Source organism: Burkholderia sp. JP2-270 (assembly GCF_003233675.1).
In the GTDB taxonomy this organism is placed as follows: domain Bacteria; phylum Pseudomonadota; class Gammaproteobacteria; order Burkholderiales; family Burkholderiaceae; genus Burkholderia; species Burkholderia pyrrocinia_C.
In genome coordinates, this window is the sequence record NZ_CP029826.1 from 978,825 (window position 1) to 1,092,084 (window position 113,260).

Genomic DNA, 113,260 nt, shown 5'->3' on the forward strand with positions numbered 1-113,260 from the left:
CGTCCGCATGCCGCGCGCATCACGCCGTCAACGTCACCGACAAACTGCCGAGCTCGCCGAAGCGGACCGTCAGCGCATCGCCGAGCGGCACGTCGATCGCGCCCGCGTACGAACCGGTCGTCACGATCTGACCGGCGCGCACCGCATCGCCGCGCGACGCGAGGAAATTGACGAGCCACACGAGCGGCTTCAGCGGATCGCCGTCCGGATGGCGGCCGTCGATCGTGCGGTTCAGCGCACCTTCGAACGACAGCGCCAGCGTCGCGAGCGGCACGTTCAGCCCGTCGTGCACGACCGGGCCGACGCACAGCCCCTGGTTGAACTGCCCGTCGGCGAGCAGCTCGAACTTCGACGCGCGCGCCGGCTCCGCATAACGACAGCCGAGCACTTCGAGCACGATGCGCACTTCGCGGATCGCGCCGCGCACGTCGTTCTCGTCGTACGGCCGTTCGCGCGAGGGCAGGTCGCGATCGAGCACGAACGCGATTTCCGGTTCGATCCGCACGATCGGCCCGCCGACGACGCGGTACGGCGCATCGGCTTCGCGGATCGTCGACGCGAAAATCGGCGCGAGGATCACGCGGTCGGGCGGCGGCAGCGCGCATTTCCATCCGCCGACGGGTTCGCCGAGCAGGTCGGCGACGCGCTGCTGGATCGCCAGCGCGGTGTCGACGTCCTCGGGGCGCAGCGCATCGGGTAGCAGCGGGCCGGGCGAGCCGGCATGGCGGGCGGCGACGAGATGCTGGGCGGCGCCGTCCACGCGTTCGGTAGTCGTTGTCATGTCGGTTGAGCGAGTTGAAAGTGAGCCGGCAAAAAAGGGCCGGACGAAAGTCGTACATTCGATGATAGCGCTTTCGGCGCGATGGCCGCTCGATCCGGTCGCGCATTGGCGGCCCGCGGCCGCCGCACGCCACCCTCGGAATCTCCGCTGGACGATCGGCTCGCCCCGGCGCCAGCAAGCCCGGCACGTTGTGCGACGCAACAGGGAAAGCACCTTCCCGAGTGAATCGAGCGACGGGAAACGCGGGTTTTCCGTCCTACGCGGCGGCCGAACGCCGCGCGCGTGGCGGGCGCCCGCGAAGCCGGTTCGCGGATCGAAAACCGGCCCGGCTTGATCGTCATCAACAACCGAACCCGCCAGCCGCCGATGATGGCGACATGGCCGCGCGCGATACGGTGCGCGGCAGTTCACCCCAGCGAGGTTCGCATGTACGAGAAGATCATGGTGGCCGTCGACGGCAGCGCTACGTCGAAACAGGCGCTTGCCGAGGCAGTGAGGATGGCACTGGCGGGCGACGCGCACGTCAGCGTCGTGTATGTGGTCGACAAGTCGGTGCTGTTCACTTACGCGGGCCGGTTCGACCCGCATGCGCTCATCGAGGAAATCCGTGAAGACGGGTTCAAGGTGCTGCGCGAAGCCGAACAGATCGTCGCGGCTGCCGGTGCGAAGGGCGAGGCCGAACTCGTCGAGACCGAGAGCATCGGCGAGGACATCGCGGAACGCCTGCAGCGCTACGTGAAGGAACGCGGGATCGATCTCGCGGTGGTCGGCACGCACGGGCGGCGCGGCATCCGGCGCGTGCTGCTCGGCAGCGTCGCCGAGCGCTTCGTGCGCGGCTCGAAATGCCCGGTGCTGCTGATTCGCGGCGACGACGCCGACGTATCGGCCGCCGCCGCGGCATAATGCGGCGGGTGCGAGATGATACGCCGCCAGTACCGGATCGTCGTCGCGGCGATCGCCGTGTTCGTGTCGCTCGTCGGGATGATGGCCGTCGTGACGGGGCTGCTGTTCGATGAAGCGATGGCGCTGCGCGGCGGCGCGATCGCGTTGATCGTCGGCGTGGCCGGCTTCGTCGTGATGCTCAATCCGGGCGTGAAAGGCGAGGAGTGACGCGGGCCATGCTCTGCCCGCGTCTCCCGGTCGACCGGGCCTGACAGGTCCGGCGGCCGTCTTTCGAAAAGCCGGCGGCAGCCATTGCCGCATCGGCCCCGTCGCTTCGCGCCGCTGCCCGGCGCCGTTACTCCGCTTGCGCGGCTGCCGTTCCCGGCGCCTTCGCACCGTCCTGCCCGACCTGTATCTCCAGCCGCTTCACCGTTTCCTCCAGCTCCGTGTTTTTCGGCTGGATCTTCCGCGCCTGCGCGAACGCAGCGCGCGCTTCATCCTGGCGTCCCAGCTTCCACAGCACTTCGCCCCTGTGCGTCAGGCCGGTCGCATAGGCTTCGCGTGCATCGCTGTCGTCGTTCTTCGCGAAGATCGCGATCGACCGGTCGAACCACGCGAGCGCCTCGTCGTTGCGGCCGAGGCGATACAGCGCCCAGCCCTTGCTGTCGAGCGCGTACGCATCGTCCGGTGACTTCGCGAGATGCGCGTCGATCATCGCGAGCCCGCGATCGACTTCCACACCCGCGTCGACGAGCCGATAGCCGATATCGTTCAGGCGGTCGTCGGGGATCTCGCCGAGATCGAGCACCGCGGCGACACGGCCCGCGTCGTGCCCGGCGATCGCGAGCGACAGCAGCTTGGTGACGATCTGTTGCCGCAATCCGACGCTGATCCGGCTGCCGTTGGCCACCAGGCTGCCGAGGTATTGCGTGTACAGGTCCGGCGCGCCGGGATCGCTCGCGCCGTTCGCGATGGCGGCGCCCGGGCCCGCGCACCAGTCGGCGTCGGCGGACCCGGCCAGCGTCCCGGCGTAAAGACTGACGTTCCGCGGCGTGCGCGATTGCGCGTAGTAGGTATAGCCGTTCGCGTCGGAGTAGCCGCACGCCAGATATTCGTTTTCCACGTCCAGTACATACGGGAATTTGCCGAGCGGCTCGTTGCCGAATGGCTCGACCAGCCGGAACGATTCGCCCATGTCGCCTTCGCCGACGATCGGGTTGAACACCCACTGCTTCTGCGGATGAACCTTCGGCAGCCGGATCCTGACGGTGCGCCCCGCGGCGTCGGTCGTGCCGAAGATCACGCTGTCGTGCTGATCTGGCTTGACGGGCAGGCCCGCGACGACCTGGCCGGGCAGGAACAGCCGGTACCGCGCATTCGGCAGCGGCTCGTGCGTGACGGGGTCGCGCAGCACGAACTGGTGGACATGAGCGCCTTTCCCGAACGACGCCGTCGGTGCGATGTAGGTGCGCGCGTGGGCGGCGGGCAGTGCGGTGCAGCTCAAGGCCGCGGCAACGAGCGCGGCGAGAAGGCGTGATGTCATGAAATTGCGGTTCTTATATATAAGGGTTTTATTGACCGACGGCCGGAAATGCATAGAACGTCCGGCGCCGCGTTCGATGAATGACGCGCTGTGGCCCGCGAACCCTGCTGCGGATGCCGGATTGTCCATTGCAATTCAATGCGAAGTCCGCTCGCTGCCACGTGATTCGCGGAGGTGAACGAAACGGATGACGCTGGAATGCAGTGCGCAGCATAACAGGCGCGCGCCGCGCGCTCGCTTCGCACCGGGTTTCGGTGTTGCTGCCGGGTCAACGATATCGTGATTTGTATCAAATCATGATATGTCGATCCCCATGACAATCGTTTCGAGCACGGTGAAACAGGGTAGGGCGATCGAAATCAAGTCGTCCTTTACAACCGGTATATCACCGCCTTAAATAATCAGGGTCTGCCAAAAGACCGGAAAAACGAGATCCCCATGAGCCATTTCCTGGACAGATTGCGTTATTTCTCCACCACGCGGCCACGCTTTTCCGACGGACACGGTGCCGTCACGGACGAGGACCGTCGATGGGAAGACGGCTACCGGATGCGCTGGCAGCACGACAAGATCGTCCGCTCGACCCATGGCGTGAACTGCACGGGTTCGTGCTCGTGGAAGGTCTACGTGAAAGGCGGGATCGTCACGTGGGAAACCCAGCAGACCGACTATCCGCGCACGCGCCCCGACATGCCGAACCACGAGCCGCGCGGCTGCTCGCGCGGCGCTTCGTACTCCTGGTATCTATATAGCGCGAACCGCCTCAAGCATCCGCTCGTGCGCAGCGCGCTCGTGAAGCTGTGGCGCGAACGCCGGCGTACGCTGGCGCCGGTCGACGCGTGGCGCTCGATCGTCGACGACGACGAAGCCCGCCGCGCGTACCAGAGCCGGCGCGGGCTCGGCGGCTTCGTGCGCGCGAGCTGGGACGAGGTCAACGAGATCGTCGCGGCGGCCAACGTGCACACGGTGGAGCGGCACGGCCCCGATCGGGTGGTCGGTTTCTCGCCGATTCCGGCGATGTCGATGGTGTCGTACGCGGCCGGTTCGCGCTACCTGTCGCTGATCGGCGGCGTGTGCCTGAGCTTCTACGACTGGTATTGCGACCTGCCTCCGGCATCGCCGCAAACGTGGGGCGAGCAGACCGACGTGCCGGAATCGGCCGACTGGTACAACTCGACGTTCATCATGATGTGGGGCTCCAATGTCCCGCAGACGCGTACGCCGGATGCGCACTTCCTCGTCGAGGCGCGCTATCGCGGCACCAAGGTCGTGTCGGTGTTCCCCGACTACTCGGAAGGCGCGAAGTTCGGCGACCTGTGGCTGCACCCGAAGCAGGGCACCGACGCGGCTCTCGCGCTCGCGATGGGTCACGTGATCCTCAAGGAATTCCATCTGGCGGGGAAGAGCGACTACTTCGCCGACTACTGCAAGCGTTATACCGACATGCCTTGCCTCGTGCGGCTCGTGCCGCACGGTGACGGCTACGTGCCCGAGCGCCTCGTGCGCGCGTCCGACTTCGACGACGCGCTCGACGAGGCAGCGCATCCGGACTGGAAGACCGTGATGATCGACGACGTGACCGGCGAGTTCGTCGTGCCGGTCGGCTCGGTGGGTTTCCGCTGGGGGCAGCAAGACGACGCCGACAAGGGCAAGTGGAACCTGCGCGGCGAGACGTCGAAGGGCGCGGCGCTGTCGCCGCGGCTGTCTTGCACGGCCGCGCACGACGACGTGGTCGACGTGCTGTTCCCATACTTCGGCAACCAGCCGCACACGCACTTCAACTCGACGCAGCATGCTTCCGAGCTGTCGCGCCGGATCGGCGTGCGGCGCGTCGCGACGCGCAACGGCGACATGCTGGTCGCGACCGTCTACGACCTGTTCGTCGCGAACTACGGGCTCGACCAGGGCCTCGGCGGCCGCGACGTGGCCGCGAGCTACGACGACGACCTGCCCTACACGCCGGCGTGGCAGGAGGCGATCACCGGCGTGAAACGCGCGGACGTGATCTCGGTCGCGCGGCAGTTCGCGGAGAACGCGCACAAGACGCAGGGCAAGTCGATGGTGATCATCGGCGCCGGGATCAACCACTGGTTCCACATGGACATGTCGTACCGCGCGATCATCAACATGCTGATCATGTGCGGCTGCATCGGCAAGCCGGGCGGCGGCTGGTCGCACTACGTGGGCCAGGAGAAGCTGCGGCCGCAGACGGGCTGGACCGCGCTCGCGTTCGCGCTCGACTGGAACCGCCCGCCGCGCCAGATGAACGCGACGTCGTTCTTCTACGCGCACACCGACCAGTGGCGCTACGACCCGATGGACCCGGCCACGCTGCTGTCGCCGCTCGCGGACAAGTCGCAGTTCCACGGCGCGCCGATCGACTACAACGTGCGCGCGGAACGGATGGGCTGGCTGCCGTCCGCGCCGCAGCTCGCGGTGAATCCGCTGCGAGCCGGCGCGGCGCTTGCCGATCCCGCGCACGCCGGCGCCGAGATCGCGCAGCAGTTGAAATCGGGCGCGCTGAAGATGGCGAGCGAAGATCCCGATGCCCCCGGCAACTTCCCGCGCAACCTGTTCGTGTGGCGCTCGAACCTGCTCGGGTCGTCGGGCAAGGGGCACGAGTATTTCCTCAAGCACCTGCTCGGCACGACCAACGGCGTGCAGGGCGAGGATCTCGGCGCGACGGGCGGAACGCGCCCCGAGGAGGTGACGTGGCACGACGAAGCGCCGCGCGGCAAGCTCGACCTGCTCGTGACGCTCGACTTCCGGATGTCGACCACCTGCATGTACTCGGACGTCGTGCTGCCGACCGCGACGTGGTACGAGAAGGACGACATGAACACGTCCGACATGCACCCGTTCATCCATCCGCTGTCGGCGGCGGTCGATCCCGCGTGGGAATCGAAGAGCGACTGGGAGATCTTCAAGGGGATCGCGAAGCGTTTCTCCGAGCTGTGCGACGGGCACCTCGGCGTCGAGCGCGACGTCGTGCTCGCGCCGATCGCGCACGACACGCCGGGCGAACTCGCGCAGCCGTTCGACGTGCAGGACTGGAAGCGCGGCGAATCCGAGCCGGTGCCGGGCCGCACGATGCCGACCGTGACCGTCGTCGAGCGCGATTATCCGCACACATATGCGCGCTTCACGTCGCTCGGGCCGCTGATGGACAAGCTCGGCAATGGCGGCAAGGGCATCGGCTGGGACACGAAGGACGAGGTGAAGCTGCTCGGCGAGCTCAACTACAAGGTGGCCGACGGTGCCGCGCAAGGGCGCCCGCGCATCGACACGGCGCTCGACGCGGCCGAGGTGATCCTCGCGCTCGCGCCGGAGACCAACGGCGAAGTGGCGGTGAAGGCGTGGCGCGCGCTGTCCGGCATCACCGGCATCGACCATACGCACCTGGCCGCCGCGCGCGCGGACGAGAAGATTCGCTTTCGCGACATCCAGGCGCAGCCGCGCAAGATCATCTCGTCGCCGACGTGGAGCGGGATCGAATCGGAGCACGTGTCGTACAACGCCGGCTACGTGAACGTGCACGAACTGGTGCCGTGGCGCACGATGACCGGCCGCCAGCAGCTTTACCAGGATCACGCATGGATGCGCGCATTCGGCGAATCGCTGTGCGCGTACAAGCCGCCGGTCGACACGGGGAGCTACGCGCACATGGTCGGCAAGCGCTCGAACGGCAACCCCGAGCGTGTGCTGAACTTCCTGACGCCGCACCAGAAGTGGGGAATCCACAGCACGTACACGGACAACCTGCTGATGCTGACGCTGTCGCGCGGCGGCCCGATCGTGTGGATGTCGGAGGACGACGCGAAGGCGATCGGCGTGGCCGACAACGACTGGATCGAGTGCTACAACTCGAACGGCGCGTTGTGCGCGCGGGCCGTCGTCAGCCAGCGGATTCCGTCCGGGATGGTGATGATGTACCACGCGCAGGAGAAGATCGTGAACACGCCGGGCTCCGAGATCACCGGCACGCGCGGCGGCATCCACAACTCGGTCACGCGCATCGCGCTGAAGCCGACACACATGATCGGCGGCTACGCGCAGCTCGCGTACGGCTTCAACTACTACGGCACGGTGGGCTCGAATCGCGACGAGTTCCTGATCGTGCGCAGGATGAACAAGATCGACTGGCTCGATGGTGAAGAAGCCGCGGTCGACCCGACAACGCAGGCACGGGCAGGAGAAACGTCATGAAGGTACGCGCACAGATCGCGATGGTGCTGAACCTCGACAAGTGCATCGGCTGCCATACCTGCTCGGTGACCTGCAAGAACGTGTGGACGAGCCGCGAGGGGATGGAATACGCGTGGTTCAACAACGTCGAGACGAAACCGGGCATCGGCTACCCGAAGGACTGGGAGAACCAGGACCGCTGGCGCGGCGGCTGGCAGCGGCGTGCCGATGGCAAGATCGAACCGCGCCTCGGCGGCAAGTGGCGACTGCTCGCGCAGATCTTCGCGAACCCGCACCTGCCCGAGATCGACGACTACTACGAGCCGTTCACGTTCGACTACGCGCATCTGCAGGAAGCCGGCAATACGCGTGCGATGCCGGTCGCGCGGCCGCGCTCGCTCATCAGCGGCCAGCGGCTCGAGAAGATCGAGTGGGGGCCGAACTGGGAGGAAATCCTCGGCGGCGAATTCGAGAAGCGCGCGAAGGACTACAACTTCGAATCGGTGCAGAAGGACATCTACGGGCAGTTCGAGAACACCTTCATGATGTACCTGCCGCGCCTGTGCGAGCACTGCCTGAACCCGGCGTGCGTCGCGGCGTGCCCGTCGGGCTCGATCTACAAGCGCGAGGAAGACGGCATCGTGCTGATCGACCAGGACAAGTGCCGCGGCTGGCGCATGTGCGTGTCTGGATGCCCGTACAAGAAGATCTACTACAACTGGCAGAGCGGCAAGGCCGAGAAGTGCATCTTCTGCTATCCGCGCATCGAGGCCGGCCAGCCGACCGTGTGTTCGGAAACCTGCGTGGGCCGCATCCGCTATCTCGGCGTGCTGCTGTACGACGCCGACCGGATCAGCGAGGCGGCCAGCGCGGAGAACGAAAAGGACCTGTACGAAGCGCAGCTGTCGCTGTTCCTCGACCCGGAAGACCCGGCCGTGATCGCGCAGGCCGAACGCGATGGCGTGCCGGCCGCGTGGCTCGACGCCGCGCGGCGTTCGCCGACCTACAAGATGGCGATCGACTGGAAGATCGCGTTTCCGCTGCATCCGGAATACCGAACGCTGCCGATGGTGTGGTACGTGCCGCCGCTGTCGCCGATCAACGCGGCCGCGAACAGCGGCGCGCTCGGGATGAACGGCTACCTGCCCGACGTCGAATCGCTGCGCATCCCGCTGCGCTATCTCGCGAACCTGCTGACGGCCGGCGACGAAGCGCCCGTGAAGCTCGCGCTCGAACGGCTGCTTGCGATGCGCGCGTTCATGCGTGCGCGTCACGTGGACGGCGTCGATGCGCGTGGCGTGCTCGACCAGGTCGGGCTGTCGCTCGCGCAGGTCGAGGAGATGTACCGCTACCTCGCGATCGCGAACTACGAGGATCGTTTCGTGATCCCGACGACGCACCGCGAGTATGCGGAGAACGCGTACGACCTGCGCGCATCGTGCGGCTTCTCGTTCGGCAACGGCTGCTCGGACGGCCGTTCCGAAGCGAGCCTGTTCAGCACGAAGAAGGGCACGAAGACGATTCCGATCCACGAGGCCTCGCGATGAACACCGCAACCGATCCGACCTATGCGGCGCTCGCGGCGCTGCTCGACTATCCCGACGATACGCTCGTCGCCGCGCTCGACTCGATCGAAGCGCATCTGCGTGACAGTGCGCGTTTGCCGAAAACGGTGCGCGCGGGCCTCGACCGGTTCTTTGGCTACGTGCGCGAGCGCGATTTGCTCACGCTGCAGGAGAACTATGTCGGGTTGTTCGACCGCGGCCGCGCGACGTCGCTGTACCTGTTCGAGCACGTGCACGGCGAATCGCGCGACCGCGGGCAGGCGATGGTCGACCTGCTGCAGATGTACGAGCGGCACGGGCTGTTCCTGAACCAGGGCGAATTGCCCGACTACCTGCCCGTGTTCCTCGAATACCTGTCTCGACTGCCGGCGCCCGACGCGCGCAAGCTGCTCGCCGAAACCGGCGAGATCCTGCGCGCGCTGGCCGGCGCGCTCGCACAGCGCGGCAGCCATTACAGCTTCGTCGTCGGCGCGCTGCTGCCGATGGCCGGACTCTCGCTGGCCGACGCGCCGGATGCCGCAGCCGACGACGTGGCCGCCGAGCGGCCGAGCGCCGACGATTACCGCGCGCTCGACGCATCGTATGCGGACGAGGCCGTGCGCTTCGTCGGCGCTGCAACGCCGGTGCCGGCGGAGCAGACGGTGCGGTTCCACGACAAGCGGCCCGCCCGCGGCGCATAAGCGCAGGCCCAACTGGGGAAACACATGAACGACACTCTGCATCGGTTCCTGTTCGGGATCTACCCGTACATCTGCCTCGCCGTGCTGCTGGTCGGCAGCCTGATCCGCTTCGACCGCGAGCAGTACACGTGGAAAAGCGATTCGTCGCAGCTGTTGCGCCACGGCATGCTGCGACTCGGCAGCAATCTGTTCCACTGGGGTGTGCTCGTCGTCGTGCTCGGGCACTTCGGCGGCTTCCTCGCGCCGCACTGGCTTGTGTCGCCGTTCCTGTCGGCGTCCGGGCACCAGCTCGTCGCGATGGTCGCGGGGGGCGCCGCCGGCGTCGCCTCGATCGTCGGGCTGACGATCCTGATCTGGCGTCGCCTCGGCGATCCGCGCATCCGCCGCAACAGCCGCAAGTCGGACATCCTGATCGTGCTGATGCTGTGGGTGCAGCTCGCGCTGGGGCTCGGCACCGTCGTGCTGTCGACGCGCCATATGGACGGCGCGATGTTCGAGCAGCTCACCGACTACGTGAAGGGTGTCGTCACGTTCCGGCCGGACATCGCGAGCCTGCTCGTCGGCGTGCCGCTCACGTACCGGCTGCATATCCTGCTCGGCTTCACGATCTTCCTCGTGTCGCCGTTCACGCGGATGGTGCATATCTGGAGCGGCATCGCGTCGGTCGCGTACCTGATCCGGCCGTACCAGCTCGTGCGCAAGCGCTGAGGAGGCCGCATGAACGACGTTCTCTCCGACGCGCCGGTCGCGTTGCGCGTCAACGGCGTCGCGATCGACGACGACACGATCGCGGCCGAGGCCGCGCATCACGGCGACGCACCCGATCCGCTCGATGCGGCACGGCGTTCGCTCGCGGTGCGCGAGCTGCTGCGGCAGCGCGCGGTATCGCTCGCGCTGCTCGACGAACGCGCGCCGCTCGACGACGCGGCCGTCGACGCGTTGCTCGAGCGCGAGCTGACGCACGTGCCCGAACCCGACCGCGCGGATTGCGAGCGCTACTACGCGCAGCATCCGGCGCGCTTTCGCCGCAACGACATCGTCTATGCGAGCCACGTGCTGTTCGCGGTGACGGACCGCGTGCCGCTCGCGCCGCTGCGACGGCGCGCGGAAAGCGCGTTGGCCGACGTGGTCGCCGCGCCCGATACGTTCGAAGTGGTCGCGCGCGCGTCGTCGAACTGCCCGTCGGCGGAAATCGGCGGCAGCCTCGGGCAACTGCTGCGCGGCGACACCGTGCCGGAATTCGAAGCCGCGCTGTTCGATACCGATGGGCTCGGTGTGCTGCCGAAACTCGTCAACACGCGCTTCGGCTTCCACATCGTGCGGATCGAGCGCCGCGTGCCGGGCGACGCGGTGCCGTTCGACGAAGCCGCCGCGCAGATCGCCGCGTACCTGTCGGAACGCGTGCGGCAGCGGGCGATGCGGCAGTACGTGGCGATTCTCGCGGGCAGTGCGCGCGTCGAAGGCGTCGAATTCGACGGCGCGAACGGGCCGCTGGTCCAATAACGGGGTTTTGCGTATGGCAACTCAACAAGGTAGCGCCGGGCCGGTCGCGAACGCGCCGGCCATCCCGCTGCGCGCGTGGTCGGTGCTGGCCGCGAGCACGCTCGCATTCATGGTGTGTTTCGTCGTGTGGATGATGTTCGGCGTGCTCGGCGTGCAGCTGCGCACCGATCTCGGGCTGAACAGCACGGAGTTCGGGCTGCTCACGTCGACGCCCGTGCTGACCGGCGCGCTGATGCGCTTGCCGCTCGGCACGTGGACCGACCGCTTCGGCGGCCGCATCGTGATGACGGTGCTGCTCGTCGTGTGCGCGGTGCCCGTCTATATCGTCAGCTATGCGACGCAGCTCTGGCAGTTCCTGCTGATCGGGCTGTTTCTCGGCTGCGTCGGCGCGTCGTTCGCAGTCGGCACGCCGTATGTCGCGCGCTTCTTCCCGCCGCAGCGGCGCGGTCTCGCGATGGGCGTATTCGGCGCTGGCACGTGCGGCGCGGCGGTCAACCTGTTCGTCACGCCGCTGCTGCTCAATGCATACGGCTGGCGCTTCGTGCCGCGCGTGTATGCGGTCGCGCTGCTCGTCACGGCCCTGATCTTCTGGTTCGCGTCGGCGCCCGATCCGGGCGCGGGCAAGCGCGGCGGCTCGTGGCTCGATTCGTTCAAGGTACTGCGCGACCCGCGCGTGTGGCGGCTCTGCCAGTATTACTCGATCACGTTCGGCGGCTTCACCGCGCTGTCGCTGTGGATTCCGCAGTACCTGAAGAGCGAATACGGGATGTCGCTCGTGATGGCGTCCGCATTCGCGGCCGGCTTCTCGCTGCCGGGCTCCGTGCTGCGTGCGCTCGGCGGCGCGCTGTCCGACCGCTTCGGCGCGCACGCGGTCACGTGGTGGGGGCTGTGGGTCGCGTGGATCGCGCTGTTCCTGCTGTCGTATCCGGCGACCGACTTCGTGATCCACACGATCGACGGCACCGCGACGCTGAACGTGTCGATGCCGGTGGCCGGCTTCGTCGCGCTGACCTTCGCGCTCGGCGCGGTGTTCGCGTTCGGGATGGCCTCGACCTTCAAGTACGTCGCCGACGATTTCGCGGACAACATGGGCGTCGTCACGGGCATCGTCGGGCTCGCGGGCGGGCTCGGCGGCTTCCTGCTGCCGATCCTGTTCGGCGTGCTGCTCGACCTGCTGCGCGTGCGCACGACCTGCTTCATGTTCCTGTACGGGATCGTGTGGGTGTCGCTGATCCTGATCTACCTGTCGGAAGTGCGGCGCACGCCGGTCACGGGCTGACGGGTTCGATCGATGCGCTGGCGCGATGCCGGAACGGTTCGGCATCGCGCATCGCCATCGTCGTGCGCGAAACGCCGCGCACGACGTTTCCGGCCGCGCGCGCTTCTGTCAAACTGGCGCCCATGACACCGCGCCTCGCCTTACCGCCTTCCTCCGATTCCGCGCCTGCGCCCGCAGGCTTTCCCGACGCCGACGAACTGGCCGCACTGCGCGCGTGGTACGCGGGCATGACCGTGCGCCAGGCCGTCGAGCGCTACCTGCCCGATCGTCTCGGCGCTGGGCGCTCGGCGCGCGGCGTGATCGGCGGCATTCGCCGCCGCCTCGTGCGCGTCGCACGGCTGGCCGGCCGGCCCGATCTCGCGGAACGGCTCGGGCATCCCGACGGTGAGCGTGTGCGGGAGGCGAAGGCCGCGACCGAAGCGATCGGCCTGCTGCGTCATGCGCGCGCGCCGGTCCCGCAGATCAGCGACGACGTCGGCCTGTGGCTGCCCTCGCGCGCGGTCGCTGCGCTGCGTGCGCACGGGATCGCGACGCTGGCCGATCTGACCGTCCGGATTCCGCGCCGGCGCCAGTGGTGGAGCGCGATTCCCGGCCTCGGCATGGCCAGTGCACGACGCATCGAGGCGTTTTTCGCCGCGCATCCGGACCTGACCGAACGGGCGCGCGCGCTGATCGCCGCGACGCCGCGCGGCAGCATCGTGCCGTGGGAGCAGTTGAAGCTGCCGCACGAGGTCGACGGGTCGGCCGGCACGTTCCGCGCACCGCGCGCGACCAGCACGCTCGACGCGGACAACGATTACGCGGCCGTGCACGCGTGGCTGTCTCTGCACGAATCGGCTGCGACGCGGCGCGCATACCGGAAGGAGGCCGAGCGGCTGATCCTGTGGGCGATCGTCGAGCGCGGGCGTGCGCTGTCGTCGCTGACGACCGAGGATGCGGTCGCTTATCGCGCGTTCGTGCGCCGCCCGACGCCGCACGAGCGCTGGGTCGGGCCCGTGCGGCCGCGCGGCGCGCCGGACTGGCGGCCGTTCTCGGGCGGGCTGTCCGCGCGTTCGGCGGCGTACACGCTGTCGGTGCTCGGCGCGCTGTTCCGCTGGCTGATCGAGCAGCGCTACCTGCTCGCGAATCCGTTCGCGGGCGTCAAGGTGCGCGACACGCGCGGCCCGAACGCACTCGACACGTCGCATGCATTCACCGAAGGCGAGTGGCTGCTGGTCCGCACGATCGCCGACGGGCTCGAGTTTCGCAAGGACGCGTCGTCCGGCTGGACGCTTGCCGCCGCGCAGCGGCTGCGCTTCATCCTCGATTTCGGTTATGCGACCGGGCTGCGCGCGAGCGAGCTGGTCGGCGCGACGCTCGGCGACATCGAGACGGATGCGCACGGCGACGCGTGGCTGAAGGTGATCGGCAAGGGGCGCAAGGCCGCGCGCGTCGCGCTGCCGCCGCTGGCGCGCATGGCGCTCGATCGTCATCTGGTCGCGCGCCGGTTGCCGGTCACGCCGGTGCGCTGGCGGCCCGATACGCCGCTGATCCCGAGCCTCGCGGAAGACGGTGCGGCCGCGATCACGAGCGTGCGGCTGTGGAAGGTGATGCAGCGCTTTTTCGCGCAGACGGCCGATGTCGTCGATGCCGATAACCCGGCGCTCGCGCAGAAGCTGCGGCAGGCGAGCCCGCACTGGATGCGTCATACGCATGCGACGCACGCGCTTGCGCGCGGGGCGGAGTTGACGACAGTGCGAGACAACTTGCGGCATGCATCGATTTCGACGACGTCGATTTATCTGCATGGCGACGATGTGAAGCGGGCGCGGCAGATGTCGAGTGCGTTTGCGGCCGACAAGTAGGCGGAACGCGCGGGCGCGTCACGGCTGCACCATTTTTTGTGACGCGCTATCGGACGATTCATCGGGCCGCGATGTGTCTGTCAGGTGTGTCAGGGGATTGTTGGCCGGGAAGGCCCGCCCGCACGTGCCTGAATGCGCTTTCAGCCGACGGCCGGATGACGCGCCGCAGCGGATCTGCCGACAAGACGGAACGGTCCGGCTCACACTGCGGTCATACACATTTTCACCGGGAGCAGCGGATGGCATCGAGCCAGGGTACGGTCGATTTCATCGTCGAGCAGATGGCGGCGGCCGGCACGGTATCGGCCCGCAAGATGTTCGGCGAATACGGCATCTACTGCGACGGCAAGATGGTCGCGCTCGTCTGCGACGACCGTCTGTTCGTCAAGCCGACGCCCGCAGGCCGCGCGTTTCTGGGCACCTGCGACGAAGGCTCGCCGTATCCTGCGGCGAAGCCGCACCTCGTCATCGCCGGCGATCGCTGGGACGACCGCGAATGGCTGTCGGCGCTGATCTGGATCACCGCCGCGCAGTTGCCGGTGCCGGTGAAGCGAAGCCGATAGCGGCCATGCGCGAAGCGCCACGTCGCGCAGGCGTATTCTGTGACACATGCGCGCGACCACCGCGCGCCCGGAGGGAGCACAAGAATGGAGACATCCGGACATCCGCGCGGCACGCGGCTTGCGCGTCGCGCCTGGCACGCGCTCGTCGCGGCCCTGTGTGTCGGCTGGAGTGCGCTGGCGTTCGGCGCGGACGGCGTAGGCGGCGCTGCGGCGCTGCTCGACCGTTACCACAGCCTCGGCGCGCAACTGAAGGACAACGTGTTTCACCGGCCGCTGTACCTCGAATCGTCGGAGGCGTCGTCGTCGCTGAAGGGCGACATTTACGCGGTGGTCGACTATCCGTTCGCGGTCGTCAACGGCCAGCTCAACGATCCCGCGCAGGGCCCCGCGAACTGGTGCGCGGTGCTGATCCTGCACCTGAACACGAAGTATTGCCATGCATCGAGCGGCAGCAACGGCCCGGTGCTCGACGTGAACGTCGGCCGCAAGATCCAGCAGAAGCTGCCGGATACCTATCGCCTGCAGTTCCGCTATCGCGTGGCGGCCGCGACGCCCGACTACTTCCAGGTCGACCTCACGGCCGACAGCGGCCCGATGGGCACGAAGGATTACCGGATCGCACTGGAGGCCGTGCCGGTCGGCGCGTCGCGCACGTTCCTGCACCTCACGTATTCGTACGGCTTCGGCGCCGTCGGCCGAATGGCAATGAAAACCTACCTCGCGACAGTCGGCAGCGACAAGGTCGGGTTTACGACCGCCAGCGGCGCATCGGCAGCGCAGCCGCAGTACATCGGCGGCGTGCGCGGGCTGCTGGAGCGCAACACGATGCGCTACTACCTCGCGATCGACACGTATCTCGCGACGCTCGACAAGCCGCTCGACCAGCGCCTCGCGCGCTGGTTCGATGCGACCGAGCAGTATCCGCAGCAACTGCACGAAGTGGAAAAGAGCGCGTATCTGCAGATGAAAGCGCAGGAGGTGCAGCGGCAGCAGGCGGCGCGGTAGGCGGCGCCGCCCGCTGTCCTGCCGCTCAGTTCGACGCGCCGCCGACCGTGCGGATGCTGCGCCACTGCCCCTGCTCGACGCGGAACAGCGTGTAGGGCGGCTTGATCAGGTCGCCGCGCTCGTCGAACGAGATCTTCCCGGTCACACCGGTGACCGACACGCCCGGCAGACTCGCGACGATCCTGGCGCGATCGACCGAATCGGCCTTGCGGATCGCCGCGATCATCGCGAGCGCCGCGTCGTACGCGAACGGCGCATACAGCTCGACATCCTGGTTGAAGCGCGCCTTGTAGCGCTGCGCGAACGCGACGGCGGACGGCAGCTTGTCGAGCGCGGGGCCCGGTTCGAGATCCTGCGTGCCTTCGCCCGAATTGCCGGCGATCTTCAGGAATGCGTTGCTTTTCAGCGCGCCGGCGCCGAATAGTTGCGCGCGGATGCCGAGCGAGCGCATCTGCTTGACGAGCATCGCGCCCTGTTCGTCGAGCCCGCCGAAGAACAGCAGGTCGGCGTTGTTGCTCTTCATCGTCGTCAGGATGCCGCGGAAATCGACCGCCTTGTCGTTCGTGTATTCGCGGTCGACGACGCTGCCGTGCGCGTCCTTCACGCCTTTCTCGAACGCGTCGGCGAGGCCCTGGCCGAACGCGGTGCGATCGTCGATGATGCCGATCCGCTTCGCCTTCAGCTGCTCGACCGCGAAGCGGCCGGCCACCACGCCGCCGATACCGTCGTGCCCCATCGTGCGGAACACGTTCTTGAAACCCTGCATCGTCAGTTGCGGATTGGTCGAGCCGGGCGTGATCATCGCGACGTTCGCCTGCCGGTAGACGGCCGATGCGGGAATGCTGCAGCCCGAGTTGTAGTGGCCGATCACGCCGGCCACGCCGTCGTCGACGAGCTTCTGCGCGACCTGGATCGCGATGCGCGGATCGGCCTGGTCGTCCTGCACGTCGAGCACGAAGCGCACCGGCTTGCCGCCGACGGTCGGATGCTTCGCGTTCTCCTCGTCGAGCGCGAGCTGCGCACCGTATTGCAGATCCTTGCCGACGCGTGCGACGGGCCCCGTCAGCGGGCCGGCGAAGCCGATCTTGATGGTTTCCGGGTCCGCGGCCTGCGCGGACACCGTGACCGCGCCGATCGAGCAGACGGCCAGCCAAACCAGCCAGTTACGACGATTCATGATGGATGCCTCCTTGCAGTGGTTGAAATCGCGGCGCGCGTCAGAATCGCGCGGCCCGGTATGGCGTGAGGTCCAGCGGCGGCGCGCGCTGCGCGACGAGGTCGGCGACGATCCGCCCGGTGATGCCGGCGAGCGTCACGCCGAGATGCTGATGGCCGAACGCGTGGATCACGCGCGCGCTGCGCCGTGCGCAGCCGATCACGGGCACGCCGTCCGGCAGCGTCGGCCGGAAGCCGAGCCAGCTGCGCGTCGGTGCGCCGAGCGACGGCAGCGCCTCGCGTGCCGAGCGCGTGAGCAGCGCGACGAGCGAGCGGTTCATCGGAGCGTCGAAGCCGCCGAGCTCGACGGTGCCGGCCGCGCGCAGCCCTTCGTCGAGCGGCGTCATGTAGAAACCGCGCTCGGCCCAGCCGACCGGCCGCGTGACGATCTGCTCATGCGCGGCGAACTGCACGTGATAACCGCGCTCGGTATCGAGCGGCACCGCGTCGCCACACATAGCCGCGAATTCACGCGAGCGGGCGCCCGCGGCAATGACGACGTGATCGAAGGCGCGCACCGAGCCGCCCGCGTGCACGTTCACGCCGTCCCCGACTGGCTCGATCCGCTCGACGCGCTCGTGTTCGAGCGTCGCGCCGCCGGTTGCGAGATGCGCGAACAGCTCGCCGAGAAACCCGTGCGGATCGGAGAAAAACCAGCTTTCGACGAACAGCACGCCGCGCGCGAAGATCGGCGCGAGCGCGGGTTCGAGCCGGCGGATCGCGTTCGCATCGAGCAGCTCGAACGGCACGCCGAGCCGGCGCCGCAGCGCGAGCGACGGCTGCGCCGCATCGAACGACGCCTGCCGCGCATACAGGTACAGGCACTCGCGCGGCCGCACGAACGCCGCGAGCCGCGGCGGGGAGAGCAGCGGCGCATAGCCGTCGGCGGCGCGCGACAGCAGCGCGGCCAGCGCGCTCGCGCTGCGTGCGTGGCGCGCGGGCGTCGATGCGAGCAGGAACCGCGCGAGCCACGGCGCGCCGCGCAGCAGATACGGCCAGCGGATGCGCAGCGGGCTGTCGGCGGCGAACAGGAAGTGCGGGATGTCGCGGAACACGGACGGGCCGTTCACCGGCACGCAGCCGTACGGCGCGAACGTCGCGGCGTTGCCGAACGACGCGCCGTGGCCGACGCCGGCCGGATCGAACAGCGTCACGCGATGCCCGTCGCGCTGCAGCCATGCCGCCGCGCCGAGCCCGATGAAGCCTGCACCCACGATGGCGATATTCGCCATGACGCATTCCCTCCGGTACACACGGTTCACACAAAGTTGAGATAAAGAATCACACAGTAATTTTTTGTGTGCAATCAAAATGAGATTGTGTGGCGCTAGTGTTTACCCGATTTCAACTGGCTGATTCAACAGACTTTTCCGCTGACGTTTGACGGGGAGGGGATGTCATATACAATCGCTGGGCAGGCCAGAATGGCAGACAAACGCTTTTTGTGTGGTCACGGGCGATAAATGGCATCAGACAAACTTTCCGGCGAGCGCGACGGCGGTGCGCCGGTGCAGGCGAAGCGGCCGACCTATGTCGAGGTATCGAGCTCGATCGAGGAGGAAATCCGCAACGGCACGTATCCGCCGGGCAGCCGCCTGCCGCCGCAGCGCCAGCTCGCGACCGAGCTCGGCATCAACGTGTCGACCGTGTCCCGCGCGTACAAGGAACTGCAGCTGCGCGGCCTCGTGATCGGCAGCAAGCGCCGCGGTTCGCTCGTCACCGGCGGCGCGATGCCGAGCATCGCGCCGGCCCGTGCGGCGCTCGCGGCGGGCAACGGCGTGATCGACCTGACCGTGAACCGCCCGGCGACCGGCGAGTTTCTCGCGAGCCTCGCGCAGACGTTCGCCACGCTGCCGAACGACCCGCGTTTCGCCGCGCTGCAGGAATACCAGCCGCCGCAGGGGCCCGACTGGGCGCGCGCGGCCGGCGCGCAGTGGCTTGCCGCGCCCGGCTTCGCGCCGTCGCGCGACCAGGTGGTCGTCACGAGCGGCGCGCAGCACGGGCTGTACGCGGTGCTGAACAGCCTGATCGGCACCGACGGCGTGATCGTTGCCGATCGCCTCACGTATTACGGGCTCAAGGCGCTCGCGCCGGTGTTCCAGTTCGAGATCGTCAGCGCGCCGGCCGACGACGACGGCCTGCTGCCCGACGAGATCGAACGGATCTGCCAGCGCATGCCCGTCAAGGCGATCTTCGTCGTGCCGAACCTGCAGAACCCGACCGTGACGACGATGAGCCTCGCGCGCCGGATGGCGCTCGTCGACATCGCGCGGCGCCATCACGTGACGATCATCGAGGACGATGTGTACGGCCCGCTCGTGCGCGACCGGCTGCCGGCGATCGCGGGGCTGTGCCCCGAGCTGACGTTCCATGTCGGCGCGACGTCGAAGGTCCTCGCGCCGGGGCTGCGCCTCGGCTACCTGAGCTGCCCGCGCGACAGCGTCGCGCTGTGCGCGGAAGCGGTGCGCACGACCGCATGGATGCCGGCGCCCACGTCGATGCTGGTCGCGACGGTATGGATCGAGGACGGCACCGCCGAGCGGATCATGGCCTCGCAACTCGCGGAGATCCGCGCACGCGTCGATCTCGCCCGGGAACTGCTGCCGGCCGGGCAGTTGAAGTCCGACCCTGCTTGCATGTTCGTGTGGCTGCGGCTGCCGCCGCCGTGGCGCGCCGACGACTTCGCCGCGAACGCGAAGGCGCGCGGCGTGATCGTGATGCCGTCGTCGACGTTCGCGGTCGACCGCGCGGAAATCGAGCACGGCGTGCGCATCAACCTCGCGTGCCCGGCCACGCGCGACGAGCTCGTCACCGGGCTGCGGATTCTGTCCGGCACGCTGAAGGACCGGCCGCGCGCGCTGTTCGGCTCGATCTGACGGCGGGCGCTCAGTCGAGCAGGCCCGCGACGACGTCGACGATCCGCTGCAGCAGCGCTTCGTCGTAAGGCAGCCACGGCACCGCGCGCAGCGGCGACGGCGGCGGCTCGGTCGCGGGATCGACGGGTTCGCCGTCGCGCATCACGCGGCCGGTCGCGCAATGCACCGACCACGCGCCGACGCGCACATGACGTTCGTCGATCGTCATCCTTCGTTGCGCAATCGCGTCGGCGAATACGAGCGACAGCACGTGCTTGCGATGTCGCGCCATCACGCCCAGCGGCAGATCCGACAACCGGTTCAGGCGCTGCCAGCGTTCCGCTTCGATTTCGCGCTGGCGGATCGGGTCGACGGAGAGCACGGCGGCGGCTGCACGCGTCGCGTCGTCGTCGAGTGCGAACGCGGACACGCTGACGAGCAGGTCGGCCGCACGCGCCACTTCCGAGAACACGACGCGATCGATCTCGCCGATCGGCAGCGGCGCCCAGCGCCGTTCGTGGCGGCGTTCGAAGTGCAGCCGGCGCGACGTGCCGTGAGTTTCCGCGCCGGGATAGAGCCGCGCATCGACGAGAAAGGTCGCACGCACGTCGCCGAATTCGCGGACGAGCCCGTCGTCGTACGCGCGGATCGACCACCCCTCGCGGCGCGCGACGCCGAGCAGCGGCCGGCTCGACAACACGTGACCTTCGAACATTGCGGAATCGCTGGCGGCGGCGTTGCCTTCCGCCGGCGCGTAGTACTCGCGGAATGCCTGCCTGACCGGCTGCCGCAGCGCACGGCCGACAATCGCGCGCTGCCATGCGAGCCGCTCGTCCGCATCGGCCAGCAGCGGGTGCCATAGGCGGATGTCGCTGTCGTCGGCGATGTCGCACGCGCGTCCGGCCGCGTCGCGCAGCACGACCTTGCCCTTCGTGATTTCAGGCATGAACGACTGCGTCGATCCATCTCCGCCGCGCGCTTGCCAGATCATGCGCGCCGAGAACGCGGCACCGGCCGGCGCATCGACGAGCCGCTCGCGCCATTCGGCGCGGCCGAGCGTCATCGGCTGCCAGAAGCCAGCCTCCATGCACGCGGCGAGCATCGCGAGCTGCTTCTTGTCGGGCTTCGCGTCGAGCGTCATGCGTAGCGCGGTATGCGGCCGCTCGCCGAGCGCGCGTTCGGCCGGCTTCAGGTTGCGCGCAAGCTTCTTCTGCACGCCGGCGTGGCGCACGGCGGCCAGTGCGTCGCGCAGCGCACGCACGCTCTCGGGGGTCGGGATCGTCTCGACCGCGTGGCCGAGCGCGATCGCGAGCGACTGCGACGGCGCCGTCTTCGCGGCTGTCGGCGCGACGCACACGCCCGTCAGCAGCGGCCCGATCAGCGGGCGCAGCCACGCTTCGTCGCGATACGCGGCCACGCGCGCCGCGCGGGCGACGACCTGGGCGTCGTCGGTCGTGAACGCGCGATCGGCCGCGTACGGAACGGTGCCGGCGTGAAGCGCCGCGACTTGCCGTGTGGCCTCGGTCAGCGCGTCGCGCGCGAATTCGACGTACGCGGCGTCTTCCGCGAGCGTGACGGCCGGATCGCTGAAGTCGATCCACAGCCGCCTCGGCGCGAAATAGCCGTTGTTCGTCGCGGCCAGCGCGAGCAGCGCGGCCGGCCCGAGTTCGGGCAGCACGTCGAGTTCGCGTACGCGAAACGGCGAATCGGCCAGCGCTTGCGCATACGCGTCACGCCGCGCCGAGAAGTCGCGGCGGCCGGCGAACCAGTCGAGCGCATAGGCGCCATACGCGGATGCCGCGCGCAGGGTGCCTTCCTCCGGCTCGCCCGCGATGCGCGCAAGTTCGGCCTGCAGCGCGGGCGACGGCAGCGCGTCGAGGCAGGGCAGTTCCTCCAGCGCACGCTTCCATGCGCCGGGCGGGATGTCGCGGAACAGTTCGAGCGCTGCATCGGCGCTGACGAGCGGCACGAGACCGAGCGCATCGATCTGCCCGCGCAGCCAGCGCGCGAATTCGGCGCGTGGATCGTCGTAGGCGTAATCAGGCGGCATGATCTCGTGCTCGGTGCGGCGCAGCGCCGGCCAGACCGCGCCGAGCGCGTGCGCGTCGAGTGACGACAGGTCGATCGGCGTGCCGGTGAAGCGCGGATGGTCGGCGGTGCCGGTCAGCCGCGCGACGAGCAGGGCGATGAGTGCGCGGTCAGTCATCCGCGGCCTCCTTGCCGGCGGCGCGCGATGCGCGGATGTCGGCGCGTCGGCTCGCGCGCGCCGATTCGCGTTCGAGCAGTTCATCGCTCGCATCGGGGAGATCGACGAGGATCCGTACGCCGAGCCCCTGCAGGACCTGGAACACCTTGCCCCACTGGACGGTGTCCGCGCCGCGTTCGGCCTTGACCATGAACGACTCGCTGACGCCGAGGCGGTCGGCTGCGTCGTTCTGGCGCCATTTCTGTACTTTCCGGGCGGCGCGGATCACGCCGCCGAGGTCGGATGCCTGTTCGATCGTGTGCTGCATGGTCTGACTCCGCCGATGAAAACCGTGCGATCGCACAGTATCGCACCCCGATTGCGGCAGTCGGGCAAAAGGCCATGCGGCGGGCAGTCCGGGCTGGTTCGGCGACGCCGCACATGGCTTCCGACTGCCCAGGCATTTCATAAGACGTACAGTTCTCTCGCCATGCGCGATTCGCGCCGAACTGTACTCTTGTTCGCGCGATCGATGTGTGTACTCGTCGCCGACTGTTCTGCTTTTAAGATTCCATCATCAAGTGCACAGTGCCGCAGATCCAGTCGTAACGGGCCTCTGCCGGCGCATCTTCAAGAGAGAGCCAGTGCGATGGAAAAGGCAAAACCGGAGGGAAAGATCAGGAATCACGGCGGCCCGGTCGGCGGGCGGAACACGCGCGTGTCGGACGCGCAGGGCATGGCGGCGCGGTGGCGCATGCCGGCGGGAGGCGCGCGATGAAACTCTATGAAAAACTGGCGGACGATATCGAGCGCCTGATCCGCCAGGGCGTGTACCGGCACGGCGACCGGATTCCGTCGGTGCGGCAGGCGAGCCAGCAGCACCGGATCAGCATTACGACCGTGCTGCATGCATACCTGCTGCTCGAAAGCCGCGGGCTGCTGGAAAGCCGCCCGCAGTCGGGCTATTTCGTGAACCTGCGCCGCGACGACAGTCACGCGCCGGTGCGCGAGCTGCGGCCGTCGAAGCCGATCGCGATCTCGTCGTCGGTCGACGTGAGCCGGCTCGTGCTGTCGACGCTGCGCTCGATCGGCACCGACGACGCCGTGCCGCTCGGCTCGCCGTATCCGGACCCGAGCCTGTTCCCGTTCGAGAAGCTGAACCGCTACGCGTACGCAGCCGGACGCGACAAGTCGCTGTGGGGCGTGACGGACGGGCTGCCGCCCGGCCATCCGCGGCTGATCCGGCAGATTGCGCGCCGCTACCTGGAAAACGGGATGTCGGTGGACCCGAACGAGATCATCGTGACGGTCGGCGCGACGGAGGCGATCAATCTGTGCCTGCAGGCGGTCGCGAAGCCGGGCGACACGATCGCGGTGGAGTCGCCGACGTTCTACGCGATGCTGCACGCGATCGAGCGAATGGGGATGAAGGCGATCGAGGTCGCGACGCATCCGGAGTACGGGATCGACATCGCCGCGCTGGCCGCGATCGCGAAGTCGCAGCCGATCGCGGCATGCATGGTGATGCCGAACTTTCAGAATCCGCTCGGCTTTCAGATGCCCGACGAGCGCAAGCGGGAACTGGTTGAGTTTGCAACTAAATCCGGCATGCCGATCATCGAGAACGGTGTGTATAACGAACTGTATTTCGGCGATACGCATCCGAGTTCGCTGAAGTCGTACGACCGCAGCGGGATCGTGCTGCATTGCTCGTCGTTCTCGAAGAGCCTGACGGCTGCGTACCGGATCGGCTGGGCGTTGCCGGGACGTTATCGCGATCAGGTCGAGAAGCTGAAATTCCTGAACACGCTCGCGACGCCGTCGTTGCCGCAACTCGCGATCGCGGAGTTTCTCGAACGCGACGGCTATGAGCATCACCTGAGGCGCTTGCGCAAGGCGTATGCACAGCAGGCGAACCTGATGCGCGCGATGGTGTCGCGGTTCTTTCCGGAGGGCACGCGCATCTCGAGCCCGGCCGGCGGGTACGTGCTGTGGGTCGAACTGCCGGCGCAGATCGATGCGATGCGGCTGTACCAGCTTGCGCTGGAGCAGGGGATCACGATCGGGCCCGGCTACATGTTCTCGATCACGGACAGCTACCGGAACTTCATCCGGCTGAACTACAGCAGCCCGTGGTCGCCGGAGATCGAGCAGGCGGTGATCGCGGTCGGGAAGCTGGCTGCGGCGTGCATGCGGTGAAGGGGCGTGTGTGGTGTCTTGCGCTTCAACGACGAAGCCGGCCTGGTGCCGGCTTTTTCTTGGGTCTTCGTGGATTCCCGTGGATGTCGCTTGCCGACGGCGGATTCAACCGGTCGATGCAACAGCTTGATGGAATCGTTCAGCCGGTGTATCGAAGTTTAGTGTCTTGCGTGGACGTTCGTTGAACCGTTGGCCAACCGCGACCGGACTGATTGGGTCGGCATCTCCCCAAAGCAAAAGTACAGGCTGAGCAATTCGGCTTAGCTCGTCCGTCAGGTCCACGTTGAACGACGTGAACCAATTTGGGAAAGACGGATTTGCATTGATAAATCCGCTTTGCCAATCTGTCGCACCCAGTGCTCGTGTGTCGATTCCGCCAGAGGTCACCGTCAAAACCAGATGGGTTATCAGGTCAGGCTTTTCTAGCGCTGCGCGAATCGCTATCACCCCCCCCATGGATTGGGCTATCACGGCCGTGGGCCGGTCGATGTGAGATACGACCATTCGAACAAGGTCGTCGATGTCGTTGACATCGGGCGCGGCGGGCTCTTGACCGAACCCTGGATACGCAAGGATGACTTTCCTGGCGGGGTTCGTTAGCTGATTCGCGAGAGGCTGCCAGAACGCAGTGTTTCAGCACGCACCCGGCAGGAAAAGCAGTTTCGATGGAGCAGGCAAGCGTAGATTCTCCGAGGCTAAAATAATCGATCAAGCGGGTCAACGACAGTAGATGAACTCATGATCCGTTGAAGCTCCGACCTTAAAATCGTAACCGCCAACTCGCCTGAAGCCCGCGCCCTCATAGAATGCAATGGCCCGTTCGTTGCCAGACCAGACGCCGAGCCAGACTGCGCCCGGTCGTGCCTCACTGAGAAAGGTAATTGCGTGGTCAAGAAGGCGCCGTCCGGCTCCAGTACCCTGTGCATCACGACGCAGGTAAAGCTGGCAAATCTCTCCATCTTCGTGCTTGACATCGGGATGTGGCAGTTTGCATGGACCGACATGCACATAGCCAAGCAACGAGCAGTCAGTCGCCTCGACAACCCAAGTTCTTCGCTCTGGATCGCAGAGCTGCCCACGAACTATTTCTTCGGAGTAGTTTGCGGCTTCATACGCCGCGAGATCTTCTTCCCGGTAATGAATACCGAAACCATCGACGAAGGTTTCGCGGAATGTGGCACGTTTGAGTGTTGCCAATGAACCTGAGTCGCTGGCGTTGGCTATACGAATCATATAGAAGTCCTCATGCGAATGGCAGATGCTGTCGTTTTTCGATCGGTTGGGTCATCGCTTGCCTCTCTCGAGGGGATCTTCACGCTGCTCCGAAGCGGACGCTCATGCGGTGAAAGTCGAAACCGTTCGATATCACTATGCTAACCGGTCAATCAGATCGGCGCGGTCAAGCTGATCGATCCACCAGTTCAATGCGTTCCCGGTCTTGTCTCTACGCCAAGCCAGATAGCAATTCGAGTATTCGCGTACACCCACAATGCGGCGCACAACCAGCTTCCCTTTACGTACCAGTCCTTCGGCCAACGGCTCGGGGAGCATGCCGACCGCAATACCTTGACAGAGCGCTTCGAGTTTCGCTTCGCGAGTCGACACGAAGATGAGCGGCTGTCCCTCGTGGATAGCTACGGCTTGGGGATCCAGCTCACGGGACGTGTCGCTCATGACAACGCCTCGATATCGCGCGATCGTCTCGCTCTCCAATGGCTCCGGGATGCCCGCGAGTGGATGATGCGGCGCCATGACGAATACATGATTGAGCGTTCCAATCGGGCGCGCGATGATGTTCGGATCGAGCGGCGGCTCCCCGACGGTTCCGACCGCCAAATCGACACGCCTCGAAATTAGAGCGTCCCATACGCCTCCAAGCACTTCAGTAGACAGACGCAGTTGAGTGGGTATCTTCAGCTCATAAAATCTGTCCACATATGACCACAAGCATCTGGCAGGCAGGATTTCGTCCACGCACAATCGCAGCTCGGACTCCCAGCCGTCGCTAATACCCTTCGCTGTAACCTCGAGGCGCCGAGCCGCTCTCAGAAGTCGACGGCCTTCATCGACAACGGCACGGCCGGCTTGCGTGAGCGTCGCCCGTCTGCCGCTCCGGTCGAACAGTTCAACATCTATGTCGCTTTCAACTTTCTGGATGAGGTAAGTGATCGACGACGGAACTTTATGCAACAGTTCGGCCGCCTCGGCGAATGTGCCGGTCCGCTCGATGGCATCCAATACTTCCAGGACTTCAAATGACAACTTGATTGCCATATGGCGCTTTCAGGATTCTTGTGATGTTTAAGTCGACTTCGTTGCGAAGGACGAACTGCCTGGTAGCAGCCGTGCGATCATTATCCGTCGATTGTCGACGATCTGAGCCTCCGTGTCGAAGTTCCGTTCTTGGCCCGACCGGGAAGCTCGAAGTTGGTGGATGGTCGCCCGCGCTGGCACCGGCCACCGAAGTTCCGCTGCCGACCCATTGCGGAACTAGACATCAAAAGTTGAGATGTCTGTTCTCAGCCACCGAACAGTCATTGCTTGCTCTATAGAATGCGGATGCCTCGTGCGCCATCGACCACTGTGTAGTTGGGACACTCACGCGAAGGGGAGCGGGCCTTCGAAACGCCCCACGTAACACAAGTGGGAGACCGCAGGCTGACCTCGATCTGTCCAGCGATGCAGCATGTAGGCAGGTGGTTCGAGAAAAGAAGCGGGCTGTGCGTCCGCTTCAACTCGCAGCGCGATCTGTGTGGTCGTGCTGGGGCAAGTAAGTACAGGAACGCTCCCGAGGCGCGTCTGCATTGATCGATGGACGTGTCCTGCGAGAATCCGATCTACGTTGTTATGGCGCGCAAGAACGGATGCAAATGCCTGCGCATTTCGCAACCCATAGATGTCCAGATAAGGAATGCCCGTCATGAACGGTGGGTGGTGCATGACGATGACCACCGTTTGACCACGATGCTCGGCAAGCTCGGCGTCAAGCCAAGTCAGGGACTCTGCGTCCAGTTCGCCGTGATGTAGTCCGGGAACGGAGGTGTCCAACGCCACGAGGCGTAGTTCACCCACATCCAGCGCGAATGAAAGCGCCCCTTCGTTCGGAAGCCACGTGTGATCCGGGAACGCGGCCCGTAGATTGCCACGATCGTCGTGATTGCCCGGCAGGACCACGTACGGTCGCCTCAGCCCAACAAGCAATTCGTGAAGCTTTTGATATTCGTCTCCGGTACCCTCGTCGGTGAGGTCGCCGGTGATGACGACCAGGTCCGGCTCTGGCCGCACGCGGTTCAGCGAATCTACGGCTGCCGCAAACATTGCATTTGAATCCACAACATCTTGATAAAGAACGTCGTGAGGTCGAACATGAATATCCGAAAGTTGTGCGATGACTGTCACTCGGCTCTCCGTTGGTTTTGACCTTCCCGTATTCAGATCAGAACGATTCTAGGCCTGACAAAAATTCGTCCATCGACAGAGCCTTTCGTGACAACGACCTTGCTCCATGCATTCGTAATTGTGCTCCGAATGGCTGATTCGGAATAGACATGCGGACGCTGGAGCGAAACGCGAAAGACCGCTCATGGCAGAACGTGGCTGACCGACGCCCTGTTATGTGCGACCGGCGCAGATCGACCCGTATGCGCCATTCGGACAAACGCCCTATATGTCTCCTCCGAGGCGGTTCCCGACGGTCATCCAACCTACGCGGCAAATGGCGTACGAGTTGTGCCATGCCGGCCGACATGGCAGGATACCGCTTCGATCATGCGGGGCCGCGTGGCGCATTGGAGATAAAGGATGATGCTTTCGTGGCGATTGCGTTGGTACGTACTGGCGACAGCCCGGGTGCTGCATAGGCACTGGCAGGGTCTATCCCTTGCTGTCCTGCTGTTGCTGCCCACAATGCCCGTGTTTGCACAGTCTCGTCTCTTGGGCGCGCTCATACTAGCCCCTTTGGCTCCAGCGCATGGCTTTGAATGGCGGTTCGTCTGGGTGCATATGCTCGAAGCCATCGGCATGCTTTGGGTGCTGATCCAACGTACGGCCATTAGCGGCGGCCCGTTCGCCGTCTTCGCCAAATCGTTGCCTGTTTCGGATCGCCATCACCGTACCCTGGATGCCATCGTCGTGCTGATCGCTAGTACGCCGCTGCTGTTACCCGTCATTTCTGCCGCGATCGCGTTCGCCTACTTACCGGACAAGGTTTCGAACTATCTGTACGTTATCGGGTTGATGACGATTACGCTTGGATGGCAATTGGCCGCATTGTCGCGCAATATCGGTCACGGAACGCCATTGGTGGTTGCCAATTTCATTCTGATCGGTGCGCTGCAGACAGGTAACGCCGTGCGAACGACGCTGCTAGTGGCATCGCTGATCATTGCCGCGTTCGCGTTGGTCAAGACGCCTGCGGCATCCTCTTCGCATGCGAGGCGGTTCGGCACAATGTGGCGTCGACTGGCCGGTCACGTGTCCGTCAATGCGGCACCCCGGCTTCCGGCTTTCGTAAAGCTTCAGCTCGGTATTCTAGGGTTTCACTTCGCGGGGACCGTAAGCCGCTGCGTAGTCATGGGTGCGGTCGCTGTTTCCACTTGTTACGTGGTTGACCTGTGGAGTTTCGACGCACGTGTCGTGCCCTTGACCCTGGTCGCACAGGCCGCGATCGCGCTGATCGCGGCGACGATCTACCGCGATTTGCAAGCGAGCCATGTTCGGGCGGCCCATTTTGTGCGATCGCTCCCACTGGGCTCGGTTGTGCAGGTTCGTGCGGATGTACTGACGGTCGCCACGCTCGCACTGCCATTTGCCGCCGCCGCGCCATTGCTTCTGGTCGTGCACGGAGTCCTGTCGGTCCACGTCGCTGTTGCCATCGTATTGGCGGGCGCGCCGCTGCTTGCGCTGCTGCGCTTGCCACAACGCTATGCTCCGAGAGAATCCGTATTGCTCGGCGCAATCCTCGCCGTGACCTGGATTGTCATCGCATGGCAGATTTTCGTCTGATGGACTTCACAATGCTTCGAATCGAAAACATCGGCAAACGTTACGGCGAGCGCGTCATATTCCACGGGCTGCATCACGTGTTCGGGGCGGGGTGCGTGGCGCTTTGTGATGAGAACGGCAGCGGCAAGTCGACCTTGCTTGGCATCCTCGCCGGGACCATCGATGCCGACGAAGGTGATGTCTGGATCAATGGTTATTCGCTATGTGAAGCGCCGCTCAAGGCAAAGTCCTTACTAGCATACGTGCCCGACGACTGCATGGCGTATCCGTTCCAGACCGGACGCGAGTTCCTCGAACTCGTCGCCTCGACCAAAAAGACGGTAGTCGGTCGCGACACTCTCGATCTGGCGCATCGCTTCGGGTTGGCGCCGCACCTGGAAAAGCGTTTTGAGCAGATGTCACTTGGCACTCGCAAAAAGATTTTCTTGAGCGCCATCACACTCGGGGAATCCTCAGTCGTGGTTGCGGACGAACCTGGCGACGGGCTAGACGCCGCTGCACGCGGCGTCCTCATGGACTTGTTCCGCACGCTGGCAAAAGATCGGGTGGTGTTCTTTTCGAGCCACGATCTCAAGCTTGCAGAAGGCTGCGGTGCCAGAACAATCAACTTTGCTGATCTTGGTAGGGTTGAATAGCGCGCCGGTTTAGCCATTCAGCTAGTAATCTCACTACCTGATGGTTTCGATGCCGCCATGGTCCGTTTCTGCTGGACAACCGGACTGTGAGAAGCAATCTACCGATGACGGATTGTGGCCGAATCCGGAAGCTCGAAGTTGGTGGACGGTCGCCCGCGGTGGCACCGGCCGCCGCACTTCCGCTGCCGACCCATCTCGGCCATAGGCAACGTCAGTGTCAACGTCTGCGGTTCACCCCAAAACAGCCATCTAACTCTCACAGGCGCATTTTCTCGAAGTCGGAAACAGCAATGAATGGGGCTGCGGCACGCCCTAATGGAGCCCTTGTCCTAGCGTAAGAGCTCGACAATCACGACATCAGTGTCGTCTCGCGCCCTCAACACAAGCCGCGTTTCATCGCGAACGGCAATGCCATCGCGTTGCGCCAGCCTGATCGGCCCTACGTCCAGTCGCCCATGATCTGCAACGAGATAAGCAGAACCGGGCATCGGCAAAACGTGCTGGATTGCCGTGCCTTCGCGCAGCGTCGCGATACGCAAACGTGCGTCGGCGTGAATGGGCAACGCGCCGGCGCGGACATCCTCCGGATCGCCGCTCGCCAGCGTAACGAATCGGCCCTCGCGACATCCGGGCGAACAGACGCGCGTCGCGCAGCGCGGTGTACTGGCAAGTGTGTGCGGACGGAGCCAGATCTGGAACTGCCGCGCGGGTATATTTTCCTCGTTGCGCTCGGCGTGATGGATCGCCGTGCCGGCACTCATCACGTGGACGGAATTGGCAACCAGACGCGCGCGATTGCCAGCATCGTCTTCGTGGGTGATGGCCCCCGAACGTACCCACGTGACGATCTCGACGTCGCGGTGAGCACGAAGCCCGAGGCCAGCGTGCTGCGCGAATTCGATGTCGTTCCACATATGGAGCGGACCGAGCGGCGCATGGTCGGCGTGCCCGACGTCGCCCGCGCGGAAATGTTGGCGGACATCGACGCCGTCGCGCCGGATTGCGTCAAGCGAAGGAAAAGGCCGATGTTCAATCATGACGATGCTTGATTCGAGTGCGCCGGGCGTGGATCGCGATCGTCGAAGACCGCGTCCACCACACCCAGCGTGCTCAGCCTGGCTCAGATCTGCTGCTGGCCGCCGTCGACGAACAATTCGATACCGTTCACGAAGCTCGCGTCGTCCGAGGCCAGGAACAGTGCCGCGCCAGCGATCTCTTCCGGTTCACCGAGGCGCCCCATCGGAATCAGGGAAGCCAGGTAATCGGCAAGCCCTTGCCGTTGCGTGGCGTCGTCACCGGCAAGGTCGAGCAGGCCGGGCGTGCGAGTCGCGCCCGGGCTGATCGTGTTCACGCGGACGCGGCGCTCCTTGAGGTCGAGAATCCAGCTGCGTGCAAAGGCACGGACCGCCGCTTTCGAAGCCGAATACACGCTGAACGCCGCGGTGCCTGCGCTACCCGCCGTCGAGCCGGCGAGAATCACCGATGCGCCCTCGGCAAGCAGCGGCAGCGCCTTTTGCACCGTGAACAGCACGCCCTTCACGTTTCGGTCGAAGGTGTCGTCGTAGTGCGCTTCGGTGATGCTGCCGAGCGGCAGCATCGAGCCGCCGCCGGCGTTCACGAACAGCACGTCGAGGTGCCCCTGTTCTTCCTTGATTTGTGCATACAGCGCGTCGAGTTCACTCAGCTTGGTGGAATCCGAACGTACGCCGGTCGCCTTGCCGCCGGCTTCGCGAATGCCCTGCACGGCGGCATCGAGTTCGGCCTGGCGGCGGCCCGTAAGGTAGACGTGAGCGCCTTCCGCCGCGAAGCGTTGAGCGGTGGCGAGACCGATACCGCTGGTTGCGCCGGTGACGAGTGCGATCTTGTTGTCGAGTTTGCGTGCCATGGTGATTCTCCTTGCGGTTGGTAAGTGGGTAACTACGTTCGGTGTTGCGTGCTGCGATGTGAGGAGAATATCGACGGCCCGATCTTTTCGAAATAGAATTAATCGCAATCAAACGTTGCATAAATGAAATGACGAGGGGAAATGGCTCAACTACCTGATTTCGAAGGGCTCGCGATGTTCGCAAAGGTGGCCGAGCACGGGTCGTTTGCGGCCGCCGCGCGTGCGACGGGCGTGTCGGTCGCCACGGTCTCGCGCGGTGTCGCCCGCCTGGAAGAGCGGTTGGGCGCACGGCTTTTCAATCGCACGTCGCGCCAGCTCTCGCTCACCGAGTTCGGCCGGACAATCAGCGAGAAAGCCGGCGAGATCTATCGCCAGGCCGAGGAGGCGGAAAGCTCGGCGCGCGAAATGTCGGTGCAGCCACGCGGGCTGGTGCGTCTGGCGGTGCCGATGTCGTACGGGCTGCGCTGGGTTGCGCCGCTGCTGCCGGGCTTCTTTCGCGCTTATCCAGAGGTGTCGATCGACCTGCATCTATCGGATGCGTCGGTCGATCTGGTCGCCGATGGGTTCGACGCCGCGCTGCGTATCGCCGCGCTTCCGGATTCATCCCTGGTCGCGCGGCGGTTGTGCGCAGTGACGCAATTCGTGGTGGCGTCGCCGGAATATTTGAGGCGTGAAGGACGGCCCACGCATCCGCGCGAACTGGCGGATCGTCCCTGTCTCTCTTATGCGTACCGTGCGCGTAGCGCTGTATGGCGCTTCACGAACGACCGAGGCGAGGAGGAGCCGGTGATGCCGACGGGCCCGCTGCGCGTGACCAATTCCGATGCGCTGTTGCCGACGCTGCTCGATGGCCTGGCGATCGCCGAGCTGCCTGAATTCATCGCGGGCGAATATCTGGCCGATGGCCGCCTCGAGGCAATCCTGACCGACTGGTCGCTGACGAAGGGTGGTCTTTACTTCGTTACGCCGTCGGCGCGCGCGCGGCCCGCGAAAGTCGCGGCGCTGTCGGATTATTTTGCCGAGCACCTTTCCGAGCCAACATGGCGGTGGCCGAAATGATCCATCGGCGCAGTTGATCAGCCTGCGTCCATCGTTGCATTCATGCAATGATGGATTTCAAACGATTCTATTTCGAAAATAACGTCCGATCCGTATTCTCCCTTCCACCGGCTGCACGACATCACGTCGCAAGCCACTCGACCAGGCAAAGGAGAATCACGATGAACACGCAAGTCACACCGAACACGCCCGATACCGCGACGGTTGCCTTCCTCGGCGCGCTGAACAGCGCCACCGGCCCGGCAATCGAGACGCTCACGCCCGCCGAAGCGCGCGAAGTCCTGGCAGGCGCCCAGCGCAGCGTGCCGGTCGACGTTTCGGGTATCGACGTCATGCGCCGCACGGTCGAGCAGGACGGCCTGGTCGTGTCGCTTGTCGTCGTCAAGCCCCAGGATGCGGGCGGCGTGCTGCCCGTTTTCATGTTCTTCCACGGCGGTGGCTGGATTCTCGGCGACTACCCGACTCATGAGCGTCTCGTGCGGGATCTTGTTGTCGAGTCGGGCTCGGCGGCGGTGTTCGTCGAATACACGCCTTCGCCCGAAGCGCGCTACCCGGTCGCGATCAACGAAGCTTACGCCGCGACGAAGTGGGTTGCCGCACATGGCGCGGAGATCGGCGTCGATGGTGCGCGGCTGGCCGTCGTGGGCAACAGCGTGGGCGGCAACATGGCCGCGGTCATCAGCCAGATGGCGAAGGACCGTCAAGGCCCGGCAATCCGCTTCCAGGGCCTCATGTGGCCGGTGGCCGACCACGCGCTCGACAATGCCTCGTACGACGCCTTCGCAAATGGCTACTTCCTGAGCCGCGACATGATGAAGTGGTTCTGGAATGCCTACACGATCGACGAAGCCGAGCGCAACGAACGCTATGCGTCGCCGCTGCGCGCCTCGCTCGACGAATTGAAGGGCTTGCCGCCCGCGCTCATCCAGACGGCGCAGTTCGACGTGCTGCGCGACGAAGGCGAGGCATATGGATATCGGCTCGACCAGGCGGGCAACGACGTGACGACGACCCAGTACAAAGGCACGATCCACGACTTCGGCCTGCTCAACGTGCTTGCTGCCGACGCACCGACGCGCGCCGCTGTGCAGCAGATGGCGACTGCGTTGAAGACGCGTCTGCAATGAATCGCATCCTTTAACGCCTTTATCGAGCCGATCATGAACAACGCCAAACAACTGCTTTTCGCTTACCTCGAATCGATTCGCGACCCACGCGCGGCCGGCGCACTGTTTGCCGACGACGGCGTGCTGGAACTCCCTTATCTGAAGTCGCTTGGCATTGACGGGCGGGCACAGGGGCCAAAAGCGATCGAAGGCTTCATCGCCTCGCTGCTCGCGAAAGTGCCGGATTTTGCGTTCCGAAACGCGCGGCTGCTGATCGAAACACCTGAGCAGGTATTCGCCGAATATGAAGTCGAAGCGCTCGTGCCATCGACGGGGAAAATCTATCGACAGATGTATGCAGGGCGGCTGGTGGCGAGCAACGGCAAGATTCTGCTGTTGCGCGAAGCACTGGATACGAGTAAGCGTGGCACCGACACCGTATTGCTTTAGCATGGCGGCTTTCCAATCGAGATCGCCGAGATGCCAGTGGAGCCACGTTTTATCGCGAACCGAGTTGTTGCCATCGTGGTGCCGAAGGCTCCGTTTGTTACCTGGATCAACAGCGTCGATTCTGCCCCAGGCATGGCATTGACGCTGGAACAAGCCAGCGAGAACGCAAACGCTTTTCTGGTTCCTGCATCCGGTAGCGATCCCGATGCCGCTGCCAAGCGTTGGTTACAGAAGCACTGGCAGGTCATTTTCGAACGCATGCTCGAGGACTGGTATGTCGACGAGCGTCTATGGCCGCAAGGTCGTACGCTCAAGCTATTCAAGGAGTGGTGTGAGATCCGCATGCACTCGATTGTCCTGGATTGCGCCGAAGCGCCGATCTCGTACGAGGACTAAGCCAGATCCTGTGCCAGAGGCCAGGGCAGCAGGTCATCAATCCGGTTGATCGGATGATCCGCAATGCGCGCCAGCACATGGCGCAGATATGCTTCCGGATCGATGTCATTGAGCTTGGCGGTGCCAATCAGGCTGTAGATAGCGGCAGCGCGCTCGCCACCTGAGTCTGCCCCCGCGAACAAGTAGTTGCGCCGTCCGATAGCTACGCCGCGCAGTGCGCGCTCGACCGGCAGGTTGTCGATCTCCAACTGCCCGTCGTCACAGTAGCGTGTGAGCGCCTCCCACCGATTCAGCGCATAGAGGATCGCCCGGCTCGTGTCGGATTTGCGCGAGAGCGTTTCCAACGTGGCACTCAGCCACGTATGGAACTGTTCAAGCAATGGCCTGGCGTGGGTTTGCCGGTACGCCCGCCGTTCATCGGGCGGCTTGCCCCGGATCGCTTCCTCGATCTTGTACAACGCGCCGATACGCTCCAGCGCCTCGGTGTTCAAGGCATTCGGTCGCGCGGCATGCAGTTCATAGAACTGTCGCCGGGCATGGGCCCAGCAGGCTGCTTCTGTTACCTGCCCGGTTTCGTAAATCGCCTGGTATCCGCCGTACGCATCGGCTTGCAACGTACCGTTGAACGGCTGGAGATGCTGCTGCGGATGGATGCCCTTGCGGTCGGGCGTATAGGTGAACCAGACGGCTGGCGGCGTCATGTCGGCCGAGTTTCGGTCGTCGCGCACATAGACCCACAGCCGTCCGGTCTTGGTCTTGCCATTACCCGGCACGAGTACCGGTACCGGCGTATCGTCGGCATGCAGTTTCGTGGCCGCCATGACGTGCCGGCGTAAGGCGTCGACCAGCGGTCGCAGCAGGTTCGCGCCATGGCCCACCCATTTCGCCAGCAACGAGCGATCCAGATCGACACCCTCGCGCGCGTAGATCACTGACTGGCGATACAACGGCAGGTGATCCGCGAACTTCGCGACCAGCACATGGGCCAGCAAGCCCGGACCAGCCAGGCCACGCTCGATGGGGCGGCTCGGCGCAGCCGCTTGCGCGATATGGTCGCAGCACGTACACGCCAGTTTCGGGCGCACATGGCGGATCACGCGGAAGCTGGCCGGTACATATTCAAGCTGTTCGGAGACGTCTTCGCCGAGTTGCCTCATAGGGCCACCACACGCAGTGCAGGTTTCGCCTGATTCCGGCCAGTACGTCAGGATCTCGCGCGGCAGATGCTCGGGAAGCGGTTTGCGCGGCGCTTGCTCCGGTGCAGTGCGCGTTGCCTTCGGAATCTCGATGGGAGCAGCACCTTCGTCGGCCTCGAGTTCCTCCAGTCGCAACTCAAGCTGCTCAATCTGGCGGTCCAGTTTCTCGGAACTGCGGCCGAACTGCATGCGGCGCAGCTTTGCGATCAGCAGCTTCAGATGCTCGATCTCGGCCTTGGCGGTAGCGTTCGCCGCCTCGTGCGATTCGACCACGTCTTCCAGATGTCCGATGCGCGCATCACGCTCAAGCAGCATAGCCTTGAGCGCTTCGATGTCGTCTGGATAGGCGTTTGCCGTAGTCATGCCGGCAGTCTACGCGGCGGCCAGCAGGTTTACAACGCCGAGGTCGGCTCCGCCGTGCGTATCGGCTGCCGCCAATCGATGCCTTCGAGCAGCATCGACAGTTGCGCCTGGCTCAGGCACACCACGCCACCATCGGCACGTGGCCACACGAACCGACCGCGCTCCAGGCGTTTCATCAGCAGACACATGCCGTCGCCGCTCCACCACAACACTTTGACCAGATCGCCACGCTTGCCGCGGAACACGAACACGTGGCCGCTGAACGGGTCTCGCTCCAGCACGGTCTGGACCTTCGCGGCCAAGCTATTGAAGCCCGAACGCATGTCGGTCACGCCGGCAGCCAGCCAGATCTTCGTGTGGCTGGGCAGCCCGATCATGCTGTCGGTCCCGACGCGCCGCGCAGCATGCGGAGCACCAGCAACAGCGTGGCTTCGTGGGGCGAGCCTTCGATGCGCACGCGGGTGTTGCCCACGCTGATCTCGATGGCGCCCGCCGGAGCGGCACTGGCGACTGGGGCCGGGGTCGGCTGCTCCATCTCTTGCGCCGGTGCTTCCACGGTCACGGGCAGCAAATCCACCGGATCGTATTCGCCGGCACGCAACGCTCGGCGCCATTTGAACACCAGGTTCGGATTCACCCCATGATCCATCGCCAGGCGCGCCACCGATACGCCCGGCTCGCACGCCAGCTTGGCCAGATGCCGTCGAAATTCGATCGGGTGATTCGGGATGCCTTTGCGTGAAGTTCTTTTCGGTGCGTCTGTTGCCAATTTGGTCTCCACTACTTTGGTGGGGACTACTCTGGCAACTTCTTTTCACCCAGTCGAGACGGTGCTGGGGACACGCTTACGGATACGATGGCTGCGGCACACGCATTCTCGATGGAGCTGCCCATTTGAAGACATGACGATGAAAGGCCGCTTGATTAATCGAAGCGGCCTGACAACGTTTCATCCCTGCTGGCCGCAGTTGGCCGCCAACCGCCGGGTGCGGCCGGCGGATGCCGACCCGTTGCAGCCTTTCAGGCGAGCGGAGTGACTGTCTGCTTCACGGCCGAGATGTGACGCTCGTCTTGGCGGAAAAGGAGGTGATTTTTGCGAGCGCGCCTAAACGCTCGATCGCGGCCTCAAGTTCGTTCGTCCAGCGATAGCCGGCGTTCACGCGGAGGCAATCGTCAAAGGCCTGTCCCTGGCCGAAGAGATGTCCAGGCGTGAAACCGATCCCTTCGGCCCGAGCCTGTTCGAACAGCGGTCGCGTACTGACGAAGCGGCCATTGATCCGAGGCAGCCGGACCCAGAGCACGAATCCTCCAGCCGGGCTGCTCACCTCCGTGCCAACCGGGAAGTAGCGCAAAATTGCGTCACGCAAGCTTCTTTGCTGGTGCTGGAGGGCGGTCTTGAGTCGCCTGAGGTGCAGTGCGTAGCCGCCGCCCGCAAGCATTTCCGCGACCGCAACCTGTTGCAGTTCGGCCGTCGCCATACTGGTCGTGTACTTCAGCGCCTTCACCCGCTCGGTAAAGCGCCCAGCGGCAATCCATCCCAAACGCAATCCTGGACAGAGGCTTTTCGAGAATCCCCCGCAAAGGAGGACGTTGCCGTCGGTATCAAAGGCCCGGACCGGGCGCGGTCGCGTTTCACCAAAACAGACGTCGCCGAAGATGTCGTCCTCGACCAAAGGAATATTGCGGCCCCTTAGCAGTTCGACGAGCGCACGCTTGGCGGTATCGGGCGCAACACTGCCAACGGGATTGTTGGCGTTGGCAATCGTGACAACCGCCTTGACCGGGACTTGGTCAAGCGCGTCTCTCAGCACGTCAAGGTCCATGCCGATCGCTGGCAGGCAGGGTATCGGAAGCGCCGTTAACTCGAGGGCGCGCAGCATCTGCAACAAGGCGAAATACGTCGGCGACTCGACAGCCACCACGTCGCCGGGACGCGTAACAGCCCTGAGTGCGAGGTTCAACGCTTCTACACACCCGTTGGTTATCACCAGTTCATCCGGGTCGAGGTCGCAGGGATATTGCATCGCCTGACGAACGATCTCACGCCGAAGCTCCGGGTGCCCCGTTCCCCGGACATGGGCCCCTACGAGGTTCTTCTGCTGGTATGCGAGGCGTCGTAGCAGGACGCCGAACCGGTCGACGGGGTAAAGAGACGGTTCGCCGGCAGCGAGGTCGAGCCGGACGGCGCATGGCGAACCGACCATCGCAAGATGATCGCGCGCCTGAGCATCCAGTTCCGGCAAGGGGTTCGGCCATCTGACCGTGCGAGCCGAGTTCTCCCGTTCTGCCAGCCTGGCCACGTAGTAACCCGAACGCGGGCGCGCCTGGATGTTTCCCTGTGTCTCCAGCCAGCGCAACGCCTGCAACGCTGTCGTCAGACTCACACCGTGCTGTGCCGCCAGTGTACGCACCGACGGAAGGCGGCTGCCGTTCGCGAGCCCGGCCTGGACGATACCGTCCCACAACCGCTGTGCGAGTTGCCGGTATCGGGGCATCGAGGTGTCCATACGCTGTATTCCCATCATCCGCTTGAGCCAATCTGTTATGTAACAGATTCGTTGCTGTTGTGTATAGGCGTGCGCTGGGCGGACGGTCACCATAGGCGCTCTTTCAGGGAGACGCCATGAGCACCGCAATTCGATACGACTTCCGTAGCGATACCGTTACCCGACCGAGTCCGGCCATGCGAGCTGCCATGGCCGCCGCAGAAGTGGGCGACGATGTCCTGGGCGACGACCCGACTGTCCGCCGACTGGAAGCGCGCATAGCCGAAATGCTCGGAAAGGAGGCCGCACTGTTCGTCCCGTCGGGGACGCAGTCGAACCTGATCGCGCTGATGGTGCATTGCGAACGCGGTGACGAATATATCGTCGGCCAGAACGCCCACTGCTATCGCTGGGAAGCTGGGGGCGCAGCTGTCCTGGGCAGCATCCAGCCTCAACCGCTGGGTAACCAGGCGGACGGAACGCTTCTCCTGGCGGACATTGAGGAAGCGATCAAGCCGGACGATCCGCACTTTGCACGCACACGCCTGCTTGCGCTCGAGAATACGATCGGAGGCAAGGTCCTTGCGCCGCGCTTCGTTGATGAAGCGACGGCGCTGGCTCGGCGGTACGGGCTCAACTGCCATCTGGACGGTGCGCGACTGTTCAATGCAGCGGCGGCACTGGAGGTTTCGGTCGACACGCTGGCGCGGCCGTTCGACACCGTCTCCGTGTGCCTGTCCAAGGGGCTGGGGGCGCCGGTCGGTTCGGTGCTCGCCGGTTCAGCGTCCGACATTGCCAGGGGCCGGCGCGTGCGCAAGATGCTCGGCGGCGGATTACGGCAGTCAGGCGTGCTCGCTGCGGCCGGACTCCATGCACTCGAACACAACGTCGAGCGGTTGGCAGACGATCATGCCAACGCCCATTCGCTGGCGCAGGGCCTGGCGTCGCTGCCTGGTCTGTCCGTGTCAAAGCCGGACACCAATATCGTCTTCGTGAATGTCGCCACTGAATTCGCTTCGGCCTTTGCGGACCACCTCTGCGCGCACGGCATCGGTGTCGCTTCGGCGTATGGGGCAACCCAGCAGCGCTGGGTCACGCATCTCGACGTCGGCAAGGAGGCCGTGGCCGCCGCACTCGATGTTGCCGGAAGTTTCTTTGCAGCCCATGCGGCGAGCAATCTCGCCCGATGACGGCTTCGATTGCTGGTATGGCAGCTAGACAGAACACCTTTGAACAATCCAGTCAGGTCAGGACAGTCGAATAATGAAAGCAGAGAACTTCATCTTGCAGCACTACTTCGAGCGGATAGGCTTCGAACAACCAGCGGTAGCGGATATCGCCACAATCAGCGCGATGATGCGAAAGCAGCTGTTCACTGTTCCGTTCGAGAATCTTGACGTACTGGCAAGAAAAGGCGTTTCCCTCGCACCCGAAGACATCGTCGAGAAGATCCTCCATCGCAAACGCGGTGGATACTGCTACGAGGTGAATGGCGTATTCGCAATGGCCTTGCAGGCCCTTGGAGTCCCGTATCAGTTCGTCGCCGCAAGGCCGATGTTCTATCCGGTCAAAAGACCGAAGACTCATATGGCAATCGTGCTGACCTTGAACGGCGAGCAATGGCTGTGCGATCTTGGCTTCGGAAGTTATGGAATCAGGGCGCCGATGCGACTGGACGTGCTTGACGTCGAAGTCAACCAGGATTGCGACACGTTCATGCTGAGCAAGACGAGCGATCGCGAGTATTTGTTGAAGGCGCGTGTCGACGGGCAATGGGCGAATCAGTACGCGTTCGATCTGTCTCCACAGGAGTGGATCGATTTCGCCCCCGCCAACTACTTGAATTCGACACACCCTGATGCGATTTTCGTGCAAAAGATGCTAATCGTTCTGCACAACGAGACCGGTCGAAAAATTCTGTTTGGAGACACACTGAAAACCGTCTCAAACGGACAAACCGAGCAGCGCATGATCTCGCCGGAAGGCCATGCCCCAGTTCTCTTCCGTGAGTTTGGCCTTGGCGTCGACGGGCATTGAAGAGGTTACTTTGCAGATGCAGTCGCTGTATTGCTGCCACCAAGTGCCGAAAGACACGACCTCGTGAAGTGGCGCTCCTCCATTGAATGACTGGGTATGGCTTGCACTCCGGTCATTCGGACTCGCATTTCGAGTGTCTCTTGATGGCCGCCAACCGACGGATGCGGCCGGCGGTTGCCGACTGCGGATTCAACCCGTCGATGCAACACACTTGAGGCTGCATAGCAGCGAGGAGTGTTGCAATGAAACAGAGACGGCGGATCTACTATACAGACAGCGAGAAAGCGCTAATGTGGGAGCGCTGGCGCAAGGGCGAGTCGCTGCAGCAGATCGCCCAGTTGTTTGATCGGAACCATTCCTCGGTACAAGGGATTCTGGCCGAAACGGGGGGCATACAGCCAAAGCAACGGCACCGTTCGAGCTTGGCACTAACCCTTGCCGAGCGGGGGGAGATCTCGCGCTCAGTGGTTGCTGGCGATTCGATTCGCGCGATTGCGATTCGGCTCGCACGTGCTCCGTCCACCATTAGCCGCGAGTTCAAGCGGAACGGCGGTGTGCAGGGTTATCGGGCGAACGATGCTGACGAACTTGCGTGGGAGCGAGCCCGTCGCCCCCAAGTCTGCAAGCTCGTCAGGAACCGGGAGCTCGCCCAGGTCGTGGCAAGCAAGCTCAGGCTGCAGTGGTCACCTGAGCAGATCGCCGGTTGGCTTAAGCACGTGTATGCGGTCAACAGGGACTATCAGGTGTCGCACGAAACCATAAACCGCAGCCTCTATATACAAGCTCGCGGTACACTCAAAAAGGAATTGCTCGAGCATTTACGGCGCTCGCGAGCTATGCGTCGTTCGCGTCATCACACGATGAAGACCGACGACCACGGCAGAATCTGCGACACCGTCCCGATTAGTGAACGTCCCGCGACCGTTGATGATCGTGCGATACCGGGCCACTGGGAAGGCGATCTGCTGTTCGGCAGCGCGAACAGCCAGATTGCCACTCTTGTCGAGCGTAAGAGCCGCTTCGTGATGCTGGTGAAGGTTGCCAGTAAGGATATGGAAACGGTCATCAACGCATTGATCCGACACGCCGGCAGGACCTATCCGTCATTTCGTGGGCGGGGCATATCATGAGGTATAAAAGTCATGGATATGCCGATGAAGAAGAAGAGGCAAACCGTAGCGCGTCAGGCAGCGGCCCGCGGGCCGCTGCCTGAGTTGCCCAAGGAACTGCTGGACCAGTTGGTCAAGGGGCCGATGACGCCGACCGAGGTTCAGGATCTGATGCTGGCGTTCAACAAGGCGATCATCGAACGGGCGATGGGCGCCGAGATGAATCTGCATCTGGGCTACCCGTCGGGCCAGTCCAAGCCGGCCGGACAAGCCAACGAGCGCAACGGCGCCAGCGGCAAGACGGTCATCACGGATCGCGGCCCGGTTCGTGTCGAAGTCCCTCGTGACCGTGACGGCAGCTTCGAGCCGATCCTGATTCCCAAGCACGAGCGCCGCTTCACCGGCTTCGACGAACGCATCATTGCGATGTACGCGCGTGGCATGAGCGTGCGCGAGATTCAAGGGTTTCTGGCCGAGCAATACGGCACCGAAGTGTCGCCCGACTTCATCAGCTCGGTCACCGACGAGGTGATGGCCGAAGCGCTGAGCTGGCAGAGCCGCCCACTCGAGGCGATGTATCCGGTCGTGTTCTTCGATGCGCTGCGGGTCAAGATCCGCGACGACGGGGTGGTCAGCAACAAGGCCGTCTATCTGGCCTTGGGCATCCAAGCCGATGGCCAGCGCGATGTGCTGGGCCTCTGGATCGAGCAGACCGAGGGCGCCAAGTTCTGGCTCAAGGTGTTCAATGAACTCAAGACGCGCGGCTGCCAGGACATCCTGATCGCCGTGGTCGATGGCCTGAAGGGGCTAACCGAAGCCATCAGCGCGGCCTATCCGCGGACCACCGTTCAGACCTGCATCGTGCATCTGATCCGCAACAGCCTCGAATACGCCAGCTACAAGGACCGCAAGGTACTCGCCACGGCGCTGCGCCCGATCTACGCGGCTGCCAGCGAAGAGGCAGCAAGGCAAGCGCTGCAAGACTTCGCCGACGGACCTTGGGGCGCGAAGTACCCGACGATCGTGCAGTCGTGGCAACGCGCGTGGGAGCACGTCGTGCCGTTCTACGTGTTCCCGCCGGAAATTCGGCGAGTCGTTTATACGACAAACGCCATCGAGAGCTTGAACATGCAATTGCGCAAGATCATCAAGACGCGCGGTCACTTCCCGAACGACGAGGCGGCCATCAAGCTGCTCTGGCTGGCGCTGCGCAACGTACTGGCCAAGACCGTGAGGGCCGCCTTCGACTGGAAATCAGCGATGAACCAGTTTGCTATTCTGTTCGGCGAACGGCTTACGCAGGCGCGTGGATAACCTGTTGTTCAACCGCCTCGCCCACAAAAATGCGGACAGGTTCCGACGGCAAGCTTCCTCACGAACTATACAAATCACTGACCTGGGATCACGGCAAGGAGATGGCCGATCACACGCGTTTCACCGTGGCCACCGACGTCAAGGTCTATTTTTGTGATCCGCAGAGCCCTTGGCAACGGGGCTCGAACGAGAACACAAATGGGCTCCTCAGACAGTATTTCCCAAAGGGGATCGACCTCTCGGCCTATTCACAGGCCACGCTCAACGCTGTTGCCAAGCGGCTCAATGAGCGTCCTCGAAAGACGCTAGACTTCGATACACCGGCTGAGCGCTTTCATCAATTCGTTGCATCGACGGGTTGAATCCGCAACCCTCAACAGCCGTTCGGGCTCCTTCTACCGCAACGACCGCTTCCAAGCAGCACCTCGCGCGCACGACGCTGCGTTACAAGGCTGAGCCGTTAGCAAGCGGTGTAGGATATATTCAGCAGGTTCTCCGTCATCAAGGTAGCCATTCAATGGAATCACGACGCAAGGCGGTGGGCGTGGTCGCGCCTGCGGGTGTGCCCGATCCGGAAGGCATCGCGCGTGGCATTGCGCTCGTCGAAAGTTGGGGCTTTGAGGTCAGGGCGGGCGCGCATCTCGGCAGCCGGTACCGCTATTTCGCCGGTACCGCCGAGGAGCGCGCGGACGACCTGCGGCGCACCCTGATGGATCCGTCGATCGAGATCGTGTGGCTCGCGCGGGGGGATTCGGTTGCGCGCATTTGCTTGAGCACTTGCCCGACGAGATCGCGACGCCAAAGACGATCATCGGCTTTTCCGACGCAACGTCACTGTTCTGCGCACTCGCGGATCGGCCCGGCGTGCGTTTGCTGCATGGCCCGACATTTCACAGTCTGGCGACCAAGGTCGACGACGCGACGCGCGCCGACATTCGCGCTGTGCTGACCGGCGACGAACGCGCCGCGCTGAGTCTGCGGCATTTGTCCGGCGCCCCTGGTGCAGTGCGGGGACGTCTGTGCGGCGGCAACGTGACGGTACTCGCGAGCGTCGCGGGTACGCGCTGGTCGCTTCGCTCACGCGACGCGATCGTACTGCTGGAGGACGTGACGGAGTTCGGCTACCGGCTCGACCGCAGCCTGACGCAACTGCGCCTGAGCGGCGCGTTCGACGGAGCCCGTGCGTTCGTGCTCGGGCAATTCACGCGCTGCCCGATCCCGGACGGCGCGGATTTCACGCTCGAGCAGATGCTTGTCGACGTGCTGGGCGGCTTTGGCCTGCCGATCTACTCGGGTCTGCCGATCGGACATGAACACCGCAACATCACCTGGCAATACGGCAGCCAGGCTGCCATCGAGAACGGCGCGATCCGGTTCGGCGCGTAGCGTCGAATCTGGAAGGACAGGAGGGCGTATTCAAAGCCGGCTGTCCCGGGCGCAGGCACAAGGGCCTGTGCCCGGTCGCGCTTCGGCTCGCTAGCAGTTTTACTTAAGCATGACTTGTAGAAAGCGGCACAAGCAACCGTCGAAGTGTGAGAGGTATGCCTGCATATCCGTCTCCATCCAAAGCGACAGGTGCGTCGGACGCCGCAGGCAATCGCACTCAGACGGCGTGGCCGGAGTGGGTCAACATGACCACTAGCTACGATGTGCTGAATCGACCGAGCGTGATCAAAGGGAAACGTCGCTTGATGGCCGGATGCCGCCCGCGCCGCTCGACGACACCTTCGTGCCCCCCGCGACCACCCGGTTTTCTCCTAAGCCGTCATTCATGTTAGCGTAATCCACCCCCTACCGTTCCGGTTTCTGCTATGGCTTATCGACTGCACATCGAACGTGATCCGTCCATCTCGCTGGATGAATGGCGGGCCGCTATCCTCGGGCAAGCCTCTTTAAAAGAAGACGAGCGCCCGGTCACGTCGGTGAATCCAGTGACGGGCGAAAGGATTTCGATTCCGGGAAGACCTGGCGATGTCGCGGTCCTTGTCGATGGCGAATGGATCAAGACCTTTAGCTGGAATCGGGGCGGTGCAAGTTTCAACGCGCCTCGGAATCTATCCGCGGTCGATCCAACGATGGCGGCGGCTATGCAACTGGCCGTAGCGCTTTCTGCCGTCATCCGGGGCGATGAAGGCGAGGTCTACCCGCTTGCTGGCTGAATTCCGCCGGCCGCTGCTCTGCGACGGGCGACTTCCGACCCAAAACAGTCGGCCGGCCTTCTACAAAGCGGCCGTTCGCTTCAGATGGGCCAGACGCTTAGTGCCATGGAACTGTCCAGACTCGACTGCGGTCGATCAGCACTACACGTAGCCATTTGGAAGATCAATCACATGCATCTTCCTCCAGCGACCCGACGCGTTCTCCAGTAGCGTGACAGAGCTGCAGCACGTTCGAATCGCCCCCCGCGCAGACAGCCGATGTTCGAGCTCGACGGCAGCCAAGTGTGCTGTCGCAGCATCCCCGTGCGCGACAGTCAGATGTGGAACGATGCCATCGTGTGCACCACCATAGGGACGAAACGTGGGGAAGCGCTCGACCAGCGCAGTCGTCAACGCGACGAACGGTTCTGGCGGATCGGGAGCAAGATAAACGGTGACCGCAAACCGCTCGACCTTCCTCAACGAAAATTCGAACGGCTGCACAACACTCAGCGCGCTTTGTGCCTGACGAAGGACATCGGGCGTAATTTCGACAGGCGGCATGAAAGGAAACAGAACCGTGACATGCGCCGGCACACCCAGGTTGGCAGTAGCATCAAACCGGCTCCGACGGTCCGCTACTGCCGACTCGACTGCGGGAACCTCAACGACGAACGCTGTTGTGAGCATTCAGGCATCCTCTCGCGTCGATTGACCATGGTCGACTTCCGTCGGTAACACTCCCCTTGACTGCCTGCAGCATTTCTAAACGATGATGGTCACACGGGGCCAGCGGTCCTGGTATCTTTTCTGCTGGATTCGCTGAAGATAGGTATCAATGCTGACACGCGCCGGATTGCGTCGTACCACCATGGAAAAAATATCGTCAAGTCCATATGGTGAGCAGACATCGATTGTCCCGTCACGAAGCAAAGTCAGTCCTACCGCCGTCGCGTACTCCGGCCACGACGCAATGGCTTGGGCCAGTGAACTGAACGGGGACACTGGATGTCCAAAGACACTCTCGAACCAGAGATGAACAGCGGCCTGATTTGTGACCTCCCACGGAATGTCGGGACACTGCGCCGTTAGGCTGCGCTGGATTTCGGCATCGCGAATCGACGACAAATCGGACGGGTCGAAGTAGGCCAAATCGACGTCGGCTGGGCGTGTCGGTGCCACATATCCGTGAAGCGAGTCCCAGACCAAATTACGAATGGCCCCTGCGCCAATGCACCAGGATTTCAGGCCCATTGCACGTGCCGCCCACAGCGCAGACATACACCACGGTGACTGTCGGGCTATTTCGACTAATCTTTCGTTGAGATTCATCGCGGATCTACGTGGCCTAAACGAGCAGGACGGCTGAGATTGTCACCAAATCCGGCCATACGGTCGAGTAACCGAAACTGGCCCATTCTTCCCCGGCAGCTCACCTTTTTTCTCATCTGAATGCGACACCGTGAACCGGGCTGCCGACAACTTGCTCGATCAGCCAGCGTCGAGAAATGTCGGTGCAGAGCGATGGCCGCTCCAGTGTTGGAAAATGCCCGCATCCTTCCAGCGGCTCGAATCGAGCATGTGGCATCAGCTTGGCGATACGAAGGCCGACATCGACCGGAACGAAGCGGTCTGCGTTGCCCCATATGAGCAGTGCTGGAATCGTGCTGGTTGCCAGTGTCGACCACCGATCCGAACGGGTCAACGTCGCATCGGATTGTCGCGCGAACCTGTCCGCTCCGGCATCGCGAGCCATTTGAACGAACACTGCTCTCGACCCGGCATCTTCAGGCGGAATGGCGTTCTCGGCGAATTCGGCGATCACCTGCTCATGCTCGCCCGCCCGAATCCTGCGACTAGTGGCGCGAACCGTGTCCGGATACGGATGTACCCCCGGCTGACAATTCATCAACCAGAGTCCACGTACTCGTTCGGGCGCGCGCGCCAGCACTTCCATCGCGAGACAGCCACCATAGGCCGTGCCTGCAATGATGAATGGGCCGTCAATGGAAGCGAGCAGGTTCTCGGCACTTTCCGCGAACGTAGGGCAGGCAAGCACTCGAACAGACGGCGCGACCAGATCGCTCAACCTTTCGAGTTGATCGGCATACATCCGTCCGTCGCACGGCATTGCGGGCAAGAAGACGAGCGGTAGAGGCATGGTTACTGGCGAGGACAGGTTGGACGACGGCGGAAACGGGTTCACGACCTCGCGCAACCAGGCAAGGCCCCGAAGATTGTCGAGGATTTCAACCGGATCGTCGACTGTCCGCTTCCGGCCGAACGCCGCCGGCCGCCGCCCTGTGACGCGCGACCGGCGCAGATCGACTCATTGCAGCCGTTCGGGTTTTGTTCAGCAACCCGCGCCGAACGCACCGGCCGACAAACTCGGCTCGCCAGATCGCCACGTACGGGTTTCGAAGCGGTTCGGGAGGGGTAAAGCGACACTCGAAAACCGGATAGTTTCGAGTTTTCACATAGCCTCGGCCGGAAGCCGTCAGTAGCGGCCGAGCCGCCACCGCCCATGCAGTCGTCCAGGGCGTGTCTGAACGATTCGCATACCGAGAATCGTATATAAATCATGCCTCTACGGTCGTGCAGGGGAGTGTACGACGCGAATTGACGACGTTGCTTCGGACATAGACGAAGTGATGGCATTATTTCGGTGAGATTGTCGATAATGTCGTCAACTCGGGAGCCAAGAGCCACGTGCGATGGGCACCTCGAATTGACATCTTTGCTTTGCTCTACGGGTGGCAATACTGGCGAAACGGCAGGCACTGTCGACGGCGTCGTGACGACAGGAACGAATGCGATATTGGCCCTGCCGGCCAACGTTCCATGATCGAGCGTGACTACCATCTTGGCTATGCGCGTGATGCATAAGAAGCATAAGTCGGACCCGTAAGCGACAATCAAGGCGCTCAGTTACGAAAAATAAGTATAATTTCAGGATCACGTCCTACCTCGGTCTAGCCCCCGATAAACATGCTGCGTGAAGGTCAATTTCGTTATATTTCGTAAAATCTGCTATCGAACGCCAGCGTCTGGCTCCATTTGGCAATCCAAAATAGAGATCACTCGCCTTCGGTTCGCTATCCGTTGGCGCATCGAATGGAACATCTGTCGCTTTCCAGGCCTCTGCGACCAGAGTTTTTCTTCCGTCAGGCGTCACTCGCAATACGCGAATCCATGCGGGGTGCTCACCCAATACCGAGAGATCAGGGACCCGTTCTTCATCTTCCGTTGAATTTCGAGGTGCCCAGCCGATCAGAATAATTTTGATTACTTTCCCTGAAAAATCAAGTTGCTCCTGGCGCTCGACGCTCTTCCCTAGGAGCCTGAAACGGCAAATGGGAACATGAGAGTTTGCTTTGAAATATTCTGCGATGACCCAATCAAGACTTGAGGACACAATAGGAACATCTCGACGTCGGTCGAATCTGTAGATTCTCTCTAAATTCTTTACCACTGACAGTGGAGTGTTGGAATTCGGAAAATAATAACGAGCCTGTTTGAAATCATTCGCTTCAGATTTTATGGAGTTAACAGGATTCATATCAAGAATTAGCTCTCGCGGCGGAATTGTAAGTGATATTAGCCTGTCCCCATCTACCTTGCCGTAATACATTGGATGAGTCGATTCTACTACTTTCGTGGCAGGAAATGCCGCCTGAGATATTGAAAGCAATATGATTTCTGCAACAATCATTCTGGCTGAAAAATAATCGAAAGATAGATTCATGTCATTTTTAATGTGAAGTGAGTTTGCTTTGCGATGTCAATTCTTTGACAAAAAATCGCACCACTTCGTGCGCTCGAGCAGGTATTGCGTCCCGTCCGGGGGGGGCTATGTGTTTCGCCAAGTGTTAGGGGCTGACTTGGGTTGGTAATTGGTACCGTCGCGCAGCATGGCGAACAGAACGTCGCGGCGGCGCCGTACGAGCGCTTGGTTGTGGCGCTTGCACATCGAACTGCTGCGCCAGTTCAGCCAACGTCCACTCGCCCTTGACCGCTGCCAGCACTACCTTCGCTTTGAACGCCGCTGAGTGCGTCCGTCGGGTTCTCTTCGTCATTTCCTCGGTTCCTTTGCCAGCATTATCGGTGGCTTAGGCCCCGGACAAACCACTTATCCGACTGCCCTAATTTGCGCGGCCACCACGTCGCATGGACGCTCCACTCGCTGACCGTCGGTTGCCTCGCAAATCGTTCGGCGCTCGGATTTCCGATTGTCGACGAAGTAGGCTGCCGCGTCGAATGTCTCAAGTTGGCCGGACTCGGCCAGCTGCGATCCCGGCGGCCAGGGACCGGTTGAATCCGCAACCCACAACGGTCCTTCAATGTTCCCCGAAGGAGACGTTGAAATCCGTACGTGGTCGAAGTACAAGTCAGGCCTATCTGGATCGTGTTATGGAACGCCTCCGCCCGGGAAGTAGTCTCAGACCGTTGCGAGAATCAGACGCGCGGGTGTCACACCGATGAGCAGTCCGTCATCGCGGTTCGCAAGATAGCGCTGGTTCAATTCCTCGGGAGTCCACGCATTGGTATGGTTGAATCCCAATGTACTCAACGTCTCGGTAATGACAGCCGGTTCAAAGAAGGTTTTCCACGGCTCACCGCGCTCGGCGAATTGCGCCGTCAACTGCTCCATCGCGATACGCATGATCGGCGGCAAGCTCGAAAGTGGCGTCACATACTCGAACAGGACCGCGCTGCCTTTGGCGCAACCGGCGATGAAGCGCAACGTCTCAATGACTGCGACCTCGTCGAGATACATCGTCACGCCAAGCCAACTGAAAATGGCCGGCGCATTAGCATCGAAACCCGCTCGCGCCAATCCCTCTGCCAGTCCGACGCTCTCGAAGTCAACCGGCACGAAATGCAGCGACGGCGGCACCGCTATGCCTGCCTCGCGCAGGCGGGCCTGCTTCCACGCCTGCGTTGCCGGCAAATCAACCTCGAAGATACGAGCCGGTGTATCGGGATGCCGGAACGCGCTGGTATCGAGCCCCGCCCCGAGAACCACATACTGGCGAATGCCCCGTTCGACAGCCTCGCCCCACACGTCCTCGGCAAGCCGGCTGCGTACGATCACGGAGCTACGCATTCCCACCGACGTTGGATCGCGGAACCGGTCGATGTTGTCACGCAGGACCTGTGCTTTGGCGCCGCCGAGGATAGTCAGCGCAACGGGATCATCAAGCACCAACGGCCGGTCGAGCAGTTGATGCGCGGCCCGCTGCATCGCCACCATCAACGCGCTTGGCTTGGGTCCGGCGTCGATTGGCGACATGTCGCGGCCGACGATATGCGCCTTGTGCAGATAGGCCAACAGCGAATCGTCAAGGCCGACGCCCAGTTGCAGATCCGGTTCGCGCATCAAGGCATCGCGCACACGTGCCTCCAGGACAGCGTCGTCTCCGCAAAAGCTGTCTCGAAACAGTTGCTGCCAGCGTTTAACGATCTCCTGCACCGGCGCGGCACCGGCGTCGACCCCCGCTTCCATACTTGCCCTCAGTTCGACCACCAGCGCCGGCCATGCATGATTTTTCGCGGTGGCGAATTGGCGACGCCGCACCTCGTCGGCCTGTGCTGGGCTGAGGTACTTGGCTAACAGCGCGCAGCGCGCGTGCGTGAAGGCTTCGTCGATCCATTCCAGCATCTCTACCGTAACGCCAACGATTTGCCTGGCGCGCGGCTCGCGGAGCTGCATCGTCATCAGCTTGGTCGCGAGGTCCGGGTCATTACGGGTCATTCGGATCACGAGCCTGATCCAGCGCCAAGCCAATGCCTGAGCCGCATCGCTTTCGGTCGGAAACGCCTCCTGCATGGCAACGCGGACCTCGTCTATCAGACCGGTCCATGCCGGATCCGACGGCGGCACCGTTTCCGGCCCGGATGCCAACAGCGCATCGAGTTCCTCGTCATCAAGATGCTTTTGGTACATGTTCATCAGCTCCAGAGCATTCATCCAATCGGTCGCCGCGATCTCGCTGCCCGCGGAGACCATGTCAACGATGTATTGCAAGTGACGACCAAGACGCTGCGCTCGCAGTGCCTGCGCATTCAGCTCCGTGATCTGACGTTGCAGAAGCTGCAGCGGAATGAGTGCCGGTTGACCATCGAGGCTGGCCTTGATGTCCGGCAGCGAATATCCGAACCGTTTCAGGGCTTCAATGCGATGCAGACGGATCAGGTCGTCCTGCCCATACAGGCGCGCGCCTCCGTCGGTACGCTGCAACGGTGACAGTAGCCCGATTGCGTCGTAGTGGTGCAGGGTACGGACACTCAATCCCGCCTTCTTCGCCAGTTCGCCGATTTTTAGTCGCATTGCTTTCCCAGTCGTCGGTGTCAACCATAAAAGCTAACGTAGCGTCAGGTGCAAGTGAAATCGACCGGGTCCTTCTATGGGAGCGAAAGTACTTAGCACGATTGGTAGTCTCCTTCGTTGTCTTGCGTACGCGCCGTGTCACGGCTGCGTCGAGCGTTCGGCGCGCGGGGCGGCGGCCTGGGCCGCGACGTGAACGCGCGTCGCCGCGCGCCAGGCATGGCGGTTGACCGCCAGCGTGATGAGTAGCGCGGCGAACTCGCACAGTCCGCCGATCGCGCCGATGTCCGTCACAGAGCTGTACGCGACAATGCACGACCCGAGCGCCGCGCCGAGCGCGAAGCCGAGATACGTGAACGATGAATTGAGCGACAGCGAGACCGGCGCGACGTCGAGGCCGGCGATGCCGATCAGCTTGGTCTGTTGGGCCGGGTTGAATGCCCAGCCAGCCGCGCCCCACGCGGCGATCGCGATCAGGATCGCGACGCGCGCATGCGCGGGTTCCAGGTGCAGCGCGCTGGCGGTCAGGCTCTCATACGACAGCATCATCACGACCAGGCAGACGATCAGTACCTTCCCGCTGCCGAAGCGGTCGATCGCACGGCCGCTGATGAATACGCCGATGCCGGCGAACACGCCGTACAGCAGTAGCACGGCGCCGACTTGCGCGCCGCTGAAACCGGGGCGGCCCGTCAGGAACGGCGCGAGGTACGGGTAGATAGTCCAGATGCCCGCGGCCCACAGGGTCGTGATGAGCAGGGTGACCAGCACGGCGGGCTGCCGCCCGACGGCCACACGCTGCGCGAGCGACGGCACCGACAGGTTCGCGCCGATCCCGCGCGGCAAGCCGACCACCACCCCGAGCGTCACGATTGCGGACAGCACGCCGATGCCGGCGAACGTCGCACGCCAGCCGAAGTGGCCACCGATCCACGCGCCGAGCGGCACGCCGAGCGCGACGGCAATCGTGATCCCGCCATGGACGGTCGCGAGCGCGCGCCCCCTGCGCTCCGGCGCGACGAGCGAGCCTGCGAGCGCATTCGCGCTCGGCATGTACAGGCCGGCCGACACGGCCAGCAGCACGCGCGCGGCCAGCAGCGACAGATAGCCGGGCGACGCGCAAGCCGCGAAATTGGCGGCGGTGAAGCACAGTAGCGCGACGATCAGGAAGCGCCGCCGATTGACGCTCGCGCTGACCGTCGTCAGGATCGGCGAGCTGATCGCATAGGAAAGCGAAAAGACGGTGACGAGCTGCCCCGCCGCCGCGAGGCTGATGGACAGATCCTTCGCGATGATCGGCAGCAGCCCCGCGAGCATGAATCCTTCGGTGCCGATCGCAAAAGCGCCCAGCGCCAGGAAATACAGCGATGCGTTCTGTTTCAGTTCGGCGGCTGACACCATGAAATTGTCTCCCTGCTGATGAATCCGGGAAGTGGACGCACTCGCACGCGCAGGGCGCGCTGCTTCAGCGCGAGGTCGACGGGCTGAACACGTCGTGGCCGTGCGCATCGCGCGGATGGATGTAGGCGCGCCGGTTCATGTGGTACACAACGCCGGCATCGTTGCTCTGGCTCGCAGAGCGTACAGGCGCGCGCCTCCGTCGGTACGCTGCAACGGTGACAGTAGCCCGATTGCGTCGTAGTGGTGCAAGGTACGGACACTCAATCCCGCCTTCTTCGCCAGTTCGCCGATTTTTAGTCGCATTGCTTTCCCAGTCGTCGGTGTCAACCATAAAAGCTAACGTAGCGTCAGGTGCAAGCGAAATCTACGCGCTTGCGCGCGCCGGGGCAGCGTGCCTGCGCCGAAACTCCAGGGCCATATGCGTTTACGGACCTCGATTGTTGACGAACTTGAGGCCTGCGTCGATCGGCCGGTTTTGGCGGCGGATTCGGCCAGCTACAGTCCCGGCGGCCCGGGACCGGTTGAATCCGCCACCCACAAGGGACGAATGGCTCACCCCGAAGCGGCCGCTCAACACGGGCACCTCGGAGACTAGTCTAATCGGATATGGAATTCCTCCGTGAGCATCGTAACCAGCTTGTCCACATCGTTTTTTTCGTCATCGTGAAAAATGACGCCCATGCCGAGCGCCTTGGGAGCAATCAAATTTTCCGGATTGTTATCGATGAAAATACTTTCTTCCGGCCGCATAGCCAGACAACGCAAGGCATACTCAAACACCGCTGCGCTGTCCTTGCCGGATCCGAACTCGGCAGACACAACTATCGGGTTAAACAATGCATCGAGACCTTGAGATCTCCTCAAGCAATCGATTCTATCTTTTTTGTTATCGGTGATGATTCCGAGAGCATATTTTGACTTCAATCTACGCGCAAGCGCGAGCATGGCATCGTTTGCCGGAGTGCTCAGGAACGCCTGTTCGAGCAAGGAAAAATCGACAGCGGAGTGCATGGCCTCGCAGGCAGCGTCCCATATCTCCCTATGCGTGACCTTTCCGACGAGCAATTCTTGATTGTATTTCGAAAAGGCCTTTCTAACCGCTTCATACTCGACGGCCGCCATTTTGCTCAGGTACCGGTTCGTTGTGAGCGAGCCAGTCTTATCGGTTGTCAGCACGCCATCGTAATCAAAGAATATTGCTTTTATCATACCCAGTCTTTCGTATCGAAATACAGTTGGCACGGAGGTCGCATTGACACCCAATGGCTGATTGTCAGCAATCTTGGAGTTGGTGTCGAAGGGCAGTTCCTTGCCGGCAAGCGTCCGCTCGCCGGTCGCGATGCCATCAAACCTCCGTCTGCTCTGCCATCTCAAGGACATCGTCGGCTTGGATACCGAGATAGCGAACCGTGCTTCAGTCAACAATGAAGAGCTTCGCACCCGTTCTGGTATAGGACTGATGCGGCTCCGCGTTGTCGCCAACCTGGTAGCTCATACCCGCTGTCAAAACGAACTTTCGCCCATCCTCGAGCGTCGTTTCCAGTTCGCCTTCCATGCAGAAAAGAATATGTCCCTTTTGGCACCAGTGATCAGCGAGGTAGCCAGGGGTATATTCAACCATCCGCACGCGAATTTGATTCGGATGCTCACCGAAAAACCGTGTGCGCCAATAAGCTATGCCGGTTTCGCCTTGGTGCTCCGTTTTTTCGACTGTCGCCCAGTTGGTCGTGCCGAACGCAAATGCATCCATTTTCATTCTGTCGATTCCTATGCAGGTCCACTTTTTACGCGCAGGTCAATTTGCCACGTTGCTCCGAACGCTTTTCCGCTCTCGATCGGCTTGAGGCAATAACGACTACTTTATTGATCATCTGATTTTCAACGATCGACTTGGTAGTAGCGAGCGTCGCTTGATGGGTGAGTACTGCTCGATGCAGGTGTCCGAACCCGACCTGCAGCATTCACCCGGTTTCCCGAAGGACGCTATAGAGGACTACCGACTCAGAACCAGACGAGTAGGGCTTGCGCTCCGGAAGACACGACTTCGACACTTCGACGACACCTGTGTGCCACTCTTGGAGAGGCGCCCAGCGATGCCTTAGTACCCGTTCACGATCTCTATGATCGCTTCGATTTCTACAGACATCCCGTTTGGCAGAGAACCCATCCCAACCGCCGACCTGGCGTGTCGGCCGCGATCACCTAGAACCTCAACCAACAGGTCCGAGCATCCATTAATGACCTTCGAATGATCACAAAAATCTGGCTCGGCGTTTACCATCCCGAAGATCTTCAAAACACCCTCCACGTGATCAAGCGACCCCGCCGCCTGCCGAATTGTCGATAAAAGCTGCAGACCCACTTGACGGGCGTCAGCGTAGCCACGATCGACACTATAATTCCGACCTAATTTCCCCTTGATAACTGAGCCAGAAGCATCACGTGGCCCCTGACCAGATAAATAAAGAATCTGGCCGGATCGGCGCCAACTCACGAAGTTGGCGATTGGGGAAGGAACCGGGGGAAGCACTAAGCCCAAACTTTCGAGGCGCTCATCGGTAGTCATAGGATCCATGGCTTTGAATGTTCGGTTTGCACGCGAAAGGTGCAATAATTTTAGCTATCATTTTGCACATCTGTCAGTGCCATCTCCGCTGCGGCCTCCGCGCGGGTACCTGTGATGTCTCGTTCATCTTTCTTTCCATTCTTACCTGGTTTTACCCGACATCGTCAATTGTGCACGATTTGCGAATCGGCCACGAAGGTCCGTTCCTGGCCGGCAAGCGACCGCTCGCCGGCCGCTATGCCATCAAACCTCGGTCTGCTCCGCCATCTCGAGGGCATCGTCGACCTCGATTCCAAGGTAGCGAACCGTGCTTTCCAGCTTCGTGTGTCCGAGCAGCAACTGCACCGCCCGAAGGTTCTTCGTCCGCCGGTAGAGCAGCGAAGCTTTTGTGCGGCGCATCGTGTGGGTACCGTATGCGGTATCGTCGAGGCCAATCGATGCGACCCAGCGGTGTACCAGCCGGGCATATTGCCGCGTCGACAGGTGCGGTGACGTATGAATCCGGCTCGGAAACAGAAAATCCGCCGCCTTCAGTCCCACGGCTTCGATCCAGGCTTCGAGGCTTTCACGGGGCTGTTCCGTGATCTCAAATTGCACTGGCCGCTGGGTCTTCTGCTGGATGACTGTCGCTCTCGACGCCACTTGGCTTCCGTGACGGACATCTTGAACCCGCAAGCGCGTAAGGTCGCACGCCCGCAGCTTGCTATCAATTGCCAGATTGAACATCGCCAGCTCACGAACGTTCGACGCCATTTGAAGCCTCGTCCGGATCGCCCAGATTTCCCGAAGCTTTAACGGCGGCTTCTGCCCGGTGAGCTTGCCTTTGCTCCACGGCACGCGGCGGACAACCACGACATTCTCGGATTCCATGGCAATCTCCGTTCAATCGAATGGAGATTGAGTGTGCGCCGCGTCGGGCGGTGGCAGCCCTGACCTGCATCTGGCTGTCGATGAAGCCAGGCGACCTCTGCGAATGATCGCCACCGAAGGACCGGTTTCGGACATTTCCTGCGCGAACGAATTGGTCGAGCATCTGCGCATGGGCGCAGTGATTGCCGACAAGGGCTATGACTCGGATGCCTTCGTGAACACCATCCGCGCCGCAGTTATTCCGCCGTGCTCGAATCGAAAGACCAAGCGTCGCTATAGCCGTGTACTGTATCGAACTCGGAACATCGTCGAACGCCTTTTCAATCGCATCAAACATTTTCGTCGCGTCTCCGCTCGTCACGACAAGCTTGCCGGCAACTATCTAGCCTTCGTGGTGTTTGCCTGCGCCTTTGGACTGCAAGTGAGAATGTGAACAGAACCTAGGCTGATGTTGAATATTCCAATAACGTATTTCTCAACAAATCCCACATTGCTTCTGCCGGCTTGGAAAGAGGTGTATCGTGACGCCGGATTAACCCGATTGTTCTTGCGATCATGGGATTGTCTAGCCCCAGGGTCATCAATCCCCATTCTTCGCACGCAGCCAGCGCTAGTCGCGGCATCACCGCAGCTGTGTTGCCGGCACGGAGAAGACCAAGCATCGCAGTAAGGTTTTCTACTTCATCAAACCATGGAACATTTACACCATGCCTCTTAAGTGTCTGATCGATCTGCAGCCTGTTTGCACTAGATATTCCTAATCCCGCGAGGCGTATGCGTGTGTCGATTAACGTACTCAGGTTACGCCAGTCAAGTATCGTACTATTTAAGGGAAGGAGATCTTTGGGTAGCACCAATACATAGGGGTCTTGAATGACCTCTTCAGAAAAAATATCGCCATGAGGTTCGGTAATAGTATTGACGCCGAAGATCGCTCTACGGGACAGCACGTTTTCGAGAACGTGTCGGCCTGTATCGTCGTAAAGATGCAATCGTATGTTTGGAAATTGTTCGCGAAATTGCGCTAGCGTCTGAGGCACGATGGAAAATGCCGCAGTGCTGATGGCGGACAAATTCAATGTGCCACCCAACCCTAGGCCTTGCTGCACGGTGTCATGTACTGAGTAATCAAGTGCCGAAATTAGCGGTGCTGCAAGCGCATATAGATTCTTTCCCGCGTCCGTGAGAACCACTGACCGGGTGCTGCGATTGAGCAACTGGGTATCGAGTGCCTCTTCTAGGCTAGCAATGCGGCGACTGATCGCAGAGCTTGAGAGATTCAAGTTCTTCGCAGCGGCATGGAAGCTTCCTCGGCTTGCGATTTCGAGAAAAGCCCGTAATTCAGCCAAATCGTAATTGTTTCGCATTTTGCATCAATTAGTGAAAAGATTGCGATTGTACTCACCAATCGGCGTCGATACAATCCCTCTCAATCAACAAATGAGAGAAACATATGCCAATACTGAGTGTGATTATTTCGTCCGCAAAAATCCCGAGCGACGCAGCGATGGCGAAGTTTGTTGGTATTGCAGCGGACCTCTGTGAAACGACGTTGCTTGCTGCTGCAGACAAAATACAGATTCAACTTCTTTCGACGATTGCCCCTCCTTATGGTCGAGATGTCTATATGGAGTTGCGTTATCGCGAATCACCGAATCGCGATAAGTCAGTCATGAACAGCTACATGGAGAAGATGGAGAAAGTCTCCGCGTCTATTCTTGGAGTTGATCGGCCTCGTATTCGCTGTTTTCCTCAAAAAAACGATCAACTTTTCGCGAGGAATTAAATGACATTTAAACTAAAAAATATTGTCAGCTTTCATATCGGTGGTCGCAATGTTTCGTTGAGCGGGCGTGCGAAGGAGGTACGGCGACTGGCTCAAGGGGGAACTCCGAGAGAAATCGACCCAAACGGAGATTACCAATCCGGCCAGATGTATGTGCAGGGTTATCTTCAGGAAAATTCACGCCATCGGCTTCCCGTGCTGTTGTGGCATGGCGGCGGAATGACAGGTGTCAACTGGGAAACCACTCCCGATGGAAGGCCAGGCTGGCTCCATCATTTTCTGGAGGCGGGATACGATGTGTATATCAGTGATGCAGTTGAGCGAGGCCGTTCAGGGTGGAATGCTTTTCCAGATATCTATGCCGACGCGCCGCTATTTCGCACCAAGAATGAGGCATGGGACATGTTTCGCCTCGGGGAAAAGGATGGGTATCACACAAATCATGCGCTACGCGTGAGCCATCCGGAAACGCTCTTTCCCCTCGAATCGTTTGATCAGTTTGCTTGCCAATGGGTGCCTCGCTGGGCCGACCACGAGATGTTGACCATGAGCGCGTATCGGTCTCTCCTGGAAAAAATAGGACCGGCGATCGTGATTGGACATAGCCAGGGAGGTGGCTTTGCCTTAAAGGCTGCGCAGGAGTGTCCCGAGTTGGTATGGGCGACAGTCGCATTGGAACCTTCCGGTGCTCCGGATATGAATGCATCAGCTGGCAAGTCACATCCTCATTTAATCATGTGGGGCGATCATATCCATACACATAGGATATGGGCTGGCTATAGAAAAACAGTCGATAGATATGTCTCTCAACTGCGGGAGCACTCGACAACTGTCGAAGTTATTGATCTTCCAAAAGAGGGCGTGCGGGGCAATACACATTTTCTGATGATGGATCGCAACGCCCGGACTCTCGCAACACGAGTCATTGATTGGCTTGATGGTATTGCCACATGGCGAGGATAAGGATAATAAAAGCAGTCGCCCTGCGTGGTCAATGAATTCGATCGATATAAAATAGAGATGGAGACATTTAAATGTTCTGGCTTGCTGTGCTAATGGTGCTGATCACGCTTATTCTGCTCATGAGCGGGAAAGTGTCGCCGCTTTTCGCCTTTGTTGCTGTTCCGATCACGTCGGCGGCTATTGCTGGATTCTCTCTCGACCAGATAATCGGCTTCGTTTCGTATGGCATGGCGGTCGTGGCACCTATTGTCGCGTTATTCATATTTGCGATTCTCTTTTTTAGTACGATGAATGAACAGGGCCTTTTTGACCCAATGGTCAACTGGGTCGTCCGTATTGCTGGTAATAATCCGTCACTGGTCATGATTGCGACCGTCGTCGCCGCCGCGATCTGCCATCTCGATGGCGCGGGCGCAACAACCTACGTCATTACCATCACCGCCTTCTTGCCCATTTATCGGCAAGTCGGGATCAATACGTTGCATCTTCCGATGTTGACGGGGATGAGTGCCGGCATTATGAACATGCTGCCATGGACTGCTGCGACGTTGCGAGCGGCAAGCGTCATCAAGATGGACCCTGTAGATCTGTGGCGACCGCTTGCCATTCCACAAGCTATCGGCCTGGTTGCCACCATCTGTATTGCCTGGTGGATTGGACAGCGGGAAGCGCTGCGACCTGCTGAGAGTACGTCAGTAATGGGTGGTGAGCGCGCCGGGGGCGATGCTCCGCCGGTTCCCGATGCGGCAGGAAACACATTTTCCAGAAATGGAGGCATCTGGCGCTACAGCTTCAATCTTCTTCTGACGCTGGCTGTGATCCTGACCTTGTTGTTTTTTCCGCGCATACCGAGCGTCGTCGTATTCATGGTCGGACTGGCCGCATCTCTACTGATGAACTACCGAACCGCCGCAGCGCAATTAGCGATGGTGAAGCGTCATTCAGCGGAGGCCTTGCTGCTGTCAACCGTGTTGCTGTGCGCCGGCGTCTTTCTGGGCGTTCTCACCAAGAGCGGCATGTTAGACCATATCTCCAATCAACTCATTGCTGTTCTTCCCGGTTCGGCTGCGCGCTATCTGCATCTTGGATTAGGCGTGTTGGCCACGCCTCTAGGAATGGGCGTGGGATCTGATTCGTACTACTTCGGAATTCTTCCTGTCGTCGTAAAAGTGATTGCTCCCTTCGGTATCAATCCGGAAACGGTTGCCCGGGCGATGATGATTGGCGAAAACGTTGGATTTGCCATTAGCCCGATGATTGGAAGCGCTTACCTGGCAGCAGGATTGGCTGAGGTCGATTTTGGCCGTCACATCCGCCATTCATTTTTTAGAACCTGGTTGGTCGCCTTACTGGTTCTTCTTGCAGGCATTGTATGCGGTGCAATTCAGATCTGATGGAATCCGTCCATCGTTCGCGAATTTGATAATTAGTATTTCACAAGTCTCTGGCCGACTCAAGCAGTCTGGAAATGCATGCACCTCAAGAGCGATATGAAACAAAAAACATATCTGGCGACAGTAGCTCTGGCGCTGGTCAACGGTGCAGCACACGCAGGCAGCAATGTCATTTTTTACGGTATTGCCGATGTGGGAGTTCGCTATAGCAGTGGCCTCAATGCCAGCAATGCCCCGATCACTTCCCATTCAGTTGCAGCAATCAGCAGCGGTGTGAACAATACGAGCCGCTGGGGACTGAAAGGGCAAGAGGATCTTGGGTCGGGAATGGCGACTATCTTTCAATTGGAAGGCGGTTTCAACATCGGCACTGGCGCCGCCGCGAAGTCCGACAAGCTGTTTGAACGCCTATCCTTTATCGGCCTCAAGTCCAGATACGGGACGCTGACGGTCGGTCGCCAGGCTACGATTCTGGCGGACGCGATTTCCCCGGTTGATCCTCTCGGAATGCGCTACGCCAGCTTCAATCCTAACATTACGCTGACGGCACTGAGCAATACAGATTTTGGTAGGCACGCGTTCGCAACCCAGTACGGCACCAGCGGTTACAACAACAGCTCCTATCGTCTCGACAATATGCTGAAGTACTCCGCTAACTACGGGCCGGCGACGGCGCGTCTTGCCTATTCGGCGGGCCAGGTGGCGGGCAACTTCAAAGCGCTCTCGACATCAGGAGCGGGATTGTCGTATGAAAACGGGCCGTTTATCGTTTCCGGCGCATATATGAACTTACGCAATAGAGAGAGTCTGGCTTTGAGTGCTTACACACTCGGTGCTGCCTATTCATTCGGTTACCTAACCGTGAAAGCTAACTATGCCTACAACATCGCTAATACCCGGGCGAGCCAGCAGACCCGTACCTGGATCTCGTCGGTGGGTAGTTCATATTTAATTAACCCTTCTCTTTCACTGACTACCGCTTATTACCGTGCCAGGCGGGAAAGTGCCGGTTTTGTTGACGATGGTTTCGATCGTGTTCTTGCCTACCTGGAGTACTCGCTGTCGAAGCGAAGCACGGTGTATCTGGAGGGGGATTACACCAAATGGAAAGGCGACGCAGCAGGATTGACAGGCGGGCTGGAAAACAAATCACGAGGAATTGGCGTTACCTTGGGGCTTGTGCACAAGTTCTAGAAAATCTTGTTCAAAGATTGGATGATCCATATGGCCAGCCCGTTCGGCCGATCCAGAGAACGTGAGCTTGCCCCCGCAAAACGAATCCCTTGCTGAGCGTTTAAACTCAAGCAAGGAGAGTCAAGAAGATGAGCAAGATGACGCGGGCGCGCTACACGCTCGAATTCAAGCTGGAAGCGGTTCGGCTGGTCAAAGCTGGCCAGAGCGTTGCGGCGGTGGCCGCGACGCTGGACGTGCCGGCGCAGTCGATTTCCAACTGGTTGAAAGCTGAGCAGGACGGCAAGCTTGGCGGAGCCGGCACGAAGCCGGTAAGCCCAGAGCAGATGGAGCTGTCGAGGCTGCGCGCCGAAGTCGCTCGCCTAAAGATGGAGCGCGATATTTAAAAAAAGCGTGCGCGTACTTCGCGAAGGAGTCGACGTGAAGTACGCGTTCATCGAGCGCAATCGCCATCACTGGCCGATTTCGGTGCTGTGCGAGGTGCTCGATGTGAGCCCCAGCGGCTTTCATCAGCGGCGGCAACGCACTGCACAGGACAAGCCACGCCGAGACCATGTGAGCGACGATGCACTGCTGGCGCATATCAAGGCGATTCACGCGCAGGTCAAAGGCGAGTACGGCTGGCCGCGCATGTGAAAAGAGTTGGTTGCGCGCGGCGTGCGCGTGGGCAAAGAGCGTGTTCGCAAGCTGATGGCGCAGCATGGTATCCGGGCCCGTCACAAGCGCAAGTACATCGCGACGACGAACTCGAATCACAACCTGCCGGTGGCGCCGAACTTGTTGGCGCGTAACTTTACAGCGACGGCGCCGCACCAGGTCTGGACGAGTGACATCACGTACTGCGCAACGGCTGAGGGCTGGGTTTATCTGGCGGTCATCATCGACCTGTTCAGCCGGCAGGTAGTGGGCTGGTCGATGCAGCCACACATGAAAGCAGAGCTGGTCACCGATGCCCTGAGTATGGCGTGGTTCCGGCGCCGCCCAGACGCTGGCGTCATTGTCCATAGCGACAGGGGTAGCCAGGGCGCATTCAACCGGTCGTCGCAACACCTTTGATCGAGGAGGTGTTGCATGAGACGCAGTGCGAAGCAGGTGTATCGGTTGACTGGGCGTGAGGCGATGTACTCTCCGGGCGCGCCATCACTTGGACATGAGATCGAGCGTCGGTTTTGGCAACAGATCGCGACTGGCATTACAAGTGAGAAAGCAGCGGAGGCGGTCAGCGTGTCTCAAGCGGTAGGTTCGCGCTGGTTCCGCTATCGTGGCGGCATGCCACTATTCATGTCGAAACCTATTGCGGGTCGATACTTGTCGTTCGCTGAACGAGAAGAGATAGCATTGCTTTCTGTCCAAGGCCTCGGGGTGCGCGAAATTGCCCGCCGTATCGGACGCAGTCCATCAATCGTTTCGCGAGAACTCACGCGCAATGCTGCGACACGTGGCGGGTACCTCGAGTATCGTGCTTCGGTCGCGCAGTGGAAGGCGGAACGATTCGCCAAACGACCAAAGCCATCGAAGCTGGCGACTAATGCGCGGCTGCGTCAATATGTACAGGAACGCTTGGAGGGCAAAGTATATGGCGCTGATGGACGTGAAATTTCCGGGCCGAGGCAGGCGCCGTTCAAGGGACGAAATAAACCGCATCGCGGTGACCGAACGTGGGTCAACGGCTGGTCACCCGAGCAAGTTGCCAATCGATTGCAGGTAGATTTCCCGGACGATGAATCTATGCGTATCTCTCACGAAGCGATTTACCAAGCGCTCTATATTCAAGGGCGCGGTGCACTCAAGCGTGAGTTGGTGGGCTGCCTGCGCACCGGGCGCGCGTTGCGCGTTCCTCGAGCGAGAGCGCGTGCGAAGGCTTGGGCGCATGTCAGCAAGGATGTGATGATTTCCAGCCGGCCTGCAGAGGCGGAGGATCGTGCGGTGCCGGGCCATTGGGAAGGCGACCTGCTCATTGGCCTGAACCGATCAGCCATTGGGACGCTGGTGGAAAGATCAAGCCGTTTCACGATGCTCGTGCACCTGCCTCGGGAAAAAGGCTATGGGCAGATTCCGCGCACGAAAAATGGGCCTCCGCTGGCCGGCTACGGAGCTGTCACGATGGCCAACGCGCTCAAGAAGACCGTGGCGGACCTGCCTGCCCAGCTGTGGCGATCATTGACCTGGGATCGCGGTAAGGAGTTGTCGGATCGCGTCCGCTTCACGATTGAGTCCGGCGTGAAAGTCTTCTTCGCCGACCCGCATGGTCCATGGCAGCGTGGCACGAACGAAAACACGAATGGCCTTCTACGACAATATGTCCCGAAGGGCACTGACCTATCCCGATGGAGTGCTCAAGAGATCCACGCAGTTGCCAATGCACTGAACACCAGGTCCCGGAAAACTCTCGGCTGGAAGACGCCTGCGGAAGCACTGGACGAGTACCTAGAATCTGTTCAAAAATGCAGTGTTGCGACGACCGGTTGAATGCGCCATCCTGGTTCAACAGATTCGGCGCGACAGGCAGGTCGTGCTTCGAATTCGTCGTGGCCTTGAACCGGCGTTCCTGCTTGCAGCGCAGTCCCAGTTTTCCGCGCAGCCGCCTGATCCGGTGCACGCCGATTCGCACGCCACGTTCCTCGAGATGTTGCTGCAGGCGCTCGGGCCCGAAGCTTTCCCGGGTTCGCTGATGTGCCGCAAGTACCTCCGCTTCCAGGCGAGGCTCCTGCTGCGTTCTTTCGGATGGCCTGCGCTTGCGCTACGCATAGTAGCCGCTTACCGATACGGCCAGCACGCGGCACATCGGCGGCACGGGATAGTCCTGTCGCATTTGTTCGATCACGCCGTACTTCACCGCGACTCCTTCGCGAAGTACGTCGCGAACTTTTTTAGCAGGTCGCGCTCCATTCTGACCTCGGCCAGTTCGCGCTTGACCTGCGCCAGCTCGGCCTCCATTTCCGTCAGTGGCCTCTGGCGTCGGCCGACCTCATTCAGCTTACCGGCCTTCGCCGCGCGCACCCAGTTTGCCAGCGTCTTGATTGGGATCGACAAGCGCCGGGAAGCTTCCGACACCCCCACACCTTCCGTCAACGCCAGCTTGACCGCTTCGTCGCGAAGCTCCTTCGTATAGACCGCTCTTGGAATTCGATTCATCCATGCCTCCGTTTCCAGATTTTACGAAACGTTGGCTTCCATTTTTCCGACCGACCTCGAACCGATGTCATGACGGATTGCGGCCCCTCATCATGTCACCCGCCCGTCACCGGCGGGAAAAACGCGACCTCGCTGTCTTCCCGCACGACGAAGCCGCCCGTCACCATCTCGAGATTCACGGCAGCCCGCACCGGCCTGTCCATCCGCAGCGCTTCGGCGCTGCGTGCGTCGCGTGCGGCCAGCGTACTGCGCAGCGCATCGACGGTAAGTTCGCGCGCATCGATCTCGACGATTTCCTCGTCGGTATCGAGTTGCTCGCGAATGCTTGCAAAGTATTTGATCGTCAGTTTCATCGCGATGTCTTGAGTGGAATCGGCCGAATCGGAAAACGCGACGCGGGCGCGGTCAGCCCCAGCGCCGCATTGCCTGGTCGTCGTGTGCCTTCGCCTCGACCCAGCCCGATTCGCCGTCGTGCCGGATCTCCTTCTTCCAGAACGGTGCGTGGGTCTTCAGGAAGTCCATCAGGAATTCGCACGCATCGAACGCGGACCCGCGATGCGCGGCAGCCACCACGACCAGCACGACCGCCTGGCCGAGCGGAATGCGCCCGACGCGGTGCACGATCCTGACCACTTCGAGCCGCCAGCGCGCGCTGGCTTCCTCGACGATGCTCCACAGGGCCTGTTCGGTCATCGTCGGGTAGTGCTCGACTTCGAGCGCGACGACATCGTCGACGTCGCCTTCGTTGCGCACGACACCGAGGAAATTCACGACCGCGCCGACATTCGGATTGCGAACGATCGGCGCGAGCTCGCCGCCCGCGTCGATCGCCGAATACTGCACGCGTACTTCGAAGCCGGCAGAAATTGACGGGGGCGGCGCGGTGTGCGGGTCGGTCGTGTCGGCGGAATGGGAATGGCTGTCGGCGCGCAACGGATCGTCCGGCAGCCCGGCGCGGGATTCGGTGAAGCTCGTCATGACGGTTCTCCTGTAGGCGGTGCGTCCTGTATCGCGCGGCGGCCCGTCAGCCGCCGACGAGCGACATGCGCACGGTCGGATAGGTCTTGCCCGGCGCGCGGGCCGGCCGTGCGGCCCGGCGCTCGGAATAGCGGTCGTCGCGCCGCGTCCAGCGATCGCGCACGGCGGCGGCGAGCGTGTCGACCGGCGCTGCATCGTCGAGCCACGGCCGCAGGTCGGTGCCCTGGGTTGCGAACAGGCACGTATAAAGCTTGCCGTCGGCCGACACGCGTGCACGCGAGCAGGTGCCGCAGAACGGATGCGACACGCTCGCGATGAAGCCGACCTCGCCCGCACCGTCGATGTGCGCGCAACGGATTGCGGTCGCGTCGTGCCCCGGTTCGCCGACGAGCACGAGCGGATAGTGCTCGTCGATCAGCTCGCGCATGCGCGCGGCCGGCACGACCTTGTCGCCGGACCAGAAGCTCGCGCCGCCGACGTCCATGTATTCGATGAAGCGCACGGCCACGCCGGTATGCCGGAAGTGACGCACGAGCGGCAGGATCTGGTCGTCGTTCGCGCCGCGTTCGATTACCGCGTTGACCTTGACCGGCGCGAGCCCGGCCGCATGCGCGGCTTCGATGCCGGCCAGCACGCGCGACACGGGCACGTCGGAGTCGCTCATCCGGCGGAACACCGCGTCGTCGAGCGCATCGAGGCTCACGGTCACGCGTGACAGCCCCGCGTCGCGCAGCGAGCGTGCTTTCGCGGCGAGCAGCGAACCGTTGGTCGTCAGCGCGATTTCGACGGGCTTGCCGTCGACGGTCGTCAGTGCGGCGAGCCGTTCGATCAACGCTTCGAGATTGCGGCGCAGTAGCGGCTCGCCGCCGGTGATGCGGATTTTCTCGACACCGAGCGACATGAACGCACGTGCGATCTTTTCCAGTTGCGCGAACGACAGCCGCTCGGACGACGGCATGAATTCGTAGCCGGCGCCGAAGCTTTCGCGCGGCATGCAGTAGCCGCAGCGGAAATTGCACTGGTCGATCACGGACAGGCGCAGGTCGCGCAGCGGGCGACCGAGCGTGTCGGTCGTGCGGGGAAAGGCGCCGGGCGATGCGCCGCCGGATGAAGCGGCGGCGGCCGGCGTGGCGGAAACGATGGCATTCACGATCGGTTCGTCGGCCTGCATGAAGTAAGCGGTTGGACGTCGCCGATCGGCCGCGTGCGTGCCGACGTATCGGCGCACAGGTCGTGGCGAGCCTCATCGTGAGCATAGTCCGCCGGACTTTTCCGGCAGGGACACAATCGCGCCCGAATCGCAGGAATACAGTTCGTCGCGCGGGATGCGACGCGAATGCGCGGCATCGGGCGGCTATCAAGCGTCGCGCTCATGCGAGCCAGTGCGCGAATTCGTAGTACGGCACCGCGTCGCCGCGCGCGATATGCTTCCCGGCCGGCAGCCGGGCGAGCCCGCTCGCCTGCACGAGCGATTGCAACGTGCCTGCGCCTTGCTGGCGCAGCGTGTCGAGCACGGCCGAGCCGTCGGAGCCGACGGCGCAGCGCACGCGCACGAAACGTTCGCGCTGCGCATCCGGCTCGAAGTCCATGTCGATCGGCAGCGACGGCACGCGCGGTACGCACGCGTCGCGCCCCTGCAGACAGCGGACCAGCGGCGCGACGAACAGCGCGAACGCTGTCATCGCGGCCCCCGGATTGCCGGGCAGCAGCACCACGGGCCGTGCGTCGAGCCGCGCGAGCGCGACCGGCTTGCCGGGTTTCATGCGCACGCCACCGACGACGAACGATGCGCCGAGCGCGGCCAGCGCGGGGCGCAGCAGGTCCTTGTCGCCGACCGACGCGCCGCCGACGCAGATCACCAGGTCGCAACACGCGTGCAGGTCGCGCAGCGCACGATCGACGGCGGGCGCCGTGTCGGCCGCGTGCAGGCTCATTGCAACGCCGGCACCGATTCCCGATACCAGTGCGGCGAGCATCGGCGCATTGCTGTTGTAGATATGCTGCGGCGCACGCGGCTGGCCGCACGCGACGAGTTCGTCGCCGGTCGTCAGGATGCCGACACGCAGCGCCGGGCGCACGTCGATGCGCGCGAAACCTTGTGCGGCGGCCACGCCGACGTGCAGCGCGCCCATCCGCACGCCGGCCGGCACGAGCAGGTCGCCGGCTCGCACTTCCTCGCCCCGGCAGCGGATGTGCGAGCCGCTGCGCTGCGGCGCGTCGAATGCGACCCGGCCGTCCTGTTCGTGCGCATGCTCCTGCATCACGACGGTGTCGGCGCCGGCCGGAATCAGGCTGCCGGTGAAGATGCGCGCGGCCGTGCGCGCGGCCAGCGGCGCGGGCGTGTCGCCCGCATAGCAGCGCTGCGCGACGCGCAGCGGCTCGCCGTGCGCGAGATCCGCGTGACGCACGGCGTAGCCGTCCATCGCGCTCTGGTCGGCCGGCGGCTGGTCGAGCACGGCGGTTAGCGGTGCGGCCAGCACGTGGCCGGCCGCGTCCGCGACGGGCATGGAAACGACCGCGTCCAGCGGCGCGAATGCGCTGGCGAAATGCTGCTGCGCGGTGTCGAAATCGATCAGTTGTTTCATGACGAGAGAGCCGGTTGCGCTTGCGAAAGCGCCGGTTGGTCGGGACGAGCGGCGTTGGGCGACACGTATTCGACGAAGCCGTCGTTGCGGCAGAAGCCGAGCAGCCGCACGCCGGCTTCGCGGGCGACGTCGATCGCCAGCGACGTCGGTGCGGAGATCGTCGCGATCATCGGAATGCCGACCCGTGCGGCCTTGCGCACCAGTTCGTAGCTCGCGCGGCTCGACAGGAACGCGAAACCCGCGTGCAGGTCGGCGCGGCGCCGCGCGAGCCTACCGATCAGCTTGTCGAGCGCGTTGTGGCGGCCGACGTCCTCGAACATGTCGAGCACGGCGCCATCGCGGTCGCACCATGCGGCCGCGTGGATGCCGCCCGTCTCGCACATCAGCGTCTGGCGGGGCGGCAACGCGCGCGCGGCGCGCGCGATCGCGTCGGCGCCGATGCCGGCGGCCGCGCCGGCGGCGTCGATGCGCGGCGGATGCAGGTCGAGCTGCGCGATGCTTTCGATTCCGCATACGCCGCAGCCCGTGCGGCCGGCCAGCGCACGGCGGTGCGCCTTCAGCGCCATGAACGCCTGCTGCGACACGGTGAGCCGCACTTCGGCGCTGCCGGGCCGGCATTCGCTCTCGATGTCGAACACGTCGGATGCGCGTTCGACGATGCCTTCGCTCAGCGCGAAGCCGAGCCCGAACGCGTCGAGGTCGATCGGCGTCGCCATCATGACCGTGTGCGAGATGCCGTTGAACACGAGTGCAACCGGCGTTTCGTCGACGACGCGATCGACGGAATCGCGCGTTTCGCCGGCACGATGACGCGTCACGTGACACGCGGTGCTGCCGGTCGGATCGTCGCGGCGGGTGCAGGACTCCATGCGTTTTTCTCCAGGCGGATCGGCCGGTGTGCCGGCCGGGCCCGGCGCGTACGCCGGGCGACGGGATCGGATGCTGCCGGGCGGGCGCCGAGGGGCGCGCCATCGCTGCGGGCAGGCGTTGCTTCACATGGTAAGGGCGGTGAACAGCGCGCCGCAGGCACAGCGTCGCAACGCGGAAAGCAGTACAGCTGACCACGCCGCAGGCGCGAAATGTGTTTTCCGTGCACACATCCTCGCCGACGGAACCATCACAGTTTCAGCGCACGTTCGAGTGATTGCGAGTATCGTGGCAAACGCGATATCGTCATTCACGCTTCGACGCCATGCGAATGATCGTTTGTGGTCGCATGTGTTGTCGCCAAGCCGTCGCGCGATTTCCTGCTTCGGGCGGACGTTCTCACAATCACGAGCAAATTACGGTCATGGAAATCTTCGATGCGTTCCATCTCGCACGATTGCAATTCGCGTTCACGGTGTCGTTCCACATCGTGTTTCCCGCGATCAGCATCGGCATGGCGAGCTTCCTGGCGGTGCTGGAATGGCGTTATCTCGTCACCGGCGATGCCGCCTACAAATCCATGTTCCAGTTCTGGTCGAAGATCTTCGCGATCGGCTTCGGGATGGGGGTGGTCTCCGGCGTCGTGATGGCGTACGAGTTCGGCACGAACTGGGCCGGCTTCTCGCGCGTCGCCGGCAACATTACGGGGCCGCTGCTCACGTATGAAGTGCTGACGGCGTTCTTCCTCGAAGCCGGCTTCCTCGGCGTGATGCTGTTCGGCTGGCAGCGCGTGAGCCCTCGCGCGCACTTCTTCGCGACGCTGATGGTCGCGGTCGGCACGCTGATCTCGACGTTCTGGATTCTTGCATCGAACAGCTTCATGCAGACGCCGCAGGGCTACAGGATCGAGAACGGCCTCGTCGTGCCGGTCGACTGGTTCAAGATCATCTTCAATCCGTCGTTCCCGTATCGCCTCGTGCACATGACGATCGCGGCATTCATCGTCGCGGGCTTCATCGTCGCCGCGTGCGGTGCGTGGCACCTGCTGAAGGGGCGCCGCGACGAGCCGGTGAAGCGCAGCTTCTCGATGGCGCTGTGGATGCTGCTGCTGCTCGCGCCGATCCAGATCGTCGTCGGCGACGCGCACGGGCTGAACACGCGCGAATACCAGCCGGCGAAGATCGCGGCGATCGAGGGGCTGTGGGAAACCGAGAAGGGCGGCACCGCGCTGAACCTCGTCGGGCTGCCCGACATGCAGGCCGAAACCACGCGCTATGCGATCCAGGTGCCGCATCTCGGCAGCCTGATCCTCACGCACAGCTGGAGCGGCGAAATCCGCGGGCTGAAGGAATTCCCGCCGCAGGACCGCCCGTATTCGCCGATCGTGTTCTGGACGTTCCGGATCATGGCCGGCCTCGGGATGCTGATGCTGCTGACCGCGCTGCTCGGGCTGCTGCTGAGAAAGGGCGGGCGCCTGTATGAAACGCGCTGGTTCCAGTGGTTCGTGGTGGGCATGGGGCCGTCGGGCATCGTCGCGCTGCTGGCCGGCTGGATCACGACCGAGGTCGGGCGGCAGCCGTGGACCGTATACGGCGTGCTGCGCACCGTCGATTCCGTTGCGCCGCTCAGCGCGCAGCAGGTCGGCGTGTCGCTGCTGATCTTCGTGGTCGTGTATTTCCTGGTATTCGGAACGGGTATCTACTACATGATGAAACTGATGAAGCGCGGGCCGGCTGCACAGGCCGGGTACATCGAGCTCCACCGGCATCCGGGCCTGCGCAACCGCGCGCTGGCCACGTCGCTGGATACCACCGAGGCGGAGTAACCATGCAAATCGATCTTCCTGTCATCTGGGCCGCGATCATCGGCCTTGGCGTGTTCATCTACGTGATGCTGGACGGTTTCGATCTCGGCATCGGCCTGCTGTTCCCGTTCTTCGATGCGAAAGCCGAGCGACAAGTGATGCTCGACACCGTCGCGCCGGTGTGGGACGGCAACGAGACGTTCCTGGTGCTCGGCGGCGCGGGGCTCTATGGCGCGTTCCCGGTCGTGTATTCGACGCTGCTGCCCGCGAATTATCTGCCGCTGGTGCTGATGCTGGTCGGGCTGATCTTCCGCGGCGCGGCGTTCGAACTGCGCGCGAAGGCGACCCGCACGCAGCACATGTGGGATCTCGCGTTCATCGGCGGCTCCGCGCTCGCGGCGTTCTGCCAGGGGATCGTGCTCGGTTCGCTGCTGCAGGGCATCAAGATCGAGAACAACCAGTTCGCGGGCGGGCCGTTCGACTGGCTGTCGCCGTTCAGCCTGCTCTGCGGGATCGGCGTGCTCGTCACGTATGCGACGCTCGGCTGCGGCTGGCTGATCCTGAAGGTCGACGGCGAACTGCAGCGCAAGATGCGGCTGCTGATGAAGCCGCTCGCGGGCGTGCTGCTCGCCGTGATGGCCGTCGTCAGCCTGTGGACCGTGATCGGGCTGCCGGCCGTCGCGTACCGCTGGTTCGGCAGCGGCAACCTCGGCTGGTTCCTGCCGGTGCCGGTCCTCGTCGTCGCGTGCGTGTGGGGCATCTTCCACACCGTGAAGCGCCAGCACGAGGCCACGCCGTTCCTGCTGACGCTCGCGCTCGTGTTCCTCGGCTACACGGGGCTCGTGATCAGCATCTGGCCGAACATCGTGCCGCCGTCACTGACGATCTGGGACGCGTCGTCGAGCCATTCGAGCCAGCTGTTCGCGCTCGTCGGCACCGTGATCGTGCTGCCGATCATCCTCGTGTACAACGCGATGCAGTACCGCGTGTTCCGCGGCAAGGTGCGCGAGGGCGACATCGGCTATCACTGAGCGGCGCGCGATGTGACGGGGCGCGGCGTGCGCGGGCGTATCATCACGCGCGGCACGGCCCCTGCCCGAAAGCGGCCCGCCACGCGCGGGCCGTTGCGCATCGGGTGCGCGCGTTGCGTGTTGCGTATTCCTTTGTCAGGCGAGAAACAACCATGATCGTCAGACCACGACAAAACTGGCTCAGGATGCTGTTCGTATGGAACGGCTCCGTGCTGCAATCGATCATTCCGCAACTGGTGTTCATGGCGATCGTCAGCACGCTGGCGGTCTTCACGAACGGGCGCATCTTCGGCGAGAAGATTCCGCTCAACACCGCGCCGTTCACGCTGTTCGGGCTCGCGCTCGCGATCTTCCTCGCGTTTCGCAACAACGCGAGCTTCGAGCGGTTCAAGGAGGCGCGGCATCTGTGGGGCAACCTGCTGATCACGGCGCGCGCCGTGACGTCGCAGCTTCATCGCTACCTGCCCGACAGCGTCGGGGATGCCGAGCGCAACCGGCTCGCCGATCTGCTGATCGCGTTCACGTATGCGCTGAAGCATCAGCTGCGCCATACCGATCCGACCGAAGACCTGCAGCGCATCCTCGGCGCGGAGCGCGCCGGCGCGCTCGCACGCAAATGCTTCAAGCCGGTCGCGATCCTCGACGAGCTGCGCGGCGGCATCGTCCGCGCGCTGGGCCGCGCGCCCGGCAGCGACGCGACGTGCTGGATGTTCGAGACGCAGCTCGACGAACTGGGCAAGTCGGTGGGTGGTTGCGAGCGCATCCTGTCGACGCCGATCCCGTTCTCGTACAGCGTGCTGCTGCACCGCACCGTGTATGCGTACTGCGTGCTGCTGCCGTTCGGCCTCGTCGATTCGACGGAATTCTTTACGCCGCTGATCTGCGTGTTCATCTCGTACACGCTGATCGCACTCGAAGCGATCGCGAACGAGGTTGCCGAGCCGTTCGGCCTCGCGCCGAATGCGCTCGCGCTCGATGCGATGACGCGCACGATCGAGCGGTCGGTGCTCGAACTGGGCGATCGCGCGATGCCGGAGGAATTCGAGCCGGCGTCGACGTACCAGATCACGTAAGCGGGCGCGCAACGCGTCGGTTATCCGGTCGGCAAAGCGGGCTGCGGCGGGCGCTAGAATGGCGCTTGCCCGTTTCCCGAACCCGGACCTGACGCGATGACCCTCGTCGACACCTATCTGGCCGGCCTGCGCGCCGCGCTGCCCGACGCCGACAATGCGGCGCTCGCCGCCGCCACCGGCGCGATGCCCGCGCAACTCGACGCGCTGCGCGCCGCGTATCCGCAATGCCCGGCCAGCCTGCTCGAACTGCTCGGCAAACTCGACGGCACGTACTGGCGCGACTACGGCGGCACGACGATCAACGTGCTGGTGCTGGGCTCCGACGTCTACGAATATCCGTACTACCTGCTGTCGGCCGAGCAGATGCTCGACGAAGCCGCGAAGTACCGCGACAGCATCGCGGACATCTACGGCGACGACGCGAACGACGACGGCGAACTCGTCGATCCGCGCATCGACATCGCATTGCCGATGAGCCGACGCCTGTGTTTCTCGCATTGCATGAACAACGGCGGCACGTCGCAGCTCTACATCGACTTCGATCCGGCGCCCGGCGGCAAGGTGGGGCAGGTCGTGCGCTTCCTGCACGATCCCGACAGCTACGCGGTGATCGCCGACGACTTCGACGGCTACCTGCGCCAGCTGATCGACGGCGGTTATGCGTTTGTCATCGATTTCGACGAAGCATAGCGGCAGGGGCGTTGCCTGTTATCGCCGATGCGGCGTGACCGGGCGAACGGCGATTGCCGGCGGCCGCTTCAGGAGAGACTGACATGCGAATCTACGTGACGAGTATTTTTGTCGACGATCAGGACAAGGCGTTGACGTTCTATACCGACAAGCTCGGCTTCAGGCTGAAGAACAACATCCCGGTGGGCGACTACCGCTGGCTGACCGTGGTGTCGAAGGACCAGCCGGACGGCACCGAGCTGCTGCTCGAGCCGAGCAGCCATCGTGCGGCGGGGCCTTACAAACAGGCGCTGTACGAGGACGGCATTCCGGCGGCGTCGTTTCAGGTCGACGATCTCGATGGCGAATTCGCGCGGCTCACGGCGCACGGCGTGCGGTTCACGCTGGAGCCGATGGACGCGGGGCCCGTGCGCGTCGCGGTGATCGACGATACGTGCGGCAACCTCATTCAACTGATGCAGATGAAGTAGCGCGTTGCGCGGGCCTGCTCAGAGCGCTGCGACCGGCGGTGCGTTGTGCATCCGGCTGCGCTCCTGCAAGCGGCTCCGGATGCGCCACCCGCAATCGGCCCGCACCAGCAGGTCGCGATGCCCCGCATGTCTCCTTCGCCGGCGTTGTTATTGGCGGGCCACGTTAGCGAAGCCGCCATTACGGGTCAATTTCATGGTGACGCGGTGCACGCGGTTTGCGATGGCCCGATTCTGTAGCGACGGATGACTCGAATCGAAAGGTTTCCAAGTGTCGCCGGAAGTGATTCGGGCTGGAGTTCATCCCGGAAGCGGGAGTTGGCTATCCGACAGCGCGCTTCGTGCTCGCATCTGCACGGGTGCGCGCGGCGAGCCGATGTCGTGGCCGAGATACAGCGGGACGATCGTGCAGTTGACGACGAGGAGGGTCGGGCGGTTCATCAGATGCTCCGAGAAACCCCGTCCTTCAGGGCGGGGAGGAAAGGAGCGCCGCTGTTTGACAGCGGCATTCCAACGTTAAAATGACCGGCATGATCCTTGTCTATCGCTACCGAGTGAAATCGTTGAGCGGCCTGCTGAACAAGCAAAGCCGAGCAGTGAACTACGTGTGGAACTTCTGCAACGACACGCAGAAGCACGCGCTCAAGTGGGGCAAGAAGTGGCCGTCGGGTTTCGACCTGAACGTACTGACGACCGGCAGCAGCAAGGAACTCGGCATCCAATCCGGCACGGTCAATGCAACGTGCGAGCAATACGCGAAGTCGCGCAGCCAGCACCGTCGCCCGTACCTGCGCTATCGCGGCGGGCAATCGCTGGGCTGGGTGCCGCTGAAGGGCCGCGACCTGAAGCGCGAGGGCGACGCATTCCGCTTCGCCGGCCACACCTTCCGCGTGTTCAGCAGTCGCCCGCTGCCCGACGGCAAGATCAAGGACGGCACCAACTTCGCGCAGGATGCGCGCGGCAACTGGTTCCTGAATATCGTGATCGAGATACCCGATGTTCAGGCGCGCCCGATCCGCTCTGGTGTCGGCATCGATCTCTGCCTGAAAGACTTCGCCACACTTTCGACCGGCGAGAAGCTGCTCAACGGCCGGTTCGGTCGACGTGCGGCTGAGAAGCTGGCGAAGGCGCAGCGGGCACGCAAGCACAAGCGGCATATCGCGAAGCTGCACGCCGAGGTGGCGAATGCCCGCGCCGATTCCCAGCACAAGCTCGCACTCGATCTGGTGCGGCGCTTCGACTACATCGCGGTCGGCAACGTGTCGGCCGCCAAGCTCGCCAGAACCAGGATGGCGAAAAGCGTCTACGACGCGTCCTGGTCGTCCTTCCGAAATAGGCTCCGTTACAAGGCGATGGCGCACGGGGCCACGTTCGAGGAAGTGGACGAAAGCGGTTCCACCCAGTCCTGTTCGGCGTGCGGGTCGACAGACAGCACGACGCGGCCGAAAGGTATCGCGGGACTGAGAATAAGGGAGTGGAAGTGCAGCAACTGTGGTGCCGAGCATGATCGCGATATCAACGCTGCATTGAACATTCTCCGATGCGGACGTGCATCGCCAGGTGTGGGAATCACCTCCCTTTAGGGAGGCGAGGACGTCAAGTCGGGCATGTTTGTGTAGACTCATGCTCGTTCAACGGAGCAAACACCATGCAACTTCTCGATCACGTGTCCATCGGCGTTCCGGATATCGGGCAGGCACGCCCCTTTTACGATGCCGTCATGGCCGCGCTCGGTGCATGCAAGGTCTATGACCGGGGCACCGCACTCGGTTATGGCGAACGTTGCAATGCCAACGACACCGCATCGACCTTTCTGGCGGTTTATCTGGATCCCGCTGAAGTCGGGACGAGCAAGCGACACTGGTGTTTCAAGGCCGCTTCCCGCGAGCAGGTGCATGCGTTTTTCGAGGCAGGCCTGTCTGCGGGCGGCCAGTCCGACGGCGAGCCGGGATTGAGGCCGCATTACCATGGCGACTACTACGCGGCCTTTCTGGTCGACCCTGCCGGCAACCGGATCGAGGCAGTGTGTCACGCTGCTCCGTCGGAGCACGAGCGGGCATGACGGCGCCGATTGGTGACTGACCGTCTGCGGTATGCTTTTGTGCCGTTCGGGGCCTGACAAGCCGCTTCGAATTTCCGCCGCGCATCGTCGGGCCGCGTTTGCCGCCTGCGCCGCTCAATCGAAATACGTGAGCCCCAGCGCCCCCTTCACATCCGCGAGCGTCGCTCCCGCCACTTCCCGCGCGTGCATCGTGCCGCGCTTCAGGATCGCCATCACCTCGCCCTTGTCGGCCTCGAACTCTCGGCGGCGCGCACGGATCGGCTCGATCAGCGCCTGCAGCCGTTCGTTCAGCACGCGCTTGACGACGCTGTCGCCGAGCCCGCCGCGCCGATAGTGCGCCTTCAGCTCATCGACCTTCTGCACATCCGGCTCGAACGCATCGAGGAACGTGAACACGACGTTGCCCTCGACCTGGCCGGGGTCGCTCACGCGCAGGTGGTTCGGATCTGTATACATGTCCCTCACGGCCTGCGCGATTTCGTCCGGCGTCGCGCCGAGCGTGATTGCATTGCCGAGCGACTTGCTCATCTTCGCCTTGCCGTCGATGCCCGGCAGCCGCGTGACCGACGACAGCACGGCCTCGCATTCGACCAGCACCGGCTGGTCGACGGTCGCGTTGAAGCGGCGCACGAGTTCGTTGGTCTGCTCGATCATCGGCAACTGATCGTCGCCGACGGGTACGTGCGTCGCCTTGAACGCAGTGATGTCGGCCGCCTGGCTCACCGGGTAGGTCAGGAAGCCGGCCGGGATGTCGCGCTCGAAGCCGCGCAGGCGGATCTCTTCCTTGATGGTCGGATTGCGTTCGAGGCGCGCGACCGTGACGAGATTGAGCAGGTATTGCGACAGCTCGGCGAGCACGGGCACCTGCGACTGCACGACGATCGTCGAGATCGCCGGATCGATGCCGACGGCGAGATAGTCGAGCGCGACCTCGATCACGTTCTCGGTGACGCGCTGGCGGCGGCCCATGTTGTCGGTCAGCGCCTGCATATCGGCGAGCAGCAGGAATTGCCGTGCTTCATGCTGCATCTGCACGCGTGCGCGCAGCGAGCCGATGTAGTGGCCGAGGTGCAGCGGGCCGGTCGTGCGGTCGCCGGTGAGGATGGTCGGTCGGTTCGGGTGGGTCATGATGGTCGTTGGCTCCGGGTTGTCGAAGCCGCCAGCCATGATGTCGGCGCAGAAACGCAAATGCCGCCATGGCTGGCGGCATCACGTTTGGGACATGCAAAAGGAAACGGGCCGCCTGGGTCAGGCGCGCCACCAGCAATGCAGGTTCGACAGGGCAGGTTTGGTTTCCATCGCGAAAGTATAGCGCAGCGCGGGGACGGCCATGCGCGTCAGCGCAACACCGATTCCATCGCGAGGTACGCGGTTTCGGCGGACGGCCACAGCAGGTACAGCAGGCCGGCCATCAGCAGCAGCGCGCCCGCGCGCACCAGCGGCGTGCGGTCTTTGTTGCGCGAAGGGGGGACGGGGTGATTCAGTTTCTTCATGCTTGCAGGCGCGCGATGCGCCACTCCAACGGTTGCTGCAACGGGTCGGGTGGGGCGACGCCGGGGTGTTGCGGGGAAACGGGCGGTGCGCAGCGGTGTGGGCGGCTGCGCGACGTAAAAAAGGGGATGATCGGATGGTCCGCTCGGGTTCCGGAACGCATGCTGCGCATCGCATATTGCGAGGCGACGCGCATGCTATCAGTTTGGCGGTTCGCGAACCGTCAAGAATTGTCGGGCAATGGCCGGGTTAAAGAGCAGTCGGACGCCTAAACGTTTTCGGTTGGGTATCTGAAATATCTAAAACATCAATAAAATCAATCTGTTAATGAATTTTTTTGAAGGGGTCAAATGGGTGGGCGAGATCTTATGTGTATTCATCGCGCCTTCTTTCTTGCGATCGTGCGGGATTACCATAATGCGATTGTTTTTGTGTGAACGTTGCATTTGAAATCGACGCCTAAACAATTAAGCGCGCAGGTGACGTGGCGGTCTGAGAGCGTCGTCGCCGAATGCCCATCGACAAGGGAACGTGACCGAAATGCTGCGCGCCTTCGTTAGCGCGCTCGATCAGAACAATCGTGCGATCCGGTTTGATTGGGGCCGCCATCAGGAGGCGCTGGCGCATGTCCTGGTACCGCAGAACGTGGATTTGACGGAAGGCATTTGTACCGGGATCGAAGGGCACTTGACCTGTCTGTCTTCGCGCCCGGACCTTCCGCTGCCTGCTTTCCTGGGGCTGCCGCTTTCGGTGCAACTGGTAACGGACCGAGGTGAGCCGTATCCGATCAACGGGATCATCACCGACGTACGGGCCGGCCAATCGGACGGCTCTCTCACGTGCGTCCAACTGACGTTGCGAGATGCGCTGAGTATCCTCGAGCAACGTGTCAACAGCAGAACGTTTCGTTCAATGAATGTCCCGGACATTCTGGAGACACTGCTGCACGAATGGCAGCAACGCAGCTCCGCGTTGGCGCAGGCTTTCGATTTCGAACTCGTGCTCGATCGCAACCAGTATCCAAAGCGCGAGCAGACGCGCCAGGCGGACGAGTCGGATGCGGCCTTCATTCGCCGGCTGTGCCGGCGCGACGGCATTTTCTGGTACGCCCGGGCCGGCAAGCATGACGGCACGTCGACCGATACGCCAGTCCATACGCTTGTGTTCTGCGATGATCCGACGAAGTTGCCTCAGGCGGCAGCGGGGCGCGTGTCGTACCATCGCGGTGCGCAATCGAGGGAGCGCGATTCGGTCACGCTCTGGTCCACCGCCCGTGCGCTGACGCCCGGAAGCGTGCGGCGCTCCAGTTGGGATTACAAGACCGGCAGGATGGCCCAATCCGAGCAGGAGACGATCGTCGATCAGGGCGAGACCGGCAACGATCTCGCGAAGTTGCTGGCCGATTCTGTCATCGACGTCCCGCATGCAGGTGATTCGGACGCCGATCAAGAACGCTTGGCGAAGGCCCGCATTCTGGCCCACGAGCGTCGCGCCGAGTGCGTGTATGCGTCGAGCGATGTCCGGGATGTCTCGCCGGGTTTTTGGTTCACGTTGCTCGGGCATCCGGAGGTGGATACCCGACCTGAAGAGCAGCGGCAATTCGTCGTTACCAGTCTTCACCACCGGGCCACCAACAATTTTTCGAAGGCGCTCGACGAGCGTGCTCAGGCGTTGTTTGCGGCGAGTCGCTGGAGCTTCGAAGCGTTGCCGGCCGAAGAAGGTGTCGGGGTCCGCTACGAAAACACTTTCATTTGCGTGCGCCGTGGCGTGCCACTGACACCTTCCTACGATCCGCGCGTCGATTTGCCGCCGGTGCATCCGTTTACCGCGAAGGTGGTTGGCCAGGATGGCGAGGAAGTGCACTGCGACGAATTGGGCCGCGTCAAGGTACAGATTCTCGGTTTGCGCGCTGACGACCATACCCATGCGCAGGGTGCCGGCACCAGCGGAACCGAGCGTGACAGCGCGTGGGTGAGATGGGTCAGCCCCTGGGCAGGCCCGAACTATGGCATGGACATGCTGCCGCGCGCCGGGATGGAGGTGCTGATCGACCACCTGCATGGTGATCCCGACAAGATGGTCGTTACGGGAGTGCTGCACGGTGGTCCCAACATGCCGACCAAGTTCAGTCATACGGGCGCGCTTCCGGGCAATCGATATCTTTCCGGCATCAAGACCAAGGAAGTCAAGGCGGATCGCTATAACCAGTTGCGTTTCGACGATACGCCCGGCCAGATCAGCAGTCAGCTTGCCAGCGAGCACACCTATACCCAGCTGAACCTGGGCTACCTGACGGAGCCTCGCGATGACGGCAAAGGGGCGCCTCGCGGTGACGGTCTGGAGGCCAGAACCGATGCCCAGGCCGTCATTCGCGCCGCGAAGGGCGTCTATGTGACCGCGCAGCAGCAGGGGCGTGCCGAAGGCAAGATGCTCGAACGCACGGCGTTGCAGACGTTGATCGAGCAATTGCAGGAACTGGTACGGAACCTCGGTGATGCATCCGCTGCGAACGACGCCTCCAACACCGACCTCGCACGCATCGAGAAGATCGCGTCGCAGATCAAGGGTTGGGATTGACCTGGGACGTTTCTTGTAGCCATTTGGCAAGTGAGTTCTCTTTTATCCTAGAGGCAAGGAGAACTCGATGAAGAAGCGATTTACCGACGAGCAAATCATCCGGATCTTGCGCGAGGCCGAAAGCCGGGACGAACCGGTGAAGGATCTGTGCAAGCGCCACAACATCTCGGAACAGACGTTCTATTGTTGGCGCAACAAGTTCGGCGGCATGGATGTGGCCGACGCCCGCCGGCTCAAGGATCTGGAATCAGAGAACGATCGGCTCAAGCGCCTGATCGCCGAGCAGATGCTGGTGATCGACGGTCTGAAGGAATTCAGCCGAAAAAAATGAGTACCCCAACGGGCCGGCGCGAAGCGCTGGAAGTCCTGACTCGGCGGGGTCTCTCGCAACGCAAGGCATGTTGTTATCTGGGGCTGAGTCGCCGGGTGGCCACCTATACGCTCAAGCAACCGGAGAAGGATCGGAGCCTGGGCGAGCGGCTGATGGCGGCCGCGCAGGAAGTGCCGCGCTTCGGCTACCGGCGGATGTCGGCTTGGCTGGCGCTGGGCGAATCGCGCGTGCGGCGAATGTGGCAAGCCTTGCGGGTCAACATTCCACGGCGGCGTCCTCGCCGGCGTCGTTGTGGCAACGACATTCGCTTGCCCGGTGCGACACAGCCGAATTCGGTCTGGAGCTACGACTTCGTGCACGATCAACTGGTCGATGGGCGGGCGTTGAAGATGCTTTGCGTGATCGATGAATACACCCGCGAGTGCCTGGCGATCGAAGTCGGCGCCAGCTTGCGGTCGCAGGATGTCATCCTGACGCTGTCGCGACTGATGCGGCTGTACGGCAAGCCCGCGTTCATTCGGTCTGACAACGGCGCCGAATTTACCGCTGCCAAGGTCATGCGCTGGCTGCGGGATGCTGCCATCGGTCCGGCCTTCATCACGCCCGGCAGTCCGTGGCAAAACGGGTTCGTCGAGAGCTTCAACGGCAAGTTGCGTGACGAATTGTTGAACCGGGAATGGTTCCGCAGCCGCGCCGAAGCCAAGGTGCTCATTGAACGCTGGCGGCAGTTCTACAACGAGCGCCGGCCCCATAGCGCGCACCGCTATCAACCTCCCGCCACGGTCCGTCGAGCCTGGCTGGATTCCGATAATATCGACGCGAGACTCACTGCCTGATTGGCTACAAAATCCCGCCGCAGGTCAGTTTACGATCCGTCGGCGAACGTGGCCGGGCAGGTCGAGACGATCATGCAGCAGAGCGGCGACTTGCGTACCTGCCTCGGGCGCATCGATCTCTGGCAGGCCAGCCAGCAGCAACAGCTGCAGGATTTCTTCGCCGCGCTGATGCTGAGCCTCGACATGCAAAACTGGGTGCAGGTGCCGGACGGCAACCTGCGGGTGCGGATCAACGGCGGCGTGATCCAGTATCAGAAGGGCACCGGTCCATGGACCAACGCGTAGCCGGCGCGACCCGTTGAAGCCGGCGCCCGCCATCCGGGCGGGCGCCGGTGCAGTACGGGCGCGTCGTCCTGCGCCGCTCACTGCCCGCGCCACACCCAGCTTTTTGCTCGTCAACACCAACAAAAATCATCATTTCGCCTCCGGCGGTGTGTCAGCAGAATGTCTCCATTCCAACTCGTGCGACAGCAAGAACGTCGCATCGAGCCGCACTTCAGAAGGAGACAGCCGTGGCAGTCGAAACAACCTCAATCGATACGCTCGTCGTCGGCGCCGGGCAGGCCGGCGTGGCCATGAGCGAGCACCTGGGCAAGCTGGGCGTGCCCCATCTCGTGCTCGAGCGCAGCCGCATCGCCGAACGCTGGCGCACCGGGCGCTGGGATTCGCTGGTCGCGAACGGCCCCGCGTGGCACGACCGCTTCCCGGGGCTCGAATTCGACGGCCTCGATCCCGATGCGTTCGCATCGAAAGACCAGGTCGCGGACTACTTCGAAGCGTATGCGCGGAAATTCAACGCACCGATCCGCACCGGCGTCGAAGTGAAGAACGTCGTGCGCAACGCAGGCAAGCCGGGCTTCGTCGTCGACACGTCCGACGGCACGATCGAAGCGAATCGCGTGGTGGTCGCGACGGGGCCGTTCCAGCGTCCGGTAATTCCGCCGATCGCGCCGGATGACGCACGTCTCGTGCAGATCCATTCCGCTGACTATCGCAACCCGGGCCAGCTCCCGGAGGGCGCAGTGCTGGTGGTCGGCGCGGGTTCGTCGGGCGTGCAGATCGCCGACGAACTGCAACGCGCGGGCCGGCAGGTCTATCTGTCGGTCGGGCCGCACGATCGTCCGCCGCGCGCGTATCGCGGCCGCGATTTCTGCTGGTGGCTCGGCGTGCTCGGCGAATGGGACAAGGAAGTCGCGACGCCCGGCCGCGAACACGTGACGATCGCGGTGAGCGGCGCACGCGGCGGCCATACGGTCGATTTCCGCGCGCTCGCGAACCAGGGCGTGACGCTGGTCGGGCTGACGAAGTCGTTCGACGGCGGCGTGGCCGTGTTCGAACGCGACCTCGCGCTCAATCTTGCGCGCGGCGACGAGAACTACCTGTCGCTGCTCGACGCGGCCGACGCGTATGCGGTGCGCAACGGCCTCGACCTGCCGGAAGAGCCGGACGCGCGCCGCATCCTGCCGGACCCGGAATGCGTCGCGCATCCGATCCTTTCGCTCGACCTCGCCGGCACCGGCGTCACGTCGATCGTCTGGGCGACCGGCTATGCGGTCGACTACGGCTGGCTGAACGTCGACGCGTTCGCGGCGAACGGCAAGCCGCAGCACCAGCGCGGCGTGTCGAAGGAGCCCGGCATCTATTTCCTCGGGCTGCCGTGGCTGTCGCGGCGCGGTTCCAGCTTCATCTGGGGCGTGTGGCACGACGCGAAGCACATCGCCGATCACATCGCGACGCAGCGCAAGTACCTCGACTACCACGACGCGTCGCAACACCGCGCGGCCGCGCAAGCGGCGCAGGCAGACACGCGCCCGCTCGCCGAAGCGACGAACTGACGAGCAGACACGAACCCGCCGCGCCGCGTCTGCTTCCGGCGCGGCGGGTGTTTCCACCGACGATCGAAGGACCTCGATGAGCCAACCTACCCATACGCGTATCCGCATGTTCAACACGAAGGATACCTACCCGAACCAGACGCTCGACAACGACCTGTGCCAGGCCGTGCGGGCCGGCAACACCGTCTACGTGCGCGGCCAGGTCGGCACCGATTTCGACGGCAACCTGATCGGCCTCGGCGACGCGCGCGCGCAGGCCGGCCAGGCGATGAAGAACGTCAAGCAGTTGCTGGAAGAAGCCGGCAGCGACATCACGCACATCGTGAAGACGACGACCTACCTGATCGACCCGCGTTACCGCGAGCCGGTGTACCAGGAAGTCGGCAAGTGGCTGAAGGGCGTGTATCCGATCTCGACGGGGCTCGTCGTGTCCGCGCTCGGCCAGCCGCAGTGGCTGATGGAAATCGACGTGATCGCGGTGATCCCGGACAACTGGCAGCCGAACCGCGGACCGGAGGCGACATGACTTTCTCCATCGTCGGACGCTGCCCGGAGACGGGCCAGCTCGGGATCGCGATCAGCTCGTCGAGCATCGCAGTGGGCGCGCGCTGCCCGTGGGTGCGTGCGGGCGTGGGCGCGGTCGCGACACAGAACATCACGCTGCCGGCGCTCGGCCCGCAGATTCTCGACCTGATCGAGCACGAGCAGCTCGCACCCGCCGCGGCGCTCGATCGCGCGCTCAGCGCGAACGGCTGGAGCCAGTACCGGCAGGTCACGGTGATCGACGGGCAAGGGCAGACGGCATGCTTCACCGGCAAGGAAGCGCTCGGCACGCATCACGCGGTGAAGGGCGAGCAATGCGTGGCGGCCGGCAACCTGCTGGCCGCGCCGGCCGTGATAGACGCGATGGCCGGCGCGTTCGAACAGGCCCCCGGCCTGCTCGCCGATCGCCTGCTGGCCGCGATGCACGCGGCAATGGCAGCCGGCGGCGAGGCGGGGCCGGTTCATTCGGCCGCGCTGAAGGTGGTCGGCGACCTGACCTGGCCGGTGGTCGACCTGCGCGTCGACTGGGCCGATGCCGACCCGATCGGGCAGCTCGACGCGCTGTGGCACGCGTATCGGCCGCAGATGCAGGACTACCAGACCCGCGCGCTGAACCCGACCGCCGCGCCGAGCTACGGAGTGCCGGGCGATGAGTGACGCATCGAGCCGCGCGCTGCTCGAACGGCTGATCGCGTTCGCGACGGTCAGCCGCGATTCGAATCTCGAGATGATCGAGTTCATCCGCGCCTATCTCGCGGGCTTCGGCGTATCGAGCGACCTGTTCTACAACGCGGAACGCACGAAGGCGAGCCTGTACGCGACGATCGGGCCGCGCGAGCGCGGCGGCATCGCGCTGTCGGGCCACACTGATGTGGTGCCGGCAGACGGGCAGGCGTGGACGGTCGAGCCGTTCCGGCTGACCGAGCGCGACGGCCGCTTGTACGGTCGCGGCACGGCCGACATGAAGGGCTTCATCGCTTCGGTGCTCGCGGCCGTACCGGCGTTCGTCTCGCAGCCGCTGAGCGTGCCCGTGCATCTCGCGTTCTCGTACGACGAGGAAGTCGGCTGCGTCGGCGTGCGGCCGATGCTCGAAGCACTGGCCGCGCGCGAGCACCGGCCGCGCCTGTGCCTGATCGGCGAGCCGACCGAACTGAAGCCGGTGCTCGGTCACAAGGGCAAGCTCGCGATGCGCTGCCGCGTGAAGGGCGCCGCGTGCCACTCGGCGTATGCGCCGTCGGGCGTCAACGCGATCGACTATGCGGCGAAGCTGATCGGCCGGCTCGGCGAGATCGGCGCGGCGCTCGCGCGGCCCGAACGGCACGACAGCCGCTTCGATCCGCCGTTCTCGACCGTGCAGACGGGGCTGATCAAGGGCGGCCGCGCGCTGAACATCGTGCCGGCCGAATGCGAGTTCGATTTCGAGGTGCGTGCGCTACCGAATTTCGATGCGCACGACGTGCCGAGAAAGCTGCAGGACTATGCGGAATCCGAACTGTTGCCGAAGATGCGCGCGGTGCAGCCCGATACCGACATCCAGCTGCAGCCGCTGGGTGCGTACCCGGGGCTCGCAACCGCGCCTGACAGCGAAGCCGCGCGCCTGCTCGCGATGCTGAGCGGGTCTGATGCGTTCGGCACGGTTGCGTTCGGCACCGAGGGCGGACTGTTCGGGCAGGCCGGCATTCCGACCGTGGTGTGCGGGCCCGGCAGCATGGACCAGGGGCACAAGCCCGACGAGTTCGTCACGCTTGAACAACTGCACGGATGCGACGCGATGCTGGGCCGTCTGGCCGCGCATCTTGCTTCGGCCGCCTGAACCCATAGCCGACACGCACGCGCCCGTCCGGCGGCGCGTGCGTTTTCTGCTTCGTTATCGCGCCGATTCGGCGACGATCTGCGCGAGCCGCTCGCGGCAGAAATCGACGAACGACTGCGCCTGCTTGGTGAGCTGCCCGCGTTTCAGCCGCGCGCTCACGAGCCCGGACGGGCTCACCGTTTCGCTGAGGCCGATCGTCACGACGCGCCGGCCGTCGTACGTGTATTCCGAATACGGGCGCGTGACGAGCAGCGAGAAGCCGAAGCCCTGGCCGACCATCCCGCGCACCATCTCGATCGACGGCGAGCCGAATACGATGTTCGGCGTCAGCCCGAGCTCATGAAACAGGCTGACGAAATACGTGCGGCTCGGCTGCACGTCGAGCAGGATCATCGGCTCGACGCAGAGGTCGCGCAGCGACACGTGCGGCTGGCCCGCGAACCGGTGGTTCTCCGGCAGCAGCACATACGGCTGCTGCGGCGGCATCAGCGGCTCGGTTTCGATCGTGCCGTCGAGATCGTGGTCGTACATCAGCGCGAGATCGAACGTGCCGGACGTCAGGCCCTGCACGAGTTCCTGCTGGTCGCCGTCGCGCAGCCGGATGTTGACGCCCGGGTAGCGCTCGCGAAACCCTGCGATCAGTTGCGGCAGATAGAGCGGCGCGACCGTCTCGAAGCAGCCGATGTCGATCTGCCCGGTAATCACGTCGTTGTCGGCGAGCGCGTTCTGTTCGAATTCGTGCGCGATGCGCAGCAGCTCCTGCGCTTTCCGGTAGAAGCGCGTGCCGCTCGGCGTCAGCGACACGCCCTGCGCGTGATGGCGGATGAACAGCTTCACGCCGAAGCTTTCCTCGAGCCCCTTGATCGCGCTTGAGATCGACGGCTGCGCGATGAAAAGCTGGCGCGACGCCTCGGCGACGCTGCCGGATTCCACCGTCGTCACGAAGTATTTCAGTTGCCGCAAAGTGTAGTGAGCCACAAGCACCTCTGATGCCCGGCCCCGGCATGCTGCCGCGGGGCGCATTCTGTCCATGGTTTTGCGTAGCACCTTACCTGAAGAAGCCCGAGGCCGAAATTTCCGCTACAGAGCTTTTTCGTATGTCCCGGAAATATTTTTAGTATTTCTCCGTCGCTGCATCGGTGGCGCACCATCGTCTCCAATCCGGATCGCAACGAGGCCGCACAGTGCCGGCGCGACATGTCATCCGCCGCGCGTGCACGCGGCGCGTCGTCGCTCGCGTATCCGGACCCGATTGCAGGCTCGCGCACCGTCGTGGGCCGGCTGAAACGGCAAGCGCGCACCGCCGCGCAGGACAGGAGACTTCACCATGACGAATGTGGACCGCAACGCGTCCCCGATGATAGAGAAACACACGATCGGCTACGTGCCGCCCGCGGAGCGCCACGGCAGGGTGCGCGACCTGTTCACGCTCTGGTTCGGCGGCAACATCGCGCCGCTGCCGATCGTGACCGGCGCGCTCGGTGTGCAGCTCTTCCACCTGAACCTGATGTGGGGCATCGTCGCGATCGTCGTCGGCCAGGCGGTCGGCGGCGTGCTGATGGCGCTGCATTCCGCGCAGGGGCCGCAGATGGGCATCCCGCAGATGATCCAGAGCCGTGCGCAGTTCGGTTCGTGGGGCGCGCTGCTCGTCACCGTGATCGCGGCCGTGATGTACGTCGGCTTCTTCGCGTCGAACATCGTGCTCGCCGGCAAGTCGGTGCACGGCATCGCGGCGTCGGTGCCGGTGCCCGTCGGCATCGTGATCGGCGCGGTGGGCTCGGGGCTGATCGGCATCGTCGGCTACCGCTTCATCCATATCCTGAACCGCATCGGCACGTGGGTGCTCGGCATCGGGATCCTGGTCGGCTTCTGGATGATCCTCACGCACGTGACGACCGACGATTTCCTGACGCGCGGCGGCTTCGACTTCGCGGGCTGGCTCGCGACGGTGTCGCTGTCGGCGTTGTGGCAGATCGCGTTCGCGCCGTACGTATCGGACTATTCGCGCTATCTGCCGGAGGATGTCGGCGTCGCGTCGACGTTCTGGGCGACCTATCTCGGCTGCACGATCGGCTCGACGCTCGCGTTCATCTTCGGCGCGGTCGCGGTGCTCGCGGTGCCGGCCGGCGCGGACACGATGGATGCGGTCAAGCAGGCGACCGGCCCGCTCGGCCCGCTGATGCTCGTGCTGTTCCTGCTGAGCGTGATCAGCCACAACGCGCTGAACCTGTACGGCGCGGTGCTCGCGGTGATCACGTCGGTGCAGACGTTCGCGTACAAGTGGATTCCGACTGCGAAAACCCGCGCGGCGGTGTCGGTCGTGATCTTCGTCGCGTGCTGCTATGCGGCGATCGGCGCATCGACGAACTTCGTCGGCAACCTCGTCGATCTCGTGCTCGCGCTGCTTGTCGTGCTTGTACCGTGGACGGCGATCAACCTGATCGACTTCTACGTGATCCACAAGGGCAAGTACGACATCCAGTCGATCTTCATGGCGGACGGCGGCATCTATGGCCGCTTCAATCCGCAGGCGCTGCTCGCGTATGCGATCGGCATCCTCGTGCAGATTCCGTTCATGAACACGCCGATGTATGCGGGCCCGATTCCCGCGCATCTCGGCGGCGCGGACCTGTCGTGGCTCGTGGGGCTGGTGCTGACGTCGCCGCTATACTACTGGCTCGCGACGCGCGACAGCGCGTACCGGCGCCGGCAGGGCGGTGCACATCTGCCGCCGACTGCGGCGCAGTAAGCGGGGCGCTTTTCGAAGCAGAGAAGGAAGAGAGGGGCCACCGCATCGACTGCAATGCGGTGGCCCGTAGAAGCGTTTCGATATGACGAAGGCAGGCTCGGGCCGGTGAAATGCCGCAAGCCTGCCCGCGCATCATACGACCGCCGAGCGCGCGACGCGCACCGGCACCGACTTGTACGACGGCGTGCCGCTTTCCTTGTCGATGTAGTCGAGCGGCACGAGCACGTTCGCTTCCGGGTAATACGCGCCGACCGATCCCGGCGCGATGTCGTACTCGATCGCGGTGATCTTATCGAGACGCAGCGTGCGGCCCGACGCGGTGATCGTCTCGATGTCGACGAGGTCGCCGTGTTCGAGACCGTACTTCGCGAGATCCGCCGGGTTCATGAACAGCACGTCGCGCCGCCCGAACACGCCGCGATAGCGGTCGTCGAGCCCGTAGATCGTCGTATTGTACTGATCGTGGCTGCGCAGCGTGATCAGCCGCAGCACCTGCTCGCCGCCGAGCACTTCCGCGTCTTCCGCGACGCCCTTGTAGACCGAGAACATCGCCTTGCCGGTCGCCGTGGGCCATACGCGCTCGGTGGGCGGCAGCGGCAGGCGGAAGCCGCCCGGCGTGCGGATGCGTTCGTTGAATGCCTCGAAGCCGGACACCGTGCGGTCGATCAGGTCGCGGATGCGGTCGTAGTCGGCGATCAGGTCGAGCCACGCGACCTTGCTGTTCGGCAGCGTCGCATGCGCGATTCCCGCGACGATCGCGGGCTCCGAGCGCAACTGGTCCGACGCCGGCTTGAGCTTGCCGGCCGACGCGTGGACCATCGACATCGAATCCTCGACGGTGATCGATTGCCGGCCGCTCGCCTGCATGTCGAGCTCGGTGCGGCCGAGCACGGGCAGGATGAAGGTTTCCTTCCCGACCAGCAGGTGCGTGCGGTTCAGCTTCGTGCCGAGGTGTACGCTCAGGTCGAGCTTCGCCATTGCCGGGAACGACAGCTCGGGATCGGGCAGCGCGACCGCGAAGTTGCCGCCGAGGCACAGCAGTGCCTTCGCGCTGCCGTCGACCATCGCCTGCATCGCCTGCACGGCGTCATGCCCGTGATGCGCGGGCGGCATGAAGCCGAACACGTCCTCGATCTTCTTCAGGAACTCGGCCGACGGCTTCTCGGTGATGCCGACCGTGCGGTTGCCCTGCACGTTCGAATGGCCGCGCAGCGGGCAGATGCCGGCGCCGGGCTTGCCGATGTTGCCGCGCATCAGCAGCAGGTCGGCGATCAGGCGCACGGTCGCGGTGCCCTTGTTGTGCTGCGTGACGCCCATCCCGTACGTGACGATCGTCGCATTCGACTTCGCGTACGCGAGCGCGACCTGTTCGAGCTGCGCCTGGCTGAGGCCGCTCGCGCGCTCGATGTCGTCCCACGACGTGACCTGCAGGTCGGCCGAGAACGCGTCGAAGCCGTTGGTGTGCTGCGCGATGAAGTCGCGGTCGAGCACGTCGCCGCGCTCGGTTTCGAGCTGCAGCAGCGCCTTCATGATGCCCTTCAGCGCGGCCGCGTCGCCGCCCGCGTCGAGCTGGTAGTACGTCGATGCAATGCGCGTCGAGCCGAACGACGCCATCTCGATCATGTCCTGCGGATCCGCGAAGCGTTCGAGCGCGCGCTCGCGCAGCGGATTGAACACGATGATCGGCACGTTGCGCCGCGAGCACTCGTGCAGCGTGCCCATCATCCGCGGGTGGTTTGTGCCGGGGTTGTGGCCGATCGAGATGATCAGCTCGCAGTGGTCGAAATCCTCCAGCGACACGGTGCCCTTGCCGATGCCGATCGACTGCGGCAGGCCGACGCTGGTCGGCTCGTGGCACATGTTCGAGCAGTCGGGGAAGTTGTTGGTGCCGAGCTCGCGCGCGAACAGCTGATACAGGTACGCGGCTTCGTTCGACGCGCGGCCCGACGTGTAGAACTCGACCTGCTCCGGCGGCAGCGCGCGCAGCACTTCGCCGATGCGCGCGAATGCGTCGTCCCATTCGATCGCACGGAACGTGTCGGTCGCGCGATCGTAGACGAGCGGATGCGTGAGCCGGCCCATGTTCTCCAGTTCGTAGTCCGACATGCGCAGCAGCGACGACACGGTGTTCGCCGCGAAGAACTCGGGCGTCACGCGCTTGGTCGTCGCTTCCCACGTGACGGCCTTCGCGCCGTTTTCGCAGAACTGGAACGTCGACTTGTGTTCCTTGTCGGGCCATGCGCAGCCGGGGCAGTCGAAGCCATCGGGCTGGTTGGTCCGCATCAGCACGATCGGCGCCTCGATGGTTTCCATCTGCGTGCGCACGGCCTCGGCTGTCGCGCGAAGCGCGCCCCAACCGCCGGCGGGCCCATCGTACTTCCTGATGCCTGGCACTTCGCGTCGATTTGTCATGAGAATCTCCATGGGCCGGCCCGGTGCGGGCGGCTCGGGTTGCGCCGTGTCGCGGCGTGGTGCGGCTCCGTCCGTCGGACGGAGCCGGTCATGCTTGCCCCGGGCTGCAGGGCAGGCGGGGTTTCAGTGCGCGTCCTTCTTCGCGCCGGACGACTTCTTGCCGGACTGCTTTGCGGTGGGCGGCGGCACGTCGGCGGGCGCACCGCCGTCCTTCGCTTCACCGGATGCCTTGGCGGCCGCCTTGCCGTTTGGTTTCGCGTTGCCGTCGGTGTCCTTCTTCGCGTCCTTCGTGTCCTTCGCTTCAGGCGCGGCGAGCTTGTCGAACTTCACTTCGCCGCTGTCCTTGTCGTAGTCGACCTCGACGCGATCGCCGGACTTCAGCCGGTCGGCGAGGATCTCCTTCGCGAGCTTGGTCTCGATGGTCTGGCGGATCTGGCGCTTCAGCTCGCGCGCGCCGAACTCCGGCTGGTAGCCGGCCTCGGTCAGATGCTCGACGAGCGCATCGCCCATCACGAGCGTGATGTCCTGCGCGGCGGCCGTGCGCACCACGCGGTCGAGCTGGATCTGCACGATCGCGCGGATGTTCTCCTTCGACAGCGCGTGGAAGACGATCACCTCGTCGATCCGGTTCAGGAACTCGGGGCGGAAATGGCCCTTCAGCACCTGCATCAGTTCGTCGCGGATCGCCTTGTCGGTCTTGCGCGCGGCTTCCGGCTGCGTCAGGTTGTCCATGATGATCGCGGCGCCGAGGTTGCTCGTCGCGATGATGATCGTGTTGCTGAAGTCGACCACGCGGCCCTTGCCGTCGGTCAGGCGGCCGTCGTCGAACACCTGCAGCAGCACGTTGTAGACGTCCGGGTGCGCCTTCTCGATCTCGTCGAGCAGGATCACGCTGTACGGCCGGCGCCGCACGCGCTCGGTGAGCTGGCCGCCTTCGTCGTAGCCGACGTAGCCGGGCGGCGCGCCGATCAGCCGCGCGACCGCATGCCGTTCCATGTACTCGGACATGTCGATGCGGATGATCGCCTGCTCGTCGCCGAACACGGTCTCGGCCAGTGCCTTCGCGAGCTCGGTCTTGCCGACGCCCGTCGGCCCGAGGAACAGGAACGTCGCGATCGGCCGGTGCGTCTGGCCGAGTCCCGCGCGCGACAGCCGCACGGCATCGCTGACGGCCACCACCGCGTCGCTCTGGCCGACCACGCGCTCGCGCAGCTGCTCTTCCATCTTCAGCAGCTTCTGGCGCTCTTCCTGCGTGAGTTCGGATACGGGAATGCCGGTCAGCCGCGACACGACTTCGGCGACGGACTCGACCGTCACCTCGAGCGTTTCGGAGCCCGTCTTGCGCTGCCACGCTTCCATCTTTTCATCGAGCGTCTTCTGCTTCTCGTTGATCTGCTCCTCGAACTGCTTCGCTTCGTCGAAGCGCTTGCGCGACGTCGCGTAGTCCTGCTCGCGCTTCAGCTGGGCGATCTGCGCTTCGCCTTCCTGGATGTCGACGGGGCGCGACGTCGCGCCGATCCGCACGCGCGCGGCGGCCTGATCGATCAGGTCGATCGCCTTGTCGGGCAGGAAGCGCGACGTGATGTAGCGGTCGGCGAACTCGGCGGCCGCGACGAACGCGTCGTCCGCGAACGTCACCTGGTGGTGCGCCTCGAGGCTGTCGCGCAGCCCGCGCAGGATCACGATCGTCTGCTCGACGCTCGGCTCCGGCACGAACACCGGCTGGAAGCGCCGTTCGAGCGCCGCGTCCTTCTCGATGTACTTCTGGTATTCGTTGAGCGTCGTCGCGCCGATCAGGCTCAGCTCGCCGCGCGCGAGCGCGGGCTTCAGCACGTTCGCGATGTCGAGGCCGCCTTCGCCGCCGCCCTGGCCCGCGCCGACGATCGTATGCAGTTCGTCGATGAACAGGATCAGTTCGTCCTGCTTCGCAGTCACTTCGTCGATCAGCTGCTTCGCGCGCTCCTCGAATTCGCCGCGATACTTGGCGCCTGCCACCATCGAATTGATGTTGACCTCGACGAGCCGCTTGTTGCGCAGCACCTCGGGCACGTCGCCGTTGACGATCCGCTGCGCGAGCCCCTCGACGATCGCCGTTTTGCCGACGCCCGGCTCGCCGATCAGCACCGGGTTGTTCTTCTTGCGGCGCGCGAGCACTTCGATCGTGCTTTCGATTTCCTGTGCACGGCCGAGCACGGGGTCGAGCTTGCCCTGGCGCGCGATCGCGGTGAGGTCGCGGCCGAACTTGTCGAGGTTCGGCGTGCCGGTCGGCGCGTCGACGCGGCCGTCCTCGGCGCCCTTGCCGACCACCTTCACAACCTTCTGGCGCAGCGCCTCGGGCGTCACGCCGTATTTCTTCAGCAGCGTGCCGGCGATGCTGTCCGACACCGATGCGAGCCCGATCAGCAGGTGCTCCGGGCCGATATACGAGTGACCGAGATCGCGCGACGCCTGGAACGCGTATTGCACGGCCTTCTTCACGCGCGGCGAGATCGACAGCTTGTCGAGCGGCGCATCGGGGGCGGCCGTGCCGGTGTGCGCATGCTCGTCGATATACGACTTGATGTCCTGCGGCGACAGCTTCAGTTCCTTCAGCAGCGCGGCGCACACGTCGGTGTCCGCGAGCGCGTAGAGCAGGTGTTCGGTGTCGAGCTCGCTGCGGCGCAGTTCGTGTGCCTTCTCGGCCGCGCGCTGCAGCAGTTCGAGTGTCTGTTCGCTGAACGCGTCGGTCGGGTCGACCGATTCGCGCGGCACCTCGGCGGCGAGCGGCGATTCGTCGCCGAGCTCGCCGAACAGCGACGACGAGCCGCCGCCCAGCAGCGAATCGAACGGGTTCAGCATGCTCTGATGCCGCATCAGCTGACGGAAATGGTAGTCGCAGATCGAGATCGTCTTGCGCTCGCCGTCCTGCATCACGGTTGCGCGCGCAACGGCCGGCCGGGCGTGGCAGATATCGCAAAGTGCGGGCATGGTGGTCTGGCTCCTGTCTGTGAAGGTGGGTCGAGCGGTGAAGTCACGATGCGGCGCAGCACTGGTGCATCCCGACCGCGGACACGCGACGCGCGGGCCGCGCCCACGCTGTCGCGCAGCGCGCGCCGGCACGGCGCACGGTCGCGGCGGGGAGCGCGCGTGCTGCGAGGAGCCCACGGCATCGCTTCGACTGCGTTCAAAATAGCGAATCGGCGGGAGCCATCCAAGACACAGTTCCACGCCGGACCGACTGCGAATTGCACCCTCACATGCGCGCGCGCACTGAGGGCAAGGAGTACAGACGGGCGCGCACGCGGCGGCGCGGGCGTGTGCGACGTGCGCAGCGTGCGGTGACTGGAGGCGGGGGAGAGGGAAACGCGAACGGATCGCGGTGCGACATCGGCGCGCAGGGCGCCGGTTGCCGGCAAACGGACGGCGATGCGGGTAGGCAAGCGCGGCAAAAGTGCCGCAGTGCGAGCGCGAGCGAACTGCTTATGGCCGGCGCGCGCGCACCGCGGCCGATGCGTGCGCGACGGTCGAACGAGAGGAGAGGTTGCACGGTACAGGCCGGACATGGCGCCAACCGTGGCGAACCGCGATCAGTCGGACAGTTTCATCGCGAGCCGCTGGCGGGCGATCTGCTTCACGTCCGTCGACAGTGCCGCATTCGGCAGACCATTGGCCCAGACGGAGAACGAATCCTCGATCAGGTTGCGCGTGTCGGGCGGCAACTCGGCCAGCATCAGCGACACGACGGTAAACAACACGGCGGTGTCGGCGGCCTCGCTGCCCGCGTTCGCGTCGACCGTCTTCTTCAGGCTGTCGACCGACGCTTGCAGCGCCTGCAGTGCATCATTCGTATCGCTCATGACATTCTCCATGCGAGATGGGTTCGATCGGCGATGAACATGCGGCCGGCGGCGCGGCCGGTCGCGCGACGCCCGGGCGGGCATCGCGCGCAGGCAGTCGCGGTCAGGTCGCCGGATTGCCCTGCGGGGCCACGGCCACCGATGCTTCGCTCGTCAGCATCAGGAACGTGAACGTTTCGCGCAGGTACAGGCGGACGGTCTTGTCGGTGTGGCTCGTGTAGCCGATCGATACGTCTTCCCCGAGGTGCAACTCGTAATCGCCGCCGCGCATCGACAGCACGCAGCCGCCGCTGAGCGCCGGCGCCCAGATGATTTCGCCGCTGACGATCCGCTTGATGTGACCGAGGACCGGATAACCCTGGTCGCGCGCCTCACTGAGCGCGGTATATGCGTCCGAGCCGAGCACCACCGAGTACGGGCCGTCGACGCCGGCGAGCCGCAGCGCTTCGAGCGCGTCGCTGATCGCGTCCGGGTACGCGCTGACGTCCGCCGGCAGCGTGAGCTTGCGGTTCGACGTGCCTTCGCGGATGCCGACGATGCCGGCGGCCGGGTAGCCGTCGAAAATCGCGTTGTCCTCGGCGAACGCGAGCCGCTGCGCGGCCTCCTTCGCCGGTTGCCAGTCGGCATCGCGCGCGCCGCGCTCGACGCTGTCGATCGCATCGCGGCTCAACTCGAACGGCACCGTCAGCTCGACGATCGTGCGGACTTCGCGCAGCCGTGCGCTCACGAGCTCGCGCGGCGCGGCGACTTCCACCAGGTGCCCGGTGCCGACGGCCGACAGCTCGGGGCCTGCGGGGCCGTCGACGTCGACGACGCGGCGGCCGGCCACCGATCGTTTGAAGGTGCGCGCCACTTCCTCCTCGATTTGTTCCCAGGCGGACGACGAGATCGGGGCAAGTTCGCGGTGCAGGTTATTCATAGGCTTGGGTTCCTTTCAGCGAGCCGATTTTCAGCGAGCCGTCGCGGTGCGGCGCGGACGATGTGGATTCAAGTTGCGCGGCGTCGGCGGCCGGCGCCGCGCGATCGGCGAGCGCTTCGAGCAGGTCGGCCGACGGCACGAAGAACAGCGAGCCGGTGACCGCGCGGCTGTAGTCGAGCAGGCGGTCGTAATTGCCGGGCGGGCGGCCGACGAACATGTTCTCGAGCATCTGCTCGATCGGCGCCGGCGAGCGCGCATAGCCGATGAAATAGGTGCCGAATTCGCCGGCGCCCGGGCGCCCGAACGGCATGTTGTCGCGCAGGATCTTCACTTCCTGGCCGTTCTCGTCGAGCGTGGTCAGCGAGCTGTGCGACGACGACGGCTTCACGTCCGGCGCGAGCTCGATGTCGGACAGCTTGGTGCGGCCGATGATGCGCTCCTGCGTCTCGACCGCGAGCGCGTTCCAGCCGGCCATGTCGTGCAGGTACTTCTGCACGATCACGTAGCTGCCGCCCGCGAATTCCGCGTCTTCATCGCCGATCACCGTGAAGTCGACCGCCTCGCGGCCTTCGGGGTTTTCGGTGCCGTCGACGAAGCCGATCATCGCGCGCTGGTCGAAATTGCGGAACCCGTGCACCTCGTCGACGACCGTGACGGCGCTGCCGAGCGCGCCGAGCAGTTGCGTCGCGAGTTCGAAGCACAGGTCCATCGCTTCGGCGCGGATGTGCAGCAGGATGTCGCCGGGCGTCGCGACCGCGACGCGCTGCCCGGCGCCGAATTCGCGGAACGGATGCAGCGACGCGGGGCGCGGCTCGCCGAACAGCGTATCCCACGCGTCGGCGCCGAAGCCGCACACGCAGGTCAGGTTGCCGCCGGGCACGCGCTTGCCGACCGAGCGCACGAGTGCGGCGATGTCGCCGCACCATGAACGGACCGTGTCGGCGTGATCGGCACCGGGATTGATCGTCGCCACGAGGAAGATCGCGCTGCGCGTGATCGGGCTGTGAACGGCCTGGGAGAGCGGGGGAGGTGTCTGCATCGCGGCCTGCCGGTCAGTCATGTCGGGGCGGACGGGCCGCGGCTGCCGCGGCGCGCGAAGGCGAACGGTTGGACTGTGTCATGCGACTGTTCTCTTTGTGACATGCGGATGAAGGACGTTGCGCGGGCATCGCGCAACGGGCCGCAGCGGCGGCGGCCGGCCGCCCGGCGCGTGATCTGCCCGCACCGCGTAACGTCGTCGAGCATGCAATCTAGCAGCTTCGGCGGGTCTTTGGAACACGTATCGTCAATCTGTCATTCGAATGCATCAAACGGGGCCGGAATTTGCGCGGCGGCCGCGCAGCTGTACTCCTGGCATGCGCGGCGCTGTGCTCTTGAGCGTGCGTGCAGCGTGCAGTAGATTAGGTCCCGCTGCGCCGCCGACGAGGAGCGTCACCATGAACCTGCTGGAAGCGATGCGTGTTTATGTCGCGGTGGTCGAGCATGGTGGCCTGTCCGGCGCCGCGTCCGAATTTAAGCTCGGCGACGCGCAGGTGAGCGAGCGGATCGACTGTCTCGAACGGTATCTCGGCTGCCGGCTGCTGCTGTGTTGCGAGCATGACGACGTGGCAAGCACCGACGCCGGTGTCGCGTTTCACGCGTGCTGCCGGCGGACGCTGTACGCGGTCGAGCAGGCGACCGGCGCGGCCGGCGCGGCTCGCGCGCCGGTGCCGGATGCGCTCGATGCCACGCATCGCGGTGTGCATTGCACGGATTTCCCGCCGCCCGGCACCGCCCATGCATCATCACACCGACCGTCACCTTGAATACGTCCACCGTTTCCTGTTCGCCGTCCGAGCGCATCCGTCGCCGCTTCGGCCATTTCCTTCACGCGGCCGAACTGGCCGGGCTGATCGTGATCGGTCTCGCGACCGTGTTCGCGATGACGCAGGAAGCGTGGAAGGTCGTGCTCGCGGGCGAGGTGTCGCTGACCGACCTGCTGCTGATGTTCCTGTATCTGGAAGTGCTCGCGATGAACGTGCGCTACCTGCGGCTCGGCCGGTTGCCCGTTCGGTTTCCGTTGTTCATTGCGATGACGTCGCTCGCGCGCGACCTGATCCTGCGCGGCGCGACCGACAGCCCCGGGCGGATGCTGATGACGACGTTCGGGATCGTGCTGCTCGCGGTGGGCGTGCTGATCCTGAGCTTCGGTCAGCATCGTTTTCCGGCCGACGTCGACGATGTCGAGGAGGATGCGCATGTGGGCCGCTGACGCGCGAAGCGTATGCACGATGTCGTTACAGGAAGGTGCCGGATGAGCACGGATTCCGTCGCAACGAAGCAGGCGAACGAATTGCAGCACGCATCGTCGGTGCCTACCGGCTGGCGCGCGACATGTGTGACGCCGACCCGGCGCGCGCACGTGCGCCGTTCGTCGTAGCGATGCAGCAGGCGGCCACGCATGCGTATGTCCATGCGGCCCGCGCGCGTGAAGCAGCAACGGGTATCTGAATGAACACCGGGTTGCCGGCGCACCGTGCGTGCGCGGTCTCGGATCGGCGCGCTGCGTGATGTGTGGCGGCGGCGCAGTCCATCTACATGAGAGAGAGGTGTCGAATGACCAGGCAACTGATCGTCGCCGTGTTCGGCAGCGGCGACACGGCCCGGCAGGCCGCTAACGATTTCGAGGCGCTGTCGGAGAAGAATGAAGGATTCCACATCGAGAATGGCGTCGTCGTCGAAAAGGATGCGGCCGGCAAGCTCGCGGTGCTCGCCGCCGAATCGCGGCCGTTCAAGGGCGGCGTGATCGGTGCGATCGCGGGCGGCCTGCTCGGGATCCTCGCCGGGCCGCTCGGCGTGGTCACCGGCATGGATCCTGCAGATCCGCAAGTGGATCGAGTCGAGCGACGTCGAGCAGCTGACGGTGGTGTTCGACGAGTGCAAGGTCGCGATTGACCGCTACGCGGACAACGTCGACGACGCGTGAGTCCACGCATCGCCACGCTATACGCGCATCGAGTCGTCGCCGGCTGACGGCAATCGGAAATACAAAGTGCCGGGCAAATGGCTGCCGTGCGAAAGTACGGGTACGCGGCGGCCGCGTGTTGCGCCGCAACGTCGATGACGTTCTACGCCGGTCATGGATCGCGTACAAGCTACAGTCCGTGTTTGCGTGCGCTGCGGGGCGTCTGTACCTGTTCTTTTCATGAAGGACGCCGATAATGGGATCGTTACCTGACTCTGCGGGAGCGATGTCATGTCCGGAAGCGACTCCTCGTCTTCACACCCCGATCTCGCGCAGGGCGTCGCGCTCGACGACATCGCCGACGGCGCGATGATCGAGGGCCACGTCGGCGACGCAGCGGTGCTGCTCGTGCGCCGCGCCGACGAACTGTTTGCCGTGGGCGCGCAATGCACGCATTACGGGGCGCCGTTGGCCGACGGCCTGCTGGTCGGCGACACGATCCGCTGCCCGTGGCACCACGCGGCGTTCTGCCTGCGCACCGGCGCGCGGCTGCGCGCGCCGGCGCTCGACGGGCTGCCGTGCTGGCGCGTCGAACGCCGCGACGGCCGCGCAGTCGTGCTCGATGCGCGGCCGGCTGCTGCGCCGCCTGCGCTGAACGCGGCCGGGTTGCCTGCATCGGTGGTGATCGTCGGCGGCGGCGCCGCTGCGATCGCGGCCGCCGTGACGCTGCGGCAGGAAGGTTATCCGCATCCCGTCACGCTGCTGAGTGCCGACCGCGATCCGCCGTACGACCGGCCCAATTTGTCGAAGGACTATCTCGCGGGCACGGCCGATGCCGACTGGCTGCCGCTGCGCGCGCCGTCGTTCTATACCGACCATCGAATCGACGTGCGGTGCGGCACACGTGTTGAACGAATCGATCCCGCACAGCATGCGGTCGAGCTGGCCGACGGCAGCCGCGTCGGATACGGCGCGCTGCTGCTTGCAACGGGCGCCGAACCGAACCGGCTGACCGTGCCCGGCGCCGATCTGCCGCACGTGTGCGTGCTCCGCTCGCGCGCCGACTGCGACGCGCTGATCGGCAAGCTGAAAACGGCGCGCCGTTGCGTCGTGGTCGGCGCGAGCTTCATCGGGCTCGAAGCGGCCGCTGCGTTGCGCACGCGCGGACTCGACGTGCATGTCGTCGCACCCGATGCGAAACCGATGGCGCACGTGCTCGGCGAAGCGCTCGGTGACACGATCAAGGCGCTGCACGAATCGCACGGCGTCGTGTTCCATCTCGGCGCGACGCTCGCTCAAATCTCACCAGGCAGCGTGACGCTGTCGACCGGCGACGTGCTGCCGGCCGATGTCGTGGTGGTCGGCATCGGCGTTCGTCCGAACGTCGAGCTTGCGCAGGACGCGGGGCTCGCGGTCGAGCGCGGCGTGACGGTCGACCGCTTCCTGCAGACGAGCGTGCCCGACATCTACGCGGCCGGCGACATCGCACGCTGGCCCGATCCGCTGACGGGGCAGCGCATTCGCGTCGAGCACTGGGTGGTCGCCGAGCGGCAGGGCATCGCCGCGGCGCGCAATATGCTCGGGCAGCAGCAGCCGTTCGACGCGGTGCCGTTCTTCTGGAGCCAGCATTACGACATGACGATCAACTACGTCGGGCACGCGGAACAATGGGATCGTGTCGAGATCGACGGCGACCTCGGCGCGCACGACTGCTCGATCGCGTACTGGCGCGGCGACACGCGGCTCGCGGTCGTGACGATCGGCCGCGATCTCGACAGCCTGAAGGCGGAAGCGGCATTGGAGCGGCAGATTGCCGCCGCGTGACAGCGGCCCGGATACATGGTTCGAACCAAGAGGAACAATGAATCCCGACGTCCGTGCATGTTTCGAAACCGAGTTCTGCGCGCTCGCGTCCGAAACGTGCGCGGCGATGTGTCGCCCGATGGCATGAGCATGCGCGGCCACGGGCGCGCTGAACCAGCTGAACCCGGTGCTCGACGCGCTGCCGCGCTCACTGATTCGGTGCACCCGGCGGCGGGGCTGCGCTCGCGCACGCGTTGGTGGTGGCGGTGGTGGTGTCACCGGGGTTCGGCGGCGCTGCGCCGTTCGCCGCGCCGCGCTCGTGCTCGGGCAGCAGCGCGAGACGGTTGTACAGCGTCTTCAGGCTGATGCCGAGTGCCTTCGCGGTGCGCGGCTTGTCGCCGTTGAAATGCCGCAGCGATGCGGCGATGAAGCGCCGCTGCGTGTGCGCGAGCGTCGTGCCGATATGCAGCGTCATCGCGTTGTGGCGCACTTCCTCGTGCGGCGGCTGGCGGCGCGGCAGTTGCAGGTCGATCTGCTCGTCCGAGAGGATGAACGCACGCTCGAGCGCATTGCGCAGTTCGCGCACGTTGCCGGGCCACGTATACGCGCGCAGCGCCTTCATCGCCTGCATCGACAGGCGCTTGCGCGTGCGGTGCCGCGCGTTCAGCCGCTCGACGATCTGGAGAGCGATATCGCCGACATCGTCCTCGCGCTGCCTGAGCGGGGGCACGTGCAGCGCGATCATCGCGATCCGGTAGAACAGATCTTCGCGCAGCCGACCGCTGCGAACGGCCTCGACGGGATCGTGATGCGTGGCCGCGACGATCCGAACGTCGAGCGGAATCGATTCGTGGCCGCCGACGCGCACGATCGTGTTCGATTCGAGCGTGCGCAGCAACTTGACCTGCAGCTCGCCCGGCATTTCCGCGATCTCGTCGAGGAACAGCGTGCCGCCGCACGCGGCTTCGAACATGCCCACATGCTGCGCGACCGCGCCGGTGAAGCTGCCTTTTTCGTGACCGAACAGGTGCGATTCCGCGATGTCGGGCGCGATCGCGCCGCAGTTGACGGGGACGAACGGCCCGCGCCGCCGCGGGCTCAGGTCGTGCAGGAGACGCGCGACGATGTCCTTGCCCGCGCCGCTTTCTCCGACGATCAGCACGCTGGCGTGCGTGGTCGCGACGCGCGACACCTTCAGTAAAAGGGCCTGGATCGTACGCGAGCGACCGAAGAGCCGCGCGCTGTCATCGCCGGTTTTCGCCATGGCGCGATATCGAATCAGGAGGATTTGACCGAATATTGTCGAGGTCTGGTGAAGAAACGTCGTGGCATGCGTCGTTTTCCTGTAGGGAGCTTACCTTTTATACCAACGGCACGACATTGAATCTGGCAATGCGGGCCGCCGCTGCAGATAGATTTATTCGATGAGCGACGAATGCGCGACCGGGGTCTTCTATACTTCCAAGCAGCGTTTTTTCATTTCAGGACGGCCGGTCCGCTTATTGGCATGAGCGGAAGGCGTCGCCATGTGCCGGCCGCGCGTGCTGCGCCGCATATCCGTCGCGGGTCCGGCCAGTGCCCGCGCCGGGCCGCCTCACAAGGAGCCTCGATGCCCTATGTCCTGATCGTCGAAGACGATGCCGATACGCGCACGATGCTCGCGACGCTCGCTCGCACGCAGCAGCTCGCATGCGATACGGCCGCGACGCTCGAAGAAGCGCGCACGCTCGTCACGACGCATACCCCCGATCTCGTGCTGTGCGATCTCGTGTTGCCGGACGGCAACGGCATGGATCTGTTCGACGCATTGCCGAAACGATCGCACTGCGAAATGGTATTGACCACCGGCCACGCGAGCCTCGAAACCGCGATCGACGCATTGCGGCGCGGCGCCACCGACTATCTCGTGAAGCCGCTGAACATGCAGCGGCTGAACAGCATCTTCGCGCGCGTGCCGCGCACGACCGCGCTGCACGAAGAGATTGCCGAGCTGCGCTCGGAGCTGAAGCGCCTCGGGCGCTTCGGCCGCATGCTCGGCAGCTCGCCCGCGATGCAGACCGTCTACGATGCGATCGGCCGCGTTGCGCGCACCGAGGCGTCGGTGCTGCTGACGGGCGAATCGGGCACCGGCAAGGAACTCGCCGCGCAGACGGTGCACGACCTGAGCCTGCGCCGCCGCGGCCCGTTTCTCGCGGTGAACTGCGGCGCGATCGCCGCGAATCTCGTCGAAAGCGAGATGTTCGGCCACGACCGCGGCAGCTTCACGGGCGCCGAGCGCCAGCACAAGGGCTTCTTCGAACGCGCGGACGGCGGCACGCTGTTCCTCGACGAGATCACCGAGATGCCGGTCGAATCGCAGGTCAAGCTGCTGCGCGTGCTGGAGACGGGGCGGCTCACGCGGCTCGGCTCGACGCGCGAGATCGACGTCGACGTGCGCATCGTCGCGGCGACGAACCGCGATCCGGAAGCCGCGATGGCGGACGGCAAGCTGCGGCCCGACCTGTTTCACCGGATCAACGTGTTTCCGATTCCGTTGCCGCCGCTGCGCGAGCGCGGCGACGACATCCCGATGCTCGCCGACGCGTTCCTGCAGCATTTCAACGAAGAGAGCGGCCGGCATCTGCGCTTCGCGCCGGCCGCGCGCGAAGCGCTGAAGACCTATGAATGGCCCGGCAACGTGCGCGAACTGCGCAACTTCGTGCAGCGCGCGAGCATCTTCAGCGACGTGGACGTGATCGAGACGCTGCCGCCGCCGATCATGGAAGAGCTGTCGAACATGGTCGATTCGCACGAGGACCGCGTGACCGTGCCGTTCGGCACGCCGCTCGAGGAAGTCGACCGGCGGCTGATCCTCGGCACGATCGCGCAATGCGGCGGCGTGAAGGCGCAGGCGGCCGAAGTGCTCGACGTCAGCCTGAAGACGATCTACAACCGGCTCGCGCAACTGGAAGACGAAGCGGACAAACCGGATTCCTGATGTCGCCGCGACCGCGCCCGTGCACCCGTTTCCGCGTGGCGTCGCGCATCGTCGTCGCGCGGCAGGAGCGTACCCGATGATCGACTTCTCGCGTATGCGCGCCGGGAATTACGCAACGGCCGTGATGCTGGTCGCGATCGCGACCGTGCTGCAGGCGCTCGCGATCCGCTTCGGCGGCGTGAACCTGCCGTTCATCCTCTACTACCCGCTGCTCGCGGGCGCCGCGTGGGCCACGTCGTTCCTGTTCGGGATGGCAGCGACCGTGGTCAGCGGCGTGCTCGTGTGGACGCTGTTCCTGTCCGATCCGGCTGCCTACACGATGCCGCTGCCGGAGCGGCTCGTCCGGCTCGCGACGTTCGTGCTGGTCGGTGCGCTCGTCTGCGCGATTGCATCGATGCTGCGGCACGCGCGATTCGCGAACGAAGATGCGCGCCGGCGCGAAGCGGCCGCGCATCGGCGGCTCGCAGCCATGTTGCAGGCGCTGCCGCATGGCGTGATCGCAACCGATACGAACGGGCGGCTCACCTACATGAACGCGGCCGCGGCCGCGCTCGTCGGCTGCGCGCCGGCCGATGCGACGGGGCGCGCCGCGCGCGACGTGCTGCGGGTGTTCGATCGCGCCGGCCGCCGCGTGCCGGCGACACCGCTCGATCGCGCGCTCGGCGGCGCAGGCGTCGTGTCCGACCAGCACTGGCTGCATCCGGACGGCCGCGAGCCGGTGCCGATCGTCGAGGTCGCGTCGCCGATCGCCGATGCCGACGGCAACATCGACGGCGCGGTGCTGCTGTTGCGCGATGCCGGCGCGGATCGTTCGCGCGTCGACGCGTCGCGGCTGCAGCGGGCGGTGGTCGACGCATCGCCGGACGCGATCGTCGGCGTCGATGCCGACGGCCGCATCGTCAGCTGGAACCCGGCCGCGAAGCGCCTGTTCGGCTATGACGAAGGCGATGCGCTCGGGCGCGCGTTCGAATCGCTGGTCGCGATGCGCTGGCTGAAACGCAGGCCGTTCGCCGAATCGTTCGACGATATGCGCGAAGCGCTCGGGCCGATCGACCTGCTGTGCGTGCGACGCGATGGCCGGCGCTTTCGTGCGACGGCGGCGGCGGGCCCGGTGAGCGGCGACGGGCGTGCGTGTGTCGCGCTGTCGCTGACATTGCGTGAAACCGGCGCGCAGCGCCTGCGCGACCTGCGCGCACTGCGTTCGCTGCAGCGCGCCCGCGATGCACGCGACCAGGCCGATACGTCGAACCGCCTGAAGGACGAATTGCTTGCGACGGTATCGCATGAATTGCGCACGCCGCTGAACGTGATCTACGGCTGGGTCGAGGTGCTGCGCAACTCGGGCGACAACACGCTGCAGCAGCAGGCGATCGACGCGATCGACCGCAGCGCGCGCTCGCTCACGCGGATGGTCGGCGACATCCTCGACGCATCGTCGCTCGCGACCGGCAAGCTGCAGCTCGATGCGATGCCGGTGGATGTCGTGCGGCTGTTCTCCGACTCGGTCGGCGCATTCCAGACGGCCGCGTCGTCGGCCGGTATCGTGCTCGAGTTCGAATGCGCGGCGGCCACCTGCATCGTGTCGGGCGATGCCGAGCGGCTGCGGCAGATGCTGTCGAATCTCGTGTCTAACGCGCTCAAGTTCACGCCGAGCGGCGGCGCCGTGACGGTCGCGCTGGCGCGTGTCGATACGCGCGTGGTGCTGACCGTGTCCGACACGGGGCAGGGTATCGCGGCGGAGTTCGCGCCGTTCGTGTTCGACATGTTCCGCCGTGCGGACGATTCGCCCGCGTCGTCGCGGCGCGGCCTCGGGCTCGGCCTGTCGATCGTGCGGCATATCGCCGAACTGCACGGCGGCAGCGTGGCCGTCCAGAGCGCGGGCCGCAATCGCGGCGCGACGTTTACGGTGACGCTGCCGGCCGGCTGGCAGCCGATGGGCGCGATGGCCTGGGGGATCGCGCAGGCGGATGGCCGTCGCGAGCCGCTCGTGCTGGATACGCAGCGCATCCTGATCGTCGACGACGATGCAACGACGCGCGCGAGCCTGACCGCCGCACTGACCACGTTCGGCGCGACCGTCGCGATCGCATCGTCGGGCCGGGAAGCGCTCGCGGTGGCCGCCGACATGCGGCCGACCGTCGTGCTGTCCGATCTCGCGATGCCGGACGGCGACGGCTTCTGGCTGCTCGACGCGTTGCGGCGCAGCGCGATGAACGGCGACGGCGCGCTGTCCGACCTGCGGGTGCTGGCCGTGACCGCGCACGCGGGCCTCGCCGACGAACGCCGCGCGCTCGAAGCCGGGTTCGAAGGTTATCTGTGCAAGCCCGTCGACGTGCGCGAACTGGCACGCAAGATTGCGCAGATAACGAAGCGCACCGGCTGACGCCGCGCGTTCGGCATCGCGCCGCCGCGCCAGAAGCATCACCAGTACGCGCATCGGCGCCGACGTTGACGATCACGACCATCACGATCAGGCCTTTGGCGAGACGGTCGGAGAAGTGCTCGCGGATGCCGGCGACGAGGCCTTTGCGGTTGCCGCGCCCGATGAAGGCCGACGCGAGCTGCACGGCGACCATCATCGGCAGCATGGCGACGACCATCCACAGCATGTTGAAGCCGAACTGGCTGCCGGCCTGCGCATAGACCGCGACGTTGCTCGGGGCGGCGTCGGATGCGCCCGCGAGCAGCCCGGGGCCGAGCCGTCGATACCACGGTTGCGCGGCGGGTGTCGCGGACGCTGCGTCGCCGTCCGGGCCGCTCATCCGGCGTCTCCCGCGCGCGGCGGTGCGCAGTGCGTCGACGAGCGTCCGGTAGGCGTGCTCGCGCGAATCGGCGCCGCGCGTGCGCAGCACGTAGGACGGGTGAAAGGTCGCGACGACGAGACAACCTTCGGCGCTGCGCACCGGCGTCGGCGTGCGCTCCAGCGTCGCGTCGTTATCTTGCAGTACCGCGCGCAGCGCCGTGGCGCCGAGCGCGACCACGACGCGCGGCCGCAGCGTATCGAGTTCGCGCTCGAGCCCGTAGCGGCACGCGGCGACCTCGCGTTGCGCCGGCGTCTTGTGCAGGCGCCGCTTGCCGCGTGGTTCCCATTTGAAATGCTTGACCGCGTTCGTCAGGTAGACGTTTGCGCGTTCGATGCCGGCTTCGTCGAGTGCGCGATCGAGCATGCGTCCGGCCGCGCCGACGAACGGCATGCCCGTGCGGTCTTCCTGGTCGCCCGGCTGCTCGCCGACGAGCATGATGCACGCATCGGCCGGACCCGCGCCGGGCACCGGCTGTGTCGCGTGCTCCCATAGCGCGCAGCGGCGGCACGCATCGAGCGTCGCCGGCGTGCCGTCGTCGGCTGCGGCGGGGGACGGCGCGGCGGGATTCGCGGACGATTTTCGCATCATGCGGCCTCTCCCCAATACACGGACGCGATGCAGCGGTTCGGCCGCGCGAAGCGGCCTGCCGGTCCGTGCGCCGCATGCGCGTCGGCGGGGTGGCCGGATGACTGGCGCGGGCTCGCGCGCATGAGCGGCTTCCGTATCGATGATGTGCATGACGATGCAACCGGCATGCCGCATGCAATCGACACAGGCGGTCGCGCCGCGCATCGACGAGATCGAGGCGAAGCTCGCCGCGATGTCCGATTTCAGGGACAAGCCGGCCGGCGTCGTGCGCATCACGGCCACCGAGCATCCGATCGACACGGTGATCTGGCCGAAACTCAGGAAGGTCCTGCCGGAGTACCCGGACATCCGCGTCGAACTGTCGGTCGACTACGGTCTGTCGAACATCGTCGAGGAGCGCTACGACATCGGCGTGCGATACGGCGACCAGGTGGCGAAGGACATGATCGCGGTGCGCGTCAGTGCGGACATCCCGATGGCGATGGTCGCGGCGCCGTCCTACCTCGCGGGCCGCAAGTTGCCGCGGACGCCCCAGGACCTGCTCGAACACGATTGCGTCACGTTGCGGCTGGCGACCGCGAAAGGCATTTACGCGTGGGAACTGAAGAAAGGCAGGAACGAGATTCAGGCGCGCGTGAACGGCCGGATCACCTGCAACACGCAGCCGCACATGGTTCAGGCAGCCCTCGACGGATTCGGCATCGCGTTCGTCGCCGAGGACGTCGTGCGCGACCACGTCCGTAGCGGCAACCTGCAAATCGTGATGCCGGACTGGTGCCCGGTCTTTCCCGGCTTCCACGCGTACTATCCGAGCCGCCGCCAGGCATCGCGTGCGTTCTCCATCGTGATCGACGCGTTGCGGCATCGGCCGTGACGCGTGGCGGCGTTGCCTGTCGCGCGAGCGGCGCGCAAAAAAATGCGCCCCGCATCGGCGGGGCGTGGCAAGCGAAACGCCGGCGGACCGGCGCCGGATCACGCGGATCAGTGATGGCCGCGTGTGCGCGGATCGTTCAGTTCCTCGGTCGGATCGGTCAGCCCGAGTTCGTCGCCGGGGCTCCAGTACGGCGCGCTGCCGTAGTATTCGTGCAGCGGCTGGGCCCATTGCGGGTCGGCCATCGCCGGCCAGTGGTCCTTGTCGAAACCGGGGGCGTTCTTGATCCGCTCCGACGACACCGACAACAGGAAGCACTTGCGCTCGGTGTCGAGCGTCAACGCGCTCCACGGGATCGCGAGCAGCTTGTCGCCGATGCCGAGCACGCCGCCGCTCGACAGCACCGCATACGCGACACGACCTGAACGCACGTCGAGCATGATGTCCTTGATCTTGCCGACATCGTCGCCGTCGGTCGTGTAGACCTTGTCGCCTTCCAGCGTGTCGGCCGCCATTACGTCGGGGCCGGGTCCGGCCGCCGTCGCCGCCCCCTTGCCGACGATGCGGGTCTGACCTTGATTGGGAGTCTGCATGGTGTTTCCTCCTGGCTGCGTGGTGCGTGATCGTGCCCGGGCGGGCGCCGATCGCGCGGGTGGTCGGGACGGGGCGAGGAAAAGCTCGTGCCGTCACGTCTGCCTCGGTTGCGACACGCCTTCGAGCGTGTTCGCGACCTCGTCGTGCGTCGGGCCGGCCGAGCGCGTCGCGATGTCCGCGAGCGACAGCATGCCGACCAGCCGCTTGTCGTGATCGACGACGGGCAGGCGGCGCAACTGCGCGTCTGCCATGTAGTGCTGGATCTCGTCCAGCGAATCGTCGGCGAAGCACCATTCGATCGGGCCGGACGCGACTTCGTGGATCCGCGTCTCCGGCGGCTTGCCGGCCGAGATCGCGCGCACCGCGAGATCGCGGTCCGTCACCATCCCGATCAGCCGGTTGTTGTCGCACACGGGCAGCGCGCCGATGTCGTAGCGCTCCATCAGTTGCGCGGCATGGCGGATCGAGTCGGTCGGCGCGATGCACACGACGTCCTGCGACATGATTTCGTCGACGCGAAGCATGAAAGTCCTCCTTGCGGGTTGGGGGGCGATGTTCCAGCACATTCCATTCAGCAAACCGCATGCCGTGCGGCCTGTCGTTCGCCGCCGTCATTCGTTGCGGCGTTTGCGCTTGTCCTGCCACGGCCCTTCGTCGTGCGTGCCGGGCGGCGTGTCGGGCTCGATGCGCGTGATGCCGCCGGTCGCGGGCGGGTCGCTGGCCGGAAACGTGTCCTCGAGCTGCTTGTCGATATGGCGTTCCGAATGGCGCGTGTGCGTGCGGTCCTCGGGCTTCAGCGGCCGCGACGGGTCGGGTCGCTGCTTGCGCTCCGGCGCGTCGTGGCCGGACCGGGTCGAATCCTTCATGGCGAGGCTCCGTGTCGGTGACGATGATGCTGATTTCACGCAATGGCCGTTCCCGGATCGCACGCGGCACGCGACTTGCCACGTCGACAGCGACGACGAAGACGACGACCATGGCAGCAACGCGCGGCGCACCCGGTGCCCGCGGTGCGCGCATCAAGCGGAGACACGACGATGATTCCGAAACGACGACCAGGCATACGCTACGAGATCAACGTATGCGGCGGCGGATTCGATTCGGTGAAGAGCCATTTCGATACGTGGAAGCATGAACCGCTGATCTACCGGCCCGAGCGCCGGATGTTCGAGGGCAAGGCCGACGTGCGGCCGCTCGGCGACGAGACGTTCGGCTCGACCGAGCCGGCGCGCTTCGCGCTGCAGCGCGCATGCGAGCCGGCCGATCCGTATGCGCTGGCGGCGCGTGTGCGGGACGACGGCCGCGAGCTGTGGCTCGTGATGGCCGCGTACGACGCGTAGCGGCCCGCTTGCAAGAATTGCAGCGAACGGTGTAGCGAATGCACGGCGCGCGGCGCGAAATCGCGCGTATGCGCATCAGCGCCGGCGTGCGGGTGCCGCGAACGGCCGGCACGCGGATTGCGGACCCTGGCCACATCCGTCAGACAACGCAACGATGCACGCCTATGGAGTGCCGATGAATCACGACCGCGATCAGTGGCTGCACCGGCCCGACCCGCCGATGCGGTACTGACGCGTCGCGCGCGCCGCGCGGCATGCCGCACTCGTGATGCGGCGAACGAACGTGATGGCGAAGATGAAATCCGCAGCGTGCTGCGAGCGGATCGTGCAGCAGGAGCGCGATATGGTCGCGTGGCTGCTGCGTCACGTGCCGGAGCCGACGGCGATACTTCCCGATCGCTCTGCCGTCGATCTCATCCATGCAAAGCGGTGACGACGCGGGCGATCGGGCGCACTTCCTGCCGCGCGAAATGCGTGCCCCAAACTTGCCTCCGGCTTGTAAAAAAGCGGCCCCGTCAGGTTGCGTGATGGAGCAATAACCCGCGAAAGCCCCGGCACGGCGCGCGTGGACGGATTGGCACGAAAGCTGCATGAACCCTGTCGACGAAATACCGCGAACCGAACCGTCAGGAGGCTTTCGATGTCCGTCTCGCTTGCGCTGCAGATGCGCCAGCATCTCGCACTTACGCCGAGGCTTCAGCAGTCGCTGCGGCTGCTGCAGTTGTCCTCGCTCGAGTTTCAACAGGAATTGCGGCAGGCGCTCGACATGAATCCGTTTCTCGAAGACGGCCAGGGCGACGGCGAAGAGGAAACCGCCGCCGGAACGCCCGAGCAGGCGGTCGAAGCCGCCGCGCCCGAAGCGTCGCCCGAACCCGACGACGTGCGCCCGCCGGACGGCGAGGTGTCGTATACGGCCGCGCCCGCGCCGCGCGGTACGGGCCGCCAGGGCGACGACGCCGACGGGCTGTCGCCCGGCGAATGGATGGCCGCCGAGCCGTCGCTGCATCAGCAACTGCACGATATGCTGCGGCTCTACCCGCTGAACAAACGCGACCGCGAAGCCGCGCGCATCGTGATCGATGCGCTCGATGACGACGGCTACCTGCGCCAGGAGCTGCCCGAACTTCTGGTCGCGGCCGATCCGGCGCTGCTGCTGTCGCAACAGGATCTCGCGGTCGCGCTGCGGCTCGTGCAGATGCTCGACCGCCCGGGCATCGCCGCGCGCTCGCTGTCCGAATGCCTGGTGCTGCAGCTCGACGCGATTCCGGCCGGCACGCCGGCGCTCGCGGAAGCGAAGGCGATCGCGCGCGAGCATCTCGAACGGCTCGCGCGCCGCGAGACGGCCGAGATCCAGCGGCGCATCGGCTGCAACCCGCAGACGCTGCAGGCGGCGTGCGCGCTCGTGCGCGGGCTCGATCCGCGCCCCGGCAATCACTACGGCAGCACGCGCGGCGACTACGTGGTGCCCGACGTGATCGTGCGCCAGGTGCGCGACGAGTGGATCGTGACGATCAACCCGGCCGTGCTGCCGCGCGCGCGCCTGCACGAGCGCTATGCGACGCTGTTCGCACAGTCGAGCGGCGAGCGCGATTCGCCGCTCGGCCAGCAGTTGCAGGAAGCGCGCTGGCTGATCCGCAACGTGCAGAAGCGTTTCGAGACGATCCAGCGCGTCGGCGAATGCATCGTCGCGCGGCAGCGCGATTTCTTCCGCTACGGCGAGATCGCGATGAAGCCGCTCGTGCTGCGCGACATCGCGGATGAGCTCGAGCTGCACGAATCGACCGTGTCGCGGGCGACGGGCAACAAGTACATGGCCACGCCGCACGGCACGTTCGAATTCAAGCACTTCTTCCCGCGCAAGCTCGAGGCGGCGGGCAAGGGCGTGTGCTCGGCATCGGCCGCCAAGGTGCTGATCCGTGACATGATCGCGGCCGAGCGTCAAACCGATCCGCTGTCCGACGTCACGCTCGCGCAGAACCTCGCGGGGCGCGGCATTCTTCTCGCGCGCCGCACGGTGACGAAGTATCGCCAGGCGATGAAGATCCCGCCGGCCGACCTGCGGCGCCGCGACGCCGCATGACGGCTGCCGGACAACCGCGCGCGTTGCGTATCGCGCGCGCCAACCGACAGGAGCGCAACCATGCCAGCAAAATCCCAGGCCCAGCAGCGTGCTGCCGGGGCCGCGCTGTCGGCCAAGCGCGGCGAGACGAAGATGAAGGACCTCAAGCCGCCGGCGAAGTCGATGGCCAAGTCGATGAGCGAGAAGGAACTCGAGAAAATGGCTTCCACGCCGGTTCGCGGCAAACCCAGGCACAAGCACGATGCGTGATCAACGACGACGTGTATTGGCGACCGCAGTCATTCAGGAGGGCTCCATGCTTCGATACGCCATCATTTTCTTCATCATCGCGATCGTCGCGGCCGTGTTCGGCTTCGGCGGCATCGCGGCCGGCGCGGCCGAGATCGCGAAGATCCTGTTCTACATCTTCGTCGTGATCTTCCTGGTCACGCTGCTGCTGGGCGTCGTGCGACGATGATCGGCGCGCCCGACCGCTCGCAGCGCGTCGCGGAACTCGAGCACGCGCTCGCGAACGGCTTTCCGTCGGAGTCGACCGTCGCCGTGCATGCGGACGACGCATCCGGGCGCTTGACGATCCAGGTGTCGTGGGTGCGCGTGCCGGCCGACGAAAGCGCGCGCGAATGGCGTTGCACGGTCGACCTGCGGTTCGATCCGCACGTGATCGAGCGTTATGCGTGGCTCGGCGAGGACGACCGGCTGCGTGTGCGCACGTATCTGTGCGATGGCGCGCGACGCGCGGTGGACGAACGCAAGCCGCGCGTCGAGGACGACGCGATCGAATGCAACGTGGCGCTCGATATTACGGATGCCGAACTCGACGCGGCGTTGCGTGCGCCCTGACGAGGCCGACCGCCGCAGGCGCGGTCCGCGCGTGCCGCGCCGACTAGTCCTGCTGTTCGCCACGCGCGCGGCGGCTGCCCGCCGAATTCGACGAGGACACCTCGATGACGATTTCCCCACCAGCCGGCAAGACGGCGCCGGCCGCGCAGCGATACGTGCGCGAGGCGTTCAGGCACTTGAAGCCGATCGCGGCCGTCGGTGCCGAACGCCTATTGCCGATCGCCGCGTATCCGCTGGACCCGGCGCGACGCGTGGGCATCGGGCAGGCGGGCGATCCCGACGCGGCAATGCGCAGGTTCCCGGACGACATTGGCCGCCATCGGATCCGGGCGCGCAAGCAGCAGGCGGTCGACCTGCCCGCGTAGCAGCGCCGCGATCATGGACGTCGTCGTCGCGCTGTTCGGACAGGGCCGGATGCTCGGCC

The 113,260-nt window shown here is 64.1% G+C and carries 102 protein-coding genes and 11 pseudogenes (1 of these 113 running past the window's edge); 64 read left to right on the top strand and 49 right to left on the bottom strand.

The features are described from left to right. Window positions 1-19: 19 nt before the first annotated feature. Window positions 20-781 carry a fumarylacetoacetate hydrolase family protein gene (locus tag DM992_RS37215; protein WP_111021232.1) on the bottom strand — a complete coding sequence of 254 codons (762 nt, stop codon included), beginning with the start codon at window positions 779-781 and terminating at the stop codon, window positions 20-22. Between the two features lie 426 nt (window positions 782-1,207). Between DM992_RS37215 and DM992_RS37220 the strand changes: the two genes are divergently transcribed. Together DM992_RS37220 and DM992_RS37225 are read left to right on the top strand one after the other, a co-directional pair. After that, window positions 1,208-1,684: a universal stress protein gene (locus DM992_RS37220; RefSeq protein WP_111021637.1), complete on the top strand. Its 477-nt coding sequence runs from the start codon at window positions 1,208-1,210 to the stop codon at window positions 1,682-1,684. Window positions 1,685-1,699: 15 nt separating this feature from the next. After that, window positions 1,700-1,891: a DUF2964 family protein gene (locus tag DM992_RS37225; RefSeq protein ID WP_111021234.1), complete on the top strand. Its 192-nt coding sequence runs from the start codon at window positions 1,700-1,702 to the stop codon at window positions 1,889-1,891. A gap of 127 nt (window positions 1,892-2,018) precedes the next feature. On the opposite strand, the gene DM992_RS37230 is transcribed toward DM992_RS37225, so the two are convergent. Next, window positions 2,019-3,206, bottom strand: a complete 1,188-nt coding sequence (locus DM992_RS37230) for a tetratricopeptide repeat protein (RefSeq protein ID WP_239511484.1) — start codon at window positions 3,204-3,206, stop codon at window positions 2,019-2,021. 438 nt (window positions 3,207-3,644) lie between these two features. On the opposite strand from DM992_RS37230, the gene DM992_RS37235 reads away from it, so the two are divergent. From DM992_RS37235 to DM992_RS37260, 6 genes are read left to right on the top strand one after another with little or no spacing between them, the layout of a single operon-like run. Then, a complete protein-coding gene (locus tag DM992_RS37235; protein WP_111021236.1) occupies window positions 3,645-7,412 on the top strand; it encodes a nitrate reductase subunit alpha in 3,768 nt (1,255 codons plus the stop codon). Continuing rightward, entirely contained in the window at window positions 7,409-8,938 is a 1,530-nt protein-coding gene (gene narH / locus DM992_RS37240) for a nitrate reductase subunit beta (protein WP_111021238.1), read from the top strand. Before DM992_RS37235 ends, narH begins: the two co-directional genes overlap by 4 nt. Next, window positions 8,935-9,636: a nitrate reductase molybdenum cofactor assembly chaperone gene (gene narJ, locus DM992_RS37245; protein ID WP_111021240.1), complete on the top strand. Its 702-nt coding sequence runs from the start codon at window positions 8,935-8,937 to the stop codon at window positions 9,634-9,636. Before narH ends, narJ begins: the two co-directional genes overlap by 4 nt. A gap of 24 nt (window positions 9,637-9,660) precedes the next feature. Beyond that, window positions 9,661-10,344 carry a respiratory nitrate reductase subunit gamma gene (narI, locus tag DM992_RS37250; protein WP_111021242.1) on the top strand — a complete coding sequence of 228 codons (684 nt, stop codon included), beginning with the start codon at window positions 9,661-9,663 and terminating at the stop codon, window positions 10,342-10,344. 9 nt (window positions 10,345-10,353) lie between these two features. Further along, window positions 10,354-11,139, top strand: a complete 786-nt coding sequence (locus DM992_RS37255; protein ID WP_111021244.1) for a peptidylprolyl isomerase — start codon at window positions 10,354-10,356, stop codon at window positions 11,137-11,139. 13 nt (window positions 11,140-11,152) lie between these two features. Continuing rightward, window positions 11,153-12,418, top strand: a complete 1,266-nt coding sequence (locus DM992_RS37260; protein WP_111021246.1) for a nitrate/nitrite transporter — start codon at window positions 11,153-11,155, stop codon at window positions 12,416-12,418. Here DM992_RS37260 and DM992_RS43460 read toward each other — a convergent pair. After that, window positions 12,408-12,542 (bottom strand): hypothetical protein, encoded by a 135-nt coding sequence (locus tag DM992_RS43460; RefSeq protein WP_275427578.1) that lies wholly within the window; start codon window positions 12,540-12,542, stop codon window positions 12,408-12,410. The two genes, DM992_RS37260 and DM992_RS43460, sit on opposite strands and share 11 nt — an antisense overlap. Here DM992_RS43460 and DM992_RS37265 point away from each other — a divergent pair. From DM992_RS37265 to DM992_RS37275, 3 genes are all read left to right on the top strand, one after another. Continuing rightward, window positions 12,541-14,262, top strand: a complete 1,722-nt coding sequence (locus tag DM992_RS37265) for a site-specific integrase (RefSeq protein WP_111021248.1) — start codon at window positions 12,541-12,543, stop codon at window positions 14,260-14,262. The two genes, DM992_RS43460 and DM992_RS37265, sit on opposite strands and share 2 nt — an antisense overlap. A gap of 239 nt (window positions 14,263-14,501) precedes the next feature. After that, window positions 14,502-14,825, top strand: a complete 324-nt coding sequence (locus DM992_RS37270; RefSeq protein ID WP_111021250.1) for a TfoX/Sxy family protein — start codon at window positions 14,502-14,504, stop codon at window positions 14,823-14,825. 84 nt (window positions 14,826-14,909) lie between these two features. After that, window positions 14,910-15,830: a hypothetical protein gene (locus DM992_RS37275; RefSeq protein ID WP_111021251.1), complete on the top strand. Its 921-nt coding sequence runs from the start codon at window positions 14,910-14,912 to the stop codon at window positions 15,828-15,830. Between the two features lie 25 nt (window positions 15,831-15,855). Here DM992_RS37275 and DM992_RS37280 read toward each other — a convergent pair whose 3' ends face one another. Together DM992_RS37280 and DM992_RS37285 are read right to left on the bottom strand one after the other, a co-directional pair. Next, window positions 15,856-17,007 carry a branched-chain amino acid ABC transporter substrate-binding protein gene (locus DM992_RS37280; protein ID WP_111021253.1) on the bottom strand — a complete coding sequence of 384 codons (1,152 nt, stop codon included), beginning with the start codon at window positions 17,005-17,007 and terminating at the stop codon, window positions 15,856-15,858. Between the two features lie 40 nt (window positions 17,008-17,047). Next, complete coding sequence (locus tag DM992_RS37285; RefSeq protein WP_111021255.1) at window positions 17,048-18,277, bottom strand: FAD-dependent oxidoreductase; 1,230 nt, start codon at window positions 18,275-18,277, stop codon at window positions 17,048-17,050. A 231-nt stretch (window positions 18,278-18,508) separates the two neighbouring features. On the opposite strand from DM992_RS37285, the gene DM992_RS37290 reads away from it, so the two are divergent. Beyond that, window positions 18,509-19,921, top strand: coding sequence for a PLP-dependent aminotransferase family protein (locus DM992_RS37290; protein ID WP_111021257.1), 1,413 nt, complete (start codon window positions 18,509-18,511; stop codon window positions 19,919-19,921). Window positions 19,922-19,931: 10 nt separating this feature from the next. On the opposite strand, the gene DM992_RS37295 is transcribed toward DM992_RS37290, so the two are convergent. Further along, the gene (locus tag DM992_RS37295) at window positions 19,932-22,106 is read right to left on the bottom strand and encodes a DUF4132 domain-containing protein (protein ID WP_111021259.1); all 2,175 of its coding nucleotides are present in this window, start codon (window positions 22,104-22,106) and stop codon (window positions 19,932-19,934) included. Then, complete coding sequence (locus DM992_RS37300; RefSeq protein ID WP_111021261.1) at window positions 22,099-22,413, bottom strand: helix-turn-helix domain-containing protein; 315 nt, start codon at window positions 22,411-22,413, stop codon at window positions 22,099-22,101. The genes DM992_RS37295 and DM992_RS37300 overlap by 8 nt, the downstream gene beginning before the upstream one ends. Window positions 22,414-22,859: 446 nt before the next feature. Here DM992_RS37300 and DM992_RS37305 point away from each other — a divergent pair, with 446 nt between their 5' ends. Next, window positions 22,860-24,284, top strand: a complete 1,425-nt coding sequence (locus DM992_RS37305; RefSeq protein WP_111021263.1) for a PLP-dependent aminotransferase family protein — start codon at window positions 22,860-22,862, stop codon at window positions 24,282-24,284. Between the two features lie 105 nt (window positions 24,285-24,389). On the opposite strand, the pseudogene DM992_RS37310 reads toward DM992_RS37305, so the two are convergent. The 4 genes and pseudogenes from DM992_RS37310 to DM992_RS37325 all read right to left on the bottom strand — a co-directional run. Next, a pseudogene (locus tag DM992_RS37310) lies at window positions 24,390-24,896 on the bottom strand (alpha/beta fold hydrolase); the annotation flags it as partial. A gap of 105 nt (window positions 24,897-25,001) precedes the next feature. After that, entirely contained in the window at window positions 25,002-25,517 is a 516-nt protein-coding gene (locus tag DM992_RS37315; RefSeq protein WP_111021265.1) for an N-acetyltransferase, read from the bottom strand. Between the two features lie 135 nt (window positions 25,518-25,652). Next, window positions 25,653-26,558 (bottom strand): LysR family transcriptional regulator, encoded by a 906-nt coding sequence (locus tag DM992_RS37320; RefSeq protein WP_111021267.1) that lies wholly within the window; start codon window positions 26,556-26,558, stop codon window positions 25,653-25,655. Between the two features lie 324 nt (window positions 26,559-26,882). After that, complete coding sequence (locus DM992_RS37325; protein ID WP_111021268.1) at window positions 26,883-27,683, bottom strand: phosphodiesterase; 801 nt, start codon at window positions 27,681-27,683, stop codon at window positions 26,883-26,885. Window positions 27,684-28,085: 402 nt separating this feature from the next. Here DM992_RS37325 and DM992_RS37330 point away from each other — a divergent pair, with 402 nt between their 5' ends. Continuing rightward, entirely contained in the window at window positions 28,086-29,288 is a 1,203-nt protein-coding gene (locus tag DM992_RS37330; RefSeq protein ID WP_111021270.1) for a hypothetical protein, read from the top strand. Window positions 29,289-29,299: 11 nt separating this feature from the next. Then, complete coding sequence (locus tag DM992_RS37335; RefSeq protein ID WP_111021639.1) at window positions 29,300-29,923, top strand: ABC transporter ATP-binding protein; 624 nt, start codon at window positions 29,300-29,302, stop codon at window positions 29,921-29,923. Window positions 29,924-30,252: 329 nt separating this feature from the next. Here the strand turns inward: DM992_RS37335 and DM992_RS37340 are convergent, their stop codons facing one another. Beyond that, a complete protein-coding gene (locus DM992_RS37340) occupies window positions 30,253-30,960 on the bottom strand; it encodes a pirin family protein (protein WP_111021272.1) in 708 nt (235 codons plus the stop codon). 83 nt (window positions 30,961-31,043) lie between these two features. Then, the gene (locus DM992_RS37345; protein WP_111021274.1) at window positions 31,044-31,808 is read right to left on the bottom strand and encodes an SDR family oxidoreductase; all 765 of its coding nucleotides are present in this window, start codon (window positions 31,806-31,808) and stop codon (window positions 31,044-31,046) included. A gap of 141 nt (window positions 31,809-31,949) precedes the next feature. On the opposite strand from DM992_RS37345, the gene DM992_RS37350 reads away from it, so the two are divergent. The 4 genes from DM992_RS37350 to DM992_RS37365 all read left to right on the top strand — a co-directional run bounded on the left by DM992_RS37350 (window position 31,950) and on the right by DM992_RS37365 (window position 34,819). Beyond that, window positions 31,950-32,867: a LysR family transcriptional regulator gene (locus DM992_RS37350; protein ID WP_021157877.1), complete on the top strand. Its 918-nt coding sequence runs from the start codon at window positions 31,950-31,952 to the stop codon at window positions 32,865-32,867. A gap of 161 nt (window positions 32,868-33,028) precedes the next feature. Next, window positions 33,029-33,994 carry an alpha/beta hydrolase gene (locus tag DM992_RS37355; protein ID WP_111021276.1) on the top strand — a complete coding sequence of 322 codons (966 nt, stop codon included), beginning with the start codon at window positions 33,029-33,031 and terminating at the stop codon, window positions 33,992-33,994. Between the two features lie 33 nt (window positions 33,995-34,027). Further along, window positions 34,028-34,423 (top strand): nuclear transport factor 2 family protein, encoded by a 396-nt coding sequence (locus DM992_RS37360; RefSeq protein ID WP_111021278.1) that lies wholly within the window; start codon window positions 34,028-34,030, stop codon window positions 34,421-34,423. Between the two features lie 30 nt (window positions 34,424-34,453). Then, window positions 34,454-34,819, top strand: coding sequence for a hypothetical protein (locus tag DM992_RS37365; RefSeq protein WP_034184980.1), 366 nt, complete (start codon window positions 34,454-34,456; stop codon window positions 34,817-34,819). On the opposite strand, the gene DM992_RS37370 is transcribed toward DM992_RS37365, so the two are convergent. The 4 genes from DM992_RS37370 to DM992_RS37385 form a co-directional block, all read right to left on the bottom strand. Beyond that, window positions 34,816-36,378, bottom strand: coding sequence for an IS66 family transposase (locus DM992_RS37370; RefSeq protein WP_111018416.1), 1,563 nt, complete (start codon window positions 36,376-36,378; stop codon window positions 34,816-34,818). The two genes, DM992_RS37365 and DM992_RS37370, sit on opposite strands and share 4 nt — an antisense overlap. A gap of 29 nt (window positions 36,379-36,407) precedes the next feature. Beyond that, a complete protein-coding gene (tnpB, locus tag DM992_RS37375; protein ID WP_034184982.1) occupies window positions 36,408-36,755 on the bottom strand; it encodes an IS66 family insertion sequence element accessory protein TnpB in 348 nt (115 codons plus the stop codon). Continuing rightward, entirely contained in the window at window positions 36,752-37,159 is a 408-nt protein-coding gene (locus DM992_RS37380) for a transposase (protein WP_034184983.1), read from the bottom strand. Before DM992_RS37380 ends, tnpB begins: the two co-directional genes overlap by 4 nt. Before the next feature lie 265 nt (window positions 37,160-37,424). Then, window positions 37,425-38,885 (bottom strand): PLP-dependent aminotransferase family protein, encoded by a 1,461-nt coding sequence (locus DM992_RS37385; protein ID WP_162631828.1) that lies wholly within the window; start codon window positions 38,883-38,885, stop codon window positions 37,425-37,427. Between the two features lie 116 nt (window positions 38,886-39,001). Between DM992_RS37385 and ltaE the strand changes: the two genes are divergently transcribed. The 8 genes and pseudogenes from ltaE to DM992_RS42065 all read left to right on the top strand — a co-directional run bounded on the left by ltaE (window position 39,002) and on the right by DM992_RS42065 (window position 45,483). Further along, a complete protein-coding gene (gene ltaE / locus DM992_RS37390) occupies window positions 39,002-40,054 on the top strand; it encodes a low-specificity L-threonine aldolase (protein WP_111021282.1) in 1,053 nt (350 codons plus the stop codon). Between the two features lie 73 nt (window positions 40,055-40,127). Beyond that, entirely contained in the window at window positions 40,128-40,901 is a 774-nt protein-coding gene (locus DM992_RS37395) for an arylamine N-acetyltransferase (protein WP_111021284.1), read from the top strand. A gap of 242 nt (window positions 40,902-41,143) precedes the next feature. Next, window positions 41,144-41,995 (top strand): annotated as a pseudogene (locus DM992_RS37400) (IS30 family transposase); the annotation flags it as partial. 60 nt (window positions 41,996-42,055) lie between these two features. Then, window positions 42,056-43,324 (top strand): IS256 family transposase, encoded by a 1,269-nt coding sequence (locus tag DM992_RS37405; protein WP_111021640.1) that lies wholly within the window; start codon window positions 42,056-42,058, stop codon window positions 43,322-43,324. 50 nt (window positions 43,325-43,374) lie between these two features. Then, window positions 43,375-43,686: pseudogene (locus DM992_RS37410) on the top strand (IS30 family transposase); the annotation flags it as partial. Between the two features lie 155 nt (window positions 43,687-43,841). After that, window positions 43,842-44,146: pseudogene (locus DM992_RS43185) on the top strand (LD-carboxypeptidase); the annotation flags it as partial. A 210-nt stretch (window positions 44,147-44,356) separates the two neighbouring features. Continuing rightward, window positions 44,357-44,710, top strand: a complete 354-nt coding sequence (locus DM992_RS43190) for a hypothetical protein (RefSeq protein WP_239511539.1) — start codon at window positions 44,357-44,359, stop codon at window positions 44,708-44,710. Between the two features lie 425 nt (window positions 44,711-45,135). After that, complete coding sequence (locus DM992_RS42065) at window positions 45,136-45,483, top strand: hypothetical protein (protein ID WP_162631829.1); 348 nt, start codon at window positions 45,136-45,138, stop codon at window positions 45,481-45,483. 141 nt (window positions 45,484-45,624) lie between these two features. On the opposite strand, the gene DM992_RS37420 is transcribed toward DM992_RS42065, so the two are convergent. The 11 genes and pseudogenes from DM992_RS37420 to DM992_RS37475 all read right to left on the bottom strand — a co-directional run bounded on the left by DM992_RS37420 (window position 45,625) and on the right by DM992_RS37475 (window position 56,627). Next, window positions 45,625-46,152 (bottom strand): 2'-5' RNA ligase family protein, encoded by a 528-nt coding sequence (locus DM992_RS37420; protein ID WP_111021286.1) that lies wholly within the window; start codon window positions 46,150-46,152, stop codon window positions 45,625-45,627. Between the two features lie 75 nt (window positions 46,153-46,227). Next, complete coding sequence (locus DM992_RS37425) at window positions 46,228-46,794, bottom strand: nucleotidyltransferase family protein (RefSeq protein ID WP_111021288.1); 567 nt, start codon at window positions 46,792-46,794, stop codon at window positions 46,228-46,230. Between the two features lie 112 nt (window positions 46,795-46,906). Next, complete coding sequence (locus DM992_RS37430) at window positions 46,907-47,623, bottom strand: alpha/beta hydrolase (protein ID WP_111021289.1); 717 nt, start codon at window positions 47,621-47,623, stop codon at window positions 46,907-46,909. An 801-nt stretch (window positions 47,624-48,424) separates the two neighbouring features. Next, window positions 48,425-49,207 (bottom strand): hypothetical protein, encoded by a 783-nt coding sequence (locus DM992_RS42070; protein ID WP_162631830.1) that lies wholly within the window; start codon window positions 49,205-49,207, stop codon window positions 48,425-48,427. 693 nt (window positions 49,208-49,900) lie between these two features. Further along, entirely contained in the window at window positions 49,901-51,793 is a 1,893-nt protein-coding gene (locus DM992_RS37445) for an SAM-dependent methyltransferase (RefSeq protein WP_111021293.1), read from the bottom strand. 138 nt (window positions 51,794-51,931) lie between these two features. Next, window positions 51,932-53,191: an MFS transporter gene (locus DM992_RS37450; RefSeq protein WP_111021295.1), complete on the bottom strand. Its 1,260-nt coding sequence runs from the start codon at window positions 53,189-53,191 to the stop codon at window positions 51,932-51,934. A 180-nt stretch (window positions 53,192-53,371) separates the two neighbouring features. Beyond that, window positions 53,372-53,494, bottom strand: a pseudogene (locus DM992_RS37455) (MerR family DNA-binding transcriptional regulator); the annotation flags it as partial. A gap of 288 nt (window positions 53,495-53,782) precedes the next feature. Further along, window positions 53,783-54,571, bottom strand: coding sequence for an HAD family hydrolase (locus DM992_RS37460; RefSeq protein ID WP_239511486.1), 789 nt, complete (start codon window positions 54,569-54,571; stop codon window positions 53,783-53,785). A 34-nt stretch (window positions 54,572-54,605) separates the two neighbouring features. Then, complete coding sequence (locus DM992_RS37465; protein WP_111021297.1) at window positions 54,606-54,947, bottom strand: DHCW motif cupin fold protein; 342 nt, start codon at window positions 54,945-54,947, stop codon at window positions 54,606-54,608. Between the two features lie 342 nt (window positions 54,948-55,289). After that, window positions 55,290-55,757 (bottom strand): RidA family protein, encoded by a 468-nt coding sequence (locus DM992_RS37470; protein WP_111021642.1) that lies wholly within the window; start codon window positions 55,755-55,757, stop codon window positions 55,290-55,292. A gap of 243 nt (window positions 55,758-56,000) precedes the next feature. Continuing rightward, window positions 56,001-56,627: a tyrosine-type recombinase/integrase gene (locus DM992_RS37475; RefSeq protein ID WP_111021299.1), complete on the bottom strand. Its 627-nt coding sequence runs from the start codon at window positions 56,625-56,627 to the stop codon at window positions 56,001-56,003. Between the two features lie 43 nt (window positions 56,628-56,670). Here DM992_RS37475 and DM992_RS37480 point away from each other — a divergent pair. Next, window positions 56,671-57,060: pseudogene (locus DM992_RS37480) on the top strand (transposase); the annotation flags it as partial. A gap of 7 nt (window positions 57,061-57,067) precedes the next feature. Here DM992_RS37480 and DM992_RS37485 read toward each other — a convergent pair. Next, window positions 57,068-57,994: a LysR family transcriptional regulator gene (locus tag DM992_RS37485; protein ID WP_111021300.1), complete on the bottom strand. Its 927-nt coding sequence runs from the start codon at window positions 57,992-57,994 to the stop codon at window positions 57,068-57,070. A gap of 86 nt (window positions 57,995-58,080) precedes the next feature. Here DM992_RS37485 and DM992_RS42075 point away from each other — a divergent pair, with 86 nt between their 5' ends. From DM992_RS42075 to DM992_RS37510, 6 genes and pseudogenes are all read left to right on the top strand, one after another. Continuing rightward, entirely contained in the window at window positions 58,081-58,413 is a 333-nt protein-coding gene (locus tag DM992_RS42075) for a hypothetical protein (RefSeq protein ID WP_162631831.1), read from the top strand. Next, window positions 58,414-59,376, top strand: coding sequence for an alpha/beta fold hydrolase (locus DM992_RS37490; RefSeq protein WP_111021301.1), 963 nt, complete (start codon window positions 58,414-58,416; stop codon window positions 59,374-59,376). A gap of 71 nt (window positions 59,377-59,447) precedes the next feature. After that, window positions 59,448-60,770: an SLC13 family permease gene (locus tag DM992_RS37495; RefSeq protein WP_111021302.1), complete on the top strand. Its 1,323-nt coding sequence runs from the start codon at window positions 59,448-59,450 to the stop codon at window positions 60,768-60,770. 78 nt (window positions 60,771-60,848) lie between these two features. Continuing rightward, entirely contained in the window at window positions 60,849-61,964 is a 1,116-nt protein-coding gene (locus DM992_RS37500; RefSeq protein ID WP_111021303.1) for a porin, read from the top strand. Between the two features lie 128 nt (window positions 61,965-62,092). Further along, window positions 62,093-62,984 (top strand): annotated as a pseudogene (locus tag DM992_RS37505) (IS3 family transposase); the annotation flags it as partial. A 48-nt stretch (window positions 62,985-63,032) separates the two neighbouring features. Beyond that, entirely contained in the window at window positions 63,033-64,430 is a 1,398-nt protein-coding gene (locus DM992_RS37510; protein ID WP_204356194.1) for an IS30 family transposase, read from the top strand. A 7-nt stretch (window positions 64,431-64,437) separates the two neighbouring features. Here DM992_RS37510 and DM992_RS37515 read toward each other — a convergent pair. The 6 genes and pseudogenes from DM992_RS37515 to fdhD form a co-directional block, all read right to left on the bottom strand. Continuing rightward, window positions 64,438-65,096 (bottom strand): annotated as a pseudogene (locus tag DM992_RS37515) (transposase); the annotation flags it as partial. 95 nt (window positions 65,097-65,191) lie between these two features. Then, on the bottom strand, window positions 65,192-65,449 hold the full coding sequence (gene moaD, locus DM992_RS37520) for a molybdopterin converting factor subunit 1 (RefSeq protein ID WP_047904135.1): 258 nt from the start codon (window positions 65,447-65,449) through the stop codon (window positions 65,192-65,194). A 52-nt stretch (window positions 65,450-65,501) separates the two neighbouring features. Then, a complete protein-coding gene (locus tag DM992_RS37525; RefSeq protein ID WP_111021304.1) occupies window positions 65,502-66,074 on the bottom strand; it encodes a molybdenum cofactor biosynthesis protein MoaE in 573 nt (190 codons plus the stop codon). Between the two features lie 46 nt (window positions 66,075-66,120). Continuing rightward, complete coding sequence (moaA, locus tag DM992_RS37530; protein WP_111021305.1) at window positions 66,121-67,245, bottom strand: GTP 3',8-cyclase MoaA; 1,125 nt, start codon at window positions 67,243-67,245, stop codon at window positions 66,121-66,123. 199 nt (window positions 67,246-67,444) lie between these two features. Next, window positions 67,445-68,659 (bottom strand): gephyrin-like molybdotransferase Glp, encoded by a 1,215-nt coding sequence (glp, locus tag DM992_RS37540; RefSeq protein WP_111021306.1) that lies wholly within the window; start codon window positions 68,657-68,659, stop codon window positions 67,445-67,447. Further along, window positions 68,656-69,528 carry a formate dehydrogenase accessory sulfurtransferase FdhD gene (gene fdhD / locus DM992_RS37545; protein WP_111021307.1) on the bottom strand — a complete coding sequence of 291 codons (873 nt, stop codon included), beginning with the start codon at window positions 69,526-69,528 and terminating at the stop codon, window positions 68,656-68,658. The genes glp and fdhD overlap by 4 nt, the downstream gene beginning before the upstream one ends. 422 nt (window positions 69,529-69,950) lie before the next feature. On the opposite strand from fdhD, the gene DM992_RS37550 reads away from it, so the two are divergent. The 5 genes from DM992_RS37550 to DM992_RS37570 all read left to right on the top strand — a co-directional run bounded on the left by DM992_RS37550 (window position 69,951) and on the right by DM992_RS37570 (window position 74,594). Further along, entirely contained in the window at window positions 69,951-71,351 is a 1,401-nt protein-coding gene (locus DM992_RS37550) for a cytochrome ubiquinol oxidase subunit I (protein WP_111021308.1), read from the top strand. Between the two features lie 2 nt (window positions 71,352-71,353). After that, entirely contained in the window at window positions 71,354-72,361 is a 1,008-nt protein-coding gene (gene cydB, locus DM992_RS37555; RefSeq protein WP_111021309.1) for a cytochrome d ubiquinol oxidase subunit II, read from the top strand. A 152-nt stretch (window positions 72,362-72,513) separates the two neighbouring features. Then, complete coding sequence (locus DM992_RS37560; RefSeq protein WP_111021310.1) at window positions 72,514-73,434, top strand: bestrophin family protein; 921 nt, start codon at window positions 72,514-72,516, stop codon at window positions 73,432-73,434. A gap of 96 nt (window positions 73,435-73,530) precedes the next feature. Further along, the gene (locus tag DM992_RS37565; protein ID WP_111021311.1) at window positions 73,531-74,124 is read left to right on the top strand and encodes an SMI1/KNR4 family protein; all 594 of its coding nucleotides are present in this window, start codon (window positions 73,531-73,533) and stop codon (window positions 74,122-74,124) included. A gap of 83 nt (window positions 74,125-74,207) precedes the next feature. Further along, window positions 74,208-74,594 (top strand): VOC family protein, encoded by a 387-nt coding sequence (locus DM992_RS37570; RefSeq protein WP_111021312.1) that lies wholly within the window; start codon window positions 74,208-74,210, stop codon window positions 74,592-74,594. Between the two features lie 297 nt (window positions 74,595-74,891). Here the strand turns inward: DM992_RS37570 and DM992_RS42080 are convergent, their stop codons facing one another. Next, entirely contained in the window at window positions 74,892-75,032 is a 141-nt protein-coding gene (locus DM992_RS42080; RefSeq protein ID WP_162631832.1) for a hypothetical protein, read from the bottom strand. 89 nt (window positions 75,033-75,121) lie between these two features. On the opposite strand from DM992_RS42080, the gene DM992_RS37575 reads away from it, so the two are divergent. Both DM992_RS37575 and DM992_RS37580 read left to right on the top strand, forming a co-directional pair. Continuing rightward, window positions 75,122-76,174, top strand: coding sequence for an RNA-guided endonuclease TnpB family protein (locus DM992_RS37575; protein WP_111021645.1), 1,053 nt, complete (start codon window positions 75,122-75,124; stop codon window positions 76,172-76,174). A 65-nt stretch (window positions 76,175-76,239) separates the two neighbouring features. Then, window positions 76,240-76,653: a VOC family protein gene (locus tag DM992_RS37580; RefSeq protein WP_111021313.1), complete on the top strand. Its 414-nt coding sequence runs from the start codon at window positions 76,240-76,242 to the stop codon at window positions 76,651-76,653. Window positions 76,654-76,767: 114 nt separating this feature from the next. On the opposite strand, the gene trpS is transcribed toward DM992_RS37580, so the two are convergent. Together trpS and DM992_RS42510 are read right to left on the bottom strand one after the other, a co-directional pair. After that, window positions 76,768-77,781 (bottom strand): tryptophan--tRNA ligase, encoded by a 1,014-nt coding sequence (gene trpS, locus DM992_RS37585; protein WP_111021646.1) that lies wholly within the window; start codon window positions 77,779-77,781, stop codon window positions 76,768-76,770. 209 nt (window positions 77,782-77,990) lie between these two features. Further along, window positions 77,991-78,146 carry a hypothetical protein gene (locus tag DM992_RS42510; protein ID WP_204356195.1) on the bottom strand — a complete coding sequence of 52 codons (156 nt, stop codon included), beginning with the start codon at window positions 78,144-78,146 and terminating at the stop codon, window positions 77,991-77,993. 538 nt (window positions 78,147-78,684) lie between these two features. Here DM992_RS42510 and tssI point away from each other — a divergent pair. The 7 genes from tssI (at window position 78,685) to argE (ending at window position 86,079) form a co-directional block, all read left to right on the top strand. Then, window positions 78,685-80,721: a type VI secretion system tip protein TssI/VgrG gene (gene tssI / locus DM992_RS37590; RefSeq protein ID WP_239511541.1), complete on the top strand. Its 2,037-nt coding sequence runs from the start codon at window positions 78,685-78,687 to the stop codon at window positions 80,719-80,721. 67 nt (window positions 80,722-80,788) lie between these two features. Beyond that, window positions 80,789-81,888, top strand: a protein-coding gene (locus tag DM992_RS37595; protein ID WP_111021314.1) for an IS3 family transposase whose coding sequence is annotated in 2 segments (ribosomal slippage) — window positions 80,789-81,041 and window positions 81,041-81,888 — 1,101 coding nt in all. Because the reading frame shifts where the segments join, the coding sequence is not laid out codon by codon here. A 72-nt stretch (window positions 81,889-81,960) separates the two neighbouring features. Then, window positions 81,961-82,173 (top strand): hypothetical protein, encoded by a 213-nt coding sequence (locus DM992_RS37600; RefSeq protein WP_239511487.1) that lies wholly within the window; start codon window positions 81,961-81,963, stop codon window positions 82,171-82,173. Window positions 82,174-82,400: 227 nt separating this feature from the next. Next, complete coding sequence (locus tag DM992_RS37605; protein ID WP_111021315.1) at window positions 82,401-83,723, top strand: NAD(P)/FAD-dependent oxidoreductase; 1,323 nt, start codon at window positions 82,401-82,403, stop codon at window positions 83,721-83,723. Window positions 83,724-83,799: 76 nt separating this feature from the next. Next, entirely contained in the window at window positions 83,800-84,249 is a 450-nt protein-coding gene (locus DM992_RS37610; RefSeq protein ID WP_111021316.1) for a RidA family protein, read from the top strand. Then, window positions 84,246-84,923 (top strand): DUF1028 domain-containing protein, encoded by a 678-nt coding sequence (locus DM992_RS37615; RefSeq protein ID WP_111021317.1) that lies wholly within the window; start codon window positions 84,246-84,248, stop codon window positions 84,921-84,923. Before DM992_RS37610 ends, DM992_RS37615 begins: the two co-directional genes overlap by 4 nt. Beyond that, complete coding sequence (gene argE / locus DM992_RS37620) at window positions 84,916-86,079, top strand: acetylornithine deacetylase (RefSeq protein ID WP_111021318.1); 1,164 nt, start codon at window positions 84,916-84,918, stop codon at window positions 86,077-86,079. Before DM992_RS37615 ends, argE begins: the two co-directional genes overlap by 8 nt. Window positions 86,080-86,133: 54 nt before the next feature. On the opposite strand, the gene DM992_RS37625 is transcribed toward argE, so the two are convergent. Then, on the bottom strand, window positions 86,134-87,057 hold the full coding sequence (locus tag DM992_RS37625) for a LysR substrate-binding domain-containing protein (RefSeq protein WP_111021319.1): 924 nt from the start codon (window positions 87,055-87,057) through the stop codon (window positions 86,134-86,136). Window positions 87,058-87,406: 349 nt separating this feature from the next. On the opposite strand from DM992_RS37625, the gene DM992_RS37630 reads away from it, so the two are divergent. Continuing rightward, the gene (locus DM992_RS37630; protein WP_111021320.1) at window positions 87,407-88,828 is read left to right on the top strand and encodes a cytosine permease; all 1,422 of its coding nucleotides are present in this window, start codon (window positions 87,407-87,409) and stop codon (window positions 88,826-88,828) included. A gap of 132 nt (window positions 88,829-88,960) precedes the next feature. Here DM992_RS37630 and DM992_RS37635 read toward each other — a convergent pair whose 3' ends face one another. The 5 genes from DM992_RS37635 to DM992_RS37655 all read right to left on the bottom strand — a co-directional run bounded on the left by DM992_RS37635 (window position 88,961) and on the right by DM992_RS37655 (window position 97,055). Continuing rightward, the gene (locus DM992_RS37635) at window positions 88,961-91,240 is read right to left on the bottom strand and encodes an FdhF/YdeP family oxidoreductase (RefSeq protein ID WP_111021321.1); all 2,280 of its coding nucleotides are present in this window, start codon (window positions 91,238-91,240) and stop codon (window positions 88,961-88,963) included. 123 nt (window positions 91,241-91,363) lie between these two features. Beyond that, window positions 91,364-94,207, bottom strand: a complete 2,844-nt coding sequence (locus DM992_RS37640) for an AAA family ATPase (RefSeq protein WP_111021322.1) — start codon at window positions 94,205-94,207, stop codon at window positions 91,364-91,366. Between the two features lie 599 nt (window positions 94,208-94,806). Then, a complete protein-coding gene (locus DM992_RS37645; RefSeq protein WP_034184672.1) occupies window positions 94,807-95,076 on the bottom strand; it encodes a hypothetical protein in 270 nt (89 codons plus the stop codon). A gap of 103 nt (window positions 95,077-95,179) precedes the next feature. Continuing rightward, window positions 95,180-95,995 carry a family 1 encapsulin nanocompartment shell protein gene (locus tag DM992_RS37650; protein WP_111021323.1) on the bottom strand — a complete coding sequence of 272 codons (816 nt, stop codon included), beginning with the start codon at window positions 95,993-95,995 and terminating at the stop codon, window positions 95,180-95,182. Then, window positions 95,988-97,055, bottom strand: a complete 1,068-nt coding sequence (locus DM992_RS37655) for a Dyp-type peroxidase (RefSeq protein ID WP_111021324.1) — start codon at window positions 97,053-97,055, stop codon at window positions 95,988-95,990. The genes DM992_RS37650 and DM992_RS37655 overlap by 8 nt, the downstream gene beginning before the upstream one ends. Window positions 97,056-97,431: 376 nt before the next feature. Here DM992_RS37655 and DM992_RS37660 point away from each other — a divergent pair, with 376 nt between their 5' ends. The 4 genes and pseudogenes from DM992_RS37660 to DM992_RS37680 all read left to right on the top strand — a co-directional run bounded on the left by DM992_RS37660 (window position 97,432) and on the right by DM992_RS37680 (window position 100,763). Further along, complete coding sequence (locus DM992_RS37660; protein ID WP_111021325.1) at window positions 97,432-97,800, top strand: LysR family transcriptional regulator; 369 nt, start codon at window positions 97,432-97,434, stop codon at window positions 97,798-97,800. Continuing rightward, window positions 97,797-98,246 (top strand): phosphate-starvation-inducible PsiE family protein, encoded by a 450-nt coding sequence (locus tag DM992_RS37665; protein ID WP_111021326.1) that lies wholly within the window; start codon window positions 97,797-97,799, stop codon window positions 98,244-98,246. Before DM992_RS37660 ends, DM992_RS37665 begins: the two co-directional genes overlap by 4 nt. Window positions 98,247-98,590: 344 nt before the next feature. Further along, window positions 98,591-98,845, top strand: a pseudogene (locus DM992_RS37675) (hypothetical protein); the annotation flags it as partial. Window positions 98,846-99,230: 385 nt separating this feature from the next. Continuing rightward, the gene (locus DM992_RS37680) at window positions 99,231-100,763 is read left to right on the top strand and encodes an FAD-dependent oxidoreductase (RefSeq protein ID WP_111021327.1); all 1,533 of its coding nucleotides are present in this window, start codon (window positions 99,231-99,233) and stop codon (window positions 100,761-100,763) included. Between the two features lie 187 nt (window positions 100,764-100,950). Here the strand turns inward: DM992_RS37680 and DM992_RS37685 are convergent, their stop codons facing one another. Further along, window positions 100,951-102,006, bottom strand: coding sequence for a sigma-54 dependent transcriptional regulator (locus DM992_RS37685; protein WP_111021328.1), 1,056 nt, complete (start codon window positions 102,004-102,006; stop codon window positions 100,951-100,953). Between the two features lie 345 nt (window positions 102,007-102,351). Between DM992_RS37685 and DM992_RS37690 the strand changes: the two genes are divergently transcribed. Together DM992_RS37690 and DM992_RS37695 are read left to right on the top strand one after the other, a co-directional pair. Continuing rightward, window positions 102,352-103,719, top strand: coding sequence for a sigma-54 dependent transcriptional regulator (locus tag DM992_RS37690; protein WP_111021329.1), 1,368 nt, complete (start codon window positions 102,352-102,354; stop codon window positions 103,717-103,719). A gap of 76 nt (window positions 103,720-103,795) precedes the next feature. Continuing rightward, window positions 103,796-106,102: an ATP-binding protein gene (locus tag DM992_RS37695; RefSeq protein WP_111021330.1), complete on the top strand. Its 2,307-nt coding sequence runs from the start codon at window positions 103,796-103,798 to the stop codon at window positions 106,100-106,102. 391 nt (window positions 106,103-106,493) lie between these two features. Here DM992_RS37695 and DM992_RS37705 read toward each other — a convergent pair. Next, window positions 106,494-107,111 (bottom strand): annotated as a pseudogene (locus DM992_RS37705) (UdgX family uracil-DNA binding protein); the annotation flags it as partial. A 172-nt stretch (window positions 107,112-107,283) separates the two neighbouring features. Here DM992_RS37705 and DM992_RS37710 point away from each other — a divergent pair. Next, the gene (locus tag DM992_RS37710) at window positions 107,284-107,985 is read left to right on the top strand and encodes a LysR substrate-binding domain-containing protein (protein WP_239511488.1); all 702 of its coding nucleotides are present in this window, start codon (window positions 107,284-107,286) and stop codon (window positions 107,983-107,985) included. A 107-nt stretch (window positions 107,986-108,092) separates the two neighbouring features. On the opposite strand, the gene DM992_RS37715 is transcribed toward DM992_RS37710, so the two are convergent. From DM992_RS37715 to DM992_RS37725, 3 genes are all read right to left on the bottom strand, one after another. Further along, complete coding sequence (locus DM992_RS37715; RefSeq protein WP_111021331.1) at window positions 108,093-108,575, bottom strand: PRC-barrel domain-containing protein; 483 nt, start codon at window positions 108,573-108,575, stop codon at window positions 108,093-108,095. A 93-nt stretch (window positions 108,576-108,668) separates the two neighbouring features. Next, entirely contained in the window at window positions 108,669-109,100 is a 432-nt protein-coding gene (locus DM992_RS37720) for a CBS domain-containing protein (protein WP_111021332.1), read from the bottom strand. Between the two features lie 87 nt (window positions 109,101-109,187). Beyond that, a complete protein-coding gene (locus tag DM992_RS37725; RefSeq protein ID WP_111021333.1) occupies window positions 109,188-109,442 on the bottom strand; it encodes a hypothetical protein in 255 nt (84 codons plus the stop codon). Between the two features lie 171 nt (window positions 109,443-109,613). On the opposite strand from DM992_RS37725, the gene DM992_RS37730 reads away from it, so the two are divergent. From DM992_RS37730 to DM992_RS43195, 8 genes and pseudogenes are all read left to right on the top strand, one after another. Further along, window positions 109,614-109,916, top strand: coding sequence for a hypothetical protein (locus DM992_RS37730; protein WP_111021334.1), 303 nt, complete (start codon window positions 109,614-109,616; stop codon window positions 109,914-109,916). A gap of 283 nt (window positions 109,917-110,199) precedes the next feature. Further along, window positions 110,200-110,349 (top strand): hypothetical protein, encoded by a 150-nt coding sequence (locus DM992_RS42085; RefSeq protein WP_162631789.1) that lies wholly within the window; start codon window positions 110,200-110,202, stop codon window positions 110,347-110,349. Between the two features lie 207 nt (window positions 110,350-110,556). Then, entirely contained in the window at window positions 110,557-111,996 is a 1,440-nt protein-coding gene (locus DM992_RS37735; RefSeq protein WP_111021335.1) for an RNA polymerase factor sigma-54, read from the top strand. Between the two features lie 60 nt (window positions 111,997-112,056). Beyond that, on the top strand, window positions 112,057-112,245 hold the full coding sequence (locus tag DM992_RS37740) for a DUF3008 family protein (RefSeq protein WP_111021336.1): 189 nt from the start codon (window positions 112,057-112,059) through the stop codon (window positions 112,243-112,245). Window positions 112,246-112,291: 46 nt separating this feature from the next. Next, window positions 112,292-112,453 carry a DUF1328 family protein gene (locus tag DM992_RS37745; protein ID WP_027792525.1) on the top strand — a complete coding sequence of 54 codons (162 nt, stop codon included), beginning with the start codon at window positions 112,292-112,294 and terminating at the stop codon, window positions 112,451-112,453. Then, window positions 112,450-112,836 (top strand): DUF3022 domain-containing protein, encoded by a 387-nt coding sequence (locus DM992_RS37750; protein ID WP_111021337.1) that lies wholly within the window; start codon window positions 112,450-112,452, stop codon window positions 112,834-112,836. Before DM992_RS37745 ends, DM992_RS37750 begins: the two co-directional genes overlap by 4 nt. 104 nt (window positions 112,837-112,940) lie before the next feature. After that, the gene (locus DM992_RS37755) at window positions 112,941-113,201 is read left to right on the top strand and encodes a hypothetical protein (protein ID WP_111021338.1); all 261 of its coding nucleotides are present in this window, start codon (window positions 112,941-112,943) and stop codon (window positions 113,199-113,201) included. A 13-nt stretch (window positions 113,202-113,214) separates the two neighbouring features. Beyond that, window positions 113,215-113,260, top strand: a pseudogene (locus DM992_RS43195) (hypothetical protein) (its annotated part continues 176 nt past the right edge of the window); the annotation flags it as partial.

Excerpts from the sequence above, each read along its gene's own strand:
- DM992_RS37460 (WP_239511486.1), bottom strand. The coding sequence starts at position 54,571 with ATGTCCTTGAGATGGCAGAGCAGACGGAGGTTTGATGGCATCGCGACC.
- DM992_RS37295 (WP_111021259.1), bottom strand. The coding sequence starts at position 22,106 with ATGACTGACCGCGCACTCATCGCCCTGCTCGTCGCGCGGCTGACCGGC.
- DM992_RS37280 (WP_111021253.1), bottom strand. The coding sequence starts at position 17,007 with ATGAATCGTCGTAACTGGCTGGTTTGGCTGGCCGTCTGCTCGATCGGC.
- DM992_RS37580 (WP_111021313.1), top strand. The coding sequence starts at position 76,240 with ATGCAACTTCTCGATCACGTGTCCATCGGCGTTCCGGATATCGGGCAG.
- DM992_RS37710 (WP_239511488.1), top strand. The coding sequence starts at position 107,284 with ATGCAATCGACACAGGCGGTCGCGCCGCGCATCGACGAGATCGAGGCG.
- DM992_RS37425 (WP_111021288.1), bottom strand. The coding sequence starts at position 46,794 with ATGAATCTCAACGAAAGATTAGTCGAAATAGCCCGACAGTCACCGTGG.
- DM992_RS42075 (WP_162631831.1), top strand. The coding sequence starts at position 58,081 with ATGCCAATACTGAGTGTGATTATTTCGTCCGCAAAAATCCCGAGCGAC.
- DM992_RS37275 (WP_111021251.1), top strand. The coding sequence starts at position 14,910 with ATGGAGACATCCGGACATCCGCGCGGCACGCGGCTTGCGCGTCGCGCC.
- DM992_RS37750 (WP_111021337.1), top strand. The coding sequence starts at position 112,450 with ATGATCGGCGCGCCCGACCGCTCGCAGCGCGTCGCGGAACTCGAGCAC.
- DM992_RS37685 (WP_111021328.1), bottom strand. The coding sequence starts at position 102,006 with ATGGCGAAAACCGGCGATGACAGCGCGCGGCTCTTCGGTCGCTCGCGT.
- tssI (WP_239511541.1), top strand. The coding sequence starts at position 78,685 with ATGCTGCGCGCCTTCGTTAGCGCGCTCGATCAGAACAATCGTGCGATC.
- narH (WP_111021238.1), top strand. The coding sequence starts at position 7,409 with ATGAAGGTACGCGCACAGATCGCGATGGTGCTGAACCTCGACAAGTGC.
- DM992_RS37475 (WP_111021299.1), bottom strand. The coding sequence starts at position 56,627 with ATGGAATCCGAGAATGTCGTGGTTGTCCGCCGCGTGCCGTGGAGCAAA.
- DM992_RS37360 (WP_111021278.1), top strand. The coding sequence starts at position 34,028 with ATGAACAACGCCAAACAACTGCTTTTCGCTTACCTCGAATCGATTCGC.
- ltaE (WP_111021282.1), top strand. The coding sequence starts at position 39,002 with ATGAGCACCGCAATTCGATACGACTTCCGTAGCGATACCGTTACCCGA.
- DM992_RS37330 (WP_111021270.1), top strand. The coding sequence starts at position 28,086 with ATGATGCTTTCGTGGCGATTGCGTTGGTACGTACTGGCGACAGCCCGG.
- DM992_RS37395 (WP_111021284.1), top strand. The coding sequence starts at position 40,128 with ATGAAAGCAGAGAACTTCATCTTGCAGCACTACTTCGAGCGGATAGGC.
- DM992_RS37565 (WP_111021311.1), top strand. The coding sequence starts at position 73,531 with ATGACCCTCGTCGACACCTATCTGGCCGGCCTGCGCGCCGCGCTGCCC.
- trpS (WP_111021646.1), bottom strand. The coding sequence starts at position 77,781 with ATGACCCACCCGAACCGACCGACCATCCTCACCGGCGACCGCACGACC.
- DM992_RS37610 (WP_111021316.1), top strand. The coding sequence starts at position 83,800 with ATGAGCCAACCTACCCATACGCGTATCCGCATGTTCAACACGAAGGAT.
- DM992_RS37635 (WP_111021321.1), bottom strand. The coding sequence starts at position 91,240 with ATGACAAATCGACGCGAAGTGCCAGGCATCAGGAAGTACGATGGGCCC.
- DM992_RS37465 (WP_111021297.1), bottom strand. The coding sequence starts at position 54,947 with ATGAAAATGGATGCATTTGCGTTCGGCACGACCAACTGGGCGACAGTC.
- moaA (WP_111021305.1), bottom strand. The coding sequence starts at position 67,245 with ATGCAGGCCGACGAACCGATCGTGAATGCCATCGTTTCCGCCACGCCG.
- DM992_RS37290 (WP_111021257.1), top strand. The coding sequence starts at position 18,509 with ATGGCATCAGACAAACTTTCCGGCGAGCGCGACGGCGGTGCGCCGGTG.
- DM992_RS37320 (WP_111021267.1), bottom strand. The coding sequence starts at position 26,558 with ATGGCAATCAAGTTGTCATTTGAAGTCCTGGAAGTATTGGATGCCATC.
- fdhD (WP_111021307.1), bottom strand. The coding sequence starts at position 69,528 with ATGGAGTCCTGCACCCGCCGCGACGATCCGACCGGCAGCACCGCGTGT.
- DM992_RS37630 (WP_111021320.1), top strand. The coding sequence starts at position 87,407 with ATGACGAATGTGGACCGCAACGCGTCCCCGATGATAGAGAAACACACG.
- DM992_RS37575 (WP_111021645.1), top strand. The coding sequence starts at position 75,122 with ATGATCCTTGTCTATCGCTACCGAGTGAAATCGTTGAGCGGCCTGCTG.
- DM992_RS37735 (WP_111021335.1), top strand. The coding sequence starts at position 110,557 with ATGTCCGTCTCGCTTGCGCTGCAGATGCGCCAGCATCTCGCACTTACG.
- DM992_RS37340 (WP_111021272.1), bottom strand. The coding sequence starts at position 30,960 with ATGATTGAACATCGGCCTTTTCCTTCGCTTGACGCAATCCGGCGCGAC.
- DM992_RS37645 (WP_034184672.1), bottom strand. The coding sequence starts at position 95,076 with ATGAGCGATACGAATGATGCACTGCAGGCGCTGCAAGCGTCGGTCGAC.
- DM992_RS37690 (WP_111021329.1), top strand. The coding sequence starts at position 102,352 with ATGCCCTATGTCCTGATCGTCGAAGACGATGCCGATACGCGCACGATG.
- DM992_RS37345 (WP_111021274.1), bottom strand. The coding sequence starts at position 31,808 with ATGGCACGCAAACTCGACAACAAGATCGCACTCGTCACCGGCGCAACC.
- argE (WP_111021318.1), top strand. The coding sequence starts at position 84,916 with ATGAGTGACGCATCGAGCCGCGCGCTGCTCGAACGGCTGATCGCGTTC.
- DM992_RS37430 (WP_111021289.1), bottom strand. The coding sequence starts at position 47,623 with ATGCCTCTACCGCTCGTCTTCTTGCCCGCAATGCCGTGCGACGGACGG.
- DM992_RS37600 (WP_239511487.1), top strand. The coding sequence starts at position 81,961 with ATGCAGCAGAGCGGCGACTTGCGTACCTGCCTCGGGCGCATCGATCTC.
- DM992_RS37300 (WP_111021261.1), bottom strand. The coding sequence starts at position 22,413 with ATGCAGCACACGATCGAACAGGCATCCGACCTCGGCGGCGTGATCCGC.
- DM992_RS37260 (WP_111021246.1), top strand. The coding sequence starts at position 11,153 with ATGGCAACTCAACAAGGTAGCGCCGGGCCGGTCGCGAACGCGCCGGCC.
- DM992_RS42510 (WP_204356195.1), bottom strand. The coding sequence starts at position 78,146 with ATGAAGAAACTGAATCACCCCGTCCCCCCTTCGCGCAACAAAGACCGC.
- DM992_RS37370 (WP_111018416.1), bottom strand. The coding sequence starts at position 36,378 with ATGACTACGGCAAACGCCTATCCAGACGACATCGAAGCGCTCAAGGCT.
- DM992_RS37570 (WP_111021312.1), top strand. The coding sequence starts at position 74,208 with ATGCGAATCTACGTGACGAGTATTTTTGTCGACGATCAGGACAAGGCG.
- DM992_RS37715 (WP_111021331.1), bottom strand. The coding sequence starts at position 108,575 with ATGCAGACTCCCAATCAAGGTCAGACCCGCATCGTCGGCAAGGGGGCG.
- DM992_RS37350 (WP_021157877.1), top strand. The coding sequence starts at position 31,950 with ATGGCTCAACTACCTGATTTCGAAGGGCTCGCGATGTTCGCAAAGGTG.
- cydB (WP_111021309.1), top strand. The coding sequence starts at position 71,354 with ATGCAAATCGATCTTCCTGTCATCTGGGCCGCGATCATCGGCCTTGGC.
- DM992_RS37270 (WP_111021250.1), top strand. The coding sequence starts at position 14,502 with ATGGCATCGAGCCAGGGTACGGTCGATTTCATCGTCGAGCAGATGGCG.
- DM992_RS37445 (WP_111021293.1), bottom strand. The coding sequence starts at position 51,793 with ATGCGACTAAAAATCGGCGAACTGGCGAAGAAGGCGGGATTGAGTGTC.
- DM992_RS37315 (WP_111021265.1), bottom strand. The coding sequence starts at position 25,517 with ATGATTCGTATAGCCAACGCCAGCGACTCAGGTTCATTGGCAACACTC.
- DM992_RS37615 (WP_111021317.1), top strand. The coding sequence starts at position 84,246 with ATGACTTTCTCCATCGTCGGACGCTGCCCGGAGACGGGCCAGCTCGGG.
- DM992_RS37725 (WP_111021333.1), bottom strand. The coding sequence starts at position 109,442 with ATGAAGGATTCGACCCGGTCCGGCCACGACGCGCCGGAGCGCAAGCAG.
- DM992_RS37265 (WP_111021248.1), top strand. The coding sequence starts at position 12,541 with ATGACACCGCGCCTCGCCTTACCGCCTTCCTCCGATTCCGCGCCTGCG.
- DM992_RS42065 (WP_162631829.1), top strand. The coding sequence starts at position 45,136 with ATGGCTTATCGACTGCACATCGAACGTGATCCGTCCATCTCGCTGGAT.
- DM992_RS37755 (WP_111021338.1), top strand. The coding sequence starts at position 112,941 with ATGACGATTTCCCCACCAGCCGGCAAGACGGCGCCGGCCGCGCAGCGA.
- DM992_RS37235 (WP_111021236.1), top strand. The coding sequence starts at position 3,645 with ATGAGCCATTTCCTGGACAGATTGCGTTATTTCTCCACCACGCGGCCA.
- DM992_RS37650 (WP_111021323.1), bottom strand. The coding sequence starts at position 95,995 with ATGAATAACCTGCACCGCGAACTTGCCCCGATCTCGTCGTCCGCCTGG.
- DM992_RS37355 (WP_111021276.1), top strand. The coding sequence starts at position 33,029 with ATGAACACGCAAGTCACACCGAACACGCCCGATACCGCGACGGTTGCC.
- DM992_RS42070 (WP_162631830.1), bottom strand. The coding sequence starts at position 49,207 with ATGAATCTATCTTTCGATTATTTTTCAGCCAGAATGATTGTTGCAGAA.
- moaD (WP_047904135.1), bottom strand. The coding sequence starts at position 65,449 with ATGAAACTGACGATCAAATACTTTGCAAGCATTCGCGAGCAACTCGAT.
- DM992_RS37525 (WP_111021304.1), bottom strand. The coding sequence starts at position 66,074 with ATGACGAGCTTCACCGAATCCCGCGCCGGGCTGCCGGACGATCCGTTG.
- DM992_RS37490 (WP_111021301.1), top strand. The coding sequence starts at position 58,414 with ATGACATTTAAACTAAAAAATATTGTCAGCTTTCATATCGGTGGTCGC.
- DM992_RS37335 (WP_111021639.1), top strand. The coding sequence starts at position 29,300 with ATGCTTCGAATCGAAAACATCGGCAAACGTTACGGCGAGCGCGTCATA.
- DM992_RS37450 (WP_111021295.1), bottom strand. The coding sequence starts at position 53,191 with ATGGTGTCAGCCGCCGAACTGAAACAGAACGCATCGCTGTATTTCCTG.
- DM992_RS37730 (WP_111021334.1), top strand. The coding sequence starts at position 109,614 with ATGATTCCGAAACGACGACCAGGCATACGCTACGAGATCAACGTATGC.
- DM992_RS37285 (WP_111021255.1), bottom strand. The coding sequence starts at position 18,277 with ATGGCGAATATCGCCATCGTGGGTGCAGGCTTCATCGGGCTCGGCGCG.
- DM992_RS37510 (WP_204356194.1), top strand. The coding sequence starts at position 63,033 with ATGAGACGCAGTGCGAAGCAGGTGTATCGGTTGACTGGGCGTGAGGCG.
- DM992_RS37230 (WP_239511484.1), bottom strand. The coding sequence starts at position 3,206 with ATGACATCACGCCTTCTCGCCGCGCTCGTTGCCGCGGCCTTGAGCTGC.
- DM992_RS37550 (WP_111021308.1), top strand. The coding sequence starts at position 69,951 with ATGGAAATCTTCGATGCGTTCCATCTCGCACGATTGCAATTCGCGTTC.
- DM992_RS37215 (WP_111021232.1), bottom strand. The coding sequence starts at position 781 with ATGACAACGACTACCGAACGCGTGGACGGCGCCGCCCAGCATCTCGTC.
- DM992_RS37745 (WP_027792525.1), top strand. The coding sequence starts at position 112,292 with ATGCTTCGATACGCCATCATTTTCTTCATCATCGCGATCGTCGCGGCC.
- DM992_RS37225 (WP_111021234.1), top strand. The coding sequence starts at position 1,700 with ATGATACGCCGCCAGTACCGGATCGTCGTCGCGGCGATCGCCGTGTTC.
- tnpB (WP_034184982.1), bottom strand. The coding sequence starts at position 36,755 with ATGATCGGGCTGCCCAGCCACACGAAGATCTGGCTGGCTGCCGGCGTG.
- DM992_RS37740 (WP_111021336.1), top strand. The coding sequence starts at position 112,057 with ATGCCAGCAAAATCCCAGGCCCAGCAGCGTGCTGCCGGGGCCGCGCTG.
- DM992_RS37680 (WP_111021327.1), top strand. The coding sequence starts at position 99,231 with ATGTCCGGAAGCGACTCCTCGTCTTCACACCCCGATCTCGCGCAGGGC.
- DM992_RS37495 (WP_111021302.1), top strand. The coding sequence starts at position 59,448 with ATGTTCTGGCTTGCTGTGCTAATGGTGCTGATCACGCTTATTCTGCTC.
- DM992_RS37305 (WP_111021263.1), top strand. The coding sequence starts at position 22,860 with ATGAAACTCTATGAAAAACTGGCGGACGATATCGAGCGCCTGATCCGC.
- DM992_RS37485 (WP_111021300.1), bottom strand. The coding sequence starts at position 57,994 with ATGCGAAACAATTACGATTTGGCTGAATTACGGGCTTTTCTCGAAATC.
- glp (WP_111021306.1), bottom strand. The coding sequence starts at position 68,659 with ATGAAACAACTGATCGATTTCGACACCGCGCAGCAGCATTTCGCCAGC.
- DM992_RS37470 (WP_111021642.1), bottom strand. The coding sequence starts at position 55,757 with ATGACTACCGATGAGCGCCTCGAAAGTTTGGGCTTAGTGCTTCCCCCG.
- DM992_RS37720 (WP_111021332.1), bottom strand. The coding sequence starts at position 109,100 with ATGCTTCGCGTCGACGAAATCATGTCGCAGGACGTCGTGTGCATCGCG.
- DM992_RS37365 (WP_034184980.1), top strand. The coding sequence starts at position 34,454 with ATGCCAGTGGAGCCACGTTTTATCGCGAACCGAGTTGTTGCCATCGTG.
- DM992_RS37640 (WP_111021322.1), bottom strand. The coding sequence starts at position 94,207 with ATGCCCGCACTTTGCGATATCTGCCACGCCCGGCCGGCCGTTGCGCGC.
- DM992_RS37695 (WP_111021330.1), top strand. The coding sequence starts at position 103,796 with ATGATCGACTTCTCGCGTATGCGCGCCGGGAATTACGCAACGGCCGTG.
- narI (WP_111021242.1), top strand. The coding sequence starts at position 9,661 with ATGAACGACACTCTGCATCGGTTCCTGTTCGGGATCTACCCGTACATC.
- DM992_RS37420 (WP_111021286.1), bottom strand. The coding sequence starts at position 46,152 with ATGCTCACAACAGCGTTCGTCGTTGAGGTTCCCGCAGTCGAGTCGGCA.
- DM992_RS37385 (WP_162631828.1), bottom strand. The coding sequence starts at position 38,885 with ATGGACACCTCGATGCCCCGATACCGGCAACTCGCACAGCGGTTGTGG.
- DM992_RS37655 (WP_111021324.1), bottom strand. The coding sequence starts at position 97,055 with ATGACTGACCGGCAGGCCGCGATGCAGACACCTCCCCCGCTCTCCCAG.
- DM992_RS37220 (WP_111021637.1), top strand. The coding sequence starts at position 1,208 with ATGTACGAGAAGATCATGGTGGCCGTCGACGGCAGCGCTACGTCGAAA.
- DM992_RS37660 (WP_111021325.1), top strand. The coding sequence starts at position 97,432 with ATGAACCTGCTGGAAGCGATGCGTGTTTATGTCGCGGTGGTCGAGCAT.
- DM992_RS37560 (WP_111021310.1), top strand. The coding sequence starts at position 72,514 with ATGATCGTCAGACCACGACAAAACTGGCTCAGGATGCTGTTCGTATGG.
- DM992_RS37255 (WP_111021244.1), top strand. The coding sequence starts at position 10,354 with ATGAACGACGTTCTCTCCGACGCGCCGGTCGCGTTGCGCGTCAACGGC.
- DM992_RS42080 (WP_162631832.1), bottom strand. The coding sequence starts at position 75,032 with ATGAACCGCCCGACCCTCCTCGTCGTCAACTGCACGATCGTCCCGCTG.
- DM992_RS43460 (WP_275427578.1), bottom strand. The coding sequence starts at position 12,542 with ATGGGCGCCAGTTTGACAGAAGCGCGCGCGGCCGGAAACGTCGTGCGC.
- DM992_RS37405 (WP_111021640.1), top strand. The coding sequence starts at position 42,056 with ATGAAGAAGAAGAGGCAAACCGTAGCGCGTCAGGCAGCGGCCCGCGGG.
- narJ (WP_111021240.1), top strand. The coding sequence starts at position 8,935 with ATGAACACCGCAACCGATCCGACCTATGCGGCGCTCGCGGCGCTGCTC.
- DM992_RS37500 (WP_111021303.1), top strand. The coding sequence starts at position 60,849 with ATGCACCTCAAGAGCGATATGAAACAAAAAACATATCTGGCGACAGTA.